The following is a 106,142-nucleotide window of genomic DNA, read 5'->3' as shown; positions in this document are numbered from 1 at the left end:
GATCCATCAGCTCGTCGATGGGACCGGGCTGCCGCTGGTCAGCCTGATCACCCCCGGCCAGGCAGGGGACTCCCCGATGCTGCTTCCTCTTCTGGAGCAGCTGCGCGTGACCCGGCCAGTAGGGCAGCCCCGGACCCGCCCCGAGGCCGTGCTGGGCGATAAGGCGTACTCCTCCCGGGCGATCCGCACCCACCTACGCGCCCGTGGGATCAAAGCGGTCATCCCCGAACCGGCCGACCAGCAGGGCCACCGCAGACGGCGCGGTGCCCGCGGCGGGCGCCCCGTCAGCCTCGACGCGGCCGCCTACAAGGGCCGCAACGTCATCGAGCGTCAGTACGCTCACCTGAAGCAGTGGCGGGGCCTGGCGACCCGGTATGACAAGTACGCGATCATCTACAGGGCCGCTGTGGTCCTGAATGCTGTGCTCGCGTGGTCGAAGGCATTGTCAGACACGCCCTAGCAGCAGCACTCGGCGTCTCACAGAGCGGAATCTCACACCGGCTTCGCGCGCGGGTGGCCTTTACGTTGGAGGAGCTGGCCACCATCGCGGAGGTCTTCGACATCACGCTCGCGGAGCTGCTCGGCCCGGTCATCCTCCAGGCACGAAGAAGCCCCCACACCGACATGGTCGGTGTAGGGGCCTCTGTTCGGCTCCCCCGGTTGGATTCGAACCAACAACCCTTCGATTAACAGTCGAATGCTCTGCCGTTGAGCTACGGGGGAATGTGCCGCGAACCGCCGGAGCCGTTCGGACAACGGATGGAACTCTACCAGAGCCCCCGCCCGCGTGCCACCCGGCCGCGGGGCGCCGTCGTCGCCCTGCCCGCCCCCGGGGACCGGCGGCCCTTGCCAGGCACGGCTCCGGCAGGCCTACCGTGCGAGGACATCCCCAGAACCATCAGGAACGGACCCGAAGGAGAGACGTGTCCATGACCATCACGACCCTCACGCGTAAGACCGCCCTGACCGGCACGGGCGTGCTGGCCGCGCTCGCCCTCGCGGCTTGCGGCACCACGGCCGACAACGGCGACGACGGCTCCGTCTCGCCGGAGGTCGACGCCTCCTCGGCAGTGGCGAGCACCCCCGCCACGGACGACGCCTCGACCACGTCGGCCTCGGCGTCGTCGTCGGCCTCGTCGACGTCGGCGTCGTCGACGGCCGCCGCGGCCAGCAGCGGCTCGGGCACCGGCCAGGCCGACGACCCCGCCTACGCGGTGATCGACGCGGTCCTGGAGAAGCACGGCGACGGCATCATCGTCGAGGTGGACGCCAACGATGACGACACGACCTGGGAGGTCGACGTCGTGGTGGGCGAGGAGGTGAAGGAGCTGGACGTCACCGCCGACGGCGACATCACCGAGACCGACCGCGAGTCGGATCTCGAGGACGTCCAGAAGGCGAAGGACGCCGAGGTCACCGCCCAGCAGGCACTCGACACCGCCCGGGAGGGCCGTGACGGGGTGACCCTGGACGAGATGGACCTGGAGGACGACAACGGCACCCTCCAGTGGGAGGTCGGGTTCGATCGCGAGGACGGCTCCGACGGCCCCGAGGTCGAGATCGACGCCACGTCCGGCGAGGTGCTCACGGTCGACGAGCGCTGACGCCGCGCGGCCGACGGGCCGCCGTTTCCCGAACGAAAACGCGCCTGGAGCCGCCGTTTCCCGAACGAAAACGGGTGGGGGTCAGTCGTCGGCGCGGAGGGCCCGGCGGCGCGCCTCCAGTTCCATGAGCTCGCTGTTGAGGCGGGTGAACTCGGCGGGGTCGCCCTCGGGGCCGAGCCGCTGCAGTCGCCCGAGCAGCTCCTCCTTGCGGTGCACGATCTGCAGGGCGAACAGGCGGTTCATGATGTCCCGGCAGTACCGGTCCACATCCTCGGGAGTGCGGGCGGGCAGGTCGCGGACGGCCAGCTCGGACACGACGCCGGCCACCTCCTGGGGCACGGCGTCCCGCACGGCGTCGACCCAGCGCTGCGGCGTCGCCCCCGCCGACCCGGCCATCTTCACGCCCTGGTGGACGGCGGCGTACTGCGGGACCGTGAAGCGGGCGGCGTACAGCGCGGTCCACTGCTCCGCGGAGAGCAGGGTCGGATGCTGCAGCACCACCTCGAGGGACTCCCGCTCGCGGCGGGCGACGGGGTCGCGCGGATCCACCGGCACCACGATCCGCGGCGCCGGGGCGGCAGCCTCCCCGTGGCGGCCCGTGGGCCCGATCGCCTGCCCGTCGTCCGCCGGGGCCGGCCGTGCCTCGGGCTCGGGCCCCCGCCGCGGCGCGCGCCCGGCCGCGGCCACGGCGCGGTGCACGGCGTTCGGGTCCAGGCCGAGCCAGCCGGCCAGCTCCCGCTCGTAGCCGGGACGCAGGACGGCGTCCTTGATGCCCGCCACGATCGGCGCGGCGTGGCGCAGGGCGCCGGCGCGGCCCTCGACGGTGTTCAGGTCGTAGTCCTTCAGCCCCGCCCGGATCGCGAATTCGAAGAGCGGCCGCCGCGAGGCGATGAGCGCGCGCACGGCCTCGTCGCCCTTCTGCATGCGCAGGTCGCACGGGTCCATGCCGCTGGGCTCCACGGCCACGAACGTCTTGGCGAGGAAGCGGTGGTCCTCGTCGAACGCCTTGAGGGCGGCCTTCTGCCCGGCCTCGTCGCCGTCGAAGGTGAAGATCACCTCGCCGCCCGTGCCGTCGTCGGAGATCAGGCGGCGGGCCACCTTGATGTGGTCCGCGCCGAACGCGGTGCCGCACGTGGCCACGGCCGTGCCGACGCCGGCCAGGTGGGCCGCCATCACGTCCGTGTAGCCCTCGACGAGCACCAGCTGGCGTTCCTTGGCGATCGTGCGCTTGGCCAGGTCGATGCCGTAGAGCACCTGGGACTTCTTGTAGAGCGGCGTCTCGGGGGTGTTCAGGTACTTGGGGCCGGGATCGTCGTCGTAGAGCTTGCGGGCGCCGAAGCCGATGGTCGCGCCGGTCATGTCCCGGATGGGCCAGAGCAGGCGGCCGCGGAACCGGTCGTACAGGCCGCGCTGTCCCTCGGACACCAGCCCGGAGGCGCGCAGCTCCTCGTCCCGGAAGCCGCGCTGCCGGAGGTGGTCCAGCAGATGCGACCACCCCTGCGGGGCGTACCCGAGGCCGAACTGCACCGCGTGCTCCTGCGTGAACCCGCGCTGGGTGAGGAAGTCGCGGGCGGCCTGGGCCTCGGGCGAGCCGAGGGCCCGACGGAAGAACTCGTCCGCCACCTTGTTCGCCTCGAACAGGCGACGACGGCGCCCCGTCTCCGCCTTGTCCGGGCCGGTGCCGCCGTCCTCGTAGTGCAGCTCCACCCCCACGCGGGACGCCAGCCGCTCCACGGTCTCCGTGAACGTGGTGTGCTCGAGTTCCATGAGGAAGCTGATGACGTCCCCGTGCGCGCCGCAGCCGAAGCAGTGGTAGGTGCCCACGCCGGGGCGCACGTGGAACGACGGCGTCCGCTCGTCGTGGAACGGGCACAGCCCCTTGAATGAGCCCACGCCTGCCGAGCGCAGGGTGACGAACTCCTCCACGACGGCCTTCAGATCCGTGCGCTCGCGGACGAGGTCGATGTCCTTGCGCACGATCAGTCCAGCCATGCGGACCATTCTAGGGAGGGGGCGGAGCGGTCAGCCCCGAGCGGAACCGGCCTGCGTGGATGGCTCGGTCTCCGCTGCGGCCTGTGCAGGACCGGTCCCTGCCGCGCGGGACGCTTCGGTCCGCGCCGCGTCCACTCCCTCGGACGCGGGGCGCCCGGTGGCGGGGTCGATGACGGGCAGTGCGCCGGTGGCCGCCTCGACCAGCGGATGGAACAGCGCGGCCGACGCCAGGCCGCCGTGACGGCGGCGCGCCGAGGACACGAACGAGAGGCTCATGTCGCCCACCATAGCCACCCGGGACCGTGATTCCGGTCACGGTAAGGCAACATTCTGGGCGGTCAGGTCACGGTTCGACCCGCGCCCGCCCCCGCGGACTGCCCGTGCAGCGGCAGCAGCCGGGGCACCAGCCGGACGAGGCTCACCATCGCCCCGAGCTCCACGAGCGTCTGCGTCACCACCACGAGCGGGGCCGGGTCCAGGCTCGCCGGCAGGGCCAACGCCAGCGGGAGCACGACCAGGGAGTTCCGCGTCACGCCCGAGAACACGAGCGCCCGTCCTGCGGGCACGTCGAGACGCGCCCACCGCGCAGCCACCACGCCGAGGGCCACCATCACGGCGGCGAACGCCGCGAACAGGGGCACGACGGCGGCCAGTGCGGGCAACCGCTCCCCCACCCCGCGGATCTGGGAGGCGACCACCGTGAACAGCGTGACGACCATGAGCGGGACCATCGCCGCCGTGCACCCGCGCACCACCCCGGCTGCCGTGCGGCGCACCCCGCCGCGGCCGCGCGCCGTGCCCCACTGGAGCAGCGCCGCGAGCGCGAGCGGCGCCAGGATCAGCAGGACCAGCGCACGGACGAAGGGCCCGACGTCGACCGCGGCCACGGCAGCCTCGCCGGCGACGACGCGCAGCAGCACGGGCAGCACGACCAGCTGGACGAGCATGAGCAGCGGAGCCGCCGCCAGCAGCCGCTCGGCCGCCCCGCCCGCGAGCGCGGTGAACGCGATGACGTAGTCCACGCACGGGGCCAGCAGCACGAGGAGCACGCCCACGAGCAGCGCGGCGACCAGGGCGCGGCGGGGCGGGGAGGACGGCATGCCGCCAGCGTACGGAGCGATTCGGGCGGGGGCTGACCCCTACGCTGGGGGCCATGCCCACCGCGCCCGTCCCGCCCCAGGACGCCTCCACTCCCCTGCACGTGGCCGTGCGCACGCTCGACGCCGCGGCGCTCGCGGCGGCCGGACACACGGCGGCGACCGCCGTGGCGGCGGTCTACGCGCACGCCGTCGTGCGCGGGGCGGCGTCGTTCTGGCTGGACTCGGCCCTGCCGGACCCGGCCGAGGCCCGCTGGTCCGTGGCGGGCGACGGCCTGGACGTGCTCGGCGAGGAGCAGGGCCGCACGCCCTCCCCCGGCCCGCGGCTGGTCCGGCACGACGACCCCGCCGATCCGGACCGCGCGTGGGCCGACCTCGCGGCCGCGGCCGCGCCCCGGCCGGTGGTCGGCGGCGAGGGGCTGCCGCTGCGCGGCGGCCTGGTCGGCTGGCTCGGCTACGAGCTCGGCCTGGCGGATCTGGGGGTGACACCGCCCTCACGTCGAGCCGAGGACCCCGCGTCCCTGCCCGCGCAGTTCTGGGTGCGCCCGTCCCGCTACGTCGTGGCGGACCACGCGGCCGGGGTGCTGCACTGCTGCGTCGTCTCCCTCGCTCCGACCGCCGCGGAGACCGGGGCCGACCGCTGGGCAGGGGACGTGCGCCGCGCCCTCGCCGCGGCCCGCCGCGCTCTCGAGACGGCGGCGGGCGACGTCGTCGTGCCCCCGCCGCGGGACGCCGGCCCGGGACCACAGGCCGACGAGGAGGCGCCGGGCACGTGGCGCGAGGACCGGGCGGCGTACGCCGAACAGATCGCCCGCTGCCGCGCCGCGCTGCACGCCGGCGACTCCTACGAGCTGTGCCTGACCACCCGCTTCGACGCCGATCCCGGGCTACGCGTGGACCCGCTGGTCCTCTTCCACGAGCTCGCCGCGCACCAGCCGGCCCCGTACGCGGCGCTGCTGGAGCACGGCACGGGCTCCCGCCGGTGGGCCGTGGTCTCGGCCTCACCGGAGCGATTCCTCGCCGGGCGCGCGGGCCGGTACAGCACCAAGCCGATCAAGGGCACCGCCGCCCGCCTGCCCGACCCGGTCGCGGACGCCGAGGCCGCCCGCGCGCTCGCCGCCGACCCCAAGACGCGCGCCGAGAACCTCATGATCGTGGACCTGCTGCGCAACGACCTCTCCCGGGTGTGCGAGCCCGGCTCCGTGCAGGTGCCCTCCCTCATGGCGGTGGAGAGCTACGCGAGCGTCCACCAGCTCGTCTCCACGGTCACGGGGACCGCGCGGGCCGGCGTCGAACCCGTGGACGTGGTGCGGTCCCTGTTCCCCGGCGGGTCGATGACGGGCGCGCCGAAGCGACGCAGCGTCGAGCTGCTGGCCGCGTGGGAGGCCTCCCCACGGGGGGTCTACTCCGGGGCGCTGGGGATGCTGAGTGCGGACGGGACGACGTCGCTGTCCGTCGTGATCCGCACGGCCGTGCTCGCCGGGGGCCGCTGGTCCGTGGGGGCCGGCGGGGCGATCGTCGCGGACTCGGACCCGGCCGCCGAGCACGACGAGGTCCTCCTCAAGGCCCGCGGCCTGCGCCGGGCCCTCGCCCGCGCCGCCGGCACGGGCCTGCCGACGACGTCGCCCGACCTCACCTGACCCCACTCACGGGTTCGGGGGCGATATTCGGCGGTATTCCGACGGAATAACGCCGCAAACCGCCCCCAAACGAAGGGGGGCGACCACCCGTGCCGCCTGCCTAGGTGTTGTGGGTCATGAGGTTCTTGCCACGAGGCGCCGGCTGAGATGAGACGAGCGGGCCTCTCCCGCAGGATGGAAGTTCCTCAACAACCCACCTGCCAGAAGAGACCCGCTCATGACCCACGCTAATGCACCCCTGACTCCCACCGGCCGTCTCAGGATGGTCCACCGCCACCTGCACGACGGGATCCCGCAGGCACACGTGGCCGCCGAGTTCCGGGTGAGCCGGCCCACGGTGGCCACCTGGGTCGCCCGCTACCGCGCCCAGGGAGAAGCCGGCCTTCAGGACCTGCCCAGCCGGCCGCACCGTTCACCTGCCCAGCTCGATCCGGTCTTGGTCGCCCAGATCCACGCCCTGCGGCGGGAGCGCAAGTGGTCCGCACGGCGCATCCATCACCACCTCGTCTCCGAGGGCCACCGGGTGTGTCTTCGTACCGTGGGACGGTGGCTGCACCGACTCGGGATCTCCCGCCTACGGGACCTGACCCCGGCCGGAGAAGACCTGCGCCAACAGCCGGCCCAGAGGATCACCGCCCGCGGGCCGGGGCACATGGTGCACCTGGACGTGAAGAAGATCGGGCGCATCCCCGAGGGGGGCGGCTGGCGTGCTCACGGCCGGGACTCCGAGAACGCGCGAGCAGCCAAGCGCGGGCCTGGCCGACGGGTCGGCTACACCTACCTGCACTCGGCGATCGACGGGTTCACCCGCCTGGCCTACACCGAGGCGTTGGAGGACGAGCGGACGGTGACCACGATCGGGTTCTTCTGCCGGGCGAGGGCGTTCTTCGCCGCCCACGGCATCACCGTGGACCGGGTGATCACGGACAACGGGAACAACTACCGGGCCGTGGACTTCACCGCCAAGGTGGTCTCGCTCGGGGGCCGGCACCACCGGATCCGACCCTACACCCCGCGCCATAACGGGAAGGTCGAGCGGTACAACCGGCTGATGGTGGACGAGGTCCTCTACGCCCGCCCGTACTCCTCAGAGCAAGCTCGGCGTGAGGCCCTGCAGGTGTGGGTGAACCACTACAACTACCATCGGCCTCATACCTCCTGCGGAGACGCTCCTCCGGCCTCACTGGCACCGACCCGAGTCAACAACGTCATGCCCTCCTACACCTAGGCTGGGGACATGGCCGATCCGCACCCCGTCCTCGCCGCCTCCGCCCCCGTCCTCGCCGCCTCCGCTCCCGTCCTCGCCGCCTCCGCTCCCGACCTCGACCCTGGCGCGCTGGACGCCGTCCGCGCGCTCGTGGCCGCCGCCGAGCGTCCCGTGGTGCTCTCCGGGGCGGGGATGAGCGCCGAGTCCGGCATCCCCACGTTCCGTGACGCCCAGACCGGCCTGTGGGAGCGCTTCTCCGCGGAACAGCTCGCCACGGAGGAGGCGTTCCTCGCCGATCCCGCGCTCGTGTGGTCCTGGTACCGGTGGCGTGCCCGGATGGTGCGGGCCCGCCGACCGAATCCGGGGCACGTCGCCGTCGCCGCCTGGCAGCGCCGCACACCCGACCTGGAGGTGGTCACCCAGAACGTGGACGACCTGCACGAGCGGGCCGGCGCCCGCGTGCTCGCGCACCTGCACGGCTCGCTGTTCGAACACCGCTGCGCCGAGTGCGGGGCCCCGGCGGACGTGGACCCGGGCGCGCCCTCGGACGTGGACGCGGCCGGCTCGGAGGCGGACCTGGAGGCGATGCTGCGTGAGGCGCCGCCGGCGTGCCCGGCGTGCGGGACGGGACGGATCCGGCCGGGCGTGGTGTGGTTCGGCGAGATGCTGCCGCAGGAGCCGTGGGAGCGCGCCTACGAGGCGCTGGAGCGCTGCGACCTGGCCCTCGTCGTCGGCACCTCGGGCCTGATCCAGCCGGCCGCGTCCCTGCCGTTCGTGGCGCTGGGAGCCGGGGTCGCCGTCGTCGAGGTGAACCCCGTGAAGACCGAGCTGAGCGGCGCGGTGACGCACGCGCTGCGCGGCTCGGCCGGGGCGGTGCTGCCCGCGCTCGTCGCCGGCGTCTGGCCCGGGCCGTCGGGGGCCTTGTCGACTGCGAGGCACGTCACATGGTGACGCAATAGACAACACACGCATGACTTAATAGGCTCCCCTTGCCGGCCCGCCAGGAACCCCTGGCCCGCGGCGCCGCCCCCGCCACTCCTCCCGAATCGAGATTGCCATGCCCCAGTCCCGCGCCCTCTCGCGTGGTGTCCGCCTCTCGGCCGTGTCCGCCACGCTGCTGCTCGCCCTGACCGCCTGCGCCGGCGGCACCGGCGGCTCCGGCTCGGACTCCGCGTCCGGCGCGGCGTCCGGCTCCGCCTCCGCCGCCGAGTCGGACAAGAAGGTCACCCTGTACTCGGGCCGCAGCGAGGACCTCGTCCAGCCGATCCTGGACGAGTTCACCGACGAGACCGGCATCGAGGTGGAGGTCCGCTACGACAAGACCCCCGCCATGGCCGCGCAGCTGATCGAGGAGGGCGAGGGCTCCCCCGCCGACGTGTTCCTCTCCCAGGATGCGGGCGCGCTCGGCGCCGTCGCCAAGGAGGGCCTGTTCACGCCCCTCGCCCAGGAGACCCTGGACCGCGTGCCCGAGACCTACCGGGACGACGAGGGCGACTGGGTCGGCCTGACCGGCCGCGTCCGCGTGCTGGCCTACAACGAGGAGAAGGTCCCCGAGGCCGACCTCCCGACGTCGGTCGACGAGCTGACCGATCCGAAGTGGAAGGGCCGCGTCGGCGTCGCCCCCACCAACGCGTCCTTCCAGACGTTCGTCACCGCCCTTCGCCTGCAGAAGGGCGAGGACGAGGCCCGGACCTGGCTCGAGGACTTCGCCGCCAACGACCCGCAGCGCCGCGAGAAGAACGGCGAGATCCTCGCCGACGTGGACGCCGGCACCCTGGACACCGGCCTGGTCAACCACTACTACCTGTTCGAGCTGGCCCGGGAGAAGGGCGTCGCCCCGGAGGAGCTGGGCGCGTCCCTGCACTTCTTCCCCGACGGCGACCTCGGCTCGCTGGTGAACGTGTCCGGCATGGGCCTGGTGGGCGAGCAGGAGGACGGCGACGCCGCCGCCCTCGTGGAGTACCTTCTCTCCGAGGACGGTCAGTCGTACTTCGCCGAGGAGACCGGCGAGTACCCGCTCGTGGAGGGCGTGGAGCAGCCGGCCGGCTTCCCGGAGCTCTCCGAGGTCAAGGCCCCCGACGTGGACCTCAACGACCTGGACGACCTCCAGACCACCATCCAGATGATCCAGGAGGCGGGCCTGCTCTGACCCCCCGAGCACCGGAGCCGGCCGTCCGCCGCACGCGCGGACGGCGCGCTCCCGCGGCGCTGACCGCCGCGGCCCTCGTGGCCGCGGCGGTCGCGCTCGTCCCCATCGGCTACCTGTTCCTGCGCACCGCCCAGGGCGGGTTCGGCCCCTGGCTGGACGCCGTCGTGAGCCCGCGCGTGGGCGCCCTGGCCGCCACCTCGCTCGCGCTCACCGCCGTGGTGACCGCGCTGTGCCTGGTGATCGGCGTGGGCGCCGCCTGGCTCGTCACCCGCACCGACACGCCCGGCCGCGGCCTGCTGGCCGTCCTGCTGGCGCTGCCGCTGGCCGTGCCCTCCTACGTGGCGGCGTTCACGTGGGTGTCCGTCTCGGACCTGCTGCCCGGCGTGGAGGCGGGGCGCTTCGAGGGGTTCTGGGCCGCGGTGACGGTGATGACCCTCTACACGTACCCGTACGTATACCTGCCGGTGGCGGCCGCGCTCTCCCGCATCGACCCCGGCCAGGAGGACGTGGCCCGCTCGCTCGGCCGCGGCCCCGCCGCCACGCTGTTCACCGTCACGCTCGCCCAAGTGCGCCCGGCGATCGCCGGCGGCGCCCTGCTGGTGGCCCTCTACGTGCTCTCCGACTTCGGCGCCGTGGCCATCCTGCGCTTGGACACCTTCACCCGGGCGATCTTCACGGCGCTCGAGGTGGGCTTCAACCGGCAGCTCGCCCTCACCCTGGCCACCGTGCTCGTGCTGCTGACGGTGCTGGTGCTCTGGGGCGAGTCCCGCACCCGCCGGGCCGACGACGGCGTCCGCTCCGGTCGCACGGTCCGCCGGGTCAGCGTGCACCGGCTGGGCCGGTCCCGCTGGGTCGGCACCGGGCTCCTCGCCGTGGTCACGGGCGCCGCGCTGGGCGTGCCCGCGGTGAGCCTGGTCCGCTGGATGGGCGAGGGCACGTCCCTGTCCGCCGTCCGGGACCGCTGGCTCGACGCCGTCTCCGGCTCCGTGGTCCTGGCGGGCGCGGGCGCGGCGCTCACCCTCGCCCTCGCCCTGCCGATCGGCATCCTCGCCGCCCGCCACCCGGGGCGCGTCTCCCGGATCGCCGAGCGCGCCGCGTTCCTCGCGCACGGGCTGCCCGGCGTCGTCGTGGGGCTCTCCCTCGTGTTCCTCGGGGTCTCCCTGGTCCCGGCGCTCTACCAGACCACGTGGATGGTGGCCTTCGCCTACGCCACCCTGTTCCTGCCGCTGGCGGTCACGTCGGTGGCCGGGGCCGTCGCCCAGTCCTCCCCTGCCCTCGAGGAGGCGGCCCGGTCCCTGGGCTCCTCGGGCGCCGAGGTGCTGCGCCGCGTGACCCTGCCGCTGGCGCTGCCGGGGGTGGGCGCCGGCGTCGCGCTGGTGGCCCTCACCGCCATGAAGGAGCTGCCCGCCACGCTGCTGCTGCGGCCCACCGGCATGGACACGCTCGCCACCCGCCTGTGGAACGCCACCAGCGTGGGCCGGTACGCCGAGGCCGCCCCCTACGCGCTCACCCTCGTGCTGCTCGCCGCGGTGCCCACGTGGGTGGTGGTCCACCGCACGGGGATCGTCGCGGCCGTGCGCGGCCGCTCGAGCGCCCCGTCGACCCCGAACGAGGTGTCAGAATGACCGCCATGCCCTCCCCCGCCGCCTCGACCCGCGCGTCCCGCCCGGCCGGTCCCCGGCCCGGCGTCGGCCACGCCGTGTCCGTGGCCGACCTCGGCGCCTCCTACGGGGAGGGGCCCGTCCTGGAGGGCGTGCAGTTCGACCTGGAGCCGGGCGAGCTGCTCGCCGTGCTCGGCCCCTCCGGCTGCGGGAAGACCACGCTGCTGCGCTGCCTGGCCGGCTTCGAGCGCATCGAGTCCGGCCGCATCAGCCTTGCCGGCTCCGTGGTGGCCCTGCCCCGCGTGCACGTGCCCGCCCACCGCCGGCACGTGGCCGTGGTGCCCCAGGACGGCGCCCTGTTCCCGCACCTGAGCGTGGCGGAGAACGTGGGCTTCGGGCTGCGCCGCCGCCGGCCCGGGCGGATGGCCCGCATCCAGGAGTGCCTCGAGCTCGTGGACCTCGCCGGCCACGGCGAGCGCATGCCGCACGAGCTCTCCGGCGGCCAGCAGCAGCGCGTGGCCCTGGCCCGGGCGATGGCCCCGCGCCCGCCGCTGATCCTGCTGGACGAGCCCTTCGGCGCCCTCGACGCCTCCCTGCGCAGCGGCCTGCGCCGGGACGTGCGCCAGGCGCTGAAGGAGGACGGCGCCACGGCCGTGCTCGTCACCCACGACCAGTCCGAGGCCCTGTCCATGGCCGACCGCGCGGCCGTGATGCGGGCCGGGCGCCTGCGCCAGCTGGGCACGCCGGACGAGGTGTACGCGCACCCGGCCGACGCCTGGGTCGCCGCGTTCGTCGGGGAGGCCTCCCTGCTGCCGCTGCTGGACGTGACCGGGCCGGAGCGCGACGGCGGCCGGCGGATCGGGCGCACCGCCCTCGGCCCGGTGCCCCTGCACGGGGCGCGTGCGGCCACGGCTGTGCCCGGGGACCTCGTGGTGGTCCGCCCCGAGCACGTGCGCGGCACCCTCGACCCGACCGTTGACGTGGACGGGGTCGAGGCCGCGCGCGTCTGGACGCCCGCCACCGTGGTGGACGTGGACTACCGCGGCCACGACTCGGTGGCCACGGTCCAGCTGGCCGACGGCACCCGGGCCCAGGCCCGCGTGGAGGGGGCGCTGCCCCCGCTCGACGCCGCCTGCGGGGTCCGGCTCGCGGGCCCGTGCGCCGTCGTCGCCCCGGGCGAGTGACCGGCCCGGGGCGGCCCCTCAGATCCAGACGCGCCGGAACTCCGCGCCCTGCACCAGGGTGTGATGCCACTCGACGGCGGTCGAATCGGTGAGCGAGGCGATCTGGTCGATCACCACGCGCCGCCGGGCGGCGTCGTCGGGGGCCTGCGCCCAGTCGAACGTGAACATCGGCTCGAGGTACCGGTCCCCCGTCGCGTCGAGCAGCGCCACGAGCTCCGCGAGCACCTCGCGCTGCCGCGCGTAGAGCGGCTGGCGCTGCTCGGCGGTCATCACGTAGGCCGCCGCGATGCCCTTCATCACGGCAATCTCGGTCTCCGTCTCCTCGGGCACCACGACGTCGGCCCCGTGGCGGGTCAGCGGCTCGTTGCCGAACACCTGGCGCGTGGCGTCGAAGGCGGCGCTGCAGAACCGGCCGATCAGCTGGCTCGTCATGTCCTTCATCGCCGCGAGCGCCCGCCGGGAGCCGTCCATCTCGGAGACCCACACGTCGGTGGCCTCGAGGCGGGCCAGGGCCGCGTCGACCTCGGCCGGGTCCGTGTGCGGCAGGTACCACTGGCGGGTGGTCTCCACGACGCGCTCCCGGTGCTCCGGGATGGCCAGCCACTTGAGCTGGAACACGGCGTTGACCACGCCGTCCTCGACGTCGTGCACGGAGTAGGAGATGTCGTCCGCGAGGTCCATGACCTGGGCCTCCATGGACGTGCGCGTGCCGGGCACCCCGGCGCGGAACCAGCGGAACACGGGCAGGTCGTCCTCGTAGACGCCGAACTTGCGCGAACGCGTGCCGTCGGGGCGCAGCGGGGCGTCCTCACGGGTCCACGGGTACTTGCATGCGGCGTCGAGGGCGGCGCGCGTGAGGTTCAGGCCCGCGGAGGAGCCGTCCGCGAAGAGCTTCTTCTGTTCGAGGCGGGCCAGCAGCCGCAGGGTCTGGGCGTTGCCCTCGAAGCCGCCGACGTCCTCGCTGAGCGCGTCGAGCGCCTTCTCCCCGTTGTGCCCGAAGGGCGGGTGGCCGAGGTCGTGGGACAGGCAGGCGGTGTCCACGAGGTCGGGGTCGCAGCCCAGCGACCGGCCGAGCTCACGCCCCACCTGGGCCACCTCGAGCGAGTGCGTCAGGCGGGTGCGGGCGAAGTCGTCCGCGTCCGGGGCGACCACCTGGGTCTTGGCCCCCAGCCGGCGCAGGCCCGCGGAGTGCAGCACGCGGGCACGGTCCCGCTCGAAGTCCGAACGGTAGGAGGACTTGGGCGACTCGGGCAGCCACCGCTCCCGGTCCCACGGCGTGTAGCCGGGGGTCTGCACGGCGCGGCCGGCATACGGGGGCCGGCCTTCCGGGCCGAACAGCACCGGCTGGTGGGCGGCGCCGGTCCAGGGCGACGACGGCGCGGCGGGCGCTCCGGCGGCGGGCTCCGGCGTCGTGGGCTCAGCCACCGGAGACGTCCAGCTCGGCGGCCTGGATCATGGCCTGCTGCTCGGCATTGAGCTCGCGGGAGTCGAGCCAGCCGTCCGGCAGGTGCGGGCGCTTGGGGGCGCCGGCCCGGCCGCGCGGGCCCTCGGCGGCCTCGCCCGGGTAGGGCTGGTCCCGGTCCACGCGGGCGAGGATCTCGCCCAGCGTGGCCAGGTCCGGGACGGTGGACAGCGCGGTGCGGATCTCCGAGCCCACGGGGTAGCCCTTGAAGTACCAGGCCACGTGCTTGCGGATGTCCCGCAGCGCCTTCGTCTCGTCGCCGCCGAAGGTGTCCACGAGCAGCTCGGCGTGGCGGTACAGCGTGTCCGCGACCATGCCCAGGGTCGGCTGGAACCGGTCCTGGCGGCCCTCGAAGGCGGCCTGCAGGTCCCCGAACAGCCAGGGCCTTCCCTGGCAGCCGCGGCCGATCACGACACCGTCCACGCCGGTCTGCTCGACCATCGCGATGGCGTCCTCCGCGGACCAGATGTCGCCGTTGCCGAGCACGGGGATGTCCGGCAGGGCCTCGCGCAGCCGGGCGATGTCGTCCCACACGGCGGTGCCCGAGTAGAACTGGCGGGTGGTGCGGCCGTGGAGGGCGACGGCGGCGACGCCGAGGTCGCGGGCCGTGCGGCCGGCGTCGAGGAAGGTCAGGTGGTCCTCGTCGATGCCGCGGCGCATCTTCACGGTCACCGGGATGTCCTTCTTGGCCGCCTCGGTCACGGCCGCCTTGACGATCGAGGCGAACAGCTCCGACTTCCACGGCAGGGCGGAGCCGCCGCCGCGCCGGGTCACCTTGGGCACGGGGCAGCCGAAGTTCATGTCGATGTGGTCGCAGCGGTCCTCCTCGACCAGCATCCGCACCGCGGCGCCGGTGGTGACCGGATCCACCGAGTAGAGCTGGACGGAGCGGGGCACCTCGTCCGGGTCGTGCTGGATGATCCGCATCGACTCGGGCTTGCGCTCCACGAGAGCCCGGGCGGTGACCATTTCGTTCACGTAGAGGCCGCCGCCGTACTCCCGGCACAGGCGCCGGAACGCGGTGTTCGTGATGCCGGCCATCGGGGCGAGCACCACGGGGACGTCGATGGTCAGCGGTCCCAGCCGCAGCGGGGGCAGGGTCAGGCGGTCCGTCGTCGGGGCGGGGTGGCGGCCCTCGTGGAGCTGGTCGTCGTCGGTGATGCGTCGACCCGCGCCGGCGGACTTGGCGTAGTGCGCGGCGTGAGGGTCGGCAACGTCGTCGGCGTCGGTCATCGCCGCGGCGGGGAGGGTGTGGGAAGAAGTCATGTCAAGCCCCATTCTTCCATTCCGCCCGGCACCCGCGTCACCGTGCCCCACGACGAGGCCCGCTGGGAGGCGATCACCGAGGCACCCCGCCGGGACGGGCAGACCATCCTCCCGGCGGGTCAGGCCTCCGACGGCGGCGCCGCGCCCCCGCCGTCGAGCACCGCCAGCAGGTCCGCACCGGCGAACATCTGAGCGGTCTGGCGCGCCGAGGGGGTGCCCGCGTCCGGGTCCGCACCGGCCGCGAGCAGATGCCGCATCGAGGCGACATCCCGCTTGAACGTGGCGCAGGTCAGGGGGCGCTGGCCGCGATCGTTGGCGTGCTCGATCTCGGCGCCGGCCTCGATCAGCATCGCCACCGTGTCCGGGTGCTCGTGATAGGCGGCGAGCGTGAGGAAGGAGTCGCCCGCGTGGTTGCGCAGGCGCGTGCTCACCCCGGCGTCCAGGTATGCCTTCAGCTGGGCCGTGTCCCCGTCCCGCGCCATGTCGAAGAGCCGGTTCGCCAGCTCGATGTCCTTCTCGCTCCACTGCTCACTCATGCCCGCCAGTATGGCGGACGCCGCGACGATCGACCGCTCCGCAGCGACATCTCCGCGGGTCTGCCCGCAGGTGATGTCGCCGGCCGGCGGTCAGACGAGCAGCGGGAACAGCCCCGCCCGCCCCACGGTTGCACCCGGCATGACCCGCAAGCACCTCGGCTTCCTCAACTTCGGCCACTGGATCCACCGGCCCGGCGCCGAACCGGACGCGCGGCAGGCCCTCGACGACGTCGTCGCCATGGCCGTGGCCGCCGAGGACGCCGGGCTCGACGGCGCCTGGCTGCGCGTCCACCACTTCCAGCGGATGTTCTCCTCGCCGTTCCCGATCCTCGCCGCGATGGCCGCCCGCACCGAGCGGATCAGCCTCGGCACCGGCGTGATCGACCTGCGGTATGAGAACCCCCTGTACATGGCCGAGGCCGCGGCCACCACGGACCTCATCTCCGGCGGCCGGCTCGAGCTCGGCGTCTCCCGCGGCTCCCCCGAGGCCGCCGCGGACGGCCAGGAGCAGTTCGGCTACACGCTCACCGAGGGCCGGAGCTGGTCCGAGGAGGCCTGGGAGCGCGGCCTGCGGTTCATGGCGGGCATCTCCGGGGCCGGGATCGCGACGCCGGACCCCACCTCCGGCTGGGCGCACACCACCGCGCCGCTGCGAGTCGAGCCGCACTCCCCCACGCTGGCCCAGCGCATCTGGTGGGGCTGCGGCACCACCGTCACGGCGGAGCGCGCGGGCGCCGCCGGCTACGACATGCTCTCCTCCACCCTGCTGCTGCAGGACGACGGCCGGCCCTTCCACGTGCAGCAGGCCGACCAGATCGCCCGCTACCACGAGGCCTACGCGGCGGCCGGCCACCACGACGGCGTCACCTCCCTGGGCGCGACCGGCGCACCTCGCACGGCGGTCACCCGCAGCGCGTTCGTCATCCAGGACGCGCAGGACGAGCTCTACTTCGGCCGGGAGCGCTCCTCCCGGGACTCCTCCGGGCGGCTCGACGGCGCCGCCGCCCGCTCGGGGCCGACGTACGCCGGCTCCGCCGAGGAGGTCGCCGAGAAGCTGGCGGCGGACTCCGCGGTGCAGGCCGCGGACTGGGTGCTGTTCGCCAACCCCAACCAGCTGGGCGCCGAGTACAACGCGAAGCTCTTCGCCGGCTGGGCGCAGGTGTGGCGGTTGCTCGGCTGGGACCGCTGACGCCCGTCCGCCTGGCCTGCCCAGGGCGGGCCCTGCGCCACCGCCCCCCGGGATCGCCAGCGGACGGCGGACCACCATCACCCCTGGACGCTTCAGATGAGCGGGGCTACGATTCTCATCTGAGAGTGGCGTGGATCACGCCAGGAGACGACCTCATCATCGGATCGTCCGGCACGTGCCTGCCGGGAAAGGGGCCTCGCACCATGACGTCCGTGCGCTACGCCAATGTGACCTGTCAGTACCCAGGAGCCGAACGCCCGTCGGTCTCCGGTCTCGACCTCGACATCGCCGACGGTGAGTTCCTGGTGCTCGTCGGACCCTCGGGCTGCGGCAAGTCCACGACCCTGCGCATGCTGGCCGGCCTCGAGGAGGTCACCCAGGGTCAGATCTTCATCGGGGATCGGGACGTCACCCACGTGCACTCCCGCGAGCGGGACATCGCGATGGTGTTCCAGAACTACGCCCTCTACCCGCACATGACCGTGGCCAAGAACATGGGCTTCGCCCTCAAGATCGCCGGCGTGGACGCCGCCGAGCGCCGCCGTCGTGTGGAGGACGCCGCGAAGATCCTGGACCTCACCGACTACCTCGACCGCAAGCCCAAGGCCCTCTCCGGCGGCCAGCGCCAGCGCGTGGCCATGGGGCGCGCGATCGTGCGCAACCCGCAGGTCTTCCTCATGGACGAGCCCCTGTCCAACCTCGACGCCAAGCTGCGCGTGCAGACCCGCACGCAGATCGCGTCCCTCACCCGACGCCTGGGCGTCACCACCGTGTACGTCACGCACGACCAGGTGGAGGCCATGACCATGGGCGACCGGGTGGCCGTGCTCAAGGACGGCCTGCTCCAGCAGGTGGACACCCCGCGCAACCTGTACGACCGCCCCGCCACCGAGTTCGTCGCAGGGTTCATCGGCTCCCCCGCCATGAACCTGTTCCGCGCCCCGGTCTCCGACGGCGTCGCCACCGTGGGCACGCTGCGCCTGCCGCTGACGGCCGCGCAGCGGGCGGCCCTCACGGGCCCCGAGGTCACCGTGGGCATCCGCCCGGAGGACCTGCATCTCGGCGAGGACGGCCGAGGTCTGCCGATCGAGGCGGACGTGGTGGAGGAGCTCGGCGCCGACGCCTACGTGTACGGTCACCTCGCCCCCGTGACGGCGGCCGGGGCGATCATCCAGGTGGACCCCACCGCGGAGGGCGGCCGGGTGACCGAGGGCCCGGGCGCCCACGAGATCGTGGTCCGCACCGAGGGCCGCACCCCGCCCCGGGCCGGGACCACCGTGTGGGCCACGCCGAACACGGACCACGTCCACCTGTTCGACCCCGCCACCGGCATGCGCCTGCCCGACTGAACCGCCCCGCCCTGCACGCCCGGGCGTCGTTCTGCCCACGACGACGCCCGGGCGTCGCCGTCCCACCCGAAGGAGACTCCATGACCACGTCGGGCCACACAGGTTCCTCGACCACCGGGCCGACCCCTCTCCCGCCCGGGCCCCGGTCGGGCACCCCGTCCGAGGTCCCCGCCTCCCAGCGGGTCAGCGTCCTGCGGCGGCCGGGAGAGGTGGCGGTCGAGGAGCGCCCGGTGCCCTCGCCCGGACCGGGCGAGGTGCTGGTGCGCGTCACCGCCGTCGGGGTGTGCGGCTCCGACACCCACTACTTCGAGCACGGGCGCATCGGCGACTTCGTGGTGGACGCCCCGCTGGTGCTGGGCCATGAGCCGGCCGGGTGCATCGTGGCCGTCGGCGCCGGCGTCGATCCGGCGCGCGTCGGCGAGCGGGTGTCCCTCGAGCCGGGGATCCCCGAGGCGTTCTCGGCGCAGACGCTCGCGGGCCGCTACAACCTCGACCCGGCGGTCAGGTTCTTCGCGACCCCACCGGTGGACGGGGCGTTCGCCGAGTACGTCTGCCATCCCGCCGCGTTCAGCCATCGGGTCCCGGACACGCTGTCCGACGAGGCCGCTGCCCTGCTCGAACCGCTCTCCGTGGCGATCGCGGCGGTGCGCGCCGGGGATGTCGGCCTGGGCTCGCGGGTCCTCGTGGCCGGGGCCGGCCCCATCGGCCTTCTCGCCGCGGCGTGCGCCGCGCGGGCCGGCGCGCTCGCCACCGTGGTCACCGACGTGCGACCCGAACGGCTGGAGCAGGCCCGCCGCCACGGCGCCACCGACGTGTTCACCGCACAGGACGCCCCCGCCGTCGCCGACGACCTCCCCGGCGGCGGGTACACCGTGTTCATCGACGCCACGGGAGCCGAGGCGGCCGTCCTGGACGGGCTGCGGCGCCTGGCCCCCGCCGGGCGGGCCGTGCTCGTGGGCATGGGTGCGGACACCATCTCCCTGCCCGTGCCGCTCGTGCAGGGCCGGGAGCTGACCGTGACCGGGACGTTCCGCTACGCCGGCACGTGGCCGACGGCGATCGCCCTCGCGGCCTCCGGGGCCGTGGACCTGGACGGCCTGGTCACGTCCCGCCATCGCCTGGACGACGTCGCCGGCGCGCTGACTGCAGCCCGCGCCCCCGGCGCCGTCAAGGCGGTCGTGCGGCCCTGAGCGCCGCCCCGCGCGGGCGCCCAGGAGGGCGGACGCCGCAGACGACGAACGCCCCGCCGTCCGATCACGGAGGCGGGGCGTTCGCGGCGGGGCCCGCTCAGATCACTTGATGGCGCCCATCGAGAGGCCGCGGACGAGCTGCTTCTGCGCCACCCAGCCGGCGACGACGACGGGCAGCGAGGCCAGGACGCTCGCCGCGGACAGACGCGCGAGGAACAGGCCCTCGCTGGTCATCGTGCTCACGAGCATGACCGGGACGGTCGCCGCGTTGACGGCCGTGAGGTTGAGCGCGAAGAAGAACTCGTTCCAGGCGAAGATCACGCACAGCAGGGCGGTGGCCGCCACCCCCGGCGCGACCATGGGCAGCAGGATGGTGCGCAGGGTGGTCAGGAGGCTCGCGCCGTCCATCTGCGCGGCCTCGAGGACCTCCTTGGGCACCTCCTGGAAGAACGAGCGCATCATCCACACCGCGAGCGGCAGGTTCATGGCGGTGTAGAGGAAGATCAGCGTGCCGATGTTGTCCAGCACCCCGATGCGGCCGGCCACCACGTAGATCGGCACGATCACGGCGACCACCGGCAGCATGCGGGTGGAGATGAAGAAGAACAGCACGTCCGAGGTCTTCTCCACGGGCCGGATGCTCACCGCGTAGGCGGCCGGCACGGCCAGGATCAGGACGATCAGGGTGGAGACGGCCGTGGCGATCACGGAGTTCAGGAAGTACTGCCCGGCGCCCGCCTCCAGGACGGCGGCGTACTGGTCGAGAGTGGGGGCGAAGAAGAAGACCGGCGGGTTCGACGCCGCGTCCGCCTCCTGCTTGAAGGAGGTCAGGACCATCCAGAGCACGGGCATGAAGAACGCGATCGCGACGAGCCAGGTGAACAGGGTCAGCGCCGCAGACCGGGCGTTGCCGCGCCGGCGGCCGGCCGAGGTGGTGGCAGTCATGGTCAGTCCTCCGTGCTCATGAAGCTCTTGAAGATGAGACGCAGGGCGACGGTGGCGACGACGATGGTCGCTACGACCACCACCACGCCCATGGCCGCCGCCTGGCCGATGTCGAAGCCCAGGAACGCGCGCTGGTAGATGTAGTACGGCAGGTTGGCGCTCTGGGTTCCCGGGCCGCCGGCTGTCATCAGGTAGATCTGGTCGAAGGTGTTGACCACGTAGATCGCCCCGAGCAGCACGCCCAGCTCGATGTAGCGCCGCAGGTGCGGGAGCGTGATGTACCGGAAGATGCTGAGGTCCGTCGCGCCGTCGACCTGCGCGGCCTCGAGGACGTCGCGCGGCTGGCTTTGGAGGCCCGCGAGCACCAGCAGCATCATGAACGGCGTCCACTGCCACACCAGGGCGATCAGCACGGACAGGACCGGGTACGTGGAGGTCCAGGCGACCGGCTCGATGCCCACCAGCCCGATCACCCAGTTCACGAGCCCGTAGCTCGGGTTGAACATCGAGATGGACCAGAGGATCGCGCTCACGACGGGCATGATCAGGAACGGGGTGATCAGCATCGTGCGCACCACCCCCTGACCGACGAACTTGCGGTCCAGCAGCAGCGCCAGGCCGATGCCCAGGACCATGGCGATGAACACGCAGCCCAGGGTGTACAGCACGCTGTTGAAGGCGGCCTGGCGGAACGTGCTGTCCGTGAAGATCGAGACGTAGTTCCGCAGCCCCACGAAGACGTCCGAGTCCGGATTCAGCAGGTTCCAGGACCGCAGGGAGTACCAGATCGTGATCAGGAACGGGATCTGCGTGGCGATGATCGTGAAGACCAGTGCCGGCAGGAGGGGGGCCCGGCGGGACCAGCCCTCGCGACGGGCATGCCCGGCCGCCTCAGGAGACCGTGCCGCGGTGGTGGCTGTGCTCATGGTGTTCACTCCTCGCCCTGGCGCTGGTAGACCAGCGCGACGTCCTCGGCGTAGCCCTGCGACTGCTCGAGCGCCTCCTCGACGCTCACCTGGCCGGCGATCGCCGCCGAGATCTGCTGACCGACGCGCGTGCCGAGGTCCTGGAACTCCGGGATCGCGACGAACTGGATGCCGGCGTAGCGCGGGTCGTAGGCGAACGAGTTCTCCTGCGTGGCCGCGTTCATGGCCTCGAGGGTCGGCCGGGCATAGGCCTCGGAGACGTCCTGGTACTCCGGGATCTCGTACGTGGAGTACCGGCTGCCCGGCGGCACGCGCTCCCAGCCGATGTTCTCGCCCACCAGCCGGATGTACTCCTTGTCGGTCATCCAGGAGACGAAGTCCCACGCGGCGTCCTTGCGGTCGCTGGTGCTGGGGATGGCCAGGGACCACGTGTACAGCCACCCCGCCGAGTCCGTGTCCATGGTGGGGGCCGGCACGTAGCCGTTCTTGCCGGCGACGGTGGAGGACTTGGGGTCCTCGATCGTGGAGACCATGGCGGTGGCGTCGTACCACATGGCGGTCTGGCCCTGGCTGTAGAGCGTGATGCAGTCGCCGTAGCCCGACGTCGCCGGGCCCGCCTGTCCGTGCTCCTGGACCAGGGACACGTAGTCCTGGACGGCAGCGGTGGTCTCGGGGGACGTCAGGGTGGGGTTGCCCTCGGCGTCGAACCAGCCACCGCCGTAGGTGTTCATCACGGTCGTCAGCGGGGCCATCACCTCGCCCCACCCGGCCAGACCGCGGAGGCAGATGCCGGAGACGCCGGCGTCCGGGTCGTCCAGCTCAGCGGCGATCTCGCGGATCTCCGGCCACGCGGGCTTCTCCGGCATGGTCACGCCGGCCTCGGCGAACATCTCCTTGTTGTAGACCAGGAAGGAGGACTCGCCGTAGAACGGGACCGAGTACATGTCCCCGTCACGGCTGAGCGCTTCGCGGATCGAGGAGATGAAGTCCTCGTCGTCGTAGCCCTCGGTCCGGTCGATGTAGGGCTGGAGGTTCTCGATCCAGCCGTTCTCCGCCCAGGACGGGGTCTCGTAGTTGGAGATCATGACCACGTCGAACTCCCCGCCGCCGGTGGCGACGGACGCCGTGATCTTCGCTCGGGCCTCGTTCTCGGGCAGGGACACGAAGCGCACGTCGACGTCCGGATGCTGCCTCTCGAACTCCTCCTGGAGGGAGATCGCGTCCTGCATCTGGGGGTTGGCGACGATGGCGACGACGATCTCGTCCTCGGGGCCGGCGTCGCCGCACCCCGCGAGCCCGAGGGTGAGGGATGCCGCGAGACCGGCGATGAGGGTCCTGGACCGCCGTCGCGGGACGCTGCGCGCGGTGGAGCGGGACGGGCGGGTGAAGATGGGCATGGCACTCCTGTTCGCACTGGATCAGGCGGCGGCGCCGTCGAGGTGATCCTCGGGGCACTCCAGGAGTGTGATGCTAGTCATATACGCTCAGATGAGCAAGAGACCTACTCACAGATGTGGAGCGACGCCGATGGCCCCCTCTCCTCTCCGTGACGCCCCCGCGTCGCATCACCGCGTCCTCGCGGAGCTGGCGCGCGCCCACTACCTGGAGGGCACCTCGAAGGTGCAGCTCGCCCGGGACACGGGGCTCTCCCGCTTCCAGGTCGCCACGCTCCTGCGCGAGGCTGTGGACCGGGGGATCGTCCGCATCAGCATCCACCCGCCCGTCGACACCGACGACGAGTCGCTCGCCCGCCTGCTGGGCATCCCCCGGGCCGTCACCGCCGTCCCCGACGACGCGACGGGCCTGACGGCCGTCGCCGCCCTGGCCGCCGGGGTCCTCACGGACACGATCCGGCCGGGGGACACCGTGGGGGTGTCCTGGTCCCGGACCATCCAGGCGGTCATGTCGCGCCTGCCGGCGATGCCCGAGTGCACCTTCGTCCAGCTGGCGGGCGCCCTGGCCTCCGATCAGGACACGGCCGGCCCCCGACTGCTGGCGGAGGTCGACGCAGGCTCCGTGTGGCCCCTGTGGGCTCCCCTCGTCGTCGAGGGCGCCGCAGCCCTGGCCCGCAGCCCCGAGGTCCGCAGCACCCTGGACCGCGCCCGCTCCCTGGACGTGGCCGTGATCGCGATCGGCCGATGGGCTCCCGGCGGCTCCACCGTGTGGGACCGGGTGCCCGAGCCCACGCGCCGCCTCGCCGTCGCGGCCGGGGCCGTGGCCGAGATCTCGGGGCACCTGCTGGCGGCGGACGGCACCCGGCTGTCCACGCCGGTGGAGGACCTGATCGTGGCCGCCGACCTGGAACACATGGCGGCGGCGCGCCACACCGTGGCGCTCGCCCGGGGCGGGGACCGCGCCCCCGCGGTGCGCGCCGCCGTCCGCGCCGGTCTCGTCGACACCCTCGTCTGCGACGCCGACCTTCACGAGGCCCTCATGGCCGACCACCGACACCCGACGGAGGACGCACGATGACTCCCGACAGCCGCCCGACGACCCCCCACGGCGTGGTGGTGGGCGTGGACTCGTCCACCCAGTCCTGCAAGGTCGTGGTGGTGGACGCCGCCACGGGGCAGGTGCTCACCTCCGCCAGCGCGCCGCACCCGGACGGCACTGCGGTGGATCCTCGCCGGTGGCTCGAGGCGCTGCGCAGCGCGTGGGCGAAGGCCGGCGTGGCCGAGCGCCCGGACGTGCTCGGCGTCGGGATCTCGGCCCAGCAGCACGGACTGGTGGCCCTCGACGCCTCCGGTGAGCCCGTGCACGAGGCCCTCCTGTGGAACGACGTCCGCAGCGCCGAGGAGGCCGCCTCCCTGTACGGCGACCTCGGGACCCCGGCCTGGCTCGACGCCGTCGGGCTGGTGCCGGTGCCGGCGATCACCCTGACCAAGCTCGCGTGGCTGCGTCGGCACCGTCCCGAGGCCGCCGAGCGCGTGCACCGGGTGATGCTCCCCCACGACTGGCTGGTCCTGCAGCTGACCGGCGCGTTCGTCACGGACGCCTCCGACGCCTCCGGCACCGGCTACTTCAGCGCCCAGACCGGCGCCTACCGCCCGGACCTGCTGCAGCGGTACTTCGGGGCGGTGCCCGCGCTGCCCGAGGTGCTGGCACCCGACGCCGTCGCCGGTCACCTGCACTCGGAGTGGGCCGGCGCCCCAGACCGGCGCATTCCCGTCTCCGCGGGCTCGGGCGACAACGCCGGGGCGGCGCTCGGCCTGGGTCTGGCCCCAGGCGACGTGGTGGTGTCCGTGGGCACCTCCGGGACCGTGTTCTCCCGCTCCCCCCACGCGGTGTCGGACCCGACGGGCCTCGTGTCCGGGTTCGCCGACGCCACCGGGCACTACCTGCCGCTGCTGTGCACCCTCAACGCGGCCCGGGTCATGACCACCACGGCCGACCTGCTGGGCGTGGACCTGGCGGAGTTCACCCGGCTGGGCCTGGCCGGCCCCTCGGACGCGGCCGGGCTGACCATGCTCCCCTACCTCGACGGCGAGCGGACGCCGAACCTGCCCGATGCCACCGGGCGCCTGCACGGCATCACGCGCGCCTCCTTCACGCCGGAGAACCTGGCCCGCGCCGCGGTGCTGTCCGTGGCGAACTCCCTGGCCGACTGCCTCGAGGTCCTCCGCGGCGCCGGCGCCCCGGTGGAGCGTGTCCTGGCGATCGGCGGCGGCGCGCAGTCCGACGCCCTGCGGGCCGTCCTCCCGGACACGCTGGGGACCCCCGTGCAGATCCCCGAGATCCGCGAGTACGTGGCCCTCGGGGCCGCCCATCAGGCCCTGTGGGCAGCCGCGGGCGAGGCCCCCGCATGGCCGCGCCGCCTCGTGGCGGAGCTGCCCGTCACGGGCGACGCTGGCATCCGGGCCCACCGCGAGCGCTACCGCGCCCTGCGGCAGGAGGCCGTCAGCCCCGCAGGCCGCTGAGCAGCGCCTCGAGGGTCGCCCGGGCGCCCCGCTCCTGGAAGGACGTCAGGGCCCGCAGGTAGGGCTCGGTGAACGCGGGGCGCTCGGCCAGGTCCCCGAAGAGGTCCTCCTGACGGAGGAAGGCCAGCGGGTCGCCGTCGCGCTGGGCGGCGGCGGCCGCCATGACGGCCTCACGCCGCTGGTCCACGACGTCGATGGGGGCGCCGGCCTCGTCCACGCCCTCGGCGTAGCGGGCCCACGAGGCGACGATCGCGGCGGAGAGGCCGACGGGGCGGCCGGCCTCCAGGTTCTCGCGGATGACCGGCACGAGCCACGTGGGGATGCGGTCGGAGGACTCGGCGCACAGGCGGGCGAGGGTGTCCCGCACGCACGGGTTGGCGAACCGCTCGATGAGGGTCGCCTTGTAGTCCCCGAGGTCGATCCCGGGCACCGGGCGGAGGGTGGGGGTGGCCTCGCGGTCCATGTAGGCGCGCAGGTACTCCACGAACAGGGGGTCCGAGCACACCTCGTGGGCGAAGCGCATCCCGTCCAGGTACCCGGGGTAGCACAGGGCCTGGTGGCTGGCGTTGAGCAGGCGCAGCTTCATCAGCTCGTACGGCTCCACGTCGTCCACCAGCTGGACGCCGACCTCCTCGAACGGGGGCCGCCCGTCGGCCCCGCCCACGAACCGGTCCTCCAGCACCCACTGCGTGTAGGGCTCGCAGACCACGGGCCAGGCGTCCGCGAGTCCCTCCTGCTGCGCGAGACGCTCCCGGTCCGCGTCCACGGTGACGGGGGTGATGCGGTCCACCATGCTGTTCGGGAACGGGACCTCCGCCTCGATCCACGCGGCCAGGTCCTCGTCCCGCAGGCGGGCGAAGGCGCTGAACTGCCGGCGGGCGACGTCGCCGTTGCCCTGGATGTTGTCGCAGGACATCACGGTGAAGGGGGCGTGCCCGCGGGCTCGGCGGCGGGCCAGCGCCTCCACGGCCAGGCCGAACACGGAGGTCGGGCCGGGCGCCTGCTCCCCGCGGGCGGCGGCCGCGGCGGAGGCGAGGTCCTGGGCCACGTCCGGACGGTCGGGGTCGAACGCCCCGGTGACCTGGTTGACGTTGTAGCCGCCCTCGGTGATGGTCAGGGAGACGATCCGCACCGCCGGGTCCGCCATGCGCTCGACGGCCGCGTCCGGGTCGTCGGGAGCGTGGAGCATGTCCACGATCGAGCCGATCACCCGGGAGTCCACCGTCCCGTCCGGGTTCTTCACCGCGAGCGTGTAGAGATGGTCCTGCCCCGCCAGGGCGTCCCGCATGCGCGCATCCCCCGGCAGGACCCCGAGGCCGCAGATGCCCCAGTCCATCGCCCTGCCCTGGTTCATCAGCGTGTCCAGGTACATCGCCATGTGGGCCCGGTGGAAGCCGCCCACGCCGATGTGGACGATGCCGACCCGGACGGCGTCCCGGTGGTAGGCAGGAGTCGCCAGGGCGAGCCGTGGCAGCGCGTCGGCCGAGAGGGGCAGCGGATCGGAGGGGTGGACGTGGTGCGTCACGGGGGATCTCCTTGGTCAGCCTGGCACAGGGCGTCACCTGCGATGACCGGCAAGCTATCACATGTGAACCGGAGCACACTCAGGTGAGATCGTCGGCCATCCCGCGCCCGGCCGGGTCCTCCGCCACCGGCGGACCGCCGCTCACACCCGGTCCGTTGCCCAGATGCGGGTGTCCACGAGGGTCAGCGCCGCCTTCGCTCCGATCAGGCCGTCGAGGATCGGCTCGAGCGCCGTCATGGCCTCGTCCACCTCGACCTGCACGGGGTGCTGCGCCACGAGCATGGCCAGCAGCTGGCCGCTGGCCAGCTGCGCCTCCTCGAGCGGCAGCCGCGGGTCCCAGCCGAGGAACACGTCTGCCGGCGCGTCCTGGCGCTCGGCCGTGTAGGACACGGCGAACGCGCGGATCTCACCGCCCTCCTCCTTCGGCGCATCGCGGAGCACGACGGCGCCCGCCGCCCCCGTCTGCGGGCCCAGGATCAACTGCTGGGCGGCTCCCACGGACATCTCCGAGGGGTCCCAGCCGTGGACGGCGTCGTAGAACGCGGCCACCGCGCGGGTCAGCTCGACCGACCCGGTGGCGGCGTCCTCGAGGACCGCGCCCTCGGGGTGCTCCTCGTCCCGCAGCGGCGGCAGGGCGATCGAGCCCGGCGCCACCGCGATCCGCCGCGAGCGCTGGACCGGGGTGAACCCGGCGGCCACGAGGAACGCCTCGGTCCCGGCCACCTGCGCGGCGTGCGCGCCCCCGGTCTCCTCGGCGGTGTCCGCCGCGCCGTCCGCGTCGCCGTCCGTCACCACGGGCACGCGGGAGGCGACGGCGAAGCGCGTCTTGAGCGCCGTCGTCGTGACCTCGCCCGCGGCGTGGGCCTGCGCCACCGCCGAGCGCAGCGCGCCCAGCAGGGCCGAGCCGACGCCCCGGCGGCGGGCCGTGGGCGCCACCTCGAGGTAGAGCCACAGCCGGCGGGGGTGCAGGGACTGCGCGACGACGGTCCCGGCGCCGACCGGCACGCCGTCGTCCTCGGCCACGAGCGTGCGCCGCCACGGCGTGTCCGCGTCCGGGGCGAGCATCGCGCGGTCCTGGTGCTGCTGGACGTCGGCAGGGTCGCCCCACACCTCGAGCAGGGCCAGGTCGTCGCCCTCGGCCCAGGGGCGCAGGGTCACGCCTGCGGGCAGGTCCGTGCTGTGCTCGGCGCTCACTTGACCAGGCGCTCGATCAGGTAGGACTTCACCTGGGACAGCGCCACGCGCTCCTGGGACATGGTGTCCCGCTCGCGGATGGTGACGGCCTGGTCCTCGAGGGTGTCGAAGTCCACGGTGATGCAGAACGGGGTGCCGATCTCGTCCTGGCGGCGGTAGCGGCGGCCGATCGCGCCGGAGTCGTCCGTCTCGATGTTCCACAGGCCGCGCAGCTCGGCGGCCAAAGCCTGGGAGGGCTCCTGCAGCTCGGGCTTCTTCGACAGCGGGAGCACGGCGGCCTTGACCGGGGCCAGGCGCGGGTCCAGCTTGAGCACGGTGCGCACGTCCACGCCGCCCTTGGCGTTCGGGGCCTCGTCCTCGGCATAGGCGTCCACGAGGAACGCCATCATGGAGCGGGTCAGGCCGAAGGACGGCTCGATCACGTAGGGGGTGTAGTGCACGTCGTTGGCCTGGTCGAAGTACTGCATCTTGGTGCCCGAGTGCTCGGTGTGCCGCCCGAGGTCGTAGTCGGTGCGGTTCGCGATGCCCATCAGCTCGCCCCAGCCGTCGCCGCCGGTGAACCCGAAGTCGTACTCGAGGTCGATCGTGGCGTCGGAGTAGTGCGCCCGCTCGTCTGCGGGGACGTCGAACTTCCGCAGGTGCGCGGGGTCGATGCCGAGGTCGATGAACCAGTCCCAGCAGTCCTCGACCCAGCGGTCGAAGTGCTGCTTCGCCTCGGCCGGCGGCACGAAGTACTCGATCTCCATCTGCTCGAACTCGCGGGTGCGGAAGATGAAGTTGCCCGGGGTGATCTCGTTGCGGAACGCCTTGCCGATCTGGCCGATGCCGAACGGCGGCTTCTTCCGGGCCGCGCCCAGCACGTTGAGGAAGTTCACGAAGATGCCCTGCGCCGTCTCCGGGCGCATGTAGTGCAGGCCCTCCTCGTTGTCCACGGGGCCGAGGTAGGTCTTGACCAGGCCCGAGAACAGCTGCGGCTCGGTCCAGGCGCCCTGGGTGCCGCAGTCCGGGCACACGATCTCGGCCATGCCCTCGGCCGGCCGGCCCTTCTTGGCCTCGAACGCCTCGAGCAGGTGGTCCTGGCGGTGGCGCCTGTGGCACTGGGTGCACTCCACGAGCGGGTCGGTGAAGGTCTCGACGTGGCCGGAGGCCTCCCACACCGCGCGCGGCAGGATGATGGAGGAGTCCAGGCCCACCATGTCCTCACGGGAGCGCACGAAGGTCTTCCACCACTCGGCCTTGATGTTCTCCTTCAGCTCCACACCCAGGGGCCCGTAGTCCCACGCGGAGCGCGAACCGCCGTAGATCTCACCGGCCTGGAACACGAAGCCTCGGCGCTTGGCCAGGTTGATGACGTTGTCCAGCGGGGACTTGGCAGCCATGGGGGCATCACTTCCGTACTCATCGGCGGGGCGGGAGGGGATCACGACGACGACGGCACCCGGCCGCCTTCGACGCGGCGGGCCCGTTCCGGCGCGGCGCGCCGGTCGATCCCGTCCAGCCTACCGGCCATGATGGACACCATGACCGAGACGAACGCACCCGACGCCCAGCCCCTGCCCATCCGTGACGAGTCCATCCGCCTCGGCCAGGCGCTCAAGCTCGCCTCCCTCGTGGAGGACGGGGCCATGGCCCGCGACGTCGTCACCGACGGGCTCGTCACCGTCAACGGCGCGGTGGAGACGCGCCGTGGCGCCCAGCTGCACGACGGGGACGTCGTCGAGTTCGCCGGCGAGGCGTTCGTCGTCCAGGCCGAGCAGGCCTGAGCCGACGCCGCGGCGGGCGGCCGCGGCGCCGTCGTCGAGCAGGCCCGGTGCGTCAGCCGCGGGGCGGCACCATGTGGGCGAGGTACTCCTTCACGTGGCCCAGCTCCTGCTCGTTGATCGCGTGACCGAGCCCGGCGTAGACGATCTTCATGAGGTCCACGTGGGCGTTCAGCCAGGCATGGGTCTCCTCGACCCGGGGCTCGGAGATGATCGGGTCCTCCTGGCCGCGGCCCCAGAAGACCTTCGGTCGCACGCGGGCGACGTCGTCGTCGCGGGTGAACAGCTCGCGCAGCCGCGGCTCGGCGAGCTCCGGGTCCACCACGAAGCCGGACAGCGCCACGGTGCACGCGTAGGCCTCCGGGTCCAGGCGCAGCAGCGACGTGGCCATCGCCATACCCTGCGAGAAGCCGAGCAGGGAGACGGTGCGGAAGTCCCCGCGCACGGCCTGCACCCAGGCGTGCAGGGCCTCGACGGCCTCGCGGACCGGCTCGGCGGTGGAGCCCAGCTCGCCCGTGACCGGGTCCTGGGAGAGCGGGAACCAGGCGTGGGAGCCCGGCTGCAGGGGCAGGGGCGCGCGCACGGCGGCCACCGTGACGTGCTCGGGCAGGTGCGGGACGAGGCCGAACAGGTCGTCCTCGTTCGCGCCGTAGCCGTGCAGGACGATCAGCAGGTCCTCGGTGCGCTCGCCCTCGGGGCGGGACCAGCGGACGACGGGCTCGACGGCGGGGGTGGGGTTCGCGTTCACGTTCGCCAGCCTAGCGAGCGGCACGGTCGGCCCCTCCCGGAGGTTGACCCCTCCCGCGCGACGCGGGCAGAATCCTACCCGTGGGTAACCCATCCTCCTCCCAGCCTCCGCACGCCTCCGACGCGACCCCGGTCGACGACCCCGCCGCCCATCCGTGGCGCCGCTACGTCGCCATCGGGGACTCGTTCTCCGAGGGCATCGGCGACCCGGACCCGGACCGTCCCGGCTACCACCGCGGCTGGGCCGACCGCCTGGCCGAGGAGCTCTCCCGCCTGACGCCGCCCGGCGAGGACCTGGCCTACGCCAACCTGGCGGTCCGCGGGAAGCTGCTGGACCAGATCGCCGAGGACCAGGTGGAGCCGGCGCTCGCCCTGCGGCCGGACCTCATCAGCGTCTGCGCGGGCGGCAACGACATCCTGCGCGGCGCGGACCCGGACGAGATCGCGGTCCGGTTGGACGCCGTCGTCGAGCGTCTGGCCTCCGACGGCGCCACCGTGCTGCTGTTCAACGCGACCGACGTGAAGGGCACGCCCGTCATCGGCCGCATCCGCGGCACCGTGGCGATCTACAACGAGAACGTGCGCACCATCGCGCTGCGGCACGACGCGCTGGTGCCGGACATGTGGTCGCTCAAGGACCTCGCCCGGCGGGAGATGTGGGCCGAGGACCGCCTGCACTTCTCTGCGCTCGGCCACCACACGATCGCCGCGATGGTGCTGGACACCCTCGGCGTGGAGCACGGCCTCGAGCACCTGCGCCTCTCCCCGCCGGCGCCGCGCACGTGGCGCGCGGCCCGCGCGTCGGACGCCGCATGGGTGCGCACGCACCTGGCGCCGTGGGTGGTCCGCCGCCTCCGCGGCGTCTCCTCCGGCGACGGCGTCACGGCCAAGCGCCCCGTCCCCGAGCCGCTCTTCGGCGCGCCGATGCCGCAGGGCTCGGACCACACCGAGCCGCTGGACGTCGTCGAGCCCTGAGCCCGGCCGGCGGGAACCGGTGGCCGTTTCTCGAACGAAAGTGCCGCGACACGCCGCCGTTTCCCGAACGAAAGTTCAGAGGGCGAGGGTGCGCTTGAGCGTGTCGGCCACCTGCCCGTACTCGGTGAGGAAGCCGTCGTGGCCGATGGGCGAGGCGATCGTGTGCACCGGCGGCCGCGCGGGCAGCGCCGCCGCGAGCGCCTCGGACTCGGCCGGCAGGTAGAGCCGGTCCGAGTCGACGGCGGCCACGAACGCCCGGCCCCGGTAGTCCGCGAGCGCCGCCGCCACGCCGCCGCGCCCGCGCCCGACGTCGTGGCCCATGAGGGCCTCGGTGACCACGAGGTAGGAGTTCGCGTCGAACCGGTCGGCGAGCTTGGCCGCCTGGTGGTCCAGGTAGGACTCCACGGCGTAGCGCCCGCGCCCGCCCGGCACCCCGACGACGGCGCCGAACGGGTCCTCGACGCCCTGCGGTTCCCGGCCGAACCGCTGGCCGAGCTCGCCCGCCGTGCGGTAGGTGGTGTGGGCGATGCGCCGGGCGATGCCCAGGCCGGCCACGGGGCCGGGGCCGGGGTAGTAGTCGCCGCCCTGGAAGTCCGGGTCGAGGCGGATGGCCGCCGTCTGCGCCTGCCCCCACGCGATCTGGTCGGCGGAGGAGGCCGCGGTGGCGGCCAGCACACCCACCCCGGCGACGCGCGCGGGGTGGGTCGCAGCCCACTCGAGGGCGCGGGCCCCGCCCATCGATCCGCCGATCACGGCACGCCAGGCGCCGATCCCGAGGTGGTCGGCCAGGCGCCGCTCGGCCTCGACCGCGTCCCGCAGCGTGAGGAACGGGAACCGGGAGCCCCAGGGCCGCCCGTCGGGGGCCGGCGTCGAGGGCCCGGTGGAGCCGTGGCAGCCGCCGATCATGGCGGGGGCGACCACGAACCACCGGTCCGTGTCCACGGCGCGGCCCGGGCCGACGAGGGCGTCCCACCAGCCCGGCGTCGGGTCCTCCTCGTGCGCGGCCACGTGCGCGTCGCCGGTGAGGGCGTGCAGCACGAGCACGGCGTTGGAGCCGTCGGCGGCGAGGGTGCCCCAGGTCTCGTAGGTCAGCTCGACGTCGGGCAGCAGCCCGCCGGTCTCGGTGCGCAGCTCGCCGACCCGCAGACGGTGGCGGCCGCCGCGGGGCAGCGCGGTGCGCGACGGACGCGTGGCGACGGCGGTCATGCCCGCTCCCCCGCGTCGTCGTCGCCGCGGCGAGCGGCGGCCGCGAAGCCGCGCTCGAGGTCGGCGAGGATGTCCTCGATGTCCTCCACGCCGAGCGAGAGCCGCACCAGGCCGGGGGTGACGCCGGCGGCGCGCTGCTCGTCGTCGGTGAGCTGGGAGTGGGTGGTCGAGGCCGGGTGCACCACGAGCGAGCGGACGTCGCCGATGTTGGCCACGTGGTGGTGCAGGGTGAGCCCGTCCACGAACGCGGCCCCGGCCTCTCGGCCGCCCGCGATCTCGAAGGAGACGAACGCGCCCGCGCCCTTCGGCAGGTAGCGCTGGGCCCGCTCGTGCCACGGGCTGGACTCCAGGCCGGCGTAGACCACGCGCTCGACGTCGTCGCGACCCTCCAGCCAGCGCGCCACCGCGGCCGCGTTGGCCACCTGCCGCTCCATGCGCAGGGACAGGGTCTCCAGGCCGAGGTTCACCAGGAACGCGTTGAACGGGGAGATGGCCGAGCCGTAGTCGCGCAGCAGCTGCACGCGCGCCTTGAGGATGAAGGCCAGGTTGGCGCCGAGCGGCGAGCCCACCCCGAGGTCCCGCGCGTAGACGAGGCCGTGGTAGGACTCGTCCGGCTCGTTGAAGCCGGGGTACCGCTCGGCGTGCTGCGCGTAGTCGAACGTGCCGGCGTCGACGATCACGCCCGCGATGGCCGCGGCGTGCCCGCCGAGGTACTTCGTGGCGGAGTGGGTGACGACGTCGGCGCCGTGTTCGATCGGCCGCAGCAGGTACGGGGTGGCCAGCGTGTTGTCCACGATCAGCGGCACCCCGGCCTCGTGGGCGGCGTCGGCGACGGCGCGCACGTCCAGGACGTCCCCGCGCGGGTTGCCGAGGGTCTCGCCGAAGAACGCCGTGGTGTTCGGCCGGACGGCGGCGCGCCAGGACTCGAGGTCGTCCGGGTCGGTCACGAACGTCGTCTCGACGCCGACCTTGGCGAGGGTGTGCTTGAACAGGTTCTGCGTGCCGCCGTAGAGGCTGGCCGAGGCGACCACGTGGTCGCCGGCGCCGGCGAGGTTGAGGATCGCGAACGTCGTCGCCGCCTGACCGGAGGCCAGCAGCAGCGCGCCCACACCGCCCTCGAGCGCGGCGATCTTCTCCTCCACCGGGCCCTGCGTCGGGTTGCCGATGCGGGTGTAGAGCGGGTCGAGGTCCTTGAGCGCGAACCGGTCCGCGGCCACCTGGGCGGACGGGAAGTCGTACGAGGTGGTCTGGAAGATCGGCAGGGCGGTCGCACCGAAGGCGTGCTGGCCGACGGCGACGCCCGCGTGGACCTGCGCGGTGGAGAAGCCCCAGGCGTCGGGGGTCGGGGTGGTCTGGTCGGTCATGGCGGACCCTCCTGAGGGGTTCAGGGGCCGGACCCGGCCGCCCCGCCCGCCGGCCGACGTGCCGATCCGGGAACCGGCGTCGTCGAGGTGCCGGAGATGACCCGGCGCCGTCGAGAGGGGCCGTGGGATCGGCCCGCGCTTGCCGGCGTCCGTTGTGGGGCCGGCCTGGTCGTCACCCGGGGCACCCCACCGCGGAAGGAGGGTTGCCGGTCAGCATGCCGGGGCCTGTTGCTGACTCTCGTGACCGTGCCTCCGAGTGTAGCCCGCCGCCCCGCCACGATTTCGTCACGCGTGTCACACGCGGATACGCTCTCCGCACGGGGCGCCCGACCCGTCAAGGGCTCGACGCCCCGCGACTCGCACCAGGTCAACCCCCGGGGCAGCCCGGGAACGGAGAGGAACAGCGCAGTGCACACCTGTCGCATGGACCACGTGTCCTACGCCGCCGGCCCCGAGGGCCTGGACGCCACGGTCGCCCGCATCGCCGAGACGCTGGGCATCGAGCGGATCAAGGGCGGTGTCCACCCACGTTTCGGCACCCAGAACGCGCTCTTCCCCATGACGGAGGGGCAGTATCTGGAGGTCGTCGAGGCCCTGGACCACCCGGCCTCCCTCAGTGCGCCGTTCGGCCAGCTCGTGCGCGCCCGCACCGAGCAGGGCGGGGGCTGGATGAGCTGGGCCGTGGCCACCCCGGACATCGGCCGGTTCGAGCGCCGCCTCGGCCGCGAGGCCGTCCCCGGCAACCGTCGCTTCCCGGACGGCCGCGAGCTGTCCTGGCGGCAGATCGGCATCAAGGGCACCCTCGCGGACCCGCAGCTGCCGTACATCCTGCGCTGGGCCGACGGTCAGGAGGACATGCACCCCTCGCAGGCGGCCGAGCCGCAGGCCACCATCGAGCACCTGAACATCGCCGGCTCCCCCGAGCGCCTCGCCGAGTGGCTGGGCGGCGAGGACGAGGACGGCCAGGTCCAGGACGTGAACATCGAGTACGTCGCGCCCTCCGGCACCCCGGGGATCGTCTCGGTCACCTTCCGCACCCCGAAGGGTGAGATCACGCTCTGAGCGCGGGGGCGGGGCCGCTCAGCCGAGCAGCCCCGCCCGCGCCAGCAGCGGGTAGCCGACGAACCCGACGGCGTCCAGCAGCGTGTGCGCGATGACCAGCGGCATCACCCGGCGCACCCGCAGGAACACGAGCGCGAACACCACACCCATCAGGGCGTTGCCCACGCCCGGCCCGATCCCCTGGTACAGGTGGTACGCCCCGCGCAGCAGCGCGAGGGCGAGCACGACGACGGCCACGCGGGTCGGCAGGAACAGCCCCTCGGCGCTCGCCCACGACGACGGCACGGCCGGCGCCGGATCGCGTGCCAGGCCCGCGGCGCGCAGCCGCTGCAGATACCCGAGGCGGTCGACGAGCCAGGCGCCCACGATGACCTCCTCCAGCAGTCCGTGCCGCAGCGCGGAGAGCAGCAGGACCGGCACCTGGTACCAGCTCTCGCCGAGCGCCGAGCCGACGATCGCCGTCGTGAGGCCCAGGGCCCGGCCGGCGGCGTAGACGCCGAGCGTGCCCAACCCGATGGCCACGAACAGGCCCAGGCCCCATGCCAGGTCGCGGCCGGGGCGGCGCAGGTCGAGGCCGAGCACCCGGAACGGGTTCCGGCCGCGCAGGTGCATCAGGTGCAGCACGAGGGCCACCGGCACCAGCGCGAACCCGATGCCGAGCAGCTGATAGGTCAGGTCGAAGGCCCAGCGGTCGGCCAGGGCCGGGTTGAGGACGGTGGTCTGCTCGCCGAGCGGGGCCTGGGTGGCCTTGTCGATGAGCTGGACGATCGCGTAGACCGCCGACTTCCCCAGAGAGAGGCCGAGGACGATCGCGATCTCCCACCGCACCGTGCGCGCCGAGGGGGCGGGCAGCGCGGGGGCGGGTCGGACGGCCGGGCCGGCCTGGGAGCGGGACGTGCGCGGGGTGGCGGGCATGCCCCCCAGTATCCGCCCGCCCCCTCTCCCCCGGGCGCTTTCGAACGTGAGGTGGGGCCTCTCTCCCGTTCGAAAGTCCCCATTCCCCCGATATCACGTTCGAAAGTCCGGGACGGCGGAGGGCGGGTTAGCGTGGTCGTGTGGTCTCCCCGCCTGCCCCCAGCGAGCTCGAGCTGGTCCACCGCGCCCTGCAGCACCTCCGCCCCGGCCTCGACCCCGCCCTCGCCCGCCGGCTCCGCACAGCCGACTGGGCCGCGGCGTCCGTGGAGGAGGGCGGGCAGTTCCACCGCGTGCTCGTGCTCGAGGACGTCGGCGTCCTCCGGATGACGCGGGCCCACGAGGTCGGCGCCGCCCCCGCCGCGCGCTGGGCGCCCGAGCGGGACCCCGCGGCGCACCTGCCCCGGCGCCTGGCCCTCCTCGACGGGCTCGCCGCGGCCCTGGCCGAGCGCCGCGTGCCGTGGACCGTGCCGGTCGCCCTCTCGGACCCCGTCCCCGCGGGCCCGGGCGCCGCGGTGCTGCAGCGCTTCCTCCCGGGCGGACCGCACCCGCCGCACGAGGGCGATCCGGCCGTGCTGCGCGGCGTCCTCGACGACCTCGCCGCCGTGGACGTCACCGACCCGCGGATCGCCCCGCACCTCGGCCGCCCGTTCGCCTTCCGCGGCCCGTGGACGCCGGAGCGCGCCCGGCACGTCGCGGCGCTGCCGGGGGCGGTCGCCGCGCGCCTGGGCGCGTGGGAGGGGCACGACGTCGACGCGCGGCTGGGCGCCGAGGCGTGGCCGGACGCGGTGGCAGCCCTCGCGGACGCGGTGACGACGTGGACCGCCGCCCCGCCCGTGCCGCCGTCGCTCGTGCACGGCGACCTGGCCGGGCACAACATGCGCTGGCGCGCCGTGCCCGAGGACGAGGACCCGCGCGCCCCGCTGCGCTGGGCGCTGGCCGGGGTGCTGGACTGGGACCTCGCGTGCGCGTGGGACCCCGCCCTCAACGTCGCCTACCTGGCGCTGTGGCACGGCGAGGAGAAGGTGCCCGACCTGGCCCGGGACGCGGCCGAGGCCCGCCGGGCCCGCGTGTGGCTCGGGGCGATGGCCCTGGAGACGCTCGACGACGCGGCGGCCCGGGACGCGATCGTCGGCGGGCTGACCGCGGGGTCCTGGCGGCGCCTGCTGCGCAAGACCCTGCCCCGCGTGGCGCGGGCCCTCACCGCCCTGGACAGCTGAGGGCCCGCGCGGACGTCAGGACACGCCCAGGCGCTCCAGGACGATCTCGCGGACGCGGCCGGCATCGGCCTGCCCGCGGGTGGCCTTCATGACCGGGCCGATCAGGGCGCCGACGGCGGCCATCTTGCCGCCCTTGATCTTCTCGGCCACGTCCGGGTTGGCGGCGATCGCGGCGTCGACGGCCTCCGTGAGCGCGCCGTCGTCAGACACCACGGCCAGGCCCTTCGCCGAGACGACATCCTTCGGGGCGCCCTCGCCGTCGGCCACCAGACCGAGCACCTGCTTGGCGATCTTGTCGTTGATCGTCTTGGCGGCGATCAGCTCCTCGACCTCCACCACGTGCGCCGGGGTGATCCCCAGCTCGGCGACGGCGACCTCACGGACGTTCGCCAGACGGGCGATCTCGCCCATCCACCACTTGCGGGCGGCCGCCGCGGAGGCGCCGGCCTCCACGGTCGCGACGATCTCGTCCAGCACGCCGGCGTTGACGACGTCGCGGAACTCCTCGTCCGAGAAGCCCCACTCGGCCTTGAGCCGCTTGTTCCGCACGGCCGGAAGCTCCGGCATGGCCGCGCGCACACGCTCGACCCACGCGGCGTCCACGTGCACGGGCACGAGGTCCGGCTCGGGGAAGTACCGGTAGTCGTCCGCGTCCGACTTCGGGCGGCCCGAGGTGGTGCTGCGGGTGTCCTCGTGCCAGTGGCGAGTCTCCTGCGTCACGGTGCCGCCCGCGGCGAGCACCGCGGCCTGCCGCTGGATCTCGTGGGTGACCGCGTGCTGCACGGCGCGCGTGGAGTTCACGTTCTTCGTCTCGGTGCGGGTGCCGAACTCGGTGGCGCCCTTGGGCATCAGCGAGACGTTCGCGTCGCAGCGGACGTTGCCGCGCTCCATCCGCGCGTCGGAGATGTCGATGGCCTGCACGATGTCCCGGATCGCGGTGACGTAGGCGCGGGCCAGCTCGGGAGCCCGCGCGCCGGCGCCGACGATCGGCTTGGTGACGATCTCGATGAGCGGCACGCCCGCACGGTTGTAGTCGACGAGAGACGCGGAGGCGCCCTGGATCCGTCCGGAGCCGCCCACGTGGGTGAGCTTGCCGGCGTCGTCCTCGAGGTGCGCGCGCTCGATCTCCACGCGGAAGACCTCACCGTCCTCCAACTCGACGTCCAGGTGGCCGTCGAAGACGATCGGCTCGTCGTACTGGGAGGTCTGGAAGTTCTTCGGCGTGTCCGGGTAGAAGTAGTTCTTCCGCGCGAACCGGCAGGTCTCGGCGACCTGCGCGTCCAGGGCCACGCCCAGGCGGATCGCGTACTCCACGACCTCGCGGTTGAGCACCGGCAGGGTGCCGGGCAGGCCGAGGTCGAGCGGGGTCACGTTGGTGTTCGGCTCGTCGCCGAACGCGTTGGGCGCCGAGGAGAAGATCTTCGTGGCCGTGTTCAGCTCCACGTGCACCTCAAAGCCCAGCACCGGGTCGAAGCGCTCCATCGCCTCCGCGAAGTCCATGGTCTGCTCTGCGTGGCTCATGCCCGGCCTCCTGCCGTGGTCGCGGTGGTGGCGCGCTGCGCGCCCTTCTCCAGCTCGGGGGCCTCGGCCCACACCGGCCCACCCCGGCGCTGGGACACGAGGCGCTCGAGCGCGGCGCCGGCCTCGTACAGGCGGGCGTCCTCGCGCGCCGGGGCCATCAGCTGCAGGCCGTAGGGCAGCCCGTCGACGACGCCGCCCGGCACGGACATGCCCGGGATGCCGGCGAGGTTGGCCGGGATGGTGGCCAGGTCGTTGACGTACATGGTCATCGGGTCGTCCGTCTTGGCGCCCAGCTCGAACGCCGGGGTCGGCGCGGTGGGCGTGAGGATGACGTCCACCTGCTCGAAGGCGCGGGCGAAGTCCTCCTGCACGAGCGTGCGGACCTTCTGCGCGGAGCCGTAGTAGGCGTCGTAGTAGCCGGCGGACAGCGCGTAGGTGCCCAGGATGATGCGGCGCTTGACCTCGGCGCCAAAGCCGGCGGCGCGGGTGGCGCCCATGACCTGCTCGATCGTGCCGCCGCCGTCGGGCACCACGCGGTGGCCGTAGCGGACGCCGTCGAAGCGGGCCAGGTTGGAGGAGGCCTCCGAGGGCATGATCAGGTAGTACGCGCCGAGGGCGGCGTCGAAGCTGGGGCACGAGACCTCCACGATCTCCGCGCCGGCCTCCCGCAGGGCGGCGACGTGCTCGTCGAAGCCGGCCCGGATGCCCGGGTGGAACGCCTCCGCCGGCAGGTCCGTCACGACGCCGACGCGCAGCCCCGCCAGGTCGCGGCCGCGGGCCGCGGCGGTCAGGTCCGCCGGCGCGTCGGCCAGGGACGTGGAGTCCTGCGGGTCGTGGCCGCCGATGACCTGCTGCAGCGCCGCGGCGTCGGCCACGGTGCGGGCGGCGGGGCCGATCTGGTCCAGCGAGGAGGCCATCGCGATCAGGCCGTAGCGGGAGACCGCGCCGTAGGTGGGCTTCACGCCGACCGTGCCGGTGAACGCGGCGGGCTCGCGCACGGAGCCGCCGGTGTCCGAGCCGAGGGCGAAGGGGGCCAGGAAGGCGGCCACGGCGGCCGCCGACCCGCCGCCCGAGCCGCCGGGCACGCGGTCCCCGTCCCACGGGTTGCGGGTGACGCCGAACGCGGAGTGCTCGGTGGAACCGCCCATGGCGAACTCGTCGAGGTTGGTCTTGCCGAGGATCGGCAGGCGGGCCTCGCGGAGGCGGGCCACCACCGTGGCGTCGTACGGGCTGAGCCAGCCCTCGAGCATGCGGGAGGCGGCCGTGGTCGGCTGGCCGCGCGTGACGATGTTGTCCTTCACGGCCACGGGCACGCCGGCCAGCGGGTGCAGGGCGTCGGCCTCGGGGCCGCCGGCGGCGCGGATCGCGTCCACCTCGGCGGCGACGGCGAGGGCCTCGTCCGTGTTCACGTGGAGGTAGGCGCGCACGCCGCGGTCGCCGTCGGCGTCGGCGCGCACGTCGCCGTCGTGGGCCGCGATGCGGTCCAGGTGGGCCTGGACGAGCTCCACGGAGGTGGTTGTGCCGGCGCGCAGGCGCTCGGCCATCTGCAGCGCGGTGAGCCGGACGAGCTCGTCGGCGCCGAGGGTCGCGTTCACGTCGAACGTCTCGGTCATGGGGTGATCACTCTCCGTCCAGGATGGCGGGGACCTTGAACTGGCCGTCCTCGGAGTCCGGCGCCTGGTCGAGGGCCTCCTCCTGCGTGAGCATGCCGGCGGGCACATCCTCGCGGAACACGTTCTCCAGCGCGATGGGGTGGGACGTCGGCGTCACGTCGTCGCCCGCGGCGTCCTGGACCGCGGAGACGTGCTCCAGGATCTTCTCCAGGTCGCCGGACATCGTGTCCAGCTCCTCGTCGGTCATCCGGATGTGGGCCAGGCGAGCCAGATGCTCCACCTGATCCCGGGTGATCTCAGGCATGGATCTCCTCGTGTGACGGGTCGGGGCGGGGTGGACGACGCCGGCGCGGCGGCGGCCACATCGGGGTCGAGTCTAGTGCCGGGGCCTGCCCGGCCACCGCCACCGCTTCGAGGCGGGAAATCCACCCCACCGCGGCGCTCCGGGCCCGCATGACAGGGATTTCCCGCCCCGAGTGGGGTCCCGGTGCCGATGTCCCGCCCGGGGTCAGTCCAGCGCGAGCCGGTAGACGAGGAACGGGCCGGTCTCGTCGGCCGGGTCGAGGTCCGGCACCACGTCCGCGAGGAACCAGTCCCGCTCCGGGACGCGCACGAAGCCGGCGCGCTCGTACATCCGGTGGGCGCCGGTCATGGAGGGCATGGTGGTCAGCACGACGGCGTCCACGCCCTCCTCGGCGCGGGCCCGCGCCACGATCTCGGCCAGCAGGGCGCCGCCCACCCCGCGGCGGTGGAACCGCGGGTGCACGGCGAGCATGCGGAACTCGTACTCCCCGTCGCCGGAGGTCTCGGCCAGGGGCGAGCCGGGCGGGGTGAGCACCACGGACCCGGCCACCTCGCCGTCGACCTCGGCCACGAGCACCTCCGCGCGGCCGGCCCGGTCGGCCACGTCCATGAGGGTCTTCACGTAGGCGTCGTCGGGGGCGATGTGGCCGCCGTCGACATAGGACGCCAGGGTGAGCTCGGCGACCGCCTCGTGGTCCTCGGGGCGCAGCGGGCGGACGAGGGCGCTCATGCGTCACCTCCGGCGTGCTGGCGCAGCGTGTCCTTCAGCCGGGCGCGGGTCGCGTCCGTGGCCACGACGTAGTCGCGCCGACGCAGCCAGGCGGTGGGCACGGCCTGGTGGGGGTGGCCGTCGCGCGCCTCGTGCAGCCCCTCGAGGAACGTCGCGGCCGCCGGCTCCTGCCAGATGTTCACCCAGTAGGCGCGGCCCCGCTCCTGCGCCGTCAGCTCCTTGATCAGGCGCTTCGTGAACGGGCAGCCCGGCCGCCAGAACACGACGACGCCGCCGCCCTCGACGTGCGCCTGTGCGCCGGCGAACGGCCGCGAGCGGACCCGCACCGCCCACCGGTACGTGACCGCGTAGCCGGCCAGGACGAGCCCGGCCACGATCATCCCGACCTGCTGCAGGCGCGTCCCCGCGATCATGAACGTCAGGCCGCCGGCCACGAACAGGACCGGGTAGAACCACGGGTCTCCGACGATCCGCCTCATGCCCTCGCCCCCGTCACGGCGGCCAGGGCGGCCGCGTCCACGTCGCCGGCCACCATCCAGTCGGGATGTGCCGTGCCGTCCGTCGAGGCGGGCCGCGTCACCGCGACGCCGGCCTCCTCGGCCACCAGCGCGCCGGCGGCCCAGTCGTACTCCTGCGTGCCGAACTCGGCGTAGGCGTCCAGGGTGCCGTCCGCGACCATGCACAGATCCAGCGCCGCCGAGCCGATCCGCCGCACGTCCCCGAACGCGGGCAGCAGGGCCGCGAGCGCGCGCACCTGCAGGGCCCGGCGAGCGGGGTCGTAGCCGAAGCCGGTGGCGAGCAGCCGCCCCGAGCGCCCCACCACGGGGCCGGTGAGCCGCACGGGGGCGGCGTCCCGGTCGGGCACGTCCACGCCCGCCGTCGTCGCGTCCGCGGTGCTGAAGGCGCCCCGGCCCGCGCTCGCGAACCAGGTGCGCCCCAGCGCGGGTGCCGCCACGACGCCGGCCAGCCAGCGTTCGGTGCCCTCGGCCACCCCCAGCAGATCGGCGGTCTCGGCGTCCACCGGGCCGGTGACGGCCACCGAGGTGCAGAACTGCGGCAGGCCGCGCACGAAGTTGGTGGTGCCGTCCAGCGGGTCGATGGACCAGCGGTACCCGGACGGCTCGGCCGGGAGGGTGGCGCCGTACTCCTCGCCGGTGATCTCGTCCGAGGGGCGGTAGCCGGCGATGACCTCCCGGACGGCCTGCTCGGCGCGGCGGTCGTAGTCGGTGACCCAGTCGGAGCCGGAGGACTTCGTCTCCGCGCCGATCTCCTCGATGCCCAGCGGGACGGCCGGATGGTGACCGGTCCAGCGCCGGGCCAGGACGTCCGCGCCGGCGCGCGCGGCGGCCTTGGCGACCACGAGCAGGCCCGGGACCGTGGTGCGCGCGCTCATGCCGAGGCCTCCCCATCTGCGGCGCCGTCGGTGGCGTCGTCCGTGTCCGCCGGGCGCACCGCGTCCGGGCCGCCGGCCAGCAGCGCCGTGAACCCGGCCTCGTCCAGCACGGGCACACCGAGGGACTGCGCCTTGTCCAGCTTGGAGCCGGCGGCCTCGCCGGCCACCAGGAAGTCGGTCTTCTTGGACACGGACCCGGAGGCCTTGCCGCCGCGCACGAGGATCGCCTCCTTCGCGGAGTCGCGGGAGAAGCCCTCGAGCGAGCCGGTGACCACCACGGTCAGGCCCTCGAGCGTGCGCGGGGTGGACTCGTCCTGCTCGTCCTCCATGACCACGCCCGCCGCGGCCCACCGGTCCACGATCTCCCGGTGCCAGTCCTCGGCGAACCACTCGATGAGCGCATCCGCGATGATCGGGCCGACGCCGTCGATCTCGGCCAGCCGGTCCCGGTCGCCGGCCTCGGCCGCCGCGCGCAGCGCCGCCATCGAGCCGAACGCCGTGGCCAGCGAGCGGGCCGCCGTCGGGCCCACGTGCCGGATGGACAGCGCCACGAGGGTGCGCCACAGCGGCTGGGACTTGGCCTTCTCGAGCTCGTCGAACAGGCGCAGCGTGTTGGCCGTGGGCGCGGACGGCCTCTTCGCGGTGCCGGCGGTGAAGAAGTACGGCTTGAGCGTGAACACGCCCGAGGGCACCATGCGGCCGTCCACCTTCGTGCGGCCCTCGCGCCACACGCGCACCGCGCCGAGGGAGCGCTGCAGGTCCGTCAGTCCGTCCTCGCCGCGCGGGCCCGTGATCTCCTCCGGCGTGCCGGAGGCGAGGTCGAAGATCTGCGCCTCCGCCGTGATGGGGCCCGGGCCCTCGGGCCGCACGTGTCCCTCGTGCTCGGCCGGGTCCTCGCCGGGGCCCTGGACGAGCCAGCGGGCGGCCTCCTCGCCGAGCGCCTCCACGTCGAACGCGCCGCGGCTGGCCAGGTGCTCGACGCGGCCGGCCAGCTGGGCCGGGCAGGAGCGGGCGTTGGGGCAGCGCAGGTCCACGTCCCCCTCCTTGGCCGGGGCCAGCGGCGTGCCGCACGAGGGGCAGTGCGCGGGCATGACGAACTCGCGCAGCTCCCGGCCCGCCTCGATCGCCTTCTCGCGCAGCGGCAGCACGGGGCCCACGACCTCGGGGATCACGTCCCCGGCCTTGCGCACCACCACGGTGTCCCCGATCAGCACGCCCTTGGCCTTGACCACGTCCTGGTTGTGCAGGGTGGCCAGAGAGACGGTGGACCCGGCCACGGTGACCGGCTCCAACACCGCGAACGGGGTCACCCGACCGGTGCGGCCCACCGAGACCGCGATGTCCCGCAGCAGCGTGTGCACCTCCTCCGGCGGGTACTTGTACGCCGCCGCCCAGCGGGGCACGCGGGAGGTGTGGCCGAGGTAGCGCTGGTCCGCGAACGCGTCCGCCTTCACCACGATGCCGTCGATCTCGTGGATCAGCTCGTGCCGGCGCCGGCCGTACTCCTCGATCACCGCGACGACGGCGGCCAACGCCTCCTCGTCCGCACCCTCCACCACGCGGGTGTAGGGGCTCACGGGCAGGCCCCAGCCCGCGAGCGCGTCGTACACCTCGTGCTGGGACTCCAGTCCGAACGCCTCGACCGAGCCGATGCCGTGCACGAACATGGCCAGCGGGCGCTGCGCGGTGACGGCCGGGTCCTTCTGACGCAGGGCGCCGGCGGCGGCGTTGCGCGGGTTCGCGAACGGCGTCTGACCCTCCTCGGCACGACGCGCGTTGAGCTCGGCGAAGGCGGCGGAGGACATGAACACCTCGCCGCGCACCTCGAACTCGGCGGGCCAGCCCTCGCCGGAGAGCTCGTGCGGGATGTCCCCGATGGTGCGCACGTTGGCGGTGACGTCCTCGCCCGTGACGCCGTCGCCGCGGGTGGCGGCCTGCACGAGCCGCCCGTCCCGGTAGCGCAGGGCGACGGCGAGCCCGTCGATCTTCACCTCCACGAGCCAGCGGGGCGCCACGCCCGGCCGCACCTGCGTCAGGGCCTGCGCCGCGCGGCGGAACCAGACCTCGAGCTCCTCGACGGAGAACAGGTCCTCGAGCGAGTACATGCGGGCCCCGTGCCGGACGGGGGCGAACGCCTCCGAGACCTCGCCGCCGACCTCCTGGGTGGGCGAGTCGTTGGACACGAGCTCGGGGTGCAGGGCCTCGAGGTCCTCGAGACGGCGGTACAGCGCGTCGTACTCGGCGTCCGAGATCTCCGGGGCGTCCCGCTGGTAGTAGGCGGTCCGAGCGGCGCGGACCCGCTCCACGAGGTTCTCGTACTCCTCCCGCAGGTCCGCGGCGGGGATGTCCTGCGGATCGGGCTGGGCGGCGGATTCCTTGGGGGTGCTCACCCGGCCCAGCGTAGTCGGCGTCCCGGACGGCGCACCCGGGTCAGGGGATGCGCACGAGCACCGCCGTGACGTTGTCCCGGCCGCCGCGCCACAGGGCGGCGCCGATGAGCTTCTCGAGGGCGTCCTCGAGGGTGTCGGCGTCGTCGATCAGCGCGCGGATCTCCTCGTCCAGCAGCTCGCCGGTCAGGCCGTCGCTGCACAGCAGGACGAGGTCCCCGGAGGCCAGGGGGATCTCGGCCACGTCCACCGTGAGCGCCTCGCGCGAGCCGAGCGCGCGGGTGATGACGTTGCGGCGGGGATGGACGCGGGCCTCGGCGGGGGTGAGCTCCCCCGCGTCGACGAGCATCTGGACCGCCGAGTGGTCCACCGTGAGCTGCTGGAGCACCGGCGAGCCGACGGGCCGCAGGTACACCCGGGAGTCGCCGACGTTCGCCACGGCCCAGCGACCGCGTTCCGTGTCCAGGCAGGCCAGCACGGTGAGGGTGGTGCCGGAGCGCCCCAGCCCGGCCTCGACGACGGCAGCGTCCGCCTCGTGGATCAGGTGGCCGAGCTCCTGGGGCGTGTGGGCCGTGCCCGGGGCGAGCACCTCGGGGGCGCGGCGGCGCAGGGTCTCGATCGCGGCGGCCGAGGCCACCTCGCCGGCCTCGTGCCCGCCCATGCCGTCGGCCACGGCGGCGAGCACCAGCGGCTCCCCGACGAGGGTCCACGCGTCCTCGTTCAGGTTGCGGACGACGCCCACGTGGGTGGCGCCGGCGGCCTGGGGCCGCGGCGCGGACGGGGTCTCGGGGCGGGGGTCCACGGGGTCCTCGATCAGTCGGCGAGCAGGGTCTGGGCCGACCCGTCCATGAGCAGGGAGGGGCGGACCTCTCCGAACCCGCGGACGATCCTGGGCGGCTGCGGGACGAGCACGAAGCGCTCGTCCCGGGACAGGGCCGCAGCGGTCATGGCGTCCACGAGCACGGTACCCGGATCGGCCAGGGACGTCAGCCGCGCGGCGAGGTTCACGGTGGGCCCGTAGATGTCCCCCATGCGCGAGAGCACCCGTCCCCACGTCAGGGCGACGCGCGCCGAGGGCAGCTCCTCGTCCGCGGCGATGGTCTCGGCCAGGGAGAGCGCGATCGCGGCACCGGCCTCGGGGGTCTCGGCGTTGAACATGACCTCGTCGCCGATGGTCTTCACGAGCCAGCCGCCGCCGGCGGAGATGGTCTCCGCGGCGAGGGACTCGAAGCGCAGCACCATGCGGGCCAGCGTCCGGTCGTCCATGGTCCGGGAGAGCGTCGTGTAGGAGACCATGTCCGCGAAGCCGACGGCGCGGGCCAGCGGCAGCGGCGCGTCCGACTCGGAGCCGTCGCGGCCCCGGGCGCTGGCCGCCAGCCCGGCCTCCACGCGCACGGTCAGGCGCTGCACGGCGCGGTTGAGCTGGCGCCGGTAGACGATCCGCATGGCCTTCTCGAGCGGTCCGACCATGTCCGGGAGCATGTCCACGGCGGCCCGCCGCGCCTCCGGGTCCGTCAGGTCCTCGGAGGCGATCTTGTCCTCCACGAGCGCCTCGATCTGCCACACCACCATGCGGTCCGTCATCTGCCCGATCGAGCGGGCCAGCGAGATGGCGGTGTCCTCGTTCAGCGTCCCCGAGCGCACGAGCGTGAGCACGGACTCGAACGCCTCGATGTCCGCCTCGGTGAAGGCCTTGTGCCCCTCCGGCGACGTCGGATAGCCCAGCGCACGCCAGATCTTCCGGGCGGAGGCCATCGAGACGCCGAGGCGCTGCGCCACCTCCCGCGAGGTGTAGGCGCGCGGGCCCACCACCAGGCCGGCGTCGAGCGTGCGCATCGCGCTCGTCCAGCCGGCGGGCTCGGCGGACCGCTCCTGGGCGCCGCGGGCGGTCTCGTCCTCGGCCGGCGGGACGATCGGCAGCGGTGCGGTGTCCGGTGTCTCCGGACGGCTCATCGGAGGTCTCCTGTCGGGACGGGGGCGGGCCAGGTCGCGGTGCGGGCCTGGCGGGTGAGGTGGGCCAGGGCCTCCTCGAAGCGCGCGGCCTCGGGGACGTCGCGCAGCCGCCAGTGGACCTGGCGGGCGGGCTCCTGGAAGAGGATGTGCAGGTCTCCGGCACCCGAGCCGCGGCGGCGCCGCTGCACGTCCGCGATGGACACGAGCGGCATGGCGGCACCGGAGCCGCCGATGCCGGCGCCCTGGAGGATGCGGCGGTCGGTGAGCACGGTGCGCCGGAAGACCCAGCGCCACAGCGGGCGGATGGTGCCGGGGAGCAGGACGAGCGCCGCGACCACCCACGCGGCCGCCTCGAGCACGGCGCGGTTCGCGGCGACGATCCCGGGCAGGTCGGGGCGTGCGAGCACGCCGACGGCCAGGCCGAGCAGGAACGCGACGGCCACGAGGACCGCGGCCGGGCGCAGCAGCGCGCGCGGGTGGGTGCGGGTGCGCACCATCACCTGCTCACCGGGCTCGAGTCGCACGGCGGTCACCTCCTGACCGGGACGGGTGTGTCATGCGCCGCGATGGACGTCTCCGCGCAGGTGGGCCACGTCCCCCGCACTGACCTCGGTCTCGATTGTGCCACGGTCCGGTGTGACGTGCTTCACGCGCAGGGTGCCGCCGGGGCCGAGGCCCACGGCCGTGCCCTCCAGCACGCCGCCGCCGGGCAGCTCGGCGCGCACCGCGCGGCCCAGGGTGGAGAGGCGGTCCGCCACGGCCGCCACGGCGGGGTGGCGTCCGTCCACGGCCGCCGCCTGTCCCGCCACGCCCGCCGCGAAGCGGTCCACGGCCGCCACGACGGCGTCGCGCAGCTCGACCGCGAGGTCCCGGGGCGCGGGCACGGCGTCCGCGCCGATCCACTCCGCCAGGTCCGTGGCGGTGTCCACCGGGGCGGCCCCGCGGTGGTCCAGGTTCACGCCCATCCCGACGACGACGCCGGGCCCCTTGCCGTCCGAGGACAGCGCCACCGTGGCCAGCACGCCGCACAGCTTGCGCCCGTCCGTGGCGAGCACGTCGTTCGGCCACTTCACGTGCGTCGGGACGCCCCGGGCCGCGAGGCGCTCGGCGACCGTGGCGGAGGCGACGAGCGAGAGCCAGCTCAGGTGGGCCGGAGAGACCGGCACCCCGCCGGACTCGGGACGCAGGTACACGGACAGGGCGAGCGCCGCCCCCGGCGCGGCGCTCCACACCCGGGAGTGCCGACCCCGGCCGGCCCGCTGGTCCGCGGTGGCCACGGCCGCACCGTGCCGGTGCCCCTCGCGGTCCAGCCGCGCGAGGAGCTCATCCTGCGTGGAGCCGGCGGAGTCCAGCCAGGTCAGATCCGGTGTGGGGGCGTCGTCGGGGTGCATGCCCCTAGATATACACGGCGTTCCCGGGGGCGGGCTGGGCGGGCCGATCCGCTCCCGGGGCGCGCGGAGGGGCGGCCCGGGCCGACGTCCTCGTCGTTTGTGGGCTTCCTCCAACCGAGGGCGTCCGCGGCGGCCCGTAGACTGGCCGACTGAGCCTCCGCATCTGGCGGACCACCACAAGGAGGACGTGTGACCGATCCCGATCTGACCACCACGGCCGGCCGGCTGGCCGACCTGCATCGGCGGCTCGAGGCGACGGCCGCGCCCGGCGGCCCGGACGCCGTCGAGCGCCAGCACGCTCGCGGCAAGCACACCGCGCGCGAGCGGATCGACCTCCTCCTGGACGAGGGCTCCTTCGTGGAGCTGGACGCGCTGGCCGTGCACCGCACCACCGCGTTCGGCATGGACGCCAAGCACCCGGCAGGCGACGGCCTGGTGTCCGGCTTCGGCACCGTGGACGGGCGCCAGGTGGCCGTCTACTCCCAGGACTTCACCGTGTTCGGCGGCTCGCTGTCCGAGCGCAACGGCCAGAAGATCGTGAAGGTCCAGGAGTTCGCCGCGCGCAACGGCTGCCCCGTGATCGGCATCCTCGACGGCGGCGGCGCGCGCATCCAGGAGGGCGTGGCCTCCCTCGCCCAGTTCGCGGACATCTTCCGGAACAACGTCCTGGCCTCGGGCATGATCCCGCAGATCTCGCTGATCATGGGCCCCTCCGCCGGCGGCGCGGCCTATTCTCCGGCGCTGACGGACGTCGTGGTGATGGTGGACCAGACCTCGCACATGTTCATCACCGGCCCGGACGTGATCAAGACCGTCACGGGTGAGGACGTGGACATGGAGACCCTCGGCGGCGCCCGCTCGCACAACGCCACCTCCGGCACCGCCCACTACATGGCCTCCTCGGAGGAGGACGCGATCGCCTACGTGCAGGAGCTGCTCGAGCTGCTGCCCTCCAACAACCTCGCGGAGGCCCCGACCTTCGAGGCCGCGGACCCGGATCCCACGGACGAGGACCTGGCCCTGGACGAGATCGTCCCGGACTCCGCGAACCAGCCCTACGACATGCTCGAGGTCATCGCCTCGATCGTGGACGAGGGCCACCTGCTGCAGCTGCAGGAGCTGTACGCGCCCAACGTGATCACCGGCCTGGCGCGCCTGGACGGCATGAGCGTGGGCGTCGTCGCGAACCAGCCGATGCAGTTCGCCGGCACCCTGGACATCGCCGCCTCGGAGAAGGCCGCGCGGTTCGTGCGCTTCTGCGACGCGTTCAACATCCCGATCATCACCCTCGTGGACGTACCCGGGTTCCTGCCCGGCACGGACCAGGAGTTCAACGGCATCATCCGCCGCGGCGCCAAGCTGATCTACGCCTACGCCGAGGCCACCGTGCCGAAGCTGACCGTGATCACGCGCAAGGCCTTCGGCGGCGCGTACATCGTGATGGGCTCCAAGAAGCTCGGCGCGGACCTGAACCTGGCCTGGCCGAGCGCGCAGATCGGCGTGATGGGCGCCCAGGGCGCCGTGAACATCTTGTACCGGCGCGACCTGAAGGCGACGGCGGAGGCGGGCGGCGACGTCGACGCGCGCCGGGCCGAGATCGTGGCCGACTACGAGGCCGAGCTGCTCAACCCGTACCAGGCCGCCGAGCTGGGCTACGTGGACGCCGTGGTGCCCCCGCACGCCACCCGCGGCCAGCTCATCCGCGCCCTGCGCGCCACCCTGCACAAGCGCGAGGCCCGCCCCGCCAAGAAGCACGGGAACATGCCGCTGTGAGCGCCCTGCTGGGTCCGGGCGCCCCGGACGAGAACGACGAGTCGACGCAGGCCACGCCGTCGTCGGCCGACCCGCTGCAGCTCAGCGGCCCGGAGTTGGAGCCGGAGGAGATGGCGGCGCTGGCCGCCGTCCTCGAGGCGGCCGCCGCGGCCCGGGCCGAAGCCGCCCGGCTCGCCGCCGCGGCCGCCGACCCCCGTCCCCTGGACCGCACGCTCCGCCGTCGCGGCGACCTGGGCCTGTGGGCCCGGCCCGGCCGCGGCCAGTGGCGTCAGGGCGCGGGCCCGCAGTGAGCCGGGGGGGCGGGCGCCAGCGCCTAGAGTGCCGGTATGACCCAGCACACCTCCGAGGCCGCCGTCGACGGCGCCCGCACCCCGTCCGCCATCGACGCGCTCGCCGAGCGCTACGTGACCGACCTCCTCGCCCTGCATCCGGACACCGCCACCGAGCTCGGCTTCCCGGGCCGAGAGACCGAGTACACGGACTTCTCCCCCGCCGGCGCCCGCGCCGACGACGAGCTCAACGCCCGCCTTCTCGAGGACTTGGCCGCGCTCGAGCCGCAGGACGAGACGGACCGCGTCACGAAGGCGGCCATGCAGGAGCGCATCGGCCTCGAGCGGGAGATCCACGCGACCGGCCGCACCGAGCTGAACAACATCGCCTCCCCCGCCCAGGGCATCCGCGCGGTCTTCGATCTCATGCCCACGGACACCGCGGAGCAGTGGGGCCACATCGCCGGCCGCCTCGAGAACCTGCCGGCCGCCCTGCGCGGCTACACGGAGTCCCTGCTCGCCTCCCGCGACGCCGGCCACGTGGCCGCGGTGCGTCAGGTGGACATCGTGGTGGAGCAGGCCCGCGCCCACGGCGCCGCGGACGGGTTCTTCCCGGGCCTGGTCGAGCGAGCCGAGGCAGCCGACGTCGTGGACGACGCCCTGGCCGCCCGCATCCGCTCCGGCGCGGACGCCGCCGCGCAGGCCTACCGCGACTTCGCGGACACGCTCGAGGCCGAGCTGCGCCCGCACGCCCCGGAGGCGGACGGCGTCGGGATCGACTACTACCGGCTGGCCTCCCGCGTCTTCCTCGGCGCCGAGATCGACCTCGAGGAGACCTACCGCTGGGGCCAGGAGGAGCTGGCCCGCATCATCGCCGCGCAGCAGGCGGACGCCGAGCGCATCCGGCCGGGCGCCACGATCGAGGAGGCGCGCGCGATCCTGGACGCGGACACGGAGCGCACCCTGAAGGGCACCGAGGCCCTGCGCACATGGATGCAGCGGCTCTCCGACGACGCGGTCGAGGCCATGAAGGAGCACTTCGAGATCCCGGCCCCGATGGACCGGCTCGAGTGCATGATCGCCCCCACCCAGGAGGGCGGCATCTACTACACCGGCCCCTCGGACGACTTCTCCCGGCCCGGCCGCATGTGGTGGTCCGTGCCCCCGGGCGAGGACGAGTTCACCACGTGGGCGGAGACCACCACGGTCTACCACGAGGGCGTGCCGGGCCATCACCTGCAGATCGCCACCGCCATGATGAACCGGGCGAACCTCAACCTGTGGCGCCGCAGCTTCTGCTGGACGTCCGGCCACGGCGAGGGCTGGGCGCTGTACGCGGAGAAGCTCATGGAGGAGCTCGGCTTCCTCGACGACCCGGGCGACCACCTCGGCATGCTGGACATGCAGCGCATGCGCGCGGCCCGCGTCGTGTTCGACATCGGCTACCACTGCGGCTTCGACGCCCCCGAGTCCGAGGGCGGCGGCGCGTGGACCCCGGAGAAGGGCTACGCGTTCCTGGCCAAGCACCTGAGGATCTCCGAGGGCCAGCGCCGCTTCGAGTTCACGCGCTACCTCGGCTGGCCGGGGCAGGCGCCGGCCTACAAGGTGGGCCAGCGCATCTGGGAGCAGATCCGCGCCGAGCACGAGCAGGCCGAGGGCGCCGACTTCGACCTCAAGGCCTTCCACACGCGCGCCTTGCGCCTGGGCGGCATGGGCCTGGACACCCTGCGGGAGGCGCTCGCGTGATCCCGCACGACGACGGCGCGGCCGACCCCGGCACGGGCCTGCGACTGGTGCTCGGCTCGGCCTCCCCCGGCCGAGCGGAGGTCCTGACCCGGGCGCGGGTGCCGTTCCGCGTCGTCGTCTCGGGGGTGGACGAGGCGGCCGTGGGCGCGGCGGCGGGCGACCCGTCGCCGGCGGAGCTGGCGGGCCTGCTGGCTCAGGCCAAGGGCCGCGACGTGGCCGCCCGGGTGGCGGCCGCCGGCGTCGAGGCCCCCACGCTCGTGCTCGGCTGCGACTCCGTGTTCGAGTTCGACGGCCGCGCCCACGGCAAGCCCTACGAGCCCGAGGTCGCCGTCGAGCGCTGGCGCGCCCAGGCCGGCCGGGAGGGCGTGCTGCATTCGGGCCACTGGCTGGGCCTGGTGCTGCCGGAGCCCGGGGTCGGGTCCGGGATGGCCGCGGAGGCGGGCGTGGTGTCCGCCGTCGTGCGCTTCGGCGCCGTCACCGAGGCCGAGATCCAGGCCTACGTGGCCACGGGCGAGCCGCTGCACTGCGCGGGCGCGTTCACGGTGGACGGCGCGGGCGCGGCCCTCGTGGACGGCGTGGACGGGGACCCCAACGCGGTGATCGGGCTGTCCGTGGCGTGGCTGCGGCGGGCCGCGGCGGCCCTGGGCCAGGACTTCACCCGGTTGTGGGAAGCCTCCAACGCGCAGCGCTGATCCGGCGCGACAGGGCCGCGTACCTCGGAGGGTTCCGCCACAACGAGTAGGGTGCTGGTCAGAGTCGGCGCCGTCCCGCGCCTTTCGCCCCACCGGGTGAGGGGCACGACCCCGGACGTGGCGCCCGCACCCCCAGCCGTGATCGTCCGAGGAGTCCATCGCCCATGAGCATCGCCGACGCACCGCAGGCCTCGGTCGTCCCGCCCGTCGACCCCGCGGCGGAGCGCCGGTTCTCCCGGGTGCTGATCGCCAACCGCGGCGAGATCGCCGTGCGCATCATCCGGGCCTGCCAGGACGAGGGGCTGACCTCCGTGGCCGTCTACGCCGAGCCGGACCGGGACGCCCTGCACGTGACGCTCGCGGACGAGGCCGTGGCCCTCGGCGGGGAGACCGCCGCCGACTCCTATCTGGTGATCGGCAAGATCCTCGACGCCGCCGAGCGCGCGGGCGCGGACGCCGTGCACCCCGGCTACGGCTTCCTCTCCGAGAACGCGGATTTCGCGCGCGCCGTGGCCGACGCCGGCCTCGTGTGGATCGGCCCGCCCGCCGAGGCGATCGACCGGCTGGGCGACAAGGTCTCGGCCCGCCAGCTGGCCACCAAGGTCGGCGCCCCGCTGGCGCCGGGCACCACCTCCCCCGTGACCGGCACGGAGGAGGTCGTCGCGTTCGCGGACGAGTTCGGCCTGCCGGTGGCCATCAAGGCGGCCTACGGCGGCGGCGGCCGCGGCATCAAGGTGGCCCGCACGCGCGAGGAGATCCCCGAGTTCTACGAGTCCGCGGTCCGTGAGGCCGTGGCCGCGTTCGGCCGGGGCGAGTGCTTCGTGGAGCGGTTCCTGGACAAGCCGCGCCACGTGGAGACGCAGTGCCTGGCGGACGTGCACGGCGACGTCGTCGTGATCTCCACCCGCGACTGCTCGCTGCAGCGCCGCAACCAGAAGCTCGTGGAGGAGGCCCCGGCGCCGTTCCTCACGGACGAGCAGAACGCCCGCCTCGTGGAGTCCTCCAGGGCGATCCTGCAGGAGGCCGGCTACGTCGGCGCGGGCACGTGCGAGTTCCTCGTGGGCCAGGACGGCACCATCTCCTTCCTCGAGGTGAACACGCGCCTGCAGGTGGAGCACCCGGTCTCCGAGGAGATCACCGGCATCGACCTCGTGCGCGAGCAGTTCCGCCTGGCCCGTGGCGAGGCCCTCGGCTACACGGACCCGCAGCCCCGCGGCCACTCGATCGAGTTCCGTCTCAACGGCGAGGACCCGGGCCGCAACTTCCTGCCCGCCCCCGGTCGGCTCACCACCTTCCGCATGCCCAGCGGCCCGGGCGTGCGCGTGGACGCCGGCGTGGTGGAGGGCGAGACCGTCTCCGGGGCCTTCGACTCCATGGTCGCCAAGCTGATCGTCACCGGCGCGGACCGCCGCCAGGCCCTGCAGCGTGCCGCTCGCGCCCTGCGCGAGGCCGAGATCGTCGGCATGCCTTCGGTACTGCCCTTCCACCGCGCCGTGGTGCGCGACCCCGCCTTCGCGCCCGAGATCGCCGGCTCGGAGGAGCCGTTCTCGGTGCACACCCGGTGGATCGAGACGGAGTTCGCGAACCGCATCGAGCCGAGCGCCCTCATCCCGGCCGAGCCGGCCCCCCGCGAGGCGCGCCACACCGTGACCGTGGAGGTCAACGGCAAGCGCGTGGACGTCACCCTGCCCACGTGGGGCGAGGCCCTGCACACGATCTCCGGCGCCGCCCAGCGGGCCGGTGCGGGACGACGCCGGCCCCGCGGCAAGCGCGGCGCACCGGTGGCCGCGGCCGTCAGCACGGACGCGCTGACCGCCCCGATGCAGGGCACCGTGGTGAAGGTCGCCGCCGAGAACGGCCAGACCGTGGCCGAGGGCGACCTGATCGTGGTCATGGAGGCCATGAAGATGGAGCAGCCGCTCACGGCCCACCGCGCGGGCGTCGTCAGCGGGCTCGAGGTCGAGCCGGGCCAGACGGTCACGGCCGGCACGGTGATCGCCACCATCGCCGACGCGGAGTGAGCCGCCGGCGACGACGGCGGGGAGCACCGGCGTCGTGGGCTGGTTCCACATGGTGGACGACGGGGACATGACTCTCGCAGATCGGCGCGACGAGGCTTAACCTGACACGCATCTTCGTCTCACATCGTGGTCGTTCGCGACCCCCTGTGCCCGTCATACCAGGGAGACACCATGCCCCACTCCACCCCGCCCGCGAACCCGGGCGCCCCCACCGATCTCACGTCGGACGCGGTCGCCGCTGCGGAGGAGGTGCCCCGCTCGCGGGTCATCATCGCCTCGCTCGTGGGCACCTCGATCGAGTTCTACGACTTCTACATCTACGCCACGGCGGCGGTCTCGGTGTTCCCGCTGATCTTCTTCGCGGGCGGTGACGACAACACGGCCCTGCTGGCCTCCATGGCCACCTTCGGCGCGGCGTTCGTCGCCCGGCCGCTGGGCGCCGTCGTCTTCGGCCATCTGGGCGACCGCGTGGGCCGCAAGACCACGCTCATCGGCTCGCTGCTGACCATGGGCATCGCGACGTTCCTCATCGGCCTGCTGCCCACGTACTTCCAGATCGGCCTGTGGGCGCCGGCCATGCTGACGCTGCTGCGCTTCTTCCAGGGCCTGGGGCTCGGCGGCGAGTGGTCCGGCGCCGCCCTGCTGGCCACCGAGTACGCCAAGGACGGCAAGCGCGCGCAGGCGGCCATGTGGCCGCAGCTCGGCGCGCCGATCGGCTTCCTGCTGGCCAACGGCCTGTTCCTCACGCTCGTGCTCGGCTTCGACCACGACTCCACGAGCCCGGTGCTCGACGGCCCGTTCCTCACGTGGGTGTGGCGCCTGCCGTTCCTGCTCTCGATCGTGATGGTGGCCGTGGGCCTCTACGTCCGCGTCAAGCTCGAGGAGACCCCGGTCTTCCAGCGCGCCCTCGACCGCGACCAGCGTGTGAAGGCGCCGCTGGGCGAGGTGTTCCGCCGCAACTGGTGGGAGCTGATCCTGGGCACCTTCGTCATGTACGCCACCTACGTGCTCTTCTACCTGATGACCACGTGGATCCTCTCCTACGCGATCGGCAAGCCGGCCAACGGCTTCCTGGGTGTCCCCTACGCCGAGTTCCTCGTGCTGCAGCTGGTCGGCATCCTGTTCTTCGCGGCGTTCGTGCCGGTCTCCGGCCTGCTGGCGGACCGCTTCGGCCGCCGCCCCACCCTGATCGTGATCTCGGTGCTCATGGTGGTGTTCGGCCTCTCGTTCGGCCTGTGGCTCGCGCCGGCGAACATGGGCGTGGGTGCGGAACTGAACGTGCCGCTGATGCTGACGTTCCTGGCCACCGGCATGACGCTCATGGGCCTGACCTTCGGGCCGATGTCCGCGGTGCTGCCTGAGCTGTTCCCCACGAACACCCGATACACCGGCTCCGGCATCGCGTACAACGTGTCCTCGATCCTCGGCGCAGCGCTGACCCCGTTCATCGCCGCCTGGCTGGTGCAGAAGTTCGATGTCGCCTACGTCGGCTACTACCTGGCCGCCGCCTCGGCGATCACCGTCATCGCGCTGGCCCTCTCCCCCGAGACCCGACACACGGACCTCGACACCGTCACCTCGGCCCGCGAGCGTCGCGCCGCGCGCTGACCCCGGCCGGCCCCCGGCGCTCCCCCCGCGCCCACGCCCGCACTTTCGAACGTGACATCGGGGGAATGGACGCTTTCGGTCGTGAGATAGGCCCTATCTCACGACCGAAAGTCGTCTCTGGGTCAGATGCGCACGTGCAGGCGGCGCGCCGCCTCCGCGATCGACCCGGACATGGACGGGTACACGGTGAAGGTGTCCGCGAGGTCGTCCACGTGCAGCTTGTGCGTGACCGCGAGCGCGAGCGCGTAGATCAGCTCGGAGGCGCGCGGCGAGACCACCACGCCGCCGATCACGGTGCCGGAGCCCTGACGGGCGAAGATCTTCACGAACCCCTCCTCCGCGCCGGACATCTTGGCGCGGGGGTTGGTGTGGAAGTCCAGGCGCAGCACGTCCGCCTGGTACTGGCCGGAGTCCACCTGCGCCTGCGTGACGCCCACGGTGGCGATCTCCGGCGAGGTGAAGATGTTCGAGGCCAGCAGGTGCGGGCGCAGCGGCTTGAGGGCGTCGCCGAGCAGGTGGGCGACGGCGATGCGCCCCTGCATGGCCGCCACCGAGGCGAGGGCGAGCTTGCCCGTGCAGTCGCCCGCCGCGTAGATGCTCGGCACGGACGTGCGGGAGACGCCGTCCACGAGCACGTGGCCGGAGCCGGTCAGCTTCACGCCCACGTCGTCGAGGCCGAGGCCCGCCGTGTTCGGCACGCCGCCGACGGCGACGAGGGCGTGGGAGCCCTCGATCGACGGGGTGTCCTCGGCGCCCTCGCCGGAGAGGTGCACGCGCACGCCGGTCTCGGTCCGCTCGACGGCCTCGGCGCGGGAGCGGGCGATCACCCTGAGGCCGTTGCCCTCGAAGACCTTCTCGAGCAGTTCGGCGGCGTCGGCGTCCTCGCCGGGGAGCACGCGGTCGCGCGAGGAGACGAGGGTGACCTTGGCGCCGAGGCGGTTGTAGGCCGAGGCGAACTCGGCGCCGGTGACGCCGGAGCCCACGACGATCAGGTGCTCGGGCAGCTCCTTGAGGTTGTAGACCTGCTTCCAGTTGAAGATCCGCTCGCCGTCCGGGACGGCGGTGGGCAGCTCGCGGGGGCTCGCGCCGACGGCCACGAGGATCGCGTCCGAGGTGATGATCTCGGGCTCGGCGCCGGCGTCGGCGTCGTCGAGGGCGCGGACGGACACCTCGTGGGGGCCGACGACGCGGCCCACGCCGTCGATCACCCGGACGCCGACCCGCTCGAGGCCCGCGCGGATGTCCGAGGACTGCTCGTGGGCCAGGTTCAGGATGCGGCGGCCGACCTGGCCCATGTCCGCGTGGACCTCGGCCCCGCCGAGATCGACGCCCAGGTCCACGGAGGCGCCCACGCGGCGCATCGAGTCGGCGGCGGCGATCAGCGTCTTGGAGGGGACCACGTCCGTGAGGACGGCCGCGCCGCCCAACCCCTGGCGCTCGACCAGGGTCACGCGGGCGCCCAGCTTCGCGGCCACCATGGCGGCCTCGTAGCCGCCGGGGCCGCCGCCGATGATGGTCAGGGACGGGATGAAGGTGCTGTTTTCCTCGGTCACGGGCTCCATTGTGTCCGCCGCGGACGGGAAAGTCCTAGCCCGCGCTCACGGGACACCGCCTAGACTCCACGACGTGACCGACCAGACCAGCATCCCCTCCCCCGACTCCCCCTTGACCGGCGACCATCCGGGCTTCGCCGAGGCCCGCGCGGCCGCCGACACCATCGCCCGGGCGACGGGCGTGGCGGAGCACCGCGTCGCCGTCGTCCTCGGCTCCGGCTGGGGCGAGGCCGCCGGCCTGATCGGCGACGAGGTCGCCGCCGTGCCGCTGGCCGAGGTGCCCGGCTTCCACGCCCCGAAGGTGCCCGGCCACAACGCGGTGATCCGCTCGGTCCGGCTGCCGGACGGCACGCACGCCCTCGTCTTCGGCTCGCGCACGCACTTCTACGAGTCCCGCGACGCCCAGGCCGTGGCGCACACCGTCCGCACCGCCGCCGCCGCCGGGGCGCGCACCGTGGTGCTGACCAACGGCTGTGGCGGGCTGGACCCGGAGATCGCCCCGGGCACCCCCGTCCTGATCGCGGACCACATCAACCTCACCGGCGCCACCCCGCTCGTCGGCGCCACGTTCGTGGACCTGACCGACCTCTACTCCCCGCGGCTGCGTGCGATCGCCCGTGAGGTGGACCCGTCCCTGCGCGAGGGCGTGTACGTCCAGTTCGCCGGCCCGCAGTACGAGACCCCCGCCGAGGTGCGGATGGCGCGCACCCTCGGCGGCGACCTCGTCGGCATGTCCACGGCATTGGACGCGATCGCGGCCCGTCACGCCGGGCTGGAGGTGTTCGGCATCTCGCTGGTGACCAACCTCGGCGCCGGCATCTCGGAGACGCCGCTGTCCCACGCCGAGGTCGTCGAGGCCGGCCAGGCCGCCGGCCCGCGCATCGCGCGTCTGCTCGCGGACATCGTGGGGCGGCTCTGATGCCCGCGCATCCCTCGCACGACGACGTCGCCGCGCTCCCGGAGGACGTCCTCGCCCGGGCTGAGCGGTGGGCGGCGGAGGACCCCGATCCCGCGCACCGGGACACCCTGCGCGCCGAGCTCGACGCGGCCGCCGGCGTCGGCCCGGAGGCCGCGGCCGCCCGGGCGGCGCTCGCCGCCCGCTTCGCCGGGCCGCTCGCCTTCGGCACCGCCGGCCTGCGCGCCGAGGAGGGCCCGGGCGAGTCCCGCATGAACCGGCTCGTGGTGCGCCGCACCGCGGCGGGTCTGGCCGCCCACCTGTGGGACGGCGTCGGACGGGACGCGGCCCCGCCGCTGGCCGTCGTCGGGTACGACGCGCGGCGCGGCTCGGCCGCCTTCGCCGCGGACACGGCCGCCGTCCTGACGGCCGCGGGCGTGCAGACCGTCCTGCTGCCGGACCCGCTGCCGACGCCGGTGCTCGCCTTCGCGGTGCGCCATCTCAGCGCGGACGCGGGCGTGATGGTCACGGCCAGCCACAACCCGCCCGCGGACAACGGTTACAAGGTCTACCTCGGCGGGCGGCTCACGGACGAGGCGGGCCGGGGGGCGCAGATCGTCTCCCCCGCGGACGCGCAGATCGCCGCCCGCATCGACCACGCGGCGTGGGCCGCGGATATCCCGCTCGCCGACGACGGCTGGACCGTGGCCGGGCCGGACCTGCTGGAGGCCTACCGTGCGGCGGCCCTCGGCGTGCTCGACGACGACCGGCACGGCCACCGCGACCTGCGCGTGGTCTACACGCCCCTGCACGGAGTGGGCGGCGCCGTGGTCCCGGGCCTGCTCGAGGACGCCGGCTTCGGCCCCGTCCACGTGGTGGCCGAGCAGGCCGCCCCGGACCCGGCCTTCCCCACGGTGGCGTTCCCCAACCCGGAGGAGCCGGGGGCGATGGACCTCGCCCTCGCCCTGGCCGCCGAGGTGGACGCGGACCTGGTGATCGCCAACGACCCCGACGCCGACCGCCTGGCCCTGGCCGCGCCCGTCACCGACGCGGACGGCGTCCGCACGTGGCGGATGCTCTCGGGCGACGCCGTCGGGACGCTGCTGGGCGCGCACGCGATGCCGGCCCTGCACGCGGCCGGCCGCAGCGCCGCGAACTCCGTGGTCTCCTCCCCGCAGCTGGCCGCCCTGGCGGAGGCGAACGGGGTGAGGCACCACGTCACGCTGACCGGCTTCAAGTGGATCTCCCGCGCCCCGGACCTCGGCTTCGGCTACGAGGAGGCCCTCGGCTACTGCGTGGACCCGGACATGGTGCGGGACAAGGACGGCATCACGGCCGCCCTCATGGCCGCGGAGCTGGCCGCCGCCCTCACAGCGCAGGGACGCGGCCTGATGGACGCCCTGGCCGACGTCGACGCGGTCACCGGCGCCATGCCCAGCGCCCAGGTCTCGGTCCGCGTGGCGGACCTGTCCCTGATCGCCCGCACCATGACGGCCCTGCGTCAGCAGGCGCCGGCCACGCTCGCGGGGGAACCGGTCACCGTGCGCCGGGACCTGGCCGCCGGCGGGGACGGGCTGCCGCCGACGGACGCACTGCTGTTCGCCACCGACTCCGGCACCCGCGTCCTCGTGCGCCCCTCCGGCACCGAGCCGAAGCTCAAGTGCTACCTCGGCACCCGGGACGCCGACCCGGCCGCGGCCGCCGAGCGGCTCGAGGCGCTGCGCGCCGAGGTGACGGCCCTCGTGGGCGGCTGAGCCTCGGTAGGCTGGCGGACATGACCGTCTCCCTCACCACCGCCGAGCTGGCGAAGTACATCGACGCGACCGCCCTGAAGGCCGACACCTCGGAGGCGGACGTGCGCCGCCTCGTGGCCGAGTCCCGCGAGGCCGGGGTCAAGAGCGTCTGCATCAACCCCGTGTGGGTGCCGCTGGTGGCCGCCGAGCTCGCGGGCTCGGACGTGCTGACCTGCACCGTGATCGGCTTCCCCCTCGGCGCCAACGCCTCGGAGGTCAAGGCCTTCGAGGCCCGGCAGGCGATCGACGCCGGCGCGGACGAGGTGGACATGGTCCTCGACGTCGCCGCGGCCCGTGCCGGGGACCGCGACCGGCTCGTCGCGGACGTCCGCGCCGTGGCCGAGGCCGCGCACGCGGATGGCCCCGCGGGCGACGGCGGGGCGCTGCTCAAGGTGATCGTGGAGACCGCCCTGCTGGACGACGACGCGATCGTCCTGGCCTGCGAGGCCGCGGTCGAGGCCGGGGCGGACTTCGTGAAGACCTCCACGGGCTTCTCCACCGCGGGCGCCACCGTCGAGCACGTCGCGCTGATGCGCCGCACCGTGGGCGAAGGCATCGGCGTGAAGGCCTCCGGCGGGGTGCGCACCCGCGCGGACGCCCTGGCGATGATCGAGGCCGGCGCCACCCGGATCGGGGCCAGCTCCGCGCTTGCTATCCTGGGATCCGACTGACTCGCATCACTTCGGCCGGGCGTCCGCCCCGGCCGGGACCGCACCGAAGGAGCATCACGTGATCCGCAACGGCAAGGCCATCGACCACTCCAACGTGGGCGGCGTCTGGGGTTCCCTGATCGCCTTCATCGTCGCCTTCGGCGCGTTCCTCGGCTGCCTCTACGCCATGGGCTTCTGGTCGCTCGAGTCGGTCTGGATCCCCGGCCTGATCGCGCTGGCCCTGGCCACTGTGGCCTTCATGATCCCCAAGGCGTTCCTGGGCCGCAGCGACACCGTGGACACCACCGCCATCCACACCCGTCCCGTCGTCGAGCACGCCGCCTCCGGCGCCCACGCCGTCGAGACCGGCGCCGCGCACCGCTGAGCCGTCCCGGAGCCGAGGATCGCTGACACAGGTCGTCCGGCCGCCGCGCGCCGAAGGGCGTCCACCCGCAACACGGGGGTGGACGCCCTTCGGCTTGTCTCCATCGCGGCGGTGGTGCTGGGTCACGCGTACCTGACGGACCTCACCTTCAGCCGGTACCTGGAGATCTGGCGGATGCCGCTGTTCTTCTTCCTCACCGGCTACTTCTGGACGCGCGGCCGCCCCTGGGCCACGGACGTGCGGGGCCGCTTCCGGAGCCTGATGGTGCCGTACCTGGTGTGGGCGGCGCTCATGTCCGTGGCCGCGTTCGCGTGGTTCGCCGACGACCCCGACCTCCTGAGGCGCCTGATGATCACCGGCTGGTACGGGGGCGCGGACCAGGAGCCCCCGTGGTGGGCGTTCTGGTTCATCTCCGTCCTGTTCTTCACCACGGTGCTGCGCCGATTCCTCGAGCGCTTCCCGTCCGCCGTCGCCTGGGCCGTGGGCCTGGCCGGGCTGGCGTGGGCCCACTTCGTGCCGGACTCCGCGATCGCCCGCACGCCACTGGGCGTCGGGCTGGCCCTGCCCTGCCTGCTGTTCGTCCTCAGCGGCGAAACGTTCCGCCGCCGCGTCCAGCCGCACGTGCGGCGCCATCGGACGCTCATCGGCGTCGGCCTGGTGCTGCTCGGTCTGGTCGCGGTCCGGCTGGGCCTGGAGCCGCCCAACATCAAGTTCGGCGGCTTCGGCACGCCGGTGCTCACCCCCGCCGTGGGCGTCCTGATGTCCGCGGGGATGGTGCTCGTGTTCGGTTCCACGGTGGAGGGACTGCTGCGCTCCTTCGCCCGACGCACCGGGACGGGTCAGGCCCTGCGCCGCGCCATCACCGCCCTGGTCCGGACGGGCACGGTGGTGGTGCTGCTGCACGGCTGGGTGCTGATGTGGGTCACGCGCCACGGCGTGGAGGACAACGCCGCCAAGTTCGCCCTCGCGCTCGCCCTCAGCTGGCTGGCAGGCCTCGCCCTGCTCGCCACCCCCCTGTCCAAGCCGTTCACGGGGGCGCGCCGCCGCTGGCACCCGGTGCACCGCCTGCGACACGTGGAGCCCCCGCACCCCGTCACGTCCGCGCTGCCGCGCGTCCCGACCGCCTCGGAGAGGACACACCCATGAGCAGGGATCATCGCCCCCCGATCCGCAATCCGTTCCTGCCGCCGACGCCGGAGGAGCCCGAGGTGCCGACCCGCGACGGCGGCCACCCGGCGGGTGACGGCGGTGACGCCGGCGCCCCGGCGGCCGCCACGGCGCGGGAGGATCGCCTCGCCGAGTTCCGGCTCGGCCCGGCGTTCCTCCCCCACCCGGCCGACCCCGCCGCGCCGCGGCAGCGTGCGACGCAGGCCGAGCGCGCAGTGGCTCCCGCGACCGCCGCGGCCGCTGAGCCGGCCTCGCCTGCCGCACCGGCCGACCGTGTCCCCGGCCCCGTGCCGAGCGCCCGCGTCCTCGTCGTGTGCACGGGCAACATCTGCCGCTCCGCCTATGTGGAGTACGCGCTGCAGGCGCAGCTCAACGCCCTGCTCGGTGACCGGGGCCGCGCGGAGGTCACGAGCGCGGGCACGGAACCGAACCAGGCGCTGACCGTCCCGGGTCCGCTGCTCGACCTCGCACCGAGCCGCCGAGTCCGCGCCGCGTTGACGCAGCATCGACCGCAGCAGCTGACCGGGCGTTCGCTGGCCGACCAGGACCTCGTCCTGACCGCGACGGACGACCACCTGGACGAGGTGCTGCGCGAGGACCCCGCGGCGGTGCGCCGGACCTTCACGATCCTCGGCATGGGCACCCTCCTGCGCGACCACGGCGAGGAGCTCGCCGCGTCGGTCCCTCCGGGCGCCGGCGTCACCGCGCTCGTGACGGCCCTGGCGGAGCTGCGCTCCCGCCTGATCGCCCACGGGGAGCGACCGGACGCGGATCTGCCGGACCCGTTCCGCGGCCCCGCCGAGGGCTACGCCGCGATGGCGCAGACCGCGCAGCCGATCGTCGAGCTGCTGGCGTGGGAGATCGCCCGGGCCCTCGACGGGGACCTCGTGGAGGAGGAGCCGACGGGCGCCTGACCGGCCGGCGTCAGAGATCGGGGACGGCGTGCCCGCCGGAGGACGGGGCGTGCTGCCCCTGGCGCGCCGCGGCCAGCACCCGACGACGGCGCCGCTCGAGCACCTCGCTCTCGAGCGGGGCGTCCCGCTCGTGAAGCCAGAGGGTCACGCCGGCGGCGACGACGAGCATGCTCGGGATCGTGATGAACACCTCGCCCAGCTGCGTCGCGGAGACGAACACGACGACGGCCGCCGCCTCCACCGCCACACGCGAGGGGGTGCGCAGCCGGGCGCTGAACAGGCGCAGCCCGAAGAATGCGTAGGCGCCGAGGACGGCGAGGAGGAGCACGACGCCGCCCTCGGTGTAGAGGCCCGCGTAGGAGTTGTGGTAGTGCCACGTGGACCCGCCAAAGTCCACGTACGCCGTGGTGAGGCCCCGGCCGTACCACGGCGTCTCCGCGACGCGCACGGCCGTCTCGGCCTGGATGTTCGAGCGCAGCCAGTCCGTGCCGGTGCGGTCCGCGAAGAAGGCGATGCGGGCCAGGTTCTCCTCGGCGAACGCGACCGCCCAGGCGAGGACCGCCAGCAGGACCAGGCGCAGACCCGCCCCCATCCGCGGCGTCAGCCAGAGCCACAGGACGGCGCAGGCGAAGCCCGCCATGGAGGTGCGGGAGCCCGTGAGGACGACGCACACCGCGGCGGCGACGAGCAGGATCAGCTTCCACCGCCGCGTCCGCACGAGGGCGAGCGCCAGGACCGGCATGGCCGCGTAGTAGAGGCCCGCCACGTTCTTGTCCGCGAGGACGCCGGTCAGGAAGCTGCCGTAGGGCGCGGGCACGAGGCCGGCGTAGAAGAGGGGCACGTTCAGGGCCATGGCGGCGCCGAGCCCGACGGCCAGCGAGCGCAGGCTGAGCCGGCCGCCGGCGATGCAGCCGACGAGCCCGACGAGGGCCGCCATCCGCACCCACCGGCGCAGCCACTCCAGGTCCGGGATGCCCTGGGACACGGAGACGATCGCGAGGAACAGCAGCACGGCGGCGGCGAGCACGGCGGTCAACCCGAGGGCGGAGACATCGCGGCGGGACCGTCGGCACAGCGCCAGGGCCAGCAGCAGGAGCATGCCGGCCTCGTTCAGCGGGAGCGCCACGGGGCCGAGGGGGACGCCGAACGCCTCCATGGCCAGCAGGGCGCCGAGCAGCAGTTCGGGGATGCGCAGGGGCTCGCGGGGGACGACGGCGTCCGGGTCGGCCGACCACACGGACGTGCCGCGGGCGGCGGCGCGGGCGTGTCTCTCCCGCTCCGCCTGCAGGGCCACGTAGCGGGGGTCGGAGTGCCGCGGTCCGTGCGCATCGTGCCCCACCGTCATGACCGCCCCTCCGTCGCCCTGCCGGGGCGCGTCTCCGCCCCACGCCCAGCGTAGACGAGTGCGAAGGAATGGGCTGTCCCGCTTGTTAGAGTGACCTGAGTCGCTGCCCTTCGATCCTGGGATCCCATGAACATCATCGATTTCCTCCGTGTGCTGCGTGCGAACCGCCTGGTGATCCTGGGGTGCGCCGCCCTGGGCCTGGCGATGGGCCTTGTCTACTCGCTGCTGCAGCCCACGCTGTACACCGCCACCTCGTCCGCGTTCGTCACGGTGGAGGGGGAGGCGAGCATCTCCGGCACGGAGACCGCCCAGACCCGCGCCCAGTCCTACATCCCGTTGATCAACAGCCGCACGGTCCGCGAGCGGATCGCGTCCGAGGGCTTGGACACCGCCGGCGCGACCATGAGCGCCGCCCTGGTGCCGAACTCGAACCTCATCACGGTGTCCGCCGTGGCCCCCGACGCGCAGCAGGCCGCCGCGCTGGCCAACGGGGCGCTCGTGGCGACCGCCGACGTGGCGAACGAGCTCGATCCGACGTCCAACGTCAAGGTCACGGCCATGGAGGACGCCCTCGCGCCGGCCACGCCCTCGAGCCCGGACCGCGTCCGCCACCTGCTGTACGGCCTGGGCGCAGGCCTCGTCCTCGGCCTGATCGTCGCGCTCCTGCGGCGGCTGCTCGACGTCAACGTGCGGACGACGACGGACGCCCAGGTGGCGGGCGGGGCGGGCCTGCTCGGCGCCATCCCCCTGGACCCCAGCATGAAGGCGGAACGCACGGCGCCGATGGCGCCCCTCTCCCCCCGCGCGTCGGAGGCGGTGCGTCAGCTGCGGACCAACCTGCGGTTCGCTGCGGTGGACGATCCGCCCCGCACCATCGCGTTCACCAGCTCGAACCCCGGCGAGGGCAAGTCGACGGTGATCGGCAACCTGGCCCTGACCGTGGCGGCCGCCGGCCAGCCGGTGATCCTCATCGACGCCGATCTGCGGCGCCCCCGCCAGGCCCTGCAGTTCGGCGTCGACGGCCGCGTGGGCCTGTCCGAGGTCCTCAACGGGGACGTCGCCCTCCAGGACGTGCTGATCCCCGTGGGCGAGGACGGGCTGCTCCTCCTGCCTGCCGGCCGCACTCCCCCGAACCCGTCCGAACAGCTCGGCTCCGAGCGGATGAAGGACCTGCTCACCGCCCTCGCCGAGACGCACATGGTGCTCGTGGACGCCCCGCCCGTGCTGCCCGTCACGGACTCCACCCTGCTCGCTGCGGCGGTGGACGGCACCGTCCTGGTGATCCGCCACGGCAAGACCCGCAAGGAGCACCTCGAGGTGGCCCGGGACATGCTCGCGGGCGTCAACGCCCGGGTGCTCGGCGTCGTGCTCAACGGCACCCCGGCCTCCGGCGTGGGCTCGGACTACTACGGCGGGGGCTACGGCGCGGACGGCGGCAGCTACGACGTCTACTACCAGGCGCCCCGGGACGCCGCCGAGGCCGCGACCGGGACTACGGGTGACGCGTCGCCACGCTGACGGCGCCCGGCCGCAGGGCCAGGTCGTCGCATCGACGGCACGGGCCCGGGGATGCAGAAGGGCCCCGCCTCTGAGGAGGCGGGGCCCTTCGTGGCGGTGCTCAGAAGATCAGCACTTCGCCGAGGGCGGGGTGGTCTCGAAGCAGTTGCTGAACTCGACGATGCCGTCGTTGCAGAGATCCGCGCCCTCGGGAGCGTTCGTCGGCAGGGCCAGCTGCAGCTTGCCCTTGACGCAGCCGGACTCCTGGGCCGAGTTGCCGGTGTTGTTCACCACGTAGTAGTAGGTCTTGGACTGGCCCGACTGCAGGAGCAGCGCGGGGTCCATGGCGGCCAGTCGCTTGCCTCCCCTGCACGGGTTGGCGGTGTAGAGACGCGCCTCGCCGCCCCGGGTGGGGTGGCCCTCGAACTCCACGGTCACCGTGCCCGGGTTGACGTACACGGGGGTGGGCGACGTGTTGGTGATGGTGATGGTGAAGCCGTAGGCCTGAAAGATGCCATCGGGGCCACTGCCACCGGGGAACTTGACCGCGGCGCCCGGCACGGCCGAGACGCAGCCGGTGGGCGAGGCCGCGGCGAAGGGGGCGGCGGCGACGGCGGCCACGGCCGGAACCGACCACGCGATGCCGGCGGTCACCTTGCGACGGGAGAGGGTGGAGGTGTTCTTCTGCATGGCTTCACTCGTTTCGAGTCGAGGTGTGGCTTTCGCGCCCGAACGGGGTCACGCGAGTGGACGGAGCACCGCGGCTTACTCGGTGAGCATCGGCTGTGGAACTCTCCAGGTGAGTCTAGACGAGTCTCACAGCTCACTGCCAGCCCTGTCGCACATTCCAGGGATGGCGCGCCGGCACGGTCACCGATGGACCCTTCTGACGGTCGACTATGCTCGCGGCCATGGGGGAACATGCGACGGGACAGCGACCGGCCGCCCCGCCGTCCCTGGACCTCGAGGTCCGCGTCCGCCTCGCTCACGCCCGCATCACGCATCTGCTGGACCGGGCCGGCATCCGCGGCCTGCATCTCAAGGGCTACGCCACCGAGCCCGGCGTCTATCCCGATCATCGCCGCAGTTCGGACGTGGACCTGCTGGTCCCTCCGGCCGATGCCGACGCCGTCATCGCACTCCTGGGCTCCCACGGCTGGGAACCGGTCGCCACCTTCTCTCAGGGGTCGATCTTCCAGCACGCGGCCACGCTCTGGCATGACCAGCTGGGGTACGTGGACGTGCATCGGCTCTTCCCCGGCCTCGGCGCGTCCCCCGAGGCGGCCTTCGACGCCCTGTGGAGCGAGCACATCCACCTCGTGATCGCCGGCCGGTCTGTCCCGGTGCCGAGCCCGCGCCATCAGCGGCTCGTCGTGATCGTCCACGCGGCCCGCGACCCGTTCCGCGGTGGCCTCGACGTCCGGCACATCCGGGAGTCCCTCCCCGCCGAGAGCTGGGCCGCCCTGCGCGAGGAAGCCCACCGGCTGGACGCGGGTGCGGCCTGGCACGTCGCCACGGGCGAGGCCGCCGACGGCGTCGACACCCGGCAGCTGACCCTCTTCGCGGCGCTGCACGAGAGCCAGAGCGGTCTTGAGCTGTTCCGCACCCGGTGGCGGTCGGCCGCCACGGTGCGGGAGCGGGCCGCCCTCGTGGCCCGCACGATCCCGGTGAACCGCCCCCATCTGCAGATGCGCCTGGGCCGACCCGTCACCCGCGCAGACCTGTGGCGCGAGCAGCGCGCCCGGCTCGGCGCACTCGCCGGCTGGGCCTGGACGAAGGCGGTGCGCCGTGACCGGTGAGACCACCGAGGGCTGGGCGCTCGCCCCCGACATCGCGTGGGCCCGCACCGCCGGCGGCCAGGCCGCCGTCATGACGCTCGAGGCCGGTCAGCCGCTGCTGTTGGGCGCCTCGGGCGACGTGATCTGGGACGTCCTCGTGGGCGGCCGCACCCCGGGGGACGACCTGATCGCGGATCCGCCGGTGCCGCTGTCGACGACGGACGTCACGGTCCAGGTGGCGGAGGCGTTCGGCCTCGCTCCCGCCGACGTCGCAGCCGACGTCCACGCCTTCCTCGAGATGCTCGAGACGCACGGCGTCCTCGACCGCGTGAGGACGGCCTGACCCGGCTCAGCCCTCCGGCGCGAAGATCGCGTCGACCACCTGCTGCGCCCACTCGAGCAGCGGGACGTCCACGAGATCCTGACCCATGACCGGCTTGGTCTTGGGACGCGGGATGAGGACGCCGTTCAGGGCCGGCTTGACCTGGGCGCCCTTGTACATGCGGGTCAGGCGCATCTGACGGGACTCCGGCAGGTCCGCGGCGGGGCCGAACTTCACGTTCTGCCCCAGCAGCATCACCTCGGTGACGCCCGCGGCCCGGGCCCGGTTGCGGAACCGGGCGACGGCGACGAGCGCCTCCACCGGCTCCGGCAGCGGGCCGTAGCGGTCCTTGAGCTCCTCCACCACGGCGTCCACGGCGGCGTCGTCCGCGGCCTGGGCGAGGTTGCGGTACATCTCCAGGCGCAGCCGCTCCCCCGGCACGTAGTCGTGCGGCAGATGGGCGTTGACCGGCAGCTCCACCTTCACCTCGGCGGGCGCGGTGTCCTCCTCGCCCTTGAAGTCGGCCACGGCCTCGCCCACCATCCGCAGGTAGAGGTCGAAGCCCACGCCGGCGATGTGGCCGGACTGCTCCCCGCCCAGCAGGTTGCCGGCGCCGCGGATCTCGAGGTCCTTCATGGCCAGCTGCATGCCCGCGCCGAGCTCGTTGTGGGTGGCCACGGCCTTGAGGCGTTCGAGGGCCACCTCGCCCAGGGGCTTCTGCGGGTCGTACAGGAAGTACGCGTACGCCCGCTCGCGGCCACGGCCCACGCGGCCGCGCAGCTGGTGCAGCTGCGAGAGGCCGTAGCGGTGGGCGTCCTCCACGATCAGGGTGTTGGCGTTGGCGATGTCCAGGCCGGTCTCGATGATCGTGGTGGAGACGAGCACGTCGAACTTCCGCTCCCAGAAGTCCACCATGATCTGCTCGAGCCGGGCCTCGCTCATCTTGCCGTGGGCGACGGCGATCCGGGCCTCCGGCACCAGCTCGGCGATGCGCTTGGCCACCTTGTCGATGGTGGTGACGCGGTTGTGCACGTAGAACACCTGGCCCTCACGCATCAGCTCGCGGCGGATGGCCGCGGTGACCTGCTGGTCCGAGTACGGGCCCACCGAGGTGAGCACGGGGTGGCGCTCCTCCGGGGCGGTGGCCAGCGTGGAGGTCTCGCGGATGCCGGTGAGGGACATCTCGAGGGTGCGCGGGATGGGCGTGGCGGACATGGCGAGCACGTCCACGTTGGTGCGCATCTTCTTCAGCGCCTCCTTGTGCTCGACGCCGAAGCGCTGCTCCTCGTCCACGATCACCAGGCCCAGGTCCTTGAACTGCACCTGGTCGGAGAGCAGCCGGTGGGTGCCGATCACCACGTCCACCTCACCGTGCGCGAGCCCCTCGACGACCTCCTTGGACTCCTTGGCGGTCTGGAACCGGGAGAGCGCGGCCACCTTCACGGGGAAGCCGGCGAACCGGTCGGAGAACGTCTGGTGGTGCTGGCGGGCGAGCAGCGTCGTCGGGACGAGGACGGCCACCTGCTTGCCGTCCTGCACCGCCTTGAACGCGGCGCGCACGGCCACCTCGGTCTTGCCGAAGCCGACGTCGCCGGAGACGAGCCGGTCCATGGGAACGGCCGCCTCCATGTCCTTCTTGACGTCCTCGATGGTGGTCAGCTGGTCCGGCGTCTCGATGAACGGGAAGGCCTCCTCCAGCTCGCCCTGCCACGGGGTGTCCGGGGCGAACGCGTGGCCGCGCGAGGCCATGCGGGCCGAGTACAGGCGGATGAGCTCGCCGGCGATCTCGCGGGTGGCGCGCTTGGCCTTGGACTTGGTCTGCGCCCAGTCCGAGCCGCCCATCTTGGACAGCGACGGCGTCTCCCCGCCCACGTAGGTGGAGATCAGGTCGAGCTGGTCGGTGGGCACGAACAGCCGGTCGCCCGGGGCGCCGCGCTTCGAGGGCGCGTACTCGAGCACGAGGTACTCGCGGTAGGACTCCTCGGCGCCGGGGACGGTGCGCGGGCCGCCGGTGACCTTGCGGCGCTGCAGCTCCACGAAGCGGGCGATGCCGTGCTGGGAGTGCACCACGTGGTCCCCGGGCTGCAGGGTCAGCGGGTCGACGGCGTTGCGCCGCTTCCGGGCCAGCCGCGCCCCGGGGGCGCGCGTGCCCGCGGTGCGGTGCCGGCCGAAGAGGTCGTGCTCCGTGATCAGGGCGATCTGCGCGTCCGGGATCGTGAAGCCGGAGCCGACGGGCGCCGTCGCGATGGAGACCCGCCCCGGGGCGAGGTCCGCGGGCAGGGGCCCGTCCACCACGGCGGCCGTGAGGCCGGCCTCCGTGGTGAGCTCGGCGAGACGGCGCGCGGAGCCGGGGCCGTCGGTGAGGACCACGGCATGCCACCCCTCCGCGAGCCGGACGCGGGTGTGCGCGACCATGGCCTCGATGTCGCCCGAGAAGGTCTGCGGGACGCCGAGGGTGGCGCGCAGGGTGGCGGCGTCGGGCAGCAGCTCGTCGTCCGAGACCAGCGCGGTGACGGACCAGAACCCCTGGCCCTGTTCGAGGGCGGCCGCGCGGAGTTCGGCCACCGTGAGGAAGCCGCCCGCGGCGGACTGGTCCGCCCCGGCCACGTCCACCGGGGCGACCGCGCCCTGCGCGGCGCCGGCCCACGCGGCCTGGAGGAACTCCTCGTTGGTGGCCAGCAGGTCGTCGGCGCGGCCGCGCAGGCGCTCGGGCTCCACGAGGACGGTCAGCGAGCCGGTGGGCAGCATGCGCGGCAGCGACGTCATGGCCTCGGCCAGCAGCGGGGAGAGGGACTCCATGCCCTCCACGGCCACGCCCTCGGCGATCCGGTCCAGCATGTCCGCGGCGGCGGGCATGACCGGGATCAGCTCCTTCGCGCGCCGGCGCACGTGGTCCGTGATCAGCAGCTCGCGGCACGGGGGCGCGTACAGCTCGGACGGGTGGCCCGAGCCGTCCTCCGTGGTGTCCTCGAGGGAGCGCTGGTCCGCCACGGAGAACCAGCGCATCTGCTCCACCTCGTCCCCGAAGAACTCGATGCGCACGGGGTAGTCCTCGGTGGGCGGGAACACGTCGATCAGCCCGCCGCGCACGGCGAACTCGCCGCGCCGGCTGACCATGTCCACGCGGGAGTAGGCGGCGTCCGCGAGCGCGGCCACCACGCCGTCGAAGTCGCGCTCCTCCCCCGTCCGCAGGGTCACGGGGCTCAGCTCGCCGAGCCCGGCCACGAGGGGCTGCAGCACGGCGCGCACGGGGGCGACGACGACGCGCAGCGGGCCCTCCGCGTGCTCCTCCGGGTGGGCGAGGCGGCGCAGCACGGCCAGGCGGGCGCCCACGGTGTCCGAGCGCGGGGACAGGCGCTCGTGGGGCAACGTCTCCCAGGACGGGAACAGCGCGGCGGCACCGGCGGGGGCCCAGGCGGCGAGGTCGGTCACGAGGTCCTCGGCCTCGCGGGTGGTCGCGGTGACCACGAGGACGGCGGCGCGCTCGCCGTGGCCCTCGGCCAGCGCCTCGGCGAGGACGGTCAGCAGGGGCGCGCGGGCGCCGTCGGGCAGGCCGATCTCCAGCTCGACGCCCCGGGCCTCGAGCGGGCGGGACGCGGAGGCGGCGGCCGCCTCGAACGCGCGTTCGGCGCGCAGGCGCGGCAGCAGCGGGGCGAGGACGGGGGTGGTCATGCGCGGACCTCCGGGGCAGCGGTGGGGCCGTCGGTGACGGCGGCGTCCGTGACGGCGGGCAGTTCGGTGGTCATGATCTCGCGGATCTCTTCGAGGAAGGCGAGCACGTCGTCGGCGCCGCCCACGGGGCCGCCGGCGGTGAGCCGGTCCGTGCCGAGCAGCACGGCGGTGGGGAACGAGTGCAGGCCGATGGCCTGCGAGGCGGCGCCGTTCGGGTCGGTGAGCACGAGCGACGCGTCGACGGCGCCGCTGCGGATCGCCCCGTCGGCGCCGGGGGCGCGCTGGGGCATGAGGACCCGCAGCCGCACCGGCCCGAGCGCGTCCTTGAACTCGTCCAGCCGCGCGATCACCCGCGCGCAGGAGCCGCACCCGGTGGACAGGCGCAGGGCCACCACGGCCCCGTCCTGGACCAGCCGGTGCAGACCGGTGTACTCGCCGTCCGCGACCACGACGGCGTCCGGGAACGGGTGGCGTTCGGGCTCGGCGCCGTCGGCCGGGTCGACGGCGGCCGGGGCCTCGGGCGTGGGCGTCGCCGGGGCGGCGTCGGGTGCGGCCGGGACGGACTCGCGCCCGGCCAGGAACGCGGCGGTCGCGAGCAGCACGGACACGAGCAGGGCCCACGCCCACGCCCCGGCACCGAAGGCGGTGAGCGGCTGCCAGGCCAGGCCCGCGCCGTGCACCGCCAGCGAGACGATCCCCTCGGCCAGGGCCAACACGGCGAGGGCCAGGAAGACGACGTTGCGGACCACGGTGGTGCGGGAGATCGGGGCGGCCGAGGCCTCGCCGAAGCAGCCGCACGAGACGCCGTCGTCCTGGGCCCGGACCACGAGCGCGAGGAAGGCGGCGAAGAGGGCCACGGCCACCAGGCCGACGACGGGACGCAGCAGGGTGAAGGGCTGCAGGAGGGCGGCGGCGAGCAGCAGCTCGAGCCAGGGGAACGCGCGCGCCAGGGCGGGGGCCGCGAACGGGCGGGGCACCCTGAGCCGGGTGAACGTGGCCTGCACGTCCTCGCCGGAACGGAGCTTCGCCGTCCCGCTCAGGAGCATGATGAGGGCCACGGCCCAGAGTGCCGACATGGCGGACACACCTTCCAGGGGGTTCACGAGGGGTCGCGCGGCCGGTCCCGGCGCCGTGCACGGGACCCGGGTCGCGGAGGCCAGCATATAAGGTGAGGGATGGACGCCCATCGCCGTCGGCGAACCGGTGCCGGCCTCTCACGGCCCGCCGGGCGCGGCCCGACTTGACCCCGAGGAGACACCGTGGCCTTTTCCGCTCAGCAGTCCATCCCGCACCCGCCGGCGGCCGTGGCAGCCGCCCTGGCGTCCGAGGACTTCCACCGTTCCGTGGTCGAGTCCTTCGGCGGCTCCCTGGTCTCGTTCTCCGTGGAGGGCTCCCCGGAGGGCGCGATGACCGTCACCGCCGTGCGCTCCCTGCCCGCGGACCGTATCCCGGACCGGGTCCCGGACATGGCCCGCAAGCTCATCGGCTCCGCCCTCCAGGTGGAGCAGGTGGAGCGCTGGGACGCGCCCGCCGCGGACGGCTCCCGCGCCGGCACCACCACCATCACCGTTCCCTCCGCCAAGGCGACGGCGGACGGCTCCCTCCGCCTGACCGCCGCCGGTGAGGGCTCCCAGTTCTCCGTGGACGGCACCCTCGTCTGCCGGATCCCGCTGGTGGGCTCGAAGCTCGCGGCGAAGGCCGAGCCGATGGTCGGCAAGGTCGTCAATCGTCAGGCCCGGGCGCTGTCCTCGTGGCTCGAGCGTGACGGCGGAGCCGCGCGCGGTTGATCTCGTTCTCCCGTCGCCCGGCGCTGTCGAGCTCGGCTCCGCCTGCCCGGCGGGGGCGCCGGGCCCTTCCCTCGCCGGACGCCGTGCTCATCGTGTGCACCGGCAACGTGTGCCGATCGGCCTATGCGAGCCGGGCCCTGCAGGGACGGCTGGCGGCTCTGGTCCCCGGCCGGGTGGAGGTCGGCAGCGTCGGCTCCCAGCCGAACCAGGCCCTGAGAGTGCCCCCGCCGCTCGTGCGGCTCGGCGCCGAGGCCGGTGTCGCCGGCCTCGCGGACCATCGGCCCGCCGCGTTGCAGCCGTTCATGGTCGCGGAGGCGGATCTCGTGTTGGCGGCGGCTCAGGAGCACATGCGCTTCGCGCTGCGGGAGGTGCCGCAGGCCGTCGCGCGGGTGTTCACCGTACTGGAGCTCGCAGCGCTGGTCCGCATCTTGGACGCGCGGGACGGACGGGACTGGATCCCCGCGGGCCGAGGAGTGCGTGCCTTCGCGGCGGAGGCGGCCCACCACCGGGCCCTCGCACGGTCGACCACCCAGCCCCTCGACGTCGTGGACCCGTTCCGCGGACCGGTGGAGGGGTACGCGGAGATGATCCGGATCATGGATCCCGCGCTGGAGACCATCGCGGATGCCCTGGCCCGTGCCGTGACCCCGACCCCCTGAGCGTGGGGCTGCACCCCCGTCGAGGATGCCGCGGGGCGGGAGACTCAGTGGAACGCCTGCTGGGCGGCCTCGAGCCCGTCCGTGACGAGCTTCTCGACGGCGTCCGCCGCGCGGTCCACGTGCAGCGGCAGGACGTCCTGCTCGGGCTTCGTGAAGGGGCGCAGCACGAAGTCGGCCACGTCCATGCGGCCCGGGGGCCGGCCGATGCCGACGCGCACGCGGGCGTAGTCCTTCGTGCCGAGCGAGGCGGTGATGGACTTCAGGCCGTTGTGGCCGCCCTCTCCCCCGCCGCGCTTGAGACGCAGGGTGTCGAACGGGATGTCCAGCTCGTCATGGACCACCACGAGGTCCTCGGGTCCGATCCCGTAGAAGGACGCCAGCGCGGAGACGGGGCGTCCGGAGACGTTCATGTAGCCGGTGGACTTCGCGAGCACGACGCGCGGCCCCCCGATGCCGAGGCGACCCGTGGCCACCACGGCGCCGGCCCGGTGGCGGGTGAACCCGACCCCCATGCGGGAGGCGAGCTCATCCGCCACCATCTGGCCGACGTTGTGACGGGTGCTCTCGTACTCGGGCCCGGGATTGCCGAGCCCGACGATGAGCGTGGTCCCCGTCGTCACGGCGTGATCAGTCCTCGGAGCCCTCGGACTCGCCCTCGGCAGACTCGGCGGCCTGCTCCTCCTGCACGGACTCGTCGCCGAGGTCCTGCTCGACGACCTCCGAGACGGTGGCGATGGCGATGTCGTCCTCGAGCTGCAGCGTGGCGCCGGCGGGGACCTGCACGTCCGGGGCGTACACGTGGTCGCCGGCCTCGCGGCCCTCGATGGAGATGGTGACGGCCTCGGGCAGGTCGGTGGCCTCGGCCTCGACCGGCACGGTGACGTAGTCCAGCACGTACTCGTTGCCGGGGGCGACCTCGCCCTCGACCTGCACGGTGACCTCGACGATGACCTTCTCGCCGCGGCGGACCTCGATGAGGTCCAGGTGGTCCACGGTGTCCTTGATGGCGTGGCGCTGGATGTCCTTGGGCAGGACCAGGTGCTCCTCGCCGGCCTCGTTCACGACGGTGAGCAGGGCGTTGGGGTTCCGGACGGCCAGGGTGGTCTCCTGGGCCGGCAGCAGCAGGTGCACGGGCTCCTGGCCGTGGCCGTAGACGACGGCGGGGATCAGGCCGGCGCGGCGGGCCTGGCGGGCGGCACCCTTGCCGAAGTCGGTGCGGCGGGTGACCTTGATCTTGAGCTGGTCAGACATGATGCGTCCTCCTGTGGGGGTCTCGGCCGCGCAGCCGGGGGCGGCGCGGGATGCGGCCAGGAGGGGGCTTCAGTGCCGCAGCGGGTCAGCACGCTGACGCGCGGCGGCGGCCTCGTCGATCACGGAGCGCGCGCTCCCTCGCCTGGGCAACCTGGACAGGATAGCACCGGTGATGCTCGTCGCGCTCAGCGGCCCGCTCGTCGGGACCGCTCCACGATGCGGTCCAGCTTGCGGCGGTGAGCCCGTTCACCCGCGGACGCGCCGTGGGATTCGTCGTCCTCCTGGGCGCTCAGCAGCAGGCCGCAGCCGAGGACGACGGCGCCGAAGATCGTGATGAACACCTCACCCAGCTGGAGGGAGGTCACCAGGATGATGAGCGCGGCGGCCTCGACAGCCACGCGGGACGGCGATCGGTGCGTCCGGGCGAAGGGCCGCAGGCACAGCCACAGGTAGGCGCCCACCACCACGATCAGGAACGGCCAGCCGCCCTCCACCAGCAGCCCCAGATAGGAGTTGTGGAAGAACATGGTCACGTTGTCCAGATCGACGACGGCGGTGGAGAGCCCCTGGCCGAAGAACGAGGTGTCGGCCACCTTCTCCGCGGACGCCTGCTGGATCTCAGCCCGGAACCAGTCCGTGCCGGTGCGGTCTCCGAAGATGCCGAGGTCGGCCAGGTTCTCCTCGGCCCAGCTGACGAACCAGCCCATGACGACCGCGAGTGCGATACGGAGGACCCGCCCCAGGTAGGGGCTCACGAGGATCCACACGACGGCGCAGAGCAGACCGGCCATCGAGGTCCGCGAGCCGGTGAGGAACGTCAGGGCGGAGCCGGCGCCCAGCACGAGGAGCTTGGGGCCCATGCGCTGCATGGTGGCCACGAGCAGCACGGGCAGGAGCGCATAGAAGAGGCCGGAGACGTTCTTGTCCCCCAGGAACCCGGTGAGGTAGCCGCCGTAGGTGTCCGGGGCCAGGCCCGCGTAGAAGAGGGGCACGTTGATCAGTGCGCCGGCCGTCATCCCGTAGAGGACGCCCTTGATGTCGATCCTCTCGCTGGCGATGGCGTAGATCAGCAGGATCAGGAGCGTGATCCTCGTGGCGCGACGCGTGGGGTCGAGGTCGTTGTGCACGGTCACCGCGACGAGATACGCCACCAGGGCCAGTGCGACGAGGGCCAGCACGCCGTAGTGGGAGAGGTCCCGGCGGGGCTGCCGGAATGAGGCGAGGAGCAGCAGAAGGATGGCGGAGAACTCCGCGAACGGGATCGGCAGGCCGGGAGCGGTGAACGCATCCATCACCAGGCCGATGGCCAGCACGGCCTCGAACAGCCGCGGTGAGGCCGGCGTGACCAAGGGGTTCCACGGGGAGCGGGTCCACGCGGCCTGACCGTCCGGGACGAGGCCGAGTGAGGCGTGACGCCTGGCAGGCCGGGCCTCGGGTGGCGCGACGGCCCCCATGGCGCGGGCAGCCGTCCGGTCACGGGGCGTGCTCGGGCGCATGGTGCGGAACCTTTCATGGACGCCGGGCGATACTCGGCTCAGCGTAGCGCGGTGGCGTGCCTCGTCCTCGGGCCCGGCAGACCGCACGAGGGGTCTTGGTACCGTGGACCGCGCGTGCCTCGCCCACGACGGCCCGCGCATTCCCGTCCATGACCCCCGAGGTGCTCCGTGACGATCGTCGACTTCTTCCGCCTGCTGCGCGCCAACCTCCTCCTGCTGCTGGCGGCCGCCCTCGTGGGGGGTCTGCTGGGCTGGGGCTACTCCGCGCTGCAGCCCCGGATCTACGCGTCCGAATCTCAGGGGTTCCTCGCCGCGCGGGCTGCAGATCAGAGCCTCATCACCAGCAACCTGCCCGCCGAGAGCCGGGCTCAGGCCTACGTCGCCCTGATCAACAGCGAGGCCGTGCGTGAACGCGTGGCCCAGGACACGGGGCAGGACGGCGACGGTTCGCTCTCCGCGGTGCTCGTCCCCGAGTCCAGCATGATCAAGGTGACCGCCACCTCGACGGATCCCGAGACCGCCGCGCAGCTCGCGAACAGTGCTCTGCAGGCGACGGCGGACGTGGCGGCGGACGTGGACAAGAACAGCCCGTTGGAGGTCGTGCCGCTGTCCGACGCCCGCGTACCCTCTGCCCCCGTGAGCCCTGACACCCGGCGCAACGTCCTCTTGGGCGTCGTGGCCGGACTGGGTGCGGGACTCGCCATCGCCGTGCTCCGTCGTCTCCTGGACGTGAAGGTGCGCAGCCGCGCCGACGTGAAGGAGATCACCGGCGCCGGCGTGATCGGCGCCGTTCCGGAGAACGCGTCCCTGACTCGCACGGGCGAGGCGGCCGTGGACCTCGATCCCCGGGCCGGCGAGGCCATCCGGGCGCTGCGCACCAACCTCAAGTTCGTCTCCGTCGACGAGCCGCCCCGCGTCGTCTCGTTCACGAGCGCGGACCCCTCCGAGGGCAAGTCGACCGTCGCCTCGAATCTGGCCCGCGCCCTGGCCCTGGCAGGCGAACGGGTGCTCGTGGTGGACGCCGACCTTCGGCGCCCCCGGCAGCACGAGCTCTTCCAGGTGGCGGGCGACGTGGGCCTGTCCGAGGTGCTGGCCGGTGAGGTGCAGCCGGACGACGCCCTCGCGGCCACCGGAATCCCGAACCTCACGCTGCTCCCCGCCGGCCGGACGCCCCCGAACCCGTCGGAGCTGCTGGGCTCGAAGCGCATGCGGGCCCTGCTGAAGCTGGCATCGGAGGACTTCTTCGTCATCGTCGACTCCCCTCCCCTGCTGCCCGTCACGGACGGCTCCCTCCTGGCCACGGCCGTGGACGGGACGGTGCTCGTGGTGCGTCAGGGGCGGACCCGCAAGGACCACCTGGAGGCGGCTGTGGAGAATCTCGCCGCGGTGGACGCGCATCTGCTGGGCGTGGTCATGAACGGCGTCGCGCGCTCCCAGCGCGGCGGCGGCTACTCCTACGGCTACGGGTACGAGAGCACGTACCACAAGTCCTACGAGAAGTACCTCTCGAGCGTTGGCTCGTCCGCGAGGAAGGGTCGGCGTTCACGCCGCAAGGCCCGCACGCGCAGCTGATCGCCCCCACGCACGAAGCCCCCGCCGAAGCCGGCGGGGGCTTCGTCGCGCGAGACGCGGTCAGCGCCTCAGGTACGTCCGCAGGCGTCCGCGCTGATCCGGGGCGGTGTAGCCGACGGCGGCCAGGGGCCCGAGGTCGAGGGCGCTGTTGGTCGGCCGCGGGGCCACGCCCTCCTTGCCGGCCAGGTACGCGGCGGTGGTAGTAGCGGAGACGCGCGCGGCGTCGTGGCCGGTGTCCTCGAAGACCCACCGGGCGACGTCGTGCCAGGTGACCACGTCGCCGCTGTTGGTCATGTGGAACGTGCCCGTGGGCGCGTCCGTGGTGACCAGGTGCAGCAGGGCGTCGGCGAGGTCGTCGGCGAAGGTGAGGCGGCCGTGCTGGTCGGCGACGACGGCCGGGTCGATCCCGCGCTCGGCGAGGGAGGCCATCGTGGCCACGAAGTTCTTCCCCTCCCCGATCACCCAGGAGGTGCGCACGATCCAGTGCCGCGGCGCGGTGCGCACCGCGGCCTCGCCGGCGGCCTTCGACTGGCCGTAGACGCCCAGCGGCGCAAGCGGGTGGTCCACCGGGTGCTCCTGCCCCACGGGGAGGGCGCCGTCGAACACGTAGTCGGTCGAGACGTGGGCCAGGGGGACGCCGGCCTCGGTGCAGCGGCGGGCGAGCTCGGCGACGGCGGTCGCATTGACGGCCCAGGCCTGGGCCCGGCCCTCGGGCGTCTCAGCGGCGTCCACCGCGGTCATGGCGGACGCGTTGACCACGGCGCGCAGGCCGCGGAAGTGCTCCCGCGGCCAGGACACCGGATCGGTCATGTCCCAGGTGTCCCGGCCATGGGCCTCGACCGGGATCCCCGCGGCCTCGGCGCGGGCCACGAGGGCGCGGCCGAGCTGGCCGCCGGCGCCGAGCACGAGGATCGGGGCGGGCGGCATGGGGGTGACGTCCGCGAGCATCGGGTGGGCGCGGTCCTTGTCCGAGAGCTCGGCGTCCTCGAGCGGGATGGGCCAGGCGATGGCCGCCGTCGGGTCCGCGAGGTTGAGGAACGTGTACTGGCCCTGCGCGTCGGCGGACCAGTGGTCGTTCACCAGGTAGGTGTAGGCGGTGTCCGGCTCGAGCGTCTGGTAGGAGTTGCCCACCCCGCGCGGCACGAAGACGGCCTTGTCCGGGCCGAGCTCCACGGTGGCGACGGCACCGAAGGACGGCCCTTCCCGCAGGTCCACCCAGGCGCCGAAGATCCGGCCGTGGGCGACGGCCACGTACTTGTCCCACGGTTCGGCGTGGATGCCGCGGGTGGTGCCGACGGCGTCGTTGAAGGAGATGTTGTTCTGCACCGGGGCGAGCGAGGCGAGGCGGGGGTGCTCGGCGGCGAGGGCGCGGATCTTCTCCCGCTGCCAGTTCTCCTTGAACCAGCCGCGGTTGTCCCCGTGGACGTCGAGGTCGAGGACGAGCAGGCCGGGGATGGCGGTCTCGGTGATGCGCATCAGCGGTGCCCCCTCACTGGCCCTGGGCGCGGTAGGTGGCCTCGACGGCGGCCTTGGCCGGGCGCCACCAGGCCTCGTTCTCGCGGTACCAGCGGACCGTGTCCGCCAGACCGGCCCGGATGTCCGTGAACTGCGGCTCCCAGCCGAGCTCGGTGCGCAGCGCGGTGTTGTCGATCGCGTAGCGCAGGTCGTGGCCGGGGCGGTCGGCGACGAGGTCGTAGTCGTCTGCGGGGCGGTCGAAGAGCTCGAGGAGGATCTCCACGATCTCCTTGTTGTTCCTCTCGCCGTCCGAGCCGATCAGGTACGTGCGGCCGATCTCGCCGCGCTCGAGGATGCGCAGCACGGCCGAGGAGTGGTCCTCCGTGTGGATCCAGTCCCGGACGTTGACGCCCTGGCCGTAGAGGCGGGGACGGACGCCGTCGATCAGGTTGGTGATCTGGCGCGGGATGAACTTCTCGATGTGCTGGTACGGCCCGTAGTTGTTGGAGCAGTTGCTCAGCGTGGCCTGCACGCCGAAGGAGCGGACCCACGCGCGCACCAGGTGGTCCGAGCCGGCCTTCGAGGCCGAGTACGGGCTGGAGGGGTTGTACGGGGTGGTCTCGGTGAACTTCGCCGGGTCCTCGAGCTCGAGGTCGCCGTAGACCTCGTCCGTGGAGACGTGGTGGAAGCGCTTGCCGTGTTTGCGGACCGCTTCGAGGAGGACGAAGGTTCCGACGATGTTCGTCTGGATGAACGGGGAGGGATCGTTCAGCGAATTGTCGTTGTGGGACTCCGCCGCGTAGTGCACGACGGCGTCCGACTCGGCGATCAGGCGGTCCACCAGGGCCGCGTCGCAGATGTCCCCCACCTCGAGGCGGACGCGGCCCTCCGGCAGGCCCGCGAGGTTCTCGCGGTTGCCGGCGTAGGTGAGCTTGTCCAGGACGACGACGTCGTGCCCGGTCTCGCGGACGACGTGGTGGACGAAGTTCGAGCCGATGAACCCGGCGCCGCCGGTGACGAGGAGGTGCATGGGATCAGGGTACCGGGGCCCAGATGGAGGGGCGCTTGCAGAGTGGATGGGCCGACCCATGAGATAATCACGCCATGGTGAAAAATCATGTCCTCGACTTTGCGCGTGGCACCAAACATCGCATCTGGGTCAGCAAGAAAGTCGCGGCGCGTTGGGCAAAAACTGAAATGGAGGCCGTAGCAGCCTGAGTTCGACCATTCCAATTCGAACCCATGCGATATCCTTCCCAGAGGTTTCTTCGATTTAACGAGCCTGTTGAAGAAATTCTCGAGGCGCCGCGGCGGATCTTCGCGCTCTGGACGGGTGAAAATGCCATGCCGGAAATTCGCTCTGCGAACCTTCAGAAGATCAGAGAGCAGGCCGGCGTCACCGTCCATCTCGTAACCCCGGAAAACCTGTCCGACTGGGTGATAGAAGACCACCCGATCCACCCGGCCTACGAATACCTTTCTCTTACCCACCGGTCTGATTACCTCCGCGCTTACCTACTGCACCATCACGGGGGAGGATACACAGACATAAAGTCACCGCGGGGATCCTGGGACGTGCACTTTGAAAATCTCAATAAGGACCCCGAGGCGTGGCTCCTCGGGTACCCCGAGGACTCTAAAGGCCGCATTCCACCGTACGGGGGCGCCCTGGAGAAGGACCTTCATCGACACTTCGCATCCGTCATGGGCACGATGGCCATGATCACTCGGCCGCGATCACCACTGACTTCGGAATGGTTCTCCGAACTGGAGCGTCGACTAGATTACTTCCTCCCACTTCTAAAACGAGCACCCGGAGGAGTGCGGGATGAAGTGGCGCGTTACCCAGTGGGCTGGACTCAGCTACTCGCAGACATCCTGTACCGCTTTCCCTCAAGTACTCTTCACGCATCAGGCTCCATGAGAATTTCACGCCGCCGGACGAGCCCTACCGATAAAACGTTGCCGTCCTAAATGGGACGAGATGTAACCGCATCAGCGATGTCCCCAGAGTTGAGGTTTGACCGACTGGTCGATGCGCACATGGTCAAGGTAGCGTAGGCAGAGCGGTTCGAATACCTGTGAGCCGATCCGCGTCCAGGGCACTGGGTAGCCGGGATTGTCTCCAAACACGTTGCCCGGGGTCCGGCGCAACAGGGACGAGTAGTAGTCTAGGCGGCGCTCGACCTCTCCGATCCAGGCTTGAGTCAACGGCGTGTTGGCACGGGCGATAAGGCCGGAAATATTGATCAGACGCGAGAAATTCTCTCGCACCTCACGCCCTAGTCGCCCTTCGAACCACGCGGATTCGGATGATCGAGGGATACGGAACCCAACCACCCATGCGTCGGGATCTTCTGCGATACGCCTGAACCCTGGGCACCATGACGTCGGGTGCTTCTTGAGATCAGAATATCCGCCCCCGTAGTGATGAAGCAGGTACGCTCGCAGGTAGTCGGACCGGTGAACATACGACAACCTCTGGTAGCTGCGGTGTAGAGGATGTTCGTCAAGGACGTAGGAGTGCAGATTCGCCGGCGTCACGATACGGACGTCCACGTCCGGAGTGGCGCGGCGGATCGAGTCGAGGGCCGCCTTCCGATTCGGCGACATCTCGTTGTCTCCAGTCCACACGCACCAGATGACGCGGGGGACCTCCGCCTGAGGCGGGCCGACGGGGTCCGGAGTGTCCAGACTGACGAAATCCAGCGGGTAGTGGCCCGCATCAAAGACGTACGGCCAGAGCGCGGTGGCGCCGCGATAGCCCACGTCCTTGACCTCTCCTGCCGCGAACTTCGCCTTCTTCAACGCCACAAATCCGGCATGCTTCACCTGTCGAGCGGCATGGAGAACGCCTGCCATCTGTCATCTCCTCCGTACGGGTGGACCCCAGGACCTTCAGGGTACCCGGCCGCCGACGATTCTCCTGAGGTCCGGGGCCGCCTCCGGGCACGAGGTCATGAATTCGTCCTCCGGGACAGCTCGCCACTCCGGCAGCAGGAGCGGCGACTCCCCGCGTGCGTAGAGACGGTTGAAATGCAGGGGTGCCTGGACGGAGCGGGCGCGTTCCTCCGGCGGCAGGGAGCTCGCAAGGTAGCCGCCCCAATAGGAGAAGGTGGAGTTGGCCAGGATCAGGTGCCGACCGCCGGCGATCTGCGCGAGGTCATTGAACATGTCGTGCGGGCCCGGAATCGTCCCCACCGGCGCCAGGTCTGACAGGAAGCCGAGATTCTCATGGCACCACGGCACGTCGTCGGAGACGAGAATGAAGGACGAGACCTCCGGGGACGGGATCCTGCTGACCGCTGCACGGACGTATCCGGCAATGTCGAAACCGAACTGGGCACGGAACGTGGGATTGGAGTAGTAGTCGCCGCGACGGACGTTCACCACAACAGCGTCCCGCTCAACCCGCTCGAGCCGGCCCTGGAACGACGCGCTGGCCAGGAGCAGCTCCCGGGAGAAGTCGCGGAGATCCTGGAAGAACCAATCACGGTAGGTCTGCTGCCCCCACTCCACCGTGCGCTCCTGCCGGAATCCGACGTCCGACTCCATGACGGTCAAGGCGTCCAACGCCGGGAACTCGGCCAGCCAGGGCTCCATCTTCGGTTTGAAGCGCACCAGCCACGGCCGCCCGGTCTCCCGACGGCGCGCCCACGCGGTGGCCCACAGGTACAGGAAGTTGCCGCCGTTCATCGGCTCAGCGCCCCACATCACCGGCGGATCGGCCCGGCGGATGCCACTCAGGGCACCGGCGGCGATGTCTCTGGCTGAAGGAAGTCGCATGGCTCTCCTGTCCCGACCTCTCTCGAAGAAGGCGGAGGTCAAACCCTCGCCAGATTACTGCCCCCGGCGGCCAGACGTCCCACCCCCGCCTACCCTGGAAGGCATGAGCGTCGACGTCGTCTACATCCGTCCCGGAGGCACCGGGTGGGGCCCCGTGGCGGAGCTGGCTCACCTCACGGCACGCCTGCTCGGGGCGACGTTGACGGAGATCGATGATCGCGGTCGGGCCTCGGCAGTCGAGCGCGGCGCCGTGCTCCTCCCCCGGGGGCGTCGTGCCGGCGGACGGCGCCTGTTGGTCATCGCGGGCAACCCGGCCGCGCTCGCCTTCGCGGCTCGTCGCCACCTGTGGTTCCCCGGGTACGCATCCACGACGGCGTGGGTGATCGACTCCTTCTGGACTGACCGGATCGCCGGGATTGCAAAGCATCGCCCACATTTCGACCACCTGTTCATCACGGACCCCGACCTCGTCGACGAATGGGCAGACCGCACCGGGCGGCCCGTGGACGTGCTCCCCTGGGGAGCGGACACCTTGGCCTTCGAGCCCGTCGCCGGGGAGAAGTCGATCGACCTGTTACGGCTCGGGCGGCAACCGTCGGCCTGGGACGACGACGCCGTCACGGCGAAGGACGCCGAACGGCACGGGCTGTCCTTCCGCGGACGGCCCCCGGCGGCGGCCGATCCGTTGACGAACCAGGAGAACGTCCGCCGGGCGCTCCTCGAGGCCAAGGTGGTCCTGGCATTCTCGAATCGTGTGAGCCCCGCGGCCTACACGCACCCGACCCGCGAGTACGTGACCGGCCGCTGGATGGACGCGCTGGCCGCGGGATGCTTGGTGGCGGGAACGGCCCCCGCCACCGCCACAGACCTGCTGTGGCCGGGGGCGACGCTCGAGATCTCCCCCGAAGACCGCGCGGAGGCCTGGCCAGCGCTGCAGCAGGCGGCGGAGTCCTGGGGTGCCGCCAAGGCCACCGCACAGCAGCGTCGGGCGCGGGCCACGATCGACTGGCGCCACCGGCTGCATCACCTCACCACCACCCTCGGCTGGCCCGTTACCCCAGACCTCGCGCGCGAGTTCAAGATAGTGGAATGACGCCACGCCACCGACCGCCCCATTGCACCCTCTGATCACTAGGAGCCGCCCGTGACGACCCCTCTGGGCCTTGCGCGCAAGGCCAAGCACCAGATCTTCCTCGCACAACGGAACCGAGAGCTGATCCGGCAAGCCCGCGCGCTCAGAGGCTCCGAGCAGTTTCGCCGGGAGTACGAGATGGCTACGGCCGGGTTCGAGCTTCCCCCGCTTCCCGCCATGACCGGGCCGTGCGCCATCGCCATGGTGCGCGACGAGGCGGACGTGATCGAGCGGTCCATTCGGCACCTCGCGGGTCAGGGGATCGAGCACATCGTGGTCGTGGACAACCTGTCCGAGGACGGAACGGGAACGATCCTCCGTCGGTTGTCCGCGGAGATCCCCGGGCTGATCGTGGGTGACGACGCTGAACCTGCGTATGTGCAGTCGGCGAAGATGACCCGGCTTGCCGACCTGGTCTCCGGCGCGGGCGCCACCCGGGTGGTTCCCTTCGACGCTGATGAGTTCTGGTTCGGACAGGATGGCTCCCTCCGTGAGGCCCTGGAGGCGTCGGACGCCCCTGTCCTGCGTGCGCAGATGTTCAACGCCTTCCCTCGTACTGACGGCTCCGCGTTCGATCTCGACCCCACGCCGCACTTCGACGTCAAGGTGGCCTTCACCCCGCGCGATGGCGCTGTGATCCAGATGGGCAACCACGACGTTCTCCGCCCGGGGGTTCGGGCCGAGGGGCTCCGCATTCTCCACCTTCCGTGGCGGTCCTTCGATCAGTTCGCCCGGAAGAACCGCAAGGGGGCGGCGGCGATCGCGCTCGCAGGCACCTCGGAGGACCTTGCCTACCACTGGCGACGCCTGGGATCACTCGACGACGACGCATTGCGTGAGGCATGGGCGGCCCTGTTGGCGGGAGAACCCCTGACGGATGCCGCCTGGTACCCCCGCGGCCCGCTGCGCGCGCTACGGAGCGACGCCCCGACCCGGTGGGATGACGTGTGATCCTCAGCGGCCCGCCCGGGCCCGCCACGCGCTGAGGACCATGTCCTCCAGCGAATGCCGCATACGCCACTCCAGGTCTCGCGCCGCGCGGGAGCCATCAGCCACGATCCGTGCAGGATCGCCGGGGCGCCGAGCCTTAACGAGCGGTTCCACATTGACCCCGGTCACCTTCCGAACCGTGTCCATGATGGAGCGCACGGAGGTCCCTGCACCGGACCCGAGGTTGTAGACCGGCTCGACGGGGTCGCCGCCGGCCAGCCTCCGTGCGGCGGTGACATGGGCGGCGGCCACATCGGAGACGTGCACATAGTCCCGGACGCAGGTGCCGTCCTCCGTCGGATAGTCGTCCCCGAAGATGCGGGGCCGTTTTCCCTGCTGCAGTGCGTCGAACACAAGCGGAAAGAGGTTGTGCGGGCTGGAGTCCCATACCTGGTGCGACCCCGAACCGACGACGTTGAAGTAGCGCAGACTCGTGTGCCTCAGGTCGGCAGCCCTTCCCTGGTCAGCGAGCAGCCACTCTCCGATGAGCTTGGACTCCCCATAGGGCGACTCCGGGCGCAGCGCGGTGTCCTCCGTGACCACCTCCGATTCAGGCGTTCCATAGACCGCCGCCGACGAGGAGAAGACCAGGGAGCCGACCTCCGCAGACTGCATCGCCTCGAGCACGCTGACGGTGCCCTGCACATTGATGCGGTAGGTCAGCAGTGGCGACCTCACGGATTCACCGGCGTACTTGTAGCCGGCCACGTGGACGACGCCCCGAGCCTGCTGGGCGCGGAGGAAATGGGCCACCGATGTGGTCGCTGTGATGTCCGCCTCCAAGAAGGGAACCCCCTCGGGAACGAAACGGCGGTGGCCTGTGGACAGGTCATCGATGACGGCCACGTCCATCCCGGACGCTTGGAACGCCCGGACCACGTGCGCGCCGATGTACCCGGCCCCTCCCGTGACGACCCAGGTCACGCCTGCTGCTCCTCGACCGTCACGGGCGAGTCCGGGCGCCGCGTGCGGCGGAACCGGTAGCGTGCCATCCCTTCCAGGGCCCCAAGGTGGGCACCGGTGGTGTACGCCCAGGCGAGCCGAGCGGCCGGGTCGGCCACCGCGCCGGGCGCGCGTCCGATCTGCCTGGCCAACGCCAGCACGGATGCTTTGACGCTCGGCCCGTTCATGCCGCGGTCACGGAACCGGGTCCACAGGTACATGCGCCCGCGCTGCTGGTTCCGCTGCTGCCGGAGGATCGCCCGCTGGGTTGAACGCAGGCGGTAGTGGACCACGGCACCGGGGACCTGCACCACGGCCCAGCCCGCTTCCTGGGCGCGCCAGACGAAGTCCGTCTCCTCTGAGCCGCCCGGATAGCGCGGGTCCATCCCTCCGAGATCCAGGTAGTCCTCACGCCGGATCGCGAAGTTGCAACCCGGCACGGTGGGCAGGTAGCCCGCGAAGCCGCCGGTGACGGGCGTGACGGCGAGGTCGCCGGGGTGAGTCCGGACGTCGTCGCTCAGATCGATGCGATACGCCGCCAGGACGTCCGGCCCATTGAAGCGGCCATGTTCCAGCACGCCCCGAGCCACCACACGGGAATGCGTGGCCACTGCGTGGTGCAGCGCTCGAACCCAGTGCAGTCCAACGAGGTCGTCAGAATCGCAGAAGAGCAGGACCTCCCCGCGCGCGAGTGACGCGCCCACGTTGCGGGCATGCGACGCGCTGGCCACCTGCGATGCGTCCACGACCGTTACCTCGAACGGCACCATGGCGTTTGCGGCAGTGCGGGCGGTCCCGTCCGTGCTGCCGTTGTCCGCGACGACGACGTCGAACGGCGGGGCGTCGACCTGCTCGGCCAGGGACTGCAGCTGCTCGCCGATCCATGCCTCGGCGTTGCGTGCAGGGATCACCACGGTGGCGAGGGGCTCATGAGGGTGGGTCATTGTTCTCCTGCTCCTGGGAGGGCTTTCTTGCGGGTCGTCGGCACACCGGCGTAGACGCCGTGCGGTGCGAGATTCCCGGTGACGACGTTGGCGTTGCGGATGACTCCCCCGCAGTCGAAGAACACCTCCTCGTTGAGGAAGGACTTCGCTCTCGCGACAGCGTCCTGAGGATCCGGAATTGGCACCCCCCGGAGAGCCAGGGATCCCCCGCGCCGCGGAGGCCAGGCCGGCAAAAGAATCCGTGACGATGCCGGTCAAGCACCATGGACGATCGGACGACATGAGCAGCCAGCCGCCGTGCGGTTGACTTTCCCGAGGACCTCACCGGTGCGCCGCCGACGCGTCTGCCGAATCCAGGCCGAGGCCGATCTGCGGAGGGACAGACCGCTTCAGCCACTGGTACTTGACCGTCCCGTGGGCGTGACCGAGCGCCGTCGCAGCCCGTAGGCGGACACCCTCCCAGTCGCGGTTCTTCCTGCCCGCGGCCATCAGCACAGCAGCGCCGGCGCTCCGAGCCAGTTCCCCCCAGGGATTCGGGAAGTGGGACCTCCGGGTGAGGCCATAGCGGTGAGCCACCAGAGCGTGAGACCGGGCGGATCGCCGGGCGAGCCGGGATCGGAACCCTTCGTCCCACTTGCCGCGGAAGGCGATGCGCACATCGGGCGCGTGGTCGATCACGACGCCGGCGAGATGGGCCCGGATACCGAGGTCGTTGTCCTCGTAGACGCCGCCGAGCGAGTGGTCGAAGCCGCCGATCCGGAGGAATACGTCACGGGTGACTCCGAAATCCCCACCCATGAGCACTGGAAAGGCTTCGTCCGCGTCCGCAGCTTCGGGTGGTGACCACGCATCAGAATCACCGGCCGCGCGCCGGATGTCTTCGACGCCACCTATCATCTCCTCGTCCGTCATGAACCGCGCGCCACCGGACCAGAGCACGGAGGTCTCGAAGGCCAGCGCACCATTGCGCACCCACCAACGTGAGACCACGTCGTCGGCGTCGGCGAACATGAGCAGGTCGGCGCGCGCGTGGGCCGCGCCCACATTCCGCGCATAGCCGGGTCCCTGGTGCTGGTCAGCACTGACACGCCGCAGGGGATAGGAGACCTCCTCGACCAGTCGATCGACGAGGGCGGCCGTCCCGTCCGACGACCGGTTGTCCACCACGATGACCTCGTACGGCGGGGCGTCCGACTGCATATCGAGAGCCTCGAGCTGAAGCGGCAGAAAGCGCTCGGCGTTGTACGCGGGGATGACCACAGAGATGCGGGGGCGTACGGGTTTCTCACTCACCCTGTGATGCTAACCCGCTAAGCTCTTCAACAGCCGTATACCGAGACCACCGACGAAGGGACCGGTCCACCCATGAAGGGCATCATCCTCGCCGGGGGCACGGGCTCGCGCCTGCACCCGATCACCCACGGCATCTCCAAGCAGCTGGTCCCCGTGTACGACAAGCCGATGATCTACTACCCACTCTCCACCCTGATCCTGGCGGGCATCAGCGACATCCTTGTCATCACCACCCCGCACGACGCTGAGCAGTTCCAGCGCCTGCTGGGCGACGGCTCGCAGTTCGGTATCTCACTGAGCTACGTGCAGCAGCCCTCGCCGGACGGGCTGGCCCAGGCCTTCATCCTCGGCGAGGACCACATCGGCGCCGACCACGTCGCCCTCGTCCTCGGGGACAACATCTTCTACGGCCCCGGCATGGGTCAGCAGCTGCGTCGCCACACCCAGGTTGATGGCGCCACCGTGTTCGGCTATTGGGTCGCCGACCCCACCGCCTACGGCGTCGTCGAGTTCGATGCCGCAGGCAAGGCCGTGTCCCTGGAGGAGAAACCGGCCCAGCCCAAGTCGAACTTCGCCGTGCCGGGCCTCTACTTCTACGACAATGACGTCGTCGAGATCGCTAAGGGGTTGAAGCCCTCGGCCCGCGGCGAGCTGGAGATCACGGACGTCAATCGCACTTACCTCGAGCGTGGCACCCTGAACGTGGAGGTCCTGCCCCGCGGAACGGCCTGGCTCGACACGGGCACCTTCGGCGACCTCAACGACGCCTCCAACTTCATCCGCACCATCGAGTCCCGACAGGGCCTGAAGGTCGGCTCCCCCGAAGAGGTCGCCTGGCGCCAGGGTCTGCTCACCGACGACGAGCTCCGCACCCGCGCCGAGCCCCTCTTGAAGTCCGGCTACGGCCGCTACCTCCTGGATCTGCTCGAATCCCGTCGCTGACCCTTTGCCGGTCTCCTAGAGAACCGGCATCCGGTGTGCACCCTTCCCTTCAGCTCAGAGGTAGTCGCGGGCGAAGGGCGCTGAACCGTTCGATGTATCACCGTTGGATGAGGGCCCCGCTCTTCATGTCCAAAGGGCTCTAAATCCACAGCGCCAGAACGACGAAAAGGGCCAGGTCGACACGGTCACCGGTAGTCCTCCATATTTGGCGTCAACTCGGGGCGGGCCTCAATCTTGTCCAGATACTTCAGCTGCAACGGCTCGAAAACATCAGCGCCGAGCCCGATCCAGGTGATCGGGTAATCACCCTCATAACCGAAAGGATCGGTCGACGGATGTCGTTCCAGGTCGGCCCGGTAATAAGAGAGGCGCCGCTCGATTTCAGCCAGCCACTCCGCGGTGAAGGGCGTGCGGGGACGCGCCGCCAGGGCCCCGATCCCGACAACCCGATGGAAGTGGTGGCGCACATCATCACCCAGGGGACCATGGATGTTGTCGACCAGGTCGGAGTTGATCTCAGGGTATCCAACCACCCACGGCCCGTCGGAAGCACGAACGCTCAGGACGGGGTCGGCCATGCCAGCACCCATTGACTTGATATCCGCATAAGCACCACCGTAATGATGCAGAAAGTAAGCTCGAAGATAGTCCGACCGGTGCGGCAAGGAAAGGTGCGGGTATGCCTCGTGGAGCGGATGCGCCGGGACGATGAACCGATGGAGATTGGATGGCGTGACGAGAGTGAGTTCGAGCTCCGGATTCAGTTCCTTCAGCGTATCCAGGCTATGCATGCGGTTGACCGTCATCGGATTATCCCCAGCCCACACGCACCAGAGTCGGCGCTGCGCGATCGCCCCGTCTTTCGTCCATCCTTCAGGCGCTGAACGATGGAGGAAGAAGTCGAAGGGAAAGAACCCCCGCGCGTCCTTGTAGCGACCCAGGTCAAAACGGTAGGGACGGACCCGTGCGACCCCCCTCCATACATGACCACGCAAACGGATACGGGTCGGCCTCGCCCACTTTTGGGCCAAGAATAAGCCGTGTTTACCCTGTCGAATCATGGCAAGCAGCCCCGCTCGGGACATTGAGATCAATTGTGCCTCCTCTACAGAGGATAATGGATAAACGGTCAGCCGCGCCGCCGTCGAAAAGACTCAAGAACCCGGCTTCCATGATGCCATTTGCGCCGGCCGATCCACCCGCCAATGTGCGCGTCCACTCTTCTGGTCTCTTCCAGACGCATGGCCCGGAACTCAGCCGAACCTGACGTGGTCCCCATGGTCGTGCTAATGCCAGAGTCCAGGATGACGACGGGCGGCCGACGCGCACTCCAGAACAGCCAGTCGTCGCCTCCCCAGATTTTCAGGTCATCAGGAATTGGGATATAGTCCTTCCGCCTCAGCGCCATGAACACGCCGTACCCCAAGGTAATGTGCGCGTGGGTTGCCAGTCGCACTCGGCGAGAACCGCCGCGATGATGGATGTCTGCACCAACGAGTCCGACCCAAGGACGCGAGAGCAACTCCGACGCCAGATGAAGCAGGCTGTTCGGCATCTCGATGTCGTCGTTGACGATCGCCACAAGACGACCTCGGGCCTCACGCACACCCAGGTTCCAGGCCGGATTGACGAAGATGTTATGACCCTGCTGCAACACACGTACACGGGGAGATGCCCATTGAAGCGGTGCACTGGCATTGTTGATCACAATCACTTCCAACACCCGGGGATGCTCCGCCAACTGGGCCACGAGAGGGCGCAGCTCAGCGGACCTTTGAAGCGTGGGGATGATGATGCTGAACTGGGGTTCGTCACGGCTGGACATGCCATGAGGTTACCGTCAAGGGGATCTCTAGGACGTCACACCTGCTGTGAACTCGTCTCGTCGTCGCTCACCTGGCGAAGAAGCCCTCGGACGCGCTCTCGAAAATGGGGTTCCGCGAACTGCGCGACGTAGTCCTTCATGGACGCCGTGTCGAACACGGTCGCCTGCACTTGAGAGATTCCCGCTGCCACGTCATCCACGCTTGACTTCTCCACGAACACCCCGTTGACACCTTCCACAATGGTGTCCAGGTACCCGCCGGCCCGTAGGGCGACTGTCGGCACACCCCACGCGCTCGCCTCGAGAGGTGTGATCCCGAAGTCTTCGTGGCTGGCCGCGATCAGAGCTGTCCCGTGGGCATAGGCCCAGCGCAGCTGCGCCTCGGTGAGGTCCTGGGCGAAGACCACGCCCGGCCCTGCCATCGCGCGCAGACGCGCTTCCTCCGGCCCCTTGCCGATCACCAGCAGGTGCTGCCCCGTGCGTTCGGCGGCGGCGATCGCCACGTCCACGTGCTTGTAGGGCATCAGGCGGGCCACGGAGAGGAGGTAACCTTCCTCGGCGATCTGCTCGGCACCGGGGATTGGCTCCCGCGGCCCGTCCGTGCTCACCGAGTGGGGTGGGAAGACGAGGTCAACGTTGCGGATCCCATACACCTCCTCAATCCGCTGCTTCACCACGGTCGAGTTCGCCACGTACCGCGTCCGCCGGCGTTGCGCCGCCTGATCCCAGGCCTTGAGCCCCGGCCGCAGTGCGCGGGCCACGCGCCCCTTGAGGCTCTTCTGCCCCTCATCACCCAGGTAGTCCTCCAGCAGGTAGACCCACCGCGCCGGCGTGTGGCAGTAGACGAGGGTGTCCCCCGCGTAGCGGAACCCGTGGGCCCATCCGGACGTGGACACCACCGCCAGCGGCTCCTTCACCCGCATGAGGGACGAGGCCAGCGGCAGCAGGGGCAACGCGCGCCGGGGATCCTTCCGCAGCACCCCCACGCGGTTCAGCGGCGAGGTGATGATCCGAGCGTTGCGGAACTCGGGGAAGGTTCCCTCGGGGTCGTAGAACGTCGTGTAGATGGGCGCGTCCGGCCACATCCGGTGCAGGGCGAGCACCACCCGCTCCGCCCCGCCCTTCTGGGTGAGGTAGTCGTGGGCGATGGCGATCGTTGCGGGAGTCTGTTCTGACATCGTGTCCCCTCAGATGGACCGTTGCGCGCGGTGGGGGTGGGCCCGTCCGGCTTCGGCGGCGCCCTCCACCTGGAGGGCGATGAGTCGACGGGCGAGCCCCCGGGGCAGGTGGTCCGCGACGGCGTCGATCAACGCACTGGAGCGCGTGAGCGTGGCTTCGGTGGTGCCCCACGCCACCAGGCGCACGGCAGCACCCCACACGCCTCGCGGAGCACCGATGGTGCCGAGCGGTGCCGCCCCGTGCTTGCCCACGAACAGGTTCCGCGCGGCCGTGCCGTGCAGGGCCCGCACGGCCTTCGAGTGCGTCGTCACGGCGGCAGCGTGGTGCCGCGTCTCCAGCTCGGGGCGGATCACCACGGGGTAGCCTGCCGCGTGCAACCGGTAGCCGTAGTCGATGTCCTCCCACCCGTACTGTCGGTAGTCCGGGTCGTAGCCGCCGATCTGCTGGTGCAGGGCACGGGGAACGGACACGTTGCCTGCCCAGTGTCGCCACTGTTGATCCGCCTGCAGCGCATACGCGTGCTCGCGGTGCAAGACGTCCTGGGTGTCACCGTAGGCGCGCTGATACGGGGTGGGCTCCAGGACGTTCAGATAGAGTCCGATCGCTCCGCCGGGCTCCCCCGAGTGCGCGGCCACGTGGTCCCGGATGTAGTGGGGCCCGGGCTCCAGATCGTCGTCCGCGCGGATGAGGATGCGGCCGGACGTCGCGTCGGCGCCGGCGTTGAGCGCAGCGACCCGTCCGCGGTTCTCCCGGAAGACGGTCCAACTCAGGTCCAGGCCCGGATGCTCTGCGGCCAACTGGGCGAGCAACGCTTCCGACCCGTCCACATCCCCGTCCACGACCACGTAGACCTCGAACGGCGGGGCGTCCTCCTGCGCGGCGAGGGCGCCGATCAGGCGCGGCAGCCGCTGGGCTCCGCCCCGGCTGGGGACGATCACGCTGGCCTCGGGGGTCAGGGGCGTCTCGGTCATGAGTCCTCCGCGGGGATCATAGGGACAGGTCATCCAGGAGCTCGGCGACGGCGGCGCGGCCGGCCTCGGGAGAGAACAGCGACTCCCAGCGGCGTCGCTGGGAGTGGGCCACCGCCCCCAGATCGATCGCTCGTACCGCCCGCAAGCAGCCCGCGAGTGCGGCAGCGTCCCGCTGCGGAACAATGAAGGGGTGATCGCTGCCGACCACCTCGGGAACGGCCCCCGCATCGGAAGCCACCACCGGAACGCCCGCCGCCATCGCCTCGGCCGTCACCAGGCCGAAGACCTCGGCCCACTGCGACGGCACGGCCAGCACGTCCACGGAGGCCAGGAACTCACCGCTGTCCTGCCAGCCGAGCACCTGGACGTCCTCACCGGCTGCCTTCAGGGCGGTGGCGAGCCGGTCGGCCTCGTCCTCCGCCACGAATCGGCTCTCCCCCGCGACGCGGAACACGAAAGCACCCGGGTCGGTCTTCCGCAGCAGCGCGGCGGCCTCCAGGAGCGTCACGATGCCCTTGTCCTCGGACAGCCGGCCGAGGAAGCCCACGGTCACCGGATCATCGGCACCGCGGGCCCGCCGTGTCTGCGGCGCCGTCGGGGCCGGAACCCAGTTGTGGAGCACGCGCGCCCCGCGGATGCGGTCCGCCGCGAATCGGGACGGCGCGAGGACCGCGAGCGCACCGGGACGCGCCAGGGCGGAGAACACCCGCAGAACCGGCTTCTCGGGTACCTGATGCAGGTGCACGATCCGGCGCGGCCGGCCGGCCAGCGCCGTGGCCGGCAGCAGCCCGTTGCACCACACGACGTCGTCCCCGCCACGGCCACGGTCCCAGGCCCGGAGAGCACGCAGGTACCCCAGGCGTCCGGGCCCACCCACGCGGACCACGTCGAAACCGTCCGCGTCGAGGCGATCGGCGGTCTCGGCCGGGTGCGCCGGGGCCACGACGCCCACGTCCCGCCCCAGCTCGCGCAGGGCCGTGGCGAGGTGGTGCAGCATCACCTCGCCGCCACCCACTTCGCCCTGGTTCGCCAGGATCCAGATGCGACCGGTCATCCCAGGGCCTTCCCAGGGGATCGAGGGCCTCCGGTGCGCGCGTCCACGACGGAGCGGACGCGGGTCAGCCCCCGCTTGGCCGCGCGGCCGAGGTGCTCCTCGCCGTACTTCTGCAGGGCCCAGGCGAGAACGGAGACCACGGCCAAGGCCACGAGCATGGCCATGTTCCGGCCCACATACGGCCAGAGCGCGTGGATGAGGATGTATCCGGGGATGGCGTGGAGGATGTAGAGGGAATAGCTGATCTTCCCGTACCACTGGACAGGGGCCAGGAGCAGCACGGACGTCCTCTTCCGCAGCATCACCGTGACTGCGAGGAGCACCACCACGAGGACCTCGAGGGCCAAGGGCATCCCCCGCATGACGAACGTGCTGCCCACCGCGGACACCGCGGCCGCCGCGACCCAGCCGCGGTGCTGCCCCGTCTGCCGCGCGATGTACAAGGCCATCCCCAGCACGAACAACGGAGCGTACTCGGCCACGGTGGCGTTGTTGAGGAGCTTCACCCACAGGGGGTCCCGCTGAGGGTCCGAGCCCACGTGCGGCGCGGTGAACAACACCACGGCCCACGAGATCACCGACCACGCGAGGCTCCCCCACAGCACCACGCGGTCCGAAAGGCGGCAGCGCGTGAGATACAGGAGGATCAGGATGATCACGTAGAACTGCATCTCCACCGCGAGCGTCCAGTAGACGTCCACCACGTTGTCCACGCCGACCCACCGCTGGACCATCGTCAGGTTGACGAGGGCCTGGCCCCACGTGAAGGGGAAGCCGGGCACCGGGTGCAGCAGGAGCAGCACCACGGCGAACACCAGGGAGATCCAGTACGGCGGATAGAGCCGGGCGGCCCGGGAGATGGCGAAGTCGCTCGGCCGGTCGGCCCGCCGGGCGGACATGAAGATGACGAACCCGGAGATGATGAAGAACAGCTGCACGCCCGCCGCACCCCAGGCCGCGTCGTGGAACGCGGCGGGATCCTGCGGATAGTGCGAATTGTGGGCACCTGTGTAGTGCGAGAACACCACGGCCAGCGCGGCAAGGCCGCGGAGCCCGTCCAGCTCCCGGAACCGGGGCCCCGGCACTCGCTTCTCGGCCGGAGCCACCGACACCGATCCCGGCTCGTTCGGGCTCGCCGCGGTCATCGGTGCCCGCCCTTCCCCACCCGGCGCCCGAGCACCTCGAGGGTCGCCTCGGCGGTCGCCCGGGCCATCGTCTCCACGTCGCCTACGCGCACCTCGCCCGGGCCGTCGGCGGCGGCACGCACAACGGCGTCGGCGATGGCCGCCGGGGTGGTCTCGTGGACCAGGCGCTCAGGCGGCAGGATCTCTCCGTTGCCGCCCACATCCGTGGCGACGGCGGGCAGGCCGGCGGCCGCGGCGTCGAGCAGGGTGTAGCTGAGGTTCTCCCACGCGGAGAGCTGCACCAGCACGTCGTGCTCGGCCATGGTGCCCCACGGCTCCACGAAGCCGGGCAGGTCGACCGCATCCGCGACACCGAGGTCCTCGGCCTCCGCACGCAGCGCCGCCGCGAGCGGCCCGGTGCCGGCCAACGTCAACCGCGCCCCGGGGTCGCGCTCCAGCAGGGCGGGCAGTGCGGCGATCAGCCGGTCCAGGCCCTTCTCGGGCGCCAGGCGGGAGAGTGACAGGATCCGCAGCCCCTCCCCCGGTGCGCGCCGCTGCCCCGCGGCCTCGGCGCGCACCGCGGACACATCCACCCCGTTGCGCACCACGGTGAGGGGCGCCCCCGCACCCCATTTGCGCCGGAGCACGTCCGCGGTGGACTGCGCCACCGCGATCACGAGGTCCGTGCCGCGCAGCCGGGCGCGGTGCGCGGCGTTCTTCACCCGGGCCGCCGCGGCGCGATTGTACAGCCCGTCGTCCGGGGCGATCCCGTGCTCGGTGCTGAGCAGCGCCGGTGCACCCGCCCTCCGCAGGGTTCGCTCCGCGCCCAGCGCCGTGAAGGCCGCGAGGTCGGTGTAGGCCAGGTGCGTGTGGACCGCGGCCGGGCGCAGGGTGCGCACCGCCGTCCGGAGCGTGCGCACCGAGGCGGCCAGACCGGCGTCGGGACCGACGTCCCCGGTGAACACCGCCGCCCCCTGCTCGCGCAGGCGCTCGGCGAGCGGCCCCTCGGGGCAGAGCACCGCCAGACGCAGACCGGGCAGGCCCACGCGCGCGACGTCGAGGACGTGCCGGGCCACGCCGCCGAGGTCTGCCACGGGAACCACCCAGAGCGTCAGCGGGGCCGGAGTGGTCGTCGCGGCCTCGGGGATCACAGCCACTGCTCCAGGCGGTCCAGGGCCGTCCAGAAGCCCTCGCCGTTGTTGATGTGGCCCTGCCAGATCTCCGGGATGAAGCTCACCCCGGGGGCCAGGCGGTCCAGCTGCTCGCACAGCACGGGCCAGTCGACGTCGCCCTCCCCGATCTGCGGTCCCTCCCCGTCCACACCGGTGGCGTCCACGAGGTGCAGGTGGATGGTGTGCGGGGCCAGCTTCTCCACCATCTCCGAGAAGGGGATCCCCAGGAACGTGGCCGAGAGCTTGGAGTGGGAGATGTCCAGGCACAGGGGCACCCCCGTGGCCTCCACGAACGCCACGGTGTCGTCCGGGTCCATGAAGAGGTTGTGGTACTGCTGACCGCCCATCAGCCACGGGAACGGCGGCAGCGTCTGCGCGGCGATCCGGATGCCGGAGGTGTCCAGGCGCTGCACGGCCTCGGCGATGCGCTCGTACTTCGGCCGCCGCTCCTCCGGGCGGATGTGCCGGTCCAGGGTGAACCCGCCCATGGTGATGACCATGATGGGCTCCTCCTCGTTCGGGAACCAGCGCTTCAGGTCCCGGGTGATGTCGATCGTGCGCTGCACCTCGGCGATCGAGCGCTCCCACACGGCGTCGTCGTCGCTGGCCAGGTCCACGAGGAAGTCGCCGGAGAAGATGTCCGGCAGGTGGGTGGTGAAGCCCATCGGCATGGGCTCGGTGAACACCGAGTCGATGTCGATCTCGAGGTCCTTGTAGGAGAAGTGGAACTCGAGGAAGTCCGGGGTGCAGTCCTTCGTCAGCGCCTCGACGTCGTGGTAGCGCACCGGCAGGCCCCAGGGGCGCCGGAACTCGAACTGGCGTCCGGTGGGCACCGTGTCCGTGAGGTCGCCGGCGAAGAAGAAGTCGCCCTCGGCCATGTCGCGGTGCAGCGTGCGGCCGACCAGGCGCGGCAGCTCGTTCGGCTGCAGACCGCGGCCCGGGGACTTCACGGTCACGTCGTCGGCGGTGATCGTGGCGCCGGCCTGCAGCGGGCGGGCCGCCACCAGGGACTTGGCCAGGTTGATGCGGTTCATCGCCTCGCCCGTGGAGACCACGCGCTCGGTCCCGACGCCGATCGACTCCTCGATGTCCCGGGTCTGCCGGACCAGCTGCGCGAACTCCTCCGGCAGCAGGGAGACCTTGTGGTCGTTGCCCTCGAGCCCGCGGTCCACGGTGAAGTGCTTCTCGATGATCGAGGCCCCGCGGGCCACCGCGGCCAGCGCCACGTGGAAGCCGCGCTCGTGGCCCGAGTAGCCCACCGGCGTCTGCGCGATCTCCGCGAGCCGGTCCAGGTAGGCCAGATTCACGTCCTTGTAAGGGGCGGGGTACGTCGACTGGGCGTGCAGCATCGCGAAGGGGACGCCGAAGGAGCGCACGAGGGCCACCGACTCGCGGATCTCCTCCTCCCGGGACATGCCGGTGGAGAGCACCATCGGCAGGCCGGAGGCGGCCGCGTCCCGCAGCAGACCGTGGTTCGTCAGATCCGCGGAGGCGATCTTCACGCCGTCCACCGGGTACTCGCGCAGCACCCGCATGGACGGGGCGTCCCACGGGGTGCACATCAGGGCGACGCCGGCGTCCCGGACGTGGTCGAACACCCGCACCATGTCCTCGGCGGAGAGCGAGAACTTGGCCAGCTCGTCCAGGGTGCGCTGGGCCCCCAGGTCCTCGCCGGCGGTGGCCGCGCCGGACTGCCGGTACAGGGCGTCCATGTCCCGCAGCTGGAACTTCACGGCGTCCGCGCCCGCCTCGACGGCCAGGTCCACGAGACGGCGGGCCAGGTCTACATCGCCCTGGTGGTTGTTGCCGATCTCGGCGATCAGGAACGCCGGGTGGCCCTCCCCGATCCGGTGCCCGCCGATCCGCAGCTCCGCCTCCCGGTTGATCGCCAGGGCCGTCAGGCGGCCGCGCTCGTCCAGCAGCGGCAGGTGCAGCGCCCCGGCGGGCAGGGCCTCGCGCATCTCGGCCGGGGAGGCGCCCAGGGGCGCCGTCGCCGGGTCGCGATGGGCGACGTCGGCCGCGGCCACGTCCAGCGACGCCTCCGGATGCGCCACGAGCCAGCGACGCACGTCCCCGTCCGTCAGGGAGCCGACGAGGAACCCGTGGGAGTCCACCACGAACACGGTGCGCTCGCGGTTGTCGGTCATCTTCTGCAGGGCGGCCAGGAGCGAGTCCTCGGGGAAGACGAGGTAGGGGGTGAGCCTGCGTTCGATGATCACTGTGCGCCTCCGGGGGTGCGGTTCGGGCCGGTGGTGGGGGTCTCGGCGGTGCGCGGGGCACCGAGGTCGGGGCGGTGCTGGAGCACCTTCTGGACCGCCAGGTACTGGTCCATCTGCTGCTCGGCCAGGGCGAAGTCCAACTCGGTGTCGATGTCCACGCCCTCGAGATCGTCCAGCTCCAGCATGCCGATCCGGCCGCCGAGCCGGTTGTGCAGCCGGTCATAGACCCAGGGGCGCGTCACATACAGCGAGCCGTTCTCGCGGAACCGCAGGTCGGAGCGCGTCATGTCCTGCCGGCGCTTGCGCGCCGTGACGTCGAAGTCCGGGATCGGCTCCCCGTCGGGATCCTCGGGATGGCGCCACAGGAACGGGGACACCGGGACGACGCCGACCAGCGAGTCCACCCCCGTGTCCCGGAACTGCCGCACGGCGCGGTCCAGGGTGCCGGGCAGGCGCAGCGGGCTGGTGGCCTGGAGCAGCATCACGCCCTCCGGTTCGACGCCGGCCGCGCGCTCGGCCGCGAGCACGTGCTCGATCACGGGCTCGGTGGGGGTCGAGTCCTGGGCCAGGTGGGCCGGGCGCAGGCCCGGCACGTCCGCGCCGTAGCGGAGGGCGACCTCGGCGATCTCGGCCGAGTCCGTGGAGACCACCACGTGCAGGTCCTCCTCCGCCTCGAGGGCGGCCTGGATGGTCCAGGCCACGAGCGGGTGGCCGCCCAGGAGGCGGATGTTCTTGCCGGGCAGCCCCCGGGACCCGCCGCGCACGGGGATGACGCACAGGATGCTCACGCGGTCTCCTTCCAGACGTGCTCGGCGATCGCGGCCGCGGGGTCCGCGGTCGGCGAGGCCAGGGGCGGGGTGGGCTCCGGGGTGCGGCCGGGCCGCCACCGGCTCATGCCGTAGCGCCGCCAGAACCCCTCCAGCCAGGCGGGCGGGTCCGGGTGGACGGCCCACGCGGGTCTGCCGGCCTGCGCGGCCTCGAGGATCCCGGTGGAGAAGACGGCCGCCACGGGCCCGCGGGTGGCGACGAGGGGCGCCCCGGCGTCGTCGATCCGCACACCGGCCCTGCGCCAGGCCGCGTGCTGGCCGCGGGAGAGGCGGTCCCGCTCGGCCGGGTGGGGGCGGTAGGCGGCGCCGGTGGCCCGCACGTACTGTTCGGCGGCCGCGGCGAAGTCCCGGCGGGGCAGCTCGGCGCCGTGCAGCTGGCCGAGGAACACCCCGGGGCCGTCGTCCCCGGCGCCCGAGAGCGCGGGCGCGGTCCGGCGGGCCTGCTCGAGCAGCGCCGAGCCCACCGGGACGGCCTCCACATCGGCGCGGCCCTGGGTCCACCAGTCCGCGTCCGTGCTCGTGAAGGCGTACAGGGTGGCGTCCTGCGGGACGGGCGGCGTGGACACGGCCAGCAGCCCGTGCTGGACGACGCCGATCCGCGCCCCCCGCTGCCGGGCCCAGCGCACGGCGGCGCGGCCCGAGGGCAGGTACTCCCCCGCCACCAGGACGCGGCGGAGCCCGGACAGGCGATCCGTCACGACGTCGGCGGTGGCGGCGTGCTCCCGGTGGCCCGCGGCCCCGGGCAGGGCGGGTGCGCCACCGGCGGGCAGCACCCAGCCGACCCCGGCGGTGACCTCCGGCCGCGCGGTGGCCAGGGCGGCCACGGGCGAGGCCAGCGCGGCCAGCTGCGTGGGGCCGAAGGACTCCAGGGCGACGAGCGTGTGCACGTCCCCCGCCGGCAGGAGCAGGCGGGGGACGTCGTCGCCGGTGGGCCGGCGGCGCGTCAGGGCGCCGGCCACGCCGCGCACGGTCGAGCGCGCGGTGTCCGCGGCCCGCCGGGTCAGCGGCCACTGGGCGCGCTGCCACGCGTGCCAGCGCGGCAGGTCCTCGGAGCGCCAGAAGAGGGGCGCGTCGGTCATGCCCACCACCCCTGGGCCATGGCCGCCCGGTGCGCGAACGTGTGCTCCGCGTGCGACCGGCGGCGGCCGGCCTCCCGGATGCGCGCTCCCCAGGCAGGGTCCGCAACGACCCGGCGGCCCAGCTCGATGAGGTGGTCCGCGTCCTCGAAGACGAGCACCTCCTCGTCCGGGACGTAGAACTCGGCCACGTCGGCCCGATCGACGAGCTGGAGTCCGCCCATGCCGGGCACCTCGAAGGTCCGCATCGCGTGGCCGGCCTGCAGGCCGTGGATGTTGATGGCGCCCGCGGCGGCCGCCTGCACGGCGTACGCCTCCTCGAGGGGGATGTCCCGTTCGGCCGGCAGGTCCGGCCGGGTCAGCTCCCACGTGCGCAGGCGGTCCACCGGGTGGTGGCTCCACTGACGCCCGTAGGCGCGCACCGGCACCCCGGCCGCGGCCAGGCGGGTGAGCAGCTCCACGCGATTCGGGTAGCGCGAGCCCACGAAGACCAGTTCGTCACGCCGCGGCACCTGGGGCAACGCCATCGCCGGGTCGAAGCCGTTGGGCATGTAGTGGGCGTCCACACCCTCGCCGGCCAGCAGCTCGGCCTCGGAGCGGGCGTAGCTGAGCACCGGCCCGACGGAGCGCAGGAACTCCATCGAGTAGTCGTGCCGCGCGAGGTCGTCGTACAGCCAGAGCATGCGGGGCAGGCCCGCCTCGAGGATCTCGGACCAGAAGTCCTCGCCCAGCGAGTCCCCCTTGATGACGAGCACGCGGTCCGGCCGGGCCTCGCGCAGCGCGGCCACGGCCCGCCCGGTGTCCCAGGCGACCCGCGCGGCCGTGCGGTCCACGCCCGCCTTCTGCGGCAGCTCGAGCAGCCCCTTGTTCCGCAGCTTCATGCCGAGCGTGGCGTAGGCGTCGTAGCAGTGCACCGTGACGTCGAAGCCCTGGGCCGCCCACGCCGCCGCGATGGAGCGGTGGTAGCCGTGGAACGCCGGCGAGACGAGGAACAGCCGTTCCGGTGAGCGGCCGCCCCGCGCGTCGGGCGGCGCGGGCACGGTGTAGCCGGTGGCGCTCATCGGCGCTGCCCCTTCCAGACCAGCGCGTGCTCGTCCCGGAGCACGGCGCGGGCGTCCACGTCCACACCCCGGGCCTGCCGGAGCGCGTTCACGGCGAAGTTCGCCCCCGTCGCCGCGGTGAGCGCGGCCTTGAGGACCCGGGGGTGACCGAACTTCCGGGCGTAGCGGTACCGGGAGTCCACCAGCCAGCCGCGCCGGCGCAGCGGGTCCGAGGAGCCGTGCAGCCCGTGCGGCACACGGACGGCCGGGACCACGATCGACGGCACGCCGCGCTCGCGCAGGCGGCGCTGCAGGTCGACCTCCTCGGAATTCATGAAGTACTCCTCGTCGAACCCGCCGACGGCGCGGACCTGCGCCATCGGCAGGAGCAGCACGGCGCCCATCACCCAGTCGACCGCCACGGGCGAGGCGGACCGGGCCGCCGCGACGTCGTGCCCCACGGCCTCGTGGAGCACGTCCAGGTGACGGAAGCGGGCCAGCGGCGTCAGCCACTCGACGGTCTGGTGCAGGACCGTGGGGAAGTGCCGGCCGGACCACTGCGGCGTGCCGTCCTCGTTGACGACCTGCGGGCTGACCACGGCCGGCTGATACGGAGCGGCTGCCGCCACCAGCGCGTCGATCTGCGCCCCCGTGATCTCGGCGTCCGAGTTGAGGACCAGGGCCAGCTCGGTGGTGACCGCGGCCAGGCCGGTGTTCACGTTCGCCCCGAAGCCGCCGTTGCGCTCGCGGCGCACCACGGTCAGACGCGGATCGTGCGCCTCGGGGTACGGGGTGGGCGAGGCGTCGTCCGAGACCACGACGGCGGCCAGCGCGTCTCCGGGATCGGTCAGCAGGCGGTCGACGAGGGCGAGGGTGGGGGCCGGATCGCCGTAGTGCGGGATCACCACGGTCACCGCCGCCGTGGGCGACTGGGCTGCCATGCGGGCTCCTCCCTCAGCTCGGATGGACGGCGCACTCAGCGCCCGAGAACCTGTGTCGAGTATAGGGAGGCTCTGGCGAAGACCCGTGCCAGCCGGTGGGGCGGCCTCGTGGCCGTCGACACGGTGCTCGGTACACTGACCGGACAGCCACGGGATGGAAAGGGTGAGCCATGCCCGGCGCCCAGGGGGAGGACGAAGCCATGAGCGAGACCACCGCGTTGCGCATCGGCACCGGTCTCGATGCCGTGACGGTGAGCGGCCTCACAGGAGACGAGCGCGCGGAGGTCATCGCGTCCTGGGCCCGGTGCGGTGTGGAGGTCGTGCAGCCGCCCGCCCACGCCGATGCGCACCGCGGCGCCGACACCGCGTCTCCGTGGCTCCAGTGGCACGAGGACCTGGTGTTCCTGGCGACCTCACGGACGATCGAGTCCGCCCGCGGCACCCACCTGCTGTTCCATGCCGCGTGCCTCGCCGCACCGGACACCGCGGCGGCGATGGTCCTGGTGGCGGCGTCCGGGACGGGCAAGACGACGGCCACGCGCCGGCTGGGACCCCATTTCGCCTACCTCACCGACGAGACGGCGATCATCGCACCGGACGGCCTGACCGTCACGCCCTACCCCAAACCGCTGTCCCTGCTGGGGTCACGGGGGGGGCGCCCGAAGACCCAGCGAGGCCCGGACGACCTGGGTCTCGGTCCGACCCTCCCCGACGCCCGGCTGGCCCGGATCGCCGTGCTGGACCGCGTGCGGGATCCGGCAGGCCCGGTGACGCCGCGGGCGGAGGCCATAGAACTCGTGGCCGCGCTCGAGGCGCTCGTCCCCCAGACCTCCTCCCTCTCCCTGCTCCCCCGCGGTCTCGTGACGCTCTGCCGCGTCCTCGACGCGGTCGGCGGCGCCCAACGCCTGGTCTACGCCGAAGCGGAGGACCTGCGGGATGTCGTCGACGGCCTCCTGGCGGCCCCGCCCACGCCCGTCACCCCCGCCTGGGAGGCGCTCACCGATGAGGAGCTGCGGGCCTCGGTCGGTGCGGCGGTCCCGGGCGCGGTGTCCCGCTGCGCCGTCGACGACGGCATCCTGACCGACAGCGGCCGCCTGGTCCTGCTCGCCTCGGACCGCCTGGTCGTGCTCGAAGGTCTGGGCCCGTCCGTCTGGCTCCTGCTGGACGAGCCGCGGACGGCCGCCGACGTGGTGGCCCATCTCCGCGCTGAAGGGCCCGTGCCCGAGGACGCCGAGGCCCGGGTGCGGGAGGCGATGGACGCCCTGATCGCCGTGCAGCTGGCCACGGCCGGGTGAGTCGGCACGGCCCGGAGGCGGCCGGCGCCCCGCCCCCTCAGGAGATCAGTGCCCGCCCCAGTGCGTGGGCGGCCAGACGGTCACGAAGACCTCGCCCACGATGTCCTCGCGGGTGACGAAGCGGGCGCAGTCCCCGGCCTGGTCGGCGGGGATGCCGCGGCACGCGATCACGGAGTCGGCCGAGTTCGAGCGGTGGTCGCCGAGCACGAGCATCGAGTCCTCCGGCACGGTGACCGGGCCGAAGCAGCGCGCGGAGATCACCTCGGACTCGCAGTCCAGCTCGTCCCGGAGGAACGGCAGGTCGTTGTGGATGTACGGCTCGTCCAGGGGCTCCCCGTCCACCGTCACCGCGCCCTCGGCCGTGCAACACTCCACGGTCTGCCCCGCGGTGCCGACCACGCGCTTGACCAACGCCTGCTCGTGCGAGCGGCCGATGCCGGTGAGGTCGCCGAACGTGCGGACGACGTTCTCCACGGCCCCCTCCGGTGGCATGGGGTGTGCCCAGTCCTCGTTGGCCGTGAAGACCACCACGTCCTGGGAGTCGGCCATCCCGTCCGGGTAGGCGGTGCGGTTGACCAGC

The 106,142-nt window shown here is 72.7% G+C and carries 95 protein-coding genes, 1 tRNA gene, 1 pseudogene and 1 riboswitch (1 of these 98 only partly in view); of the genes and pseudogenes, 41 read left to right on the top strand and 56 right to left on the bottom strand.

What is annotated here, in order from left to right; translation table 11 throughout:
• The coding region (locus DE149_RS04715) for an IS5 family transposase (protein WP_113914075.1) at positions 1-460 on the top strand (460 nt) is incomplete at its 5' end.
• Positions 430-690 (top strand): helix-turn-helix transcriptional regulator, encoded by a 261-nt coding sequence (locus DE149_RS11950; RefSeq protein ID WP_080695933.1) that lies wholly within the window; start codon positions 430-432, stop codon positions 688-690. The genes DE149_RS04715 and DE149_RS11950, both read left to right, overlap by 31 nt.
• Here DE149_RS11950 and DE149_RS04705 read toward each other — a convergent pair.
• A tRNA-Asn gene (locus DE149_RS04705) sits at positions 652-723 on the bottom strand. The two genes, DE149_RS11950 and DE149_RS04705, sit on opposite strands and share 39 nt — an antisense overlap.
• A 206-nt stretch (positions 724-929) precedes the next feature.
• Between DE149_RS04705 and DE149_RS04700 the strand changes: the two genes are divergently transcribed.
• Positions 930-1,604, top strand: a complete 675-nt coding sequence (locus DE149_RS04700; RefSeq protein ID WP_081339288.1) for a PepSY domain-containing protein — start codon at positions 930-932, stop codon at positions 1,602-1,604.
• Between the two features lie 81 nt (positions 1,605-1,685).
• Here the strand turns inward: DE149_RS04700 and dnaG are convergent, their stop codons facing one another.
• From dnaG to DE149_RS04685, 3 genes and pseudogenes are all read right to left on the bottom strand, one after another.
• The gene (gene dnaG, locus DE149_RS04695; protein WP_113914074.1) at positions 1,686-3,596 is read right to left on the bottom strand and encodes a DNA primase; all 1,911 of its coding nucleotides are present in this window, start codon (positions 3,594-3,596) and stop codon (positions 1,686-1,688) included.
• Between the two features lie 30 nt (positions 3,597-3,626).
• A complete protein-coding gene (locus DE149_RS04690; RefSeq protein WP_069942019.1) occupies positions 3,627-3,872 on the bottom strand; it encodes a hypothetical protein in 246 nt (81 codons plus the stop codon).
• 62 nt (positions 3,873-3,934) lie between these two features.
• A pseudogene (locus tag DE149_RS04685) lies at positions 3,935-4,660 on the bottom strand (bile acid:sodium symporter); the annotation flags it as partial.
• Between the two features lie 89 nt (positions 4,661-4,749).
• Between DE149_RS04685 and DE149_RS04680 the strand changes: the two are divergent.
• The 6 genes from DE149_RS04680 to DE149_RS04655 all read left to right on the top strand — a co-directional run bounded on the left by DE149_RS04680 (position 4,750) and on the right by DE149_RS04655 (position 12,474).
• Positions 4,750-6,333 (top strand): anthranilate synthase component I family protein, encoded by a 1,584-nt coding sequence (locus DE149_RS04680; RefSeq protein ID WP_113914073.1) that lies wholly within the window; start codon positions 4,750-4,752, stop codon positions 6,331-6,333.
• A 217-nt stretch (positions 6,334-6,550) separates the two neighbouring features.
• The gene (locus DE149_RS04675; protein WP_113914072.1) at positions 6,551-7,561 is read left to right on the top strand and encodes an IS481 family transposase; all 1,011 of its coding nucleotides are present in this window, start codon (positions 6,551-6,553) and stop codon (positions 7,559-7,561) included.
• A 9-nt stretch (positions 7,562-7,570) separates the two neighbouring features.
• Positions 7,571-8,491 carry an NAD-dependent deacylase gene (locus DE149_RS04670; protein WP_113914071.1) on the top strand — a complete coding sequence of 307 codons (921 nt, stop codon included), beginning with the start codon at positions 7,571-7,573 and terminating at the stop codon, positions 8,489-8,491.
• Between the two features lie 106 nt (positions 8,492-8,597).
• On the top strand, positions 8,598-9,689 hold the full coding sequence (locus DE149_RS04665) for an iron ABC transporter substrate-binding protein (RefSeq protein ID WP_036317448.1): 1,092 nt from the start codon (positions 8,598-8,600) through the stop codon (positions 9,687-9,689).
• Positions 9,690-9,766: 77 nt separating this feature from the next.
• Positions 9,767-11,314, top strand: a complete 1,548-nt coding sequence (locus tag DE149_RS04660) for an iron ABC transporter permease (protein ID WP_010079202.1) — start codon at positions 9,767-9,769, stop codon at positions 11,312-11,314.
• A 5-nt stretch (positions 11,315-11,319) separates the two neighbouring features.
• Positions 11,320-12,474 (top strand): ABC transporter ATP-binding protein, encoded by a 1,155-nt coding sequence (locus tag DE149_RS04655; RefSeq protein ID WP_197458565.1) that lies wholly within the window; start codon positions 11,320-11,322, stop codon positions 12,472-12,474.
• A gap of 18 nt (positions 12,475-12,492) precedes the next feature.
• On the opposite strand, the gene DE149_RS04650 is transcribed toward DE149_RS04655, so the two are convergent.
• The 3 genes from DE149_RS04650 to DE149_RS04640 form a co-directional block, all read right to left on the bottom strand.
• Complete coding sequence (locus DE149_RS04650) at positions 12,493-13,899, bottom strand: deoxyguanosinetriphosphate triphosphohydrolase (protein WP_113914070.1); 1,407 nt, start codon at positions 13,897-13,899, stop codon at positions 12,493-12,495.
• A complete protein-coding gene (gene dusB, locus DE149_RS04645) occupies positions 13,892-15,202 on the bottom strand; it encodes a tRNA dihydrouridine synthase DusB (RefSeq protein WP_113914069.1) in 1,311 nt (436 codons plus the stop codon). Before dusB ends, DE149_RS04650 begins: the two co-directional genes overlap by 8 nt.
• Positions 15,203-15,321: 119 nt before the next feature.
• Positions 15,322-15,738 (bottom strand): ankyrin repeat domain-containing protein, encoded by a 417-nt coding sequence (locus DE149_RS04640; RefSeq protein ID WP_113914068.1) that lies wholly within the window; start codon positions 15,736-15,738, stop codon positions 15,322-15,324.
• A 139-nt stretch (positions 15,739-15,877) separates the two neighbouring features.
• On the opposite strand from DE149_RS04640, the gene DE149_RS04635 reads away from it, so the two are divergent.
• The 3 genes from DE149_RS04635 (at position 15,878) to DE149_RS04625 (ending at position 19,466) form a co-directional block, all read left to right on the top strand.
• A complete protein-coding gene (locus DE149_RS04635) occupies positions 15,878-16,927 on the top strand; it encodes an LLM class flavin-dependent oxidoreductase (RefSeq protein WP_113914067.1) in 1,050 nt (349 codons plus the stop codon).
• Positions 16,928-17,130: 203 nt separating this feature from the next.
• Positions 17,131-18,276 (top strand): ABC transporter ATP-binding protein, encoded by a 1,146-nt coding sequence (locus DE149_RS04630; RefSeq protein ID WP_113914066.1) that lies wholly within the window; start codon positions 17,131-17,133, stop codon positions 18,274-18,276.
• A 191-nt stretch (positions 18,277-18,467) separates the two neighbouring features.
• Positions 18,468-19,466, top strand: coding sequence for an NAD(P)-dependent alcohol dehydrogenase (locus DE149_RS04625; protein ID WP_233490705.1), 999 nt, complete (start codon positions 18,468-18,470; stop codon positions 19,464-19,466).
• A gap of 102 nt (positions 19,467-19,568) precedes the next feature.
• Here the strand turns inward: DE149_RS04625 and DE149_RS04620 are convergent, their stop codons facing one another.
• Genes DE149_RS04620 through DE149_RS04610 form a run of 3 tightly spaced genes read right to left on the bottom strand, consistent with a single transcriptional unit; the run spans position 19,569 to position 22,734 of the window.
• Complete coding sequence (locus tag DE149_RS04620; RefSeq protein WP_113914064.1) at positions 19,569-20,411, bottom strand: carbohydrate ABC transporter permease; 843 nt, start codon at positions 20,409-20,411, stop codon at positions 19,569-19,571.
• Positions 20,412-20,413: 2 nt separating this feature from the next.
• Positions 20,414-21,337 carry a carbohydrate ABC transporter permease gene (locus DE149_RS04615; RefSeq protein ID WP_113914063.1) on the bottom strand — a complete coding sequence of 308 codons (924 nt, stop codon included), beginning with the start codon at positions 21,335-21,337 and terminating at the stop codon, positions 20,414-20,416.
• A gap of 5 nt (positions 21,338-21,342) precedes the next feature.
• Positions 21,343-22,734 (bottom strand): sugar ABC transporter substrate-binding protein, encoded by a 1,392-nt coding sequence (locus tag DE149_RS04610; RefSeq protein ID WP_113914062.1) that lies wholly within the window; start codon positions 22,732-22,734, stop codon positions 21,343-21,345.
• A 130-nt stretch (positions 22,735-22,864) separates the two neighbouring features.
• On the opposite strand from DE149_RS04610, the gene DE149_RS04605 reads away from it, so the two are divergent.
• Positions 22,865-23,809: a sugar-binding domain-containing protein gene (locus tag DE149_RS04605; protein ID WP_113914061.1), complete on the top strand. Its 945-nt coding sequence runs from the start codon at positions 22,865-22,867 to the stop codon at positions 23,807-23,809.
• Complete coding sequence (gene xylB, locus DE149_RS04600) at positions 23,806-25,254, top strand: xylulokinase (protein ID WP_113914060.1); 1,449 nt, start codon at positions 23,806-23,808, stop codon at positions 25,252-25,254. Before DE149_RS04605 ends, xylB begins: the two co-directional genes overlap by 4 nt.
• Here the strand turns inward: xylB and DE149_RS04595 are convergent.
• The 3 genes from DE149_RS04595 to DE149_RS04585 form a co-directional block, all read right to left on the bottom strand.
• Positions 25,235-26,779, bottom strand: a complete 1,545-nt coding sequence (locus tag DE149_RS04595) for a mannitol dehydrogenase family protein (RefSeq protein WP_370446017.1) — start codon at positions 26,777-26,779, stop codon at positions 25,235-25,237. The genes xylB and DE149_RS04595 overlap by 20 nt on opposite strands.
• 141 nt (positions 26,780-26,920) lie before the next feature.
• Complete coding sequence (locus DE149_RS04590) at positions 26,921-27,973, bottom strand: GNAT family N-acetyltransferase (protein ID WP_113914059.1); 1,053 nt, start codon at positions 27,971-27,973, stop codon at positions 26,921-26,923.
• Positions 27,970-29,352, bottom strand: coding sequence for a glycine--tRNA ligase (locus DE149_RS04585; protein WP_113914058.1), 1,383 nt, complete (start codon positions 29,350-29,352; stop codon positions 27,970-27,972). The genes DE149_RS04590 and DE149_RS04585 overlap by 4 nt, the downstream gene beginning before the upstream one ends.
• A gap of 141 nt (positions 29,353-29,493) precedes the next feature.
• On the opposite strand from DE149_RS04585, the gene DE149_RS04580 reads away from it, so the two are divergent.
• A complete protein-coding gene (locus DE149_RS04580) occupies positions 29,494-29,736 on the top strand; it encodes an RNA-binding S4 domain-containing protein (protein WP_036383564.1) in 243 nt (80 codons plus the stop codon).
• Between the two features lie 52 nt (positions 29,737-29,788).
• Here DE149_RS04580 and DE149_RS04575 read toward each other — a convergent pair whose 3' ends face one another.
• The gene (locus DE149_RS04575) at positions 29,789-30,481 is read right to left on the bottom strand and encodes an alpha/beta hydrolase (protein WP_036383562.1); all 693 of its coding nucleotides are present in this window, start codon (positions 30,479-30,481) and stop codon (positions 29,789-29,791) included.
• A gap of 80 nt (positions 30,482-30,561) precedes the next feature.
• Between DE149_RS04575 and DE149_RS04570 the strand changes: the two genes are divergently transcribed.
• Positions 30,562-31,455 carry an SGNH/GDSL hydrolase family protein gene (locus DE149_RS04570; RefSeq protein ID WP_113914057.1) on the top strand — a complete coding sequence of 298 codons (894 nt, stop codon included), beginning with the start codon at positions 30,562-30,564 and terminating at the stop codon, positions 31,453-31,455.
• A gap of 75 nt (positions 31,456-31,530) precedes the next feature.
• Here DE149_RS04570 and DE149_RS04565 read toward each other — a convergent pair whose 3' ends face one another.
• Together DE149_RS04565 and DE149_RS04560 are read right to left on the bottom strand one after the other, a co-directional pair.
• Entirely contained in the window at positions 31,531-32,661 is a 1,131-nt protein-coding gene (locus DE149_RS04565; protein ID WP_036317585.1) for a homoserine O-acetyltransferase, read from the bottom strand.
• Entirely contained in the window at positions 32,658-34,025 is a 1,368-nt protein-coding gene (locus DE149_RS04560) for a bifunctional o-acetylhomoserine/o-acetylserine sulfhydrylase (protein WP_113914056.1), read from the bottom strand. The genes DE149_RS04565 and DE149_RS04560 overlap by 4 nt, the downstream gene beginning before the upstream one ends.
• Positions 34,026-34,155: 130 nt before the next feature.
• A riboswitch (SAM riboswitch) is annotated at positions 34,156-34,271 on the bottom strand.
• 177 nt (positions 34,272-34,448) lie between these two features.
• Here DE149_RS04560 and DE149_RS04555 point away from each other — a divergent pair.
• The gene (locus tag DE149_RS04555) at positions 34,449-35,087 is read left to right on the top strand and encodes a VOC family protein (RefSeq protein ID WP_020625524.1); all 639 of its coding nucleotides are present in this window, start codon (positions 34,449-34,451) and stop codon (positions 35,085-35,087) included.
• An 18-nt stretch (positions 35,088-35,105) separates the two neighbouring features.
• Here the strand turns inward: DE149_RS04555 and DE149_RS04550 are convergent, their stop codons facing one another.
• Positions 35,106-36,002, bottom strand: coding sequence for a CPBP family intramembrane glutamic endopeptidase (locus tag DE149_RS04550; RefSeq protein ID WP_113914055.1), 897 nt, complete (start codon positions 36,000-36,002; stop codon positions 35,106-35,108).
• A 140-nt stretch (positions 36,003-36,142) separates the two neighbouring features.
• Here DE149_RS04550 and DE149_RS04545 point away from each other — a divergent pair, with 140 nt between their 5' ends.
• Positions 36,143-37,219 (top strand): phosphotransferase, encoded by a 1,077-nt coding sequence (locus tag DE149_RS04545; RefSeq protein WP_113914054.1) that lies wholly within the window; start codon positions 36,143-36,145, stop codon positions 37,217-37,219.
• Positions 37,220-37,234: 15 nt separating this feature from the next.
• On the opposite strand, the gene gatB is transcribed toward DE149_RS04545, so the two are convergent.
• From gatB to DE149_RS04490, 11 genes are all read right to left on the bottom strand, one after another.
• Positions 37,235-38,740, bottom strand: a complete 1,506-nt coding sequence (gatB, locus tag DE149_RS04540) for an Asp-tRNA(Asn)/Glu-tRNA(Gln) amidotransferase subunit GatB (RefSeq protein ID WP_113914053.1) — start codon at positions 38,738-38,740, stop codon at positions 37,235-37,237.
• The gene (gatA, locus tag DE149_RS04535; protein WP_113914052.1) at positions 38,737-40,353 is read right to left on the bottom strand and encodes an Asp-tRNA(Asn)/Glu-tRNA(Gln) amidotransferase subunit GatA; all 1,617 of its coding nucleotides are present in this window, start codon (positions 40,351-40,353) and stop codon (positions 38,737-38,739) included. The genes gatB and gatA overlap by 4 nt, the downstream gene beginning before the upstream one ends.
• A 7-nt stretch (positions 40,354-40,360) precedes the next feature.
• Positions 40,361-40,657, bottom strand: a complete 297-nt coding sequence (gene gatC / locus DE149_RS04530; protein WP_113914051.1) for an Asp-tRNA(Asn)/Glu-tRNA(Gln) amidotransferase subunit GatC — start codon at positions 40,655-40,657, stop codon at positions 40,361-40,363.
• A gap of 204 nt (positions 40,658-40,861) precedes the next feature.
• Complete coding sequence (locus DE149_RS04525; RefSeq protein WP_036317337.1) at positions 40,862-41,386, bottom strand: GNAT family N-acetyltransferase; 525 nt, start codon at positions 41,384-41,386, stop codon at positions 40,862-40,864.
• Positions 41,383-41,865 (bottom strand): hypothetical protein, encoded by a 483-nt coding sequence (locus tag DE149_RS04520; protein WP_113914050.1) that lies wholly within the window; start codon positions 41,863-41,865, stop codon positions 41,383-41,385. Before DE149_RS04520 ends, DE149_RS04525 begins: the two co-directional genes overlap by 4 nt.
• Positions 41,862-42,779: an inositol monophosphatase family protein gene (locus DE149_RS04515; protein WP_113914049.1), complete on the bottom strand. Its 918-nt coding sequence runs from the start codon at positions 42,777-42,779 to the stop codon at positions 41,862-41,864. The genes DE149_RS04520 and DE149_RS04515 overlap by 4 nt, the downstream gene beginning before the upstream one ends.
• A complete protein-coding gene (gene ligA / locus DE149_RS04510; RefSeq protein WP_113914048.1) occupies positions 42,776-45,169 on the bottom strand; it encodes an NAD-dependent DNA ligase LigA in 2,394 nt (797 codons plus the stop codon). The genes DE149_RS04515 and ligA overlap by 4 nt, the downstream gene beginning before the upstream one ends.
• Positions 45,170-45,209: 40 nt before the next feature.
• Positions 45,210-45,968 (bottom strand): PP2C family serine/threonine-protein phosphatase, encoded by a 759-nt coding sequence (locus tag DE149_RS04505; protein ID WP_113914047.1) that lies wholly within the window; start codon positions 45,966-45,968, stop codon positions 45,210-45,212.
• Between the two features lie 11 nt (positions 45,969-45,979).
• Positions 45,980-47,119 carry an adenylate/guanylate cyclase domain-containing protein gene (locus tag DE149_RS04500; RefSeq protein ID WP_113914046.1) on the bottom strand — a complete coding sequence of 380 codons (1,140 nt, stop codon included), beginning with the start codon at positions 47,117-47,119 and terminating at the stop codon, positions 45,980-45,982.
• A complete protein-coding gene (locus DE149_RS04495; protein ID WP_113914083.1) occupies positions 47,116-47,643 on the bottom strand; it encodes a PH domain-containing protein in 528 nt (175 codons plus the stop codon). Before DE149_RS04495 ends, DE149_RS04500 begins: the two co-directional genes overlap by 4 nt.
• 30 nt (positions 47,644-47,673) lie before the next feature.
• The gene (locus DE149_RS04490) at positions 47,674-48,510 is read right to left on the bottom strand and encodes a biotin--[acetyl-CoA-carboxylase] ligase (RefSeq protein ID WP_102708164.1); all 837 of its coding nucleotides are present in this window, start codon (positions 48,508-48,510) and stop codon (positions 47,674-47,676) included.
• A 189-nt stretch (positions 48,511-48,699) separates the two neighbouring features.
• Here DE149_RS04490 and DE149_RS04485 point away from each other — a divergent pair, with 189 nt between their 5' ends.
• From DE149_RS04485 to DE149_RS04460, 6 genes are all read left to right on the top strand, one after another.
• Positions 48,700-50,283 (top strand): acyl-CoA carboxylase subunit beta, encoded by a 1,584-nt coding sequence (locus tag DE149_RS04485; protein ID WP_113914045.1) that lies wholly within the window; start codon positions 48,700-48,702, stop codon positions 50,281-50,283.
• On the top strand, positions 50,280-50,573 hold the full coding sequence (locus DE149_RS04480; protein ID WP_233490703.1) for a hypothetical protein: 294 nt from the start codon (positions 50,280-50,282) through the stop codon (positions 50,571-50,573). Before DE149_RS04485 ends, DE149_RS04480 begins: the two co-directional genes overlap by 4 nt.
• A 36-nt stretch (positions 50,574-50,609) precedes the next feature.
• Positions 50,610-52,298, top strand: coding sequence for a DUF885 domain-containing protein (locus tag DE149_RS04475; protein WP_113914044.1), 1,689 nt, complete (start codon positions 50,610-50,612; stop codon positions 52,296-52,298).
• On the top strand, positions 52,295-52,990 hold the full coding sequence (locus DE149_RS04470; protein WP_113914043.1) for a nucleoside triphosphate pyrophosphatase: 696 nt from the start codon (positions 52,295-52,297) through the stop codon (positions 52,988-52,990). Before DE149_RS04475 ends, DE149_RS04470 begins: the two co-directional genes overlap by 4 nt.
• A 164-nt stretch (positions 52,991-53,154) precedes the next feature.
• Positions 53,155-55,011 (top strand): biotin carboxylase N-terminal domain-containing protein, encoded by a 1,857-nt coding sequence (locus DE149_RS04465; protein ID WP_113914042.1) that lies wholly within the window; start codon positions 53,155-53,157, stop codon positions 55,009-55,011.
• 171 nt (positions 55,012-55,182) lie between these two features.
• Entirely contained in the window at positions 55,183-56,619 is a 1,437-nt protein-coding gene (locus DE149_RS04460; RefSeq protein ID WP_113914041.1) for an MFS transporter, read from the top strand.
• Between the two features lie 122 nt (positions 56,620-56,741).
• Here the strand turns inward: DE149_RS04460 and DE149_RS04455 are convergent, their stop codons facing one another.
• The gene (locus DE149_RS04455) at positions 56,742-58,172 is read right to left on the bottom strand and encodes an NAD(P)H-quinone dehydrogenase (protein WP_113914081.1); all 1,431 of its coding nucleotides are present in this window, start codon (positions 58,170-58,172) and stop codon (positions 56,742-56,744) included.
• A 73-nt stretch (positions 58,173-58,245) separates the two neighbouring features.
• On the opposite strand from DE149_RS04455, the gene DE149_RS04450 reads away from it, so the two are divergent.
• The 6 genes from DE149_RS04450 (at position 58,246) to DE149_RS04425 (ending at position 63,976) form a co-directional block, all read left to right on the top strand.
• Positions 58,246-59,091, top strand: coding sequence for a purine-nucleoside phosphorylase (locus DE149_RS04450; RefSeq protein ID WP_044659714.1), 846 nt, complete (start codon positions 58,246-58,248; stop codon positions 59,089-59,091).
• Positions 59,091-60,821: a phospho-sugar mutase gene (locus DE149_RS04445; protein WP_113914040.1), complete on the top strand. Its 1,731-nt coding sequence runs from the start codon at positions 59,091-59,093 to the stop codon at positions 60,819-60,821. Before DE149_RS04450 ends, DE149_RS04445 begins: the two co-directional genes overlap by 1 nt.
• Before the next feature lie 20 nt (positions 60,822-60,841).
• Positions 60,842-61,531, top strand: coding sequence for a deoxyribose-phosphate aldolase (gene deoC, locus DE149_RS04440; RefSeq protein ID WP_036317356.1), 690 nt, complete (start codon positions 60,842-60,844; stop codon positions 61,529-61,531).
• Between the two features lie 58 nt (positions 61,532-61,589).
• Entirely contained in the window at positions 61,590-61,895 is a 306-nt protein-coding gene (locus tag DE149_RS04435; protein ID WP_036317357.1) for a hypothetical protein, read from the top strand.
• 78 nt (positions 61,896-61,973) lie between these two features.
• The gene (locus tag DE149_RS04430) at positions 61,974-63,041 is read left to right on the top strand and encodes an acyltransferase family protein (RefSeq protein WP_113914039.1); all 1,068 of its coding nucleotides are present in this window, start codon (positions 61,974-61,976) and stop codon (positions 63,039-63,041) included.
• Positions 63,038-63,976 (top strand): low molecular weight phosphatase family protein, encoded by a 939-nt coding sequence (locus DE149_RS04425; protein WP_113914038.1) that lies wholly within the window; start codon positions 63,038-63,040, stop codon positions 63,974-63,976. Before DE149_RS04430 ends, DE149_RS04425 begins: the two co-directional genes overlap by 4 nt.
• Before the next feature lie 10 nt (positions 63,977-63,986).
• On the opposite strand, the gene DE149_RS04420 is transcribed toward DE149_RS04425, so the two are convergent.
• The gene (locus tag DE149_RS04420) at positions 63,987-65,321 is read right to left on the bottom strand and encodes an O-antigen ligase (protein ID WP_113914037.1); all 1,335 of its coding nucleotides are present in this window, start codon (positions 65,319-65,321) and stop codon (positions 63,987-63,989) included.
• A gap of 126 nt (positions 65,322-65,447) precedes the next feature.
• Here DE149_RS04420 and DE149_RS04415 point away from each other — a divergent pair, with 126 nt between their 5' ends.
• Positions 65,448-66,839: a polysaccharide biosynthesis tyrosine autokinase gene (locus DE149_RS04415; RefSeq protein WP_113914036.1), complete on the top strand. Its 1,392-nt coding sequence runs from the start codon at positions 65,448-65,450 to the stop codon at positions 66,837-66,839.
• Between the two features lie 108 nt (positions 66,840-66,947).
• Here the strand turns inward: DE149_RS04415 and DE149_RS04410 are convergent, their stop codons facing one another.
• Positions 66,948-67,508 (bottom strand): hypothetical protein, encoded by a 561-nt coding sequence (locus DE149_RS04410; RefSeq protein WP_113914035.1) that lies wholly within the window; start codon positions 67,506-67,508, stop codon positions 66,948-66,950.
• Positions 67,509-67,729: 221 nt separating this feature from the next.
• Here DE149_RS04410 and DE149_RS04405 point away from each other — a divergent pair, with 221 nt between their 5' ends.
• Positions 67,730-68,617, top strand: coding sequence for a nucleotidyltransferase family protein (locus tag DE149_RS04405; protein ID WP_095695445.1), 888 nt, complete (start codon positions 67,730-67,732; stop codon positions 68,615-68,617).
• Positions 68,607-68,939, top strand: a complete 333-nt coding sequence (locus DE149_RS04400) for a PqqD family protein (protein WP_098093389.1) — start codon at positions 68,607-68,609, stop codon at positions 68,937-68,939. Before DE149_RS04405 ends, DE149_RS04400 begins: the two co-directional genes overlap by 11 nt.
• 6 nt (positions 68,940-68,945) lie before the next feature.
• Here the strand turns inward: DE149_RS04400 and mfd are convergent, their stop codons facing one another.
• Both mfd and DE149_RS04390 read right to left on the bottom strand, forming a co-directional pair.
• Complete coding sequence (mfd, locus tag DE149_RS04395; RefSeq protein WP_113914034.1) at positions 68,946-72,590, bottom strand: transcription-repair coupling factor; 3,645 nt, start codon at positions 72,588-72,590, stop codon at positions 68,946-68,948.
• Complete coding sequence (locus tag DE149_RS04390; protein WP_113914033.1) at positions 72,587-73,666, bottom strand: MauE/DoxX family redox-associated membrane protein; 1,080 nt, start codon at positions 73,664-73,666, stop codon at positions 72,587-72,589. The genes mfd and DE149_RS04390 overlap by 4 nt, the downstream gene beginning before the upstream one ends.
• A 183-nt stretch (positions 73,667-73,849) precedes the next feature.
• Here DE149_RS04390 and DE149_RS04385 point away from each other — a divergent pair, with 183 nt between their 5' ends.
• Positions 73,850-74,377, top strand: a complete 528-nt coding sequence (locus DE149_RS04385; protein WP_044659725.1) for a DUF2505 domain-containing protein — start codon at positions 73,850-73,852, stop codon at positions 74,375-74,377.
• Between the two features lie 83 nt (positions 74,378-74,460).
• Positions 74,461-75,036: a low molecular weight phosphatase family protein gene (locus DE149_RS04380; RefSeq protein ID WP_113914032.1), complete on the top strand. Its 576-nt coding sequence runs from the start codon at positions 74,461-74,463 to the stop codon at positions 75,034-75,036.
• A 44-nt stretch (positions 75,037-75,080) separates the two neighbouring features.
• Here DE149_RS04380 and pth read toward each other — a convergent pair whose 3' ends face one another.
• From pth to DE149_RS04365, 3 genes are all read right to left on the bottom strand, one after another.
• Positions 75,081-75,656, bottom strand: coding sequence for an aminoacyl-tRNA hydrolase (pth, locus tag DE149_RS04375; RefSeq protein ID WP_113914031.1), 576 nt, complete (start codon positions 75,654-75,656; stop codon positions 75,081-75,083).
• A 7-nt stretch (positions 75,657-75,663) separates the two neighbouring features.
• Positions 75,664-76,287 carry a 50S ribosomal protein L25/general stress protein Ctc gene (locus tag DE149_RS04370; protein WP_113914030.1) on the bottom strand — a complete coding sequence of 208 codons (624 nt, stop codon included), beginning with the start codon at positions 76,285-76,287 and terminating at the stop codon, positions 75,664-75,666.
• A gap of 185 nt (positions 76,288-76,472) precedes the next feature.
• Positions 76,473-77,636, bottom strand: coding sequence for an O-antigen ligase (locus tag DE149_RS04365; RefSeq protein WP_020626569.1), 1,164 nt, complete (start codon positions 77,634-77,636; stop codon positions 76,473-76,475).
• Positions 77,637-77,951: 315 nt separating this feature from the next.
• On the opposite strand from DE149_RS04365, the gene DE149_RS04360 reads away from it, so the two are divergent.
• Positions 77,952-79,355 (top strand): polysaccharide biosynthesis tyrosine autokinase, encoded by a 1,404-nt coding sequence (locus DE149_RS04360; protein ID WP_113914029.1) that lies wholly within the window; start codon positions 77,952-77,954, stop codon positions 79,353-79,355.
• Positions 79,356-79,415: 60 nt separating this feature from the next.
• Here DE149_RS04360 and DE149_RS04355 read toward each other — a convergent pair whose 3' ends face one another.
• Both DE149_RS04355 and rfbB read right to left on the bottom strand, forming a co-directional pair.
• Positions 79,416-80,831 (bottom strand): bifunctional dTDP-4-dehydrorhamnose 3,5-epimerase family protein/NAD(P)-dependent oxidoreductase, encoded by a 1,416-nt coding sequence (locus tag DE149_RS04355; RefSeq protein WP_113914028.1) that lies wholly within the window; start codon positions 80,829-80,831, stop codon positions 79,416-79,418.
• 13 nt (positions 80,832-80,844) lie between these two features.
• Positions 80,845-81,840 carry a dTDP-glucose 4,6-dehydratase gene (rfbB, locus tag DE149_RS04350; RefSeq protein ID WP_113914027.1) on the bottom strand — a complete coding sequence of 332 codons (996 nt, stop codon included), beginning with the start codon at positions 81,838-81,840 and terminating at the stop codon, positions 80,845-80,847.
• 212 nt (positions 81,841-82,052) lie between these two features.
• Between rfbB and DE149_RS11945 the strand changes: the two genes are divergently transcribed.
• Positions 82,053-82,784 carry a capsular polysaccharide synthesis protein gene (locus DE149_RS11945; protein WP_113914026.1) on the top strand — a complete coding sequence of 244 codons (732 nt, stop codon included), beginning with the start codon at positions 82,053-82,055 and terminating at the stop codon, positions 82,782-82,784.
• A 21-nt stretch (positions 82,785-82,805) separates the two neighbouring features.
• On the opposite strand, the gene DE149_RS04340 is transcribed toward DE149_RS11945, so the two are convergent.
• Together DE149_RS04340 and DE149_RS04335 are read right to left on the bottom strand one after the other, a co-directional pair.
• Complete coding sequence (locus DE149_RS04340) at positions 82,806-83,672, bottom strand: capsular polysaccharide synthesis protein (protein WP_113914025.1); 867 nt, start codon at positions 83,670-83,672, stop codon at positions 82,806-82,808.
• A gap of 36 nt (positions 83,673-83,708) precedes the next feature.
• On the bottom strand, positions 83,709-84,596 hold the full coding sequence (locus DE149_RS04335; protein WP_113914024.1) for an alpha-1,2-fucosyltransferase: 888 nt from the start codon (positions 84,594-84,596) through the stop codon (positions 83,709-83,711).
• Positions 84,597-84,699: 103 nt separating this feature from the next.
• Here DE149_RS04335 and DE149_RS04330 point away from each other — a divergent pair, with 103 nt between their 5' ends.
• Together DE149_RS04330 and DE149_RS04325 are read left to right on the top strand one after the other, a co-directional pair.
• Positions 84,700-85,689: a glycosyltransferase gene (locus tag DE149_RS04330; protein WP_158530780.1), complete on the top strand. Its 990-nt coding sequence runs from the start codon at positions 84,700-84,702 to the stop codon at positions 85,687-85,689.
• A gap of 51 nt (positions 85,690-85,740) precedes the next feature.
• The gene (locus DE149_RS04325; RefSeq protein WP_113914023.1) at positions 85,741-86,679 is read left to right on the top strand and encodes a glycosyltransferase family 2 protein; all 939 of its coding nucleotides are present in this window, start codon (positions 85,741-85,743) and stop codon (positions 86,677-86,679) included.
• A gap of 3 nt (positions 86,680-86,682) precedes the next feature.
• Here the strand turns inward: DE149_RS04325 and galE are convergent, their stop codons facing one another.
• The 3 genes from galE to DE149_RS04310 form a co-directional block, all read right to left on the bottom strand.
• Positions 86,683-87,642, bottom strand: a complete 960-nt coding sequence (galE, locus tag DE149_RS04320) for a UDP-glucose 4-epimerase GalE (protein ID WP_113914022.1) — start codon at positions 87,640-87,642, stop codon at positions 86,683-86,685.
• Positions 87,639-88,604 (bottom strand): glycosyltransferase family 2 protein, encoded by a 966-nt coding sequence (locus DE149_RS04315; RefSeq protein WP_158530779.1) that lies wholly within the window; start codon positions 88,602-88,604, stop codon positions 87,639-87,641. Before DE149_RS04315 ends, galE begins: the two co-directional genes overlap by 4 nt.
• Before the next feature lie 321 nt (positions 88,605-88,925).
• Positions 88,926-89,897 carry a glycosyltransferase family 2 protein gene (locus DE149_RS04310; protein WP_113914020.1) on the bottom strand — a complete coding sequence of 324 codons (972 nt, stop codon included), beginning with the start codon at positions 89,895-89,897 and terminating at the stop codon, positions 88,926-88,928.
• Between the two features lie 72 nt (positions 89,898-89,969).
• Between DE149_RS04310 and rfbA the strand changes: the two genes are divergently transcribed.
• Entirely contained in the window at positions 89,970-90,839 is an 870-nt protein-coding gene (gene rfbA, locus DE149_RS04305; RefSeq protein WP_113914019.1) for a glucose-1-phosphate thymidylyltransferase RfbA, read from the top strand.
• Positions 90,840-91,024: 185 nt separating this feature from the next.
• Here rfbA and DE149_RS04300 read toward each other — a convergent pair whose 3' ends face one another.
• From DE149_RS04300 to DE149_RS04245, 12 genes are all read right to left on the bottom strand, one after another.
• Positions 91,025-91,645, bottom strand: coding sequence for a glycosyltransferase (locus tag DE149_RS04300; RefSeq protein ID WP_158530778.1), 621 nt, complete (start codon positions 91,643-91,645; stop codon positions 91,025-91,027).
• 323 nt (positions 91,646-91,968) lie between these two features.
• Entirely contained in the window at positions 91,969-92,664 is a 696-nt protein-coding gene (locus tag DE149_RS04295; protein ID WP_113914017.1) for a glycosyltransferase family 2 protein, read from the bottom strand.
• A 35-nt stretch (positions 92,665-92,699) separates the two neighbouring features.
• Entirely contained in the window at positions 92,700-93,842 is a 1,143-nt protein-coding gene (locus DE149_RS04290; protein ID WP_113914016.1) for a glycosyltransferase, read from the bottom strand.
• Between the two features lie 9 nt (positions 93,843-93,851).
• Complete coding sequence (locus DE149_RS04285) at positions 93,852-94,814, bottom strand: glycosyltransferase family 2 protein (protein ID WP_113914015.1); 963 nt, start codon at positions 94,812-94,814, stop codon at positions 93,852-93,854.
• Positions 94,815-94,830: 16 nt separating this feature from the next.
• Positions 94,831-95,868, bottom strand: coding sequence for a glycosyltransferase family 4 protein (locus DE149_RS04280; RefSeq protein ID WP_113914014.1), 1,038 nt, complete (start codon positions 95,866-95,868; stop codon positions 94,831-94,833).
• On the bottom strand, positions 95,865-97,013 hold the full coding sequence (locus DE149_RS04275) for an acyltransferase (RefSeq protein WP_113914013.1): 1,149 nt from the start codon (positions 97,011-97,013) through the stop codon (positions 95,865-95,867). Before DE149_RS04275 ends, DE149_RS04280 begins: the two co-directional genes overlap by 4 nt.
• On the bottom strand, positions 97,010-98,149 hold the full coding sequence (locus DE149_RS04270; RefSeq protein ID WP_233490702.1) for a glycosyltransferase: 1,140 nt from the start codon (positions 98,147-98,149) through the stop codon (positions 97,010-97,012). The genes DE149_RS04275 and DE149_RS04270 overlap by 4 nt, the downstream gene beginning before the upstream one ends.
• On the bottom strand, positions 98,140-100,383 hold the full coding sequence (locus tag DE149_RS04265; RefSeq protein WP_113914011.1) for an N-acetylneuraminate synthase family protein: 2,244 nt from the start codon (positions 100,381-100,383) through the stop codon (positions 98,140-98,142). The genes DE149_RS04270 and DE149_RS04265 overlap by 10 nt, the downstream gene beginning before the upstream one ends.
• On the bottom strand, positions 100,380-101,171 hold the full coding sequence (locus DE149_RS04260; RefSeq protein ID WP_113914010.1) for a cytidylyltransferase domain-containing protein: 792 nt from the start codon (positions 101,169-101,171) through the stop codon (positions 100,380-100,382). The genes DE149_RS04265 and DE149_RS04260 overlap by 4 nt, the downstream gene beginning before the upstream one ends.
• Positions 101,168-102,289 (bottom strand): RNA-binding protein, encoded by a 1,122-nt coding sequence (locus DE149_RS04255; protein ID WP_113914009.1) that lies wholly within the window; start codon positions 102,287-102,289, stop codon positions 101,168-101,170. The genes DE149_RS04260 and DE149_RS04255 overlap by 4 nt, the downstream gene beginning before the upstream one ends.
• A complete protein-coding gene (locus DE149_RS04250) occupies positions 102,286-103,347 on the bottom strand; it encodes a glycosyltransferase (RefSeq protein WP_113914008.1) in 1,062 nt (353 codons plus the stop codon). Before DE149_RS04250 ends, DE149_RS04255 begins: the two co-directional genes overlap by 4 nt.
• Positions 103,344-104,267, bottom strand: coding sequence for a glycosyltransferase family 2 protein (locus DE149_RS04245; RefSeq protein ID WP_044659581.1), 924 nt, complete (start codon positions 104,265-104,267; stop codon positions 103,344-103,346). The genes DE149_RS04250 and DE149_RS04245 overlap by 4 nt, the downstream gene beginning before the upstream one ends.
• A gap of 200 nt (positions 104,268-104,467) precedes the next feature.
• On the opposite strand from DE149_RS04245, the gene DE149_RS04240 reads away from it, so the two are divergent.
• The gene (locus DE149_RS04240) at positions 104,468-105,562 is read left to right on the top strand and encodes a PqqD family peptide modification chaperone (RefSeq protein WP_113914079.1); all 1,095 of its coding nucleotides are present in this window, start codon (positions 104,468-104,470) and stop codon (positions 105,560-105,562) included.
• A gap of 45 nt (positions 105,563-105,607) precedes the next feature.
• On the opposite strand, the gene lepB is transcribed toward DE149_RS04240, so the two are convergent.
• On the bottom strand, positions 105,608-106,142 hold the 3' portion of the coding sequence (gene lepB, locus DE149_RS04235) for a signal peptidase I (RefSeq protein ID WP_113914007.1). The gene runs 212 nt beyond the window's last position; the window shows 535 of its 747 coding nt (coding positions 213-747); its start codon lies off the right edge, out of view; the stop codon is at positions 105,608-105,610.

It is taken from the genome of Micrococcus sp. KT16, from assembly GCF_003315015.1.
In the GTDB taxonomy this organism is placed as follows: Bacteria; Actinomycetota; Actinomycetes; order Actinomycetales; family Micrococcaceae; genus Micrococcus; species Micrococcus luteus.
Note: the sequence above shows the minus strand (reverse complement) of the source record. Positions and strands in the feature narration are given on the sequence as shown.

Bases quoted from the DNA above. Each gene is read 5' to 3' on its own strand.
- DE149_RS04295 (WP_113914017.1), bottom strand. From the start codon at position 92,664: ATGTCCAGCCGTGACGAACCCCAGTTCAGCATCATCATCCCCACGCTT.
- DE149_RS04580 (WP_036383564.1), top strand. From the start codon at position 29,494: ATGACCGAGACGAACGCACCCGACGCCCAGCCCCTGCCCATCCGTGAC.
- DE149_RS04285 (WP_113914015.1), bottom strand. From the start codon at position 94,814: ATGACCGAGACGCCCCTGACCCCCGAGGCCAGCGTGATCGTCCCCAGC.
- DE149_RS04405 (WP_095695445.1), top strand. From the start codon at position 67,730: ATGGGGGAACATGCGACGGGACAGCGACCGGCCGCCCCGCCGTCCCTG.
- deoC (WP_036317356.1), top strand. From the start codon at position 60,842: ATGACCGTCTCCCTCACCACCGCCGAGCTGGCGAAGTACATCGACGCG.
- DE149_RS04315 (WP_158530779.1), bottom strand. From the start codon at position 88,604: ATGACCCACCCTCATGAGCCCCTCGCCACCGTGGTGATCCCTGCACGC.
- dnaG (WP_113914074.1), bottom strand. From the start codon at position 3,596: ATGGCTGGACTGATCGTGCGCAAGGACATCGACCTCGTCCGCGAGCGC.
- DE149_RS04355 (WP_113914028.1), bottom strand. From the start codon at position 80,831: ATGCGCATCACCGAGACCGCCATCCCCGGCCTGCTCGTCCTCGACCTC.
- DE149_RS04640 (WP_113914068.1), bottom strand. From the start codon at position 15,738: ATGAGTGAGCAGTGGAGCGAGAAGGACATCGAGCTGGCGAACCGGCTC.
- DE149_RS04250 (WP_113914008.1), bottom strand. From the start codon at position 103,347: ATGAGCGCCACCGGCTACACCGTGCCCGCGCCGCCCGACGCGCGGGGC.
- DE149_RS04560 (WP_113914056.1), bottom strand. From the start codon at position 34,025: ATGACCGACCAGACCACCCCGACCCCCGACGCCTGGGGCTTCTCCACC.
- DE149_RS04615 (WP_113914063.1), bottom strand. From the start codon at position 21,337: ATGAGCACAGCCACCACCGCGGCACGGTCTCCTGAGGCGGCCGGGCAT.
- DE149_RS04520 (WP_113914050.1), bottom strand. From the start codon at position 41,865: ATGAGGCGGATCGTCGGAGACCCGTGGTTCTACCCGGTCCTGTTCGTG.
- DE149_RS04610 (WP_113914062.1), bottom strand. From the start codon at position 22,734: ATGCCCATCTTCACCCGCCCGTCCCGCTCCACCGCGCGCAGCGTCCCG.
- DE149_RS04655 (WP_197458565.1), top strand. From the start codon at position 11,320: ATGCCCTCCCCCGCCGCCTCGACCCGCGCGTCCCGCCCGGCCGGTCCC.
- DE149_RS04280 (WP_113914014.1), bottom strand. From the start codon at position 95,868: ATGACCGGTCGCATCTGGATCCTGGCGAACCAGGGCGAAGTGGGTGGC.
- DE149_RS04460 (WP_113914041.1), top strand. From the start codon at position 55,183: ATGCCCCACTCCACCCCGCCCGCGAACCCGGGCGCCCCCACCGATCTC.
- dusB (WP_113914069.1), bottom strand. From the start codon at position 15,202: ATGACTTCTTCCCACACCCTCCCCGCCGCGGCGATGACCGACGCCGAC.
- gatA (WP_113914052.1), bottom strand. From the start codon at position 40,353: ATGACCGAGACGTTCGACGTGAACGCGACCCTCGGCGCCGACGAGCTC.
- DE149_RS04330 (WP_158530780.1), top strand. From the start codon at position 84,700: ATGAGCGTCGACGTCGTCTACATCCGTCCCGGAGGCACCGGGTGGGGC.
- DE149_RS04370 (WP_113914030.1), bottom strand. From the start codon at position 76,287: ATGTCTGACCAGCTCAAGATCAAGGTCACCCGCCGCACCGACTTCGGC.
- DE149_RS04620 (WP_113914064.1), bottom strand. From the start codon at position 20,411: ATGACTGCCACCACCTCGGCCGGCCGCCGGCGCGGCAACGCCCGGTCT.
- DE149_RS04490 (WP_102708164.1), bottom strand. From the start codon at position 48,510: ATGCACCCCGACGACGCCCCCACACCGGATCTGACCTGGCTGGACTCC.
- DE149_RS04335 (WP_113914024.1), bottom strand. From the start codon at position 84,596: ATGCGACTTCCTTCAGCCAGAGACATCGCCGCCGGTGCCCTGAGTGGC.
- DE149_RS04565 (WP_036317585.1), bottom strand. From the start codon at position 32,661: ATGACCGCCGTCGCCACGCGTCCGTCGCGCACCGCGCTGCCCCGCGGC.
- DE149_RS04290 (WP_113914016.1), bottom strand. From the start codon at position 93,842: ATGTCAGAACAGACTCCCGCAACGATCGCCATCGCCCACGACTACCTC.
- DE149_RS04475 (WP_113914044.1), top strand. From the start codon at position 50,610: ATGACCCAGCACACCTCCGAGGCCGCCGTCGACGGCGCCCGCACCCCG.
- DE149_RS11945 (WP_113914026.1), top strand. From the start codon at position 82,053: ATGCGATATCCTTCCCAGAGGTTTCTTCGATTTAACGAGCCTGTTGAA.
- rfbB (WP_113914027.1), bottom strand. From the start codon at position 81,840: ATGCACCTCCTCGTCACCGGCGGCGCCGGGTTCATCGGCTCGAACTTC.
- DE149_RS04340 (WP_113914025.1), bottom strand. From the start codon at position 83,672: ATGGCAGGCGTTCTCCATGCCGCTCGACAGGTGAAGCATGCCGGATTT.
- DE149_RS04525 (WP_036317337.1), bottom strand. From the start codon at position 41,386: ATGAGCGCCCTCGTCCGCCCGCTGCGCCCCGAGGACCACGAGGCGGTC.
- DE149_RS04300 (WP_158530778.1), bottom strand. From the start codon at position 91,645: ATGACGGTCAACCGCATGCATAGCCTGGATACGCTGAAGGAACTGAAT.
- mfd (WP_113914034.1), bottom strand. From the start codon at position 72,590: ATGACCACCCCCGTCCTCGCCCCGCTGCTGCCGCGCCTGCGCGCCGAA.
- DE149_RS04500 (WP_113914046.1), bottom strand. From the start codon at position 47,119: ATGAGCCGTCCGGAGACACCGGACACCGCACCGCTGCCGATCGTCCCG.
- DE149_RS04680 (WP_113914073.1), top strand. From the start codon at position 4,750: ATGCCCACCGCGCCCGTCCCGCCCCAGGACGCCTCCACTCCCCTGCAC.
- DE149_RS04635 (WP_113914067.1), top strand. From the start codon at position 15,878: ATGACCCGCAAGCACCTCGGCTTCCTCAACTTCGGCCACTGGATCCAC.
- DE149_RS04630 (WP_113914066.1), top strand. From the start codon at position 17,131: ATGACGTCCGTGCGCTACGCCAATGTGACCTGTCAGTACCCAGGAGCC.
- DE149_RS04275 (WP_113914013.1), bottom strand. From the start codon at position 97,013: ATGACCGCGGCGAGCCCGAACGAGCCGGGATCGGTGTCGGTGGCTCCG.
- DE149_RS04515 (WP_113914049.1), bottom strand. From the start codon at position 42,779: ATGAGCGCGCGCACCACGGTCCCGGGCCTGCTCGTGGTCGCCAAGGCC.
- DE149_RS04425 (WP_113914038.1), top strand. From the start codon at position 63,038: ATGAGCAGGGATCATCGCCCCCCGATCCGCAATCCGTTCCTGCCGCCG.
- DE149_RS04390 (WP_113914033.1), bottom strand. From the start codon at position 73,666: ATGTCGGCACTCTGGGCCGTGGCCCTCATCATGCTCCTGAGCGGGACG.
- DE149_RS04555 (WP_020625524.1), top strand. From the start codon at position 34,449: ATGGACCACGTGTCCTACGCCGCCGGCCCCGAGGGCCTGGACGCCACG.
- DE149_RS04690 (WP_069942019.1), bottom strand. From the start codon at position 3,872: ATGAGCCTCTCGTTCGTGTCCTCGGCGCGCCGCCGTCACGGCGGCCTG.
- gatB (WP_113914053.1), bottom strand. From the start codon at position 38,740: ATGAGCCACGCAGAGCAGACCATGGACTTCGCGGAGGCGATGGAGCGC.
- DE149_RS04445 (WP_113914040.1), top strand. From the start codon at position 59,091: ATGCCCGCGCATCCCTCGCACGACGACGTCGCCGCGCTCCCGGAGGAC.
- DE149_RS04255 (WP_113914009.1), bottom strand. From the start codon at position 102,289: ATGACCGACGCGCCCCTCTTCTGGCGCTCCGAGGACCTGCCGCGCTGG.
- xylB (WP_113914060.1), top strand. From the start codon at position 23,806: ATGACTCCCGACAGCCGCCCGACGACCCCCCACGGCGTGGTGGTGGGC.
- DE149_RS04585 (WP_113914058.1), bottom strand. From the start codon at position 29,352: ATGGCTGCCAAGTCCCCGCTGGACAACGTCATCAACCTGGCCAAGCGC.
- DE149_RS04670 (WP_113914071.1), top strand. From the start codon at position 7,571: ATGGCCGATCCGCACCCCGTCCTCGCCGCCTCCGCCCCCGTCCTCGCC.
- gatC (WP_113914051.1), bottom strand. From the start codon at position 40,657: ATGCCTGAGATCACCCGGGATCAGGTGGAGCATCTGGCTCGCCTGGCC.
- DE149_RS04675 (WP_113914072.1), top strand. From the start codon at position 6,551: ATGACCCACGCTAATGCACCCCTGACTCCCACCGGCCGTCTCAGGATG.
- DE149_RS04700 (WP_081339288.1), top strand. From the start codon at position 930: ATGACCATCACGACCCTCACGCGTAAGACCGCCCTGACCGGCACGGGC.
- rfbA (WP_113914019.1), top strand. From the start codon at position 89,970: ATGAAGGGCATCATCCTCGCCGGGGGCACGGGCTCGCGCCTGCACCCG.
- DE149_RS04605 (WP_113914061.1), top strand. From the start codon at position 22,865: ATGGCCCCCTCTCCTCTCCGTGACGCCCCCGCGTCGCATCACCGCGTC.
- DE149_RS04415 (WP_113914036.1), top strand. From the start codon at position 65,448: ATGAACATCATCGATTTCCTCCGTGTGCTGCGTGCGAACCGCCTGGTG.
- DE149_RS04465 (WP_113914042.1), top strand. From the start codon at position 53,155: ATGAGCATCGCCGACGCACCGCAGGCCTCGGTCGTCCCGCCCGTCGAC.
- DE149_RS04550 (WP_113914055.1), bottom strand. From the start codon at position 36,002: ATGCCCGCCACCCCGCGCACGTCCCGCTCCCAGGCCGGCCCGGCCGTC.
- DE149_RS04420 (WP_113914037.1), bottom strand. From the start codon at position 65,321: ATGACGGTGGGGCACGATGCGCACGGACCGCGGCACTCCGACCCCCGC.
- DE149_RS04240 (WP_113914079.1), top strand. From the start codon at position 104,468: ATGAGCGAGACCACCGCGTTGCGCATCGGCACCGGTCTCGATGCCGTG.
- DE149_RS04245 (WP_044659581.1), bottom strand. From the start codon at position 104,267: ATGGCAGCCCAGTCGCCCACGGCGGCGGTGACCGTGGTGATCCCGCAC.
- DE149_RS04665 (WP_036317448.1), top strand. From the start codon at position 8,598: ATGCCCCAGTCCCGCGCCCTCTCGCGTGGTGTCCGCCTCTCGGCCGTG.
- DE149_RS04410 (WP_113914035.1), bottom strand. From the start codon at position 67,508: ATGCAGAAGAACACCTCCACCCTCTCCCGTCGCAAGGTGACCGCCGGC.